This window comes from Paenibacillus spongiae (assembly GCF_024734895.1).
In the GTDB taxonomy this organism is placed as follows: Bacteria; Bacillota; Bacilli; order Paenibacillales; family Paenibacillaceae; genus Paenibacillus_Z; species Paenibacillus_Z spongiae.
The window spans coordinates 3,095,735-3,211,077 of sequence record NZ_CP091430.1 but is presented as its reverse complement, the minus strand read 5'-3'; the positions used below and the strand labels follow the sequence as shown (position 1 = coordinate 3,211,077).

Below are 115,343 nucleotides of genomic sequence, written 5' to 3'. Positions count from 1 at the left end.
TGAGCAAAGCCTTCTCCGGTATAATGCCGACGATGTTCATCGGCTGGATCCGCCGGTCATTGCCGGATACGATCATATGGCCGTAGCGTATAAACGACGCGCGTTCTCCGCCCGCCTCCTTCAGCATTTCTTCTCCATCATGGGGCATCTCCCCGATTCGGGCCGGTTCCATTAATATTCCTTGCCTGTCGACGAGAAACAGCTGCTCATCATAATGCTTTTCCCGTTTTTGGACAATATCCGTGATACGTTCTGCCTTAATCGTGACGATGATGATTCCTTCCATTCGGCTCGTATGGCCGGAAACGATCTTGCGTCCTGCAAACAGAACCGGCCGGTTCGCTTTCGATGGATCAAAAACGAAGGTGGGATAACCGATCGGTGAAACAACCAGCTCGCCCTCACTGCCCATGATTTTGCGGTAAATATCCGCTCTCTGAAGCTGACCCATATCGATCGGCGCAGTGCCGGCAGCTTGCAGATCATTGCTGAGCACCAGAATGTCCTCGATGTAGTCTCTGCCGCCGCGCAGTCCGGACAAATCGTTCTGCAATTGCAGCTTACGGTCGTCAAGCTCCAGGCCATCGAATAGATTTTTGCTCAAATAGAAAAGAGAATTCGTCATCAGGTCTACGTCGCGAAAGTAGAAGTTGAGCTCATTATTCATCGAACCGATGTAATGCTCCGCATAATAGGCCGTATTCTTCTTGATCACACTGCTCGTGAACGCGTAACCAGCCGTACTGCTGACGACTAGAATGAAGCCGTTCATAATAAACAAGTACACGGCAAGCCGTATGGACATATTCCGGCTTGGCATCATCCGTTTGCTACCGGCCATCGCGCTTCACTCTCCTATGAATAGGCTATTGAACACGAAATCGGAATATCTGACCATCATAAGGGGACTGACAAGCAGTTACCTTATACGCGCTGATCATTCATCATATCTCCGAGCCCCCTTCCAATCTATTTGATGGTTTCCAGTTCATATTATCAGACAGCTGCACAAATCGGCAGCGATACGGACCTGTACGAAATGCACGTATATTTCATGGTTTATGCCGGACCCCGAAGCCAGTGGTTGAACTTCAGACGATGTACGTATTATCCGCAATGCAAGAAAGCGGAGTCTCTCCTGAAGAGAGCTCCGCTTCCTTATCCGCCCGCTGTTTTTCGGGCGGCAGTATCGTATTATTCCGACCCCATCTTCCCCCTTAAAGAGGATGGTTAATATGGCTTGGTTTTTTCGGGAACAGCACCTTCAGAAGTATGCGCATTTCATTATTCAGACCGCTATCGTCGTTCCAGCTGCCCACCTCGCGGTAATACATCAAATAATCCTCGATATCATGCTGCCCAAAGAGCAGATGCATGAAATATTCAAGCGGCTTATGGATGTCCTGGAAAAGGTAATCCGGATTGTCCTGCCACGTTATATCCAGGATGCGGCCTTGATGAAACCGGATCTTCAGCACCTTCTTGTATTCGAACAGCTGTAACGTGACGCTTCTGGTGTACCCGCAAATATAGGAGCCGGCAAGCCGCTGTTCCAGCACGGGAGCAATCCGCAGCAGAAACGCACTCATATCTGCAATGCGGTAATAATTCTGCTCCGCAGGACGGCTCCTGCTATAACAGGACTTCATTATTTCATAGACCGGATTGCCCCTCGCGCAGGGAATACGTTACGGCTCCAACCTCGCGCCCTTGATCAGCGAGGAGACGGTCACCATAATCGATCAAATAGCCGTTGACGTAAGGCACGACTTCCATCCATGACACGCCTTCCGTCAGATCCATCATATAGGTCCCCATTATGCCGTCGCAGAAAGTATTGTGCACGAATACGCCTAGCCGATCGCCATTCCTCTCAATCACCCGGTATTGATCCCGGTTGTCTTCGAAATAGTCGAAGACGAACATCTGCCAATACCTTTTGTTATAAGGGAATGAAACCAAATTGTGCTTGGCCGCTTGAAGGTGTATCCCTCCATTCATGTCAAGACCTATACCATGAGTATAGAAACGGGTTCAGACGATATATAGATAAAGAACGTTTTATAACCAATTCTTGCACGCAAAAAAAAGACCGGTCCGTTCACCTTAGGAACCGACGGGTCTCTTGATACGGTCACGAGCGTTTGGAATATACGATTTTCTTGATGCTGTCATAGGAAAGACAATACCGGTCGGACAGCTGCTCGATTTCAGCACCAAGCTTGAACTCGCGCCGGATCTCCTCATTGCGGTCGCAAAGATACTGTCTGTAACCGGAGTTTTCGCCCCACTGCTTGCGTATCCCTTGAGGATTCGGTATATACAAGAATTCACCTTGAACGTACTTCTGGACTTCTTTGACCAGCGTTTCAAGCCATATCGCATTTGCTTTCACATATTTCATCATGCTCCACCCCTTAAAATTAAATGTTCATTTTAAGGCGGCAAGGTCTACATCATAAACAGCCGCGGGATCGTTGAGAGATCCCTTGCAGTGTTTAGCATCCAGACATTGCCGGGAGCGGATTAATTCTTAGCACCGCATAACGAATTCCTCCTCCCGATGCAGCCGAAGCGTCGATTGCCAGTATAAACCAATTTTTACCTATCGTTCAACGAAACCCGCCTTGATCGGATTCTCCTTACCCGGTCCGATATCCGCTAATTGATGCGTTTGATGTGTTTATTTTTCTCCGAGCCGGTATGCGTGATATTGATATCGAGATGGATATCTCGAATCGTATCTTCGGCAAGCAGCTTATCCTCTACCGACGACATGGCTTTCCACTTCGGGTAATGATTCCGGTAGAGATTATGTTCCAGGTTCAGCACGTCCGTCTTTTTCTTCCTCCCCGCCTGGTACGTCTTTCTTATTTCCCGTTCGATCGCTTCCTTCGTCTTATCGGTTAATTGTTGAAGTCCCATCATGTCGTTGCCGTTCCGGTTTACCATGTAGCCGGTCGCTTTCAAACTAATATCGTATTTCGGATCGGAACCCCCGTGAACCAGCTTAAGCCTGGATTTCGGATTATCGAAGACAAGCTGAACCTTAGGCTCCGACGGACTGGGAACAGGAATGCCGGCGCGTACGGAACCTTTCTGCACCCAGCGGAGTCCGGCCAAATCTTTCAAACCGATATAGCTGCGATACGATTCGTTCTTGAGAAAGATCGCACCGTCAATCATAAGTTTCGGATCCGTCTTCTCTTTCTCGGACCATTGCTCCTTGTTCACTGCAAGTGTCGGTATGCACGAGGTAAACCCGGGTTCATAGGTCTGAGCGATCAATCGGTGAAGTTTAACGGCTTTAATAAGGGATGTCTGCGTATAGATTCCTTCCGGTTCGTGCAGAATCGTCGCAAGCGGCGATCTCCCGAAAAATCCGGAGGTGGAAAAAATATCCTTTATCGGTTCTTTCGTTCCATAGACCCAAGGAGTCAGCCGAAATTCGTAATACCGGCTGATACTGTCGGTGATGTTTGCGAATCCTTGCTTGAATGCCGATTCACTTATTAAAATCGCAGTCACGTGTCCCCAATAGATTCTCTCTTGAGCCGACCGGTAGATATCGAATAACGACTCCTCAAAAGACTCCCCTTTCCCCTCGCCCACCCATGTTTTTGCCGGCTGTTTCTGGGTTTCCGTCGTTTTGGCTACCGATTGAAAATCGATGAACTGAACATATCCGTAATATTGGCCGTCTTTATAATCCACTCCGATGGCTGACGCATAAACCAGCTTCTCAATATCATGAACGTCTGTAGCGCAGCCTGAACCTAGCATCAAGACCGCTGTCAATGCCAATACGCATACCGACTTATGCTTCAATGCCGATCACCTTTTCCATTTGTTAATCATCGACGATGGGATCCGGGATCTTCTGAACGGATTGATTAGAAATCCGCCCAGCCACTCCTTCAGCTTCAATGAAGCGATCGGCTCAAGAAAGGCTAGTCCGAAGGATTCGAGCCGGCATAGATAGATCAGGATCGCAAACATGCTTAGGAAGAACCCGTAGATGCCGAGATAGGAAGATACCAGCAGAATGAACGCCCTGAGTATGCTGACGGTTCCCGACAACGATTGATTCACCAAACAGAACGTCGCGACGGCCGATATGGCAATAACGACCAGAAGCGTTGGCGATGCAAGCCCTGCCCGGATAAGGGAATCGCCGATAATCAGGCCTCCGACAATTCCGATCGTCTGTCCGACGGCCTTGGGCAGTCGAATGCCCGCTTCTCGAAGCAGCTCGAACTGAAATAACAACAGCAGCGCCTCAAGGAACGTAGGAAGAGGGATGCCTTGACGCGAAGTGACGACCGTCGCTAAGAGGGCATACGGAATCTGATCCAGATTCACAGTTGCAATAGCGACCCAGAAACCCGGCAAGAAAATACTGAGAAGCAGGCCTATAATTCGAAGGGACCTTTGGAACATCACATAATAGTAAGGGAAATGGACATCTTCAGGGGTCTTTAATTGCTCCAGAAAGTTGCTTGGCCCGATTAGCACCATGGGTGAACCGTCGACAATAATGGCGAACCGTCCGCGCAGCAGCGTTTGGATGACAAAGTCGGGGCGGCCGATATAATCGATTAAGGGAAACAGCGAGAACGACCGGTCCGACAACCATTGCTCCAATTGTCCGCTGCTTTCAATGCTTTCGGCCTGGAAGGTAGTCAATCGATTACGCGCTTCGGCTATGATGTCCGGATTTGCTTTATGGCTTAGATAGAGAAGCGATACACGGGTTTTGCTCAAGCTCCCGAGAACGAACTGTTCACTATACAGCAAACCGGTTTGCATCCGTTTTCGAATAAGCGACATATTCGTGTATATGTCTTCCATGAAAGCGTCCTTAGGTCCCTTGATTGAAATCTCCGTATTGGATTCTTGCAGCGCTCGCTGCGGGACGTCGGAAATATTGAACGCCCAGAAGGAGGTATCGCCTTCCCGATAAACGATCAAGCTTCCCGTAAACAATCTCGTCACCATATCGCCGATCGTATGTTTAATATCGAATAAAGGCAATTCATCCGAACAGGCCGAACGTAAGCTTTCATTGGGCGACGACTGATTGACGGCGTACTGGCACATCCTTGCGAGGTACTCGTTTAGTTGAACTTTATCGATCATACCTTCGCAATAGAGTGCCGTCAGATTATCCCTCTCCTCCATTTGGGGAAGATTCGGGAAGCTGATGTCCGAATAACGGGAGAATGCTGTCTTGAGCTCGGCAACCGTCAATTTACCGCTGTGCAGCCGGGCGTCCAGTTCCGTATAGAGGGCGTCTTCCTCAGGTGACCGATTCATTCGCCTTCCCTCCCTTCTTCTTCTTCGGCAGGCAGACTGCTGCCAGGAGTATACCCGTTATGATGATTCCAAACCAGAGCGAGTACGTGTAAAAGTAATTATGAATTAACTTCTGCACCAGGATGTCGCTCAACTCCATAAGCGTCGGCAAGGACATGATAGCCGTCACGCTGAGCATTAACGATTGTCGGAATATTGGTTTGATGGATCTGCCGCCGAGAGTCTCGGACACTAAATGTATAATAAGCGCCGTCCTTAGCACACTCCCGGACATCAACTGAAATACGGCCAGAAAGTCGACATGGGAAATTTGCCTGCCGAGCATGACCAGCCTCCACTGCTCGAAGGCGGGAAAGCGCATATTTCCGGCCTGGAAAGGGCCGAATGCTGCAGTGGCTCCAATCGTCGGCCCCATAATCAAACCTATCAAGATGGTTAGCAGTACGAACAAGGTGCCGTAATTCAACGGCTTCTTCAACTTATACTGCAAGAGCAGAATGATCAGCAAATCCATACTCCCGCCGAACACAATCGCCCCGCCTCTAATATCGGGGAGAATGCCTTCCGTAAAGACGGGATACAGCATGCCATAGTCCTTGCTGCTCATCGTCATGGACGATACGCCGAATCCCAATATCCATACGAGCGGCAGCAATGCGGCAGATAAGTAAATCAACGTTTTCAGACCCGAACGGGCTGCATTATAAGACAGCAGGATGAAGGTGAGTGTTATAACGAGATTGGGCGTATGCGGCAGAAAATAAATGTTAATATTTTTGACGGTGTCGAAAATAATCAGCGTCCCTGCGATGAGCAAATAGAAAGCCAGCCCACCGGTCACGATCCGGCTTCCGAACTTTCCGATTCTCTCGATTAGCCAACTGTCGAGCGGTGAGGTCCGCATCGATCTTAAGATCACATATAAGATCACACTCCAGCCAATCAAGACCAGGTAAGCGACGATGATACTGATCCAGGCATCCCGTCCCGCGGCTTGGATAAGATGGGGAATGATTAGAACATGATTCGATATTCCAAGCGATAGCAGCAACAAAAAAATTAGTTGCAGTCTAGAGAAGGATACCTCCACTGACATACCTCCAGGATACAGGGTTATACATTATCTGGTATAATCCCCTTCCCGGATTCGTTTATGCAGTCTGCCGGTGAATCTTATCATAAAGTTAATCAATATGTGCCTATGTATCTGCTATGATTAAGTTTACTCACGTGTCCATAATCGTCATCGCAGCTCTATTCCATGCAGCTGTTCAATCGCATGAATGAAAAAAGACGAACCTGTGGTCCGTCTTTTTTCACTGGATACATTCAGCGGTAACTAAAACTCAAAATCATTTGCACGCGGCTCCCAGCGCACGATGCTGCGCTGCATGCTGATCGAATTGGTTTGCTTTTGCTAACGGACACAAGATACGCTTAATCCTTAAAAAAACTCATACTTGACATCTTACGGTCATACGATGCGTTATTGGCAATGAAATCGTGGGAATCAGCTTATAATCAGCCGAATAGCGGATCTGATCCTATGTCCGCAAGAATATACTATACCAGCGGATCTCATGTCCGTAACGTATCCACGTTAGTCGTTATATTCTAGCTTCCTTCCCCCATCCGCGCGCCGACCCGCGAATCGCTTCCCGTGCCTCTTCTTTCGGTCGTCAAAATGAACGGTGGTGTCCTCCAGAACCTGATACGTCTCGTGACCTTTGCCTGCAAGAAGAACGACATCGGAGGGTTCGGCGGCTTGTATTGCTCTCCATACGGCCTGCTTCCGGTCTTCGATGAGCTCATATCGATCCGCTGGATAACCGGCTTCGCGCAGCCCTTCCTCGATGTCAGCCAAGATTTGACCCGATTCCTCAGAGCGCGGATTATCGGACGTGACAATAACATAATCGCTGTAATGAGCTGCGATCTTCCCCATCACAGGCCGTTTCGTACGGTCCCGGTCTCCGCCGCAGCCGAATACGGTAGTGATCTTCTGCATATTCACCTGCTGCCGGGTCGGTGATCTCTCTATGTGAGCTGTACCGAATGTAACATCCAGTAGGTTTAACCTTTAAGTGCAACTAATGAAACCGCTGCGTTTAGGTCGACGTTATCATCGATTCCGTCCACTTTACCGTTTTCGGTATATTGCCAAACCGTCCATTGCGTCCACCCCCCGCCGTCAGGCGGTGCCGAAATATTGCCATAGTTAGCAATCCAAATTGGAAGATCGGATAAATCGTATTGAAACTGCTGATAAAGATCGATGAACCAATTGCCGGTGTAAAGCATTACCTGCCGGCCAGTTTCTTTTTTTACATAATCTACAAACGTACGGACCCATTGAACAAGATCAGAAACGCTAATCTTGTTTGGATCTTTAGGCGACTCTAGGTCTAATACAGGCATCAAATCGGTTGGATTACTTTTTAATAACTTGACGAAATGCTTTGCTTCATCTTCAGCACTGTACTTTTCGGGTCTGGCAAAATGATACGCTCCGACCAATAAACCGGCTTTTTTAGCTTCTTCAATGTTCTTGGAAAAATTGGGATCTATGCTTGTTGTATTTTCGGACGCTTTTATATAGGCGAATTGAACTTCTTCCGACCTCACTTTGCTCCAATCAATATCTCCTTCCCAATGTGATACGTCAATCCCTTTCACATTCTCGTCTGAGCGAGTTTGCATCGGTTATTTACACTCCTTTAAAAACACTTTTTCAGTAAATTATTTACATTTATTTTAAAATCATGCAATTATCATTAAAATGCATAAAATATTATTAAAAGTAAATATCGGGGCGAAAATTATGTATTCATTTAAAAAGGAGCGAATGAAATGTTTGATTATGAGGTACTAGGTATTATACCAGAGATCACTTAACCTTCATCCTTGACGTGTTGGGCTACAGTAACGACGATGTTGATCAGCTGGAGAGATCAAACGAGCCATACGATCGAGGATGCAATGAACACAGTCGGCGAGATTTATCGAAGGATTTTTTTAAATAATGAAGGATTAAGTGCATCGAAAAAAAACGACCTGCCTTTCAGCAGCCGGGTTATTAGGTGAAGCCCCTATGAATTATTCCGTCGATGGTATCGAGTATTTGTTAAAACTTTACGATCCGTTATGGGCAACAACAGATGAAGACCCGACAGCCAATTTTTCGATCCATGCCCGGATCATTTCGGGAATTTCAGGAGACGGCACACCGGATGGAACCTTGCTTCGCATAATTGATCCTGCTGGAGGGCATTGATTCGAAGAAACGTTCAGAACGTTTTCCGCTTATCGTTTCAGAACGGATTCAGATGGTTCATTTTCCTGTACGATCACCTGCTTGACATAAGGGAGGTTGAAAGCGACTTAAATAAGAATAAAATATGCTTTCTCATAGCAACATACTATCATCCAATAAAAACATTAGAAAATTAGCTGAGTGTATTCAACCAAGGAGGACTAAGTATGCCAAAAGACAATTCTGCAGATCTCATGCGAAATTTGATTGCTAAGCTTTACGCTACCGTGACCGGTGAAGACGAGAACATCAAGATACCTAGAAATAAATTTGTTACTTGGTTGCTTCCGGGAATTCCGTTTCTTCCGAACGATTTCGACTACTGTGCTCAAGGTTTGATCGCTGAAGATGCAGACAAAACGAAAGAACGCTACCACCAAGCCTTTGTCCTCTCCCGACTGCTGGATTTCGTTCCGGACGTTAACAACGACTTCTTCAACGCCTCCATGCAGCAGACCATCTTCACTTCGACCCAAGACAGTATCAGTTCGGTTTACGGGGATGTTCTAAAGTATAGTCGCGTTGTTAGCAAAGAGTTGAGTGATGAGGAGAAGGAAAAGCTGCAGCGATTCCGTAATCAACTTACTGTAACCAAGGAAGTGGACACCCCTGCCGGACATAAGAAGACCGTCACCGAACCCGGACCCTTGACAGTTGCCTATAATACGCTTATGGCTAAGTACATTGATGAAGTAGACGAATACATGGATCTTTTGCTCAACGCCCAAAGCTCTCGTGGGAGTGATCCTGAGGCCATCCGAAGAGTCAGCGAGTTTGCAAACAAGTCAAAGGCGAAAAGAAAAAAAATGGAAGCGGCCTACCTGGCTTGGGTTTCTGAAGGTTTTAAGAATGATTACGAGGATATCACTAGCTACATCGAACAAGTGACTTCAAAGAGTATGGTATTGTACAAGGAGGATTTGATCAATAAATTCAAAAACGGTCTCCTAACAAGTCCAGTAGACGGTGGTAGTGATTTTTTATACACAACCCTGCTCCCAGGGAATTTCGCAACGAGTCCGGGATGGACGCGCTTTACTTATTATGAAGGGGATTTTGAAACCTTTAATGACAAGAAAACCAATCAGTGGGGCGGTGGCGCCTCCGCTTCGTTCGGCTTGTTTTCTATTGGTGCGCAGGCCAGCGGCTCTAGGATTGAGGCTTCGGAGAATCAAAAATCCACGAATTTTAGTGCGGAATTTGAGTTCGTCCAAATCCCAATCAGTCGTCCATGGTTCGAACCTGGTTTTTTCAATATGAGGGCTTGGACTCTTGATAAGCTTTGGGACCTCAATTTCGACAAGAAAATTTCAGACGGGGCGGAAAAGCCGGTTGGGCGGCTCGTCGCTTACCCAGTGACTGCGTTATTCGTACGTAACGTAAAATTTACTTTTGCTGAAGCTGACTCTCAGATGCAATACATGAATTCGCAAATTCAGGCCGGTGGGCGGGTTGGCTGGGGACCATTCAGCGCAGGAGGCTCCTATTCTTGGGGCCATGAAAGCCGCGATCACAAGGCTCACTTGGAAGGCGGAACCATCGTTATTGATGGCATCCAACTGATTGGGTTTATAAACAATATTATTCCGAAATCTCCAAATCCGAACCCGGAAATCAAGCCGGAAGAGTTCGTCGGTGGCTCCCAGTAACTGAGAAGTCGGAATCGTTAGGTACCGGGTGAAAAAATTCTTCTACCGGGAGGTCCGTTATGGAAGAGAAAATCTCTCTCGCTTTGGCTGTTAAGCTGAAGAAGATCTACGACAGAGAAGATCAGTTTTTAAGCTTTCCAATGGGACTTACATATTCCTATCGCTCGTTGGACTTCATGAAGGAGCAGAGCGATCTGTCTGCACTGGAACGGCTGCATTATATGGCTGATTTCGCTCGGATGATAAATTACATCCCTTCGGATAGAGAGCCTCATTTTTCACCCTCAGGATCATTCTTGTGGAATGAAATGAAAGATATTTTGATCAACGCTGAATTCGCTAACAGTACGTTGTCGCCTGAAGAGGTGAAGCAGTTGGCGGAGGCTATAGACTTCCTTACCGATGAACAAATTAAGCCCGACGGTACGAAAACAACTGTACCTTCGGATAAGGTAAAGGTGTACACCACATATAAGATCGCTTACGAGGAAGCCAACGAAGCGTATCTAGCCGAGAAATTAACCGTTGAAAACGCCACCGGAGACGAAGGGAAAAGGCTTAAGAACTTTTGGGAATCCGGCCGCGAGCAGCAGTTGCGTAATATCAAGGATCAAGCGATGCAGAATTGGATTAACTTGGGGTTAAAAAACGAAGTCGAGTCTAATCAAATGATGCGGAACATTTTGGAGGTCAAAAAGTATCCGGTCTTATACAGACAAGACTACCTCAATGATATCGACCTCTCTGAAGTTCCGGATGCGGAGGCTCGAGGAATCCCATTCTGCGCAACGTTCTTTAACCCCCGTGATGCTTTCGACCTGAACCAGCCGTGGATTCAGGTGCCTTTGATAAAGGATGAGATCGATAGCCTAATACAACAAGCCCCTATTGAATTAAAGGGGATTTTCAGCTCCGACCAAAGCAACGAGGATATCGAATCGATGTCTTTGGAATACAAATACGTCGGTGTGAAACGCTCCTGGTTCAGGCCTGAATTTTTCCAAAGCCGGCTTTGGAAAATGCCCGATGAGAGCGTTATTTCCGATGGCGGAATACCTCGCCAGGGACGGATACCGGCATATATTACCGGTCTTCTTGTAGTGAGGAACATCACGGTGACGAAGAAAAAGGCCAGTGCTGCGAAAGCCAATATCCTACCGATTCTAAATATCGTCCCCGTCCAAAAGCTGAACTTGACAAGGGAACCCGTTCATTTCTTTCGGATTGAAAATCATAGGCCATGGGCTGTTGAAACCATGATGCAACCGGTCCGAATTCGCGACTTCAAACCTGCCATGGAGGCTATGACGGTTAGTAATCCGATCTTGGGACTTCCATTGCTAGCGGTTTTCCCAATTAACCCGCCGGACACGGCACCGGAGACGGTCATAGAGACGTTCAATTTCAATGGAGTCGTTGTAGTGGCTTTTGTTTGCCAGCGAGTACCGAAGTCGCCGGATCCCGACCCAAATATGTGGTAAAGAACCAGCGGTACAGGGAATTATAGTTGGTTAGAATAGAAAAAACGCAGGTTTTTTAGCCTGCGTTTTTTGTTATAGTACGCCCAGTATGGGCATCATCTTTAGGGTGAGAGTCCTGAATGGGGGTCATTTGCCGGCAAAACCTGTCGGCTGATCGAAATCGGCACCTTGGCAACCGACGATTAATGTTTGCCCCATCTTACCAATAGAACGGCAGCGTCATCATATGCCCGACTAACTTCTCCACGACATGTGTGTCTGGCTTGAACGGTGATTCGTCGCTCGCTAACAAGCATGCTTTATGAATTGAAAGAAACAATGACAATCAAAGGTGGGAATTAGAAATGACTGAAAATGAGTTGTATTTTCTCGTTCAACATGCACAATATGGAGACCGGGATGCGATGAGGAAAATAATTGAACAATTTTTACCCCTCAATTCGTAAAACCTCCAGGTCCCTTCCTATTCCGAAGCAAAGGATTATGAACAAGTTACTACAGAAAAAATTGTCCGCGCTGTTCGTAATTATGATTTAAATTCCGTTCCTGATTTCAAAACATTCTGTAGTATGATCGACTGAATACCCTGCAGTAATGCTTATGGAGTCGTCCATGAGAGTGAAGACTGAAGCAAGCGAGACAATGAGGATATACGTCGTAGGGACCTTGCTATGAACCATCAAATTGCGTCTTATTGACTGGACCTCAATTAAGATGCTTTTTTGATGATGAAGATTTGGATCCCTCAGTAGACCACCCACTAAACACCTAAGCGAACCGTGAAAGGCATGCGGTTCCATTGGGTGTTTTTGCTTTGCAATCGTGGGTACCCGGTAGCCGAGAAGTATAAAACCCAGCGCATTATACACATTGAAGGTCCCGACCAGCCTTAATTGGATCGTTACCGTTCCGGCGTAGGATACCAAGTCAAAGGAAGTGCCTTGCGAAGTTAATCGGATGTTCTTCGCCATCACGTCGGCCTGATTTCGTATGCCGTACGTCAGCACCTGAGCGGCTGTAAGCTTCCTAAATACGGCCGAAGCTTCTTCATCCGCATTAAGAACGGCGTATTTGCGCTTGGCCGGATCCGGCACGAAGGATTGCGCAAGTCTTGCGAAGAGCAATCCTTTAGCCGCCATATAATTGTCCATCGAACCATGATAGTCAAGATGATCCTGCGTTAAATTCGTGAATACGGCGGTTCTGAATTCACAGCCCAATACGCGTCCCATATGTAAGCCCTGCGAACTTACCTCCATGAAGCAATATTTCACCCGGGCATCAGTCATTCGTTTCAAGTTCGCTTGCAGTTCCGGCGGCTCCTGGGTATTGATTTCGGTCTCCATAAGGGTCGTGCCGATCCTCGTTCCGAGATTACCCATTAATCCCGTAGGGTGGCCCGCATGAATGAAGATGGATTCAATCATGTGACACGTTGTCGTCTTCCCGTTCGTTCCCGTTACTCCGATCAGCTGAAGACCATGACTCGGATAACCGTTCAAATGCGCGGCGAAGAGCGCCATGGCATAACGGGCGTCCGGCACCCGAATGGTTGGCATATCCAATCCGACCTCCTGCTCGACAACCAAGGCGACTGCCCCTCTTCTCACTGCATCCGCCGCGTATTGGTGACGGTCCTCCTGAAATCCTGGAATACCGGGAATGCATATGAACAAATCGCCTTGCCGTACATGCTGAGAATTCATACGAATGCCCGTTATGCCGATATCCATTTCGCCTTGTAATTCCGCGATCGTCAATAAATCCGCAAGCTCCTTTAACCGCATAGCAATTGCCCCCTCCGCTAATTTTCGCCCCTCGCTCAACTTATATCCGCTCGCGGTACGGCACGGTACGACGGAGCTTGATCACATTTTGCCCTCGTACGCGAATTCTGACTTCACTTAGCGTAATTCAACCGCCATCCACTTTTTTCCTGCTTCAAGGGCGCATGTTCAGAGCAATTCCGTGCAAAATAGATATCGACGGTGTGAAGAGAGGTGTGGTTCCGTTGGGCTATTTGGCGCAAGGGCTGCATGAGGAATTTATGAACTTCAACCGCTAGTTTCGATTATTATCGGAGCTCGGTTGGCGGTTAATCACTTAGCCTAGGAAGCGAGGGGTTGTGCTGCAGAGCATTTCTGAAACACACACGCCCATCATTGATTCGTGCATAACGGAGCAGTGAGCAAGCGGTGCCCAAGTTTTTCTGATAAAGCGAAGTGTGATAAATGAAGAAACTCAACCATCAAACACCGTCGGAAGGGAGCCTGTAACAGGGCTCCTTTTTCTTTATCTTGTACGATACATGAACGGAAGGAAGCAAACAAAAAAGACTGCAAGCGTTCATTCGCTGCAGTCCTGCGTCGTGCAAATACGATAAGTTTCACGAAATAATCCTGCCCCATCGCGTAAGCTCAACCTTTGGGCTTCACAAACAAGGCCGCCAGGAAGGAAAAGATGATTGCGGCGGAGATACCGGCGCTGGTTACTTTGAATATGCCCGTAAGAATGCCGATTCCGCCATGCTTATGCAGCTCATCTATGGCCCCATGGACAAGGGCGTTACCGAAACTTGTGATCGGAACCGATGCGCCGGCTCCGGCGAATTTAATGAAGGGATCGTATAGTCCCACGCCATCGGCCACAGCCCCCAACACGACGAGTAAGGTCATCGTATGAGCGGGCGTCAGCTTGAACACATCGAAGCATATTTGACCGAACACGCAAATTGCTCCGCCAATAACAAAAGCCCACAAGAAGATCATCGCTCCACCCCGCTTTCAATTGATACCGCATGCGCAATACATGGAATGCTTTCACCCTGTTGAAAGGAGATGGGGGATAGAAGCGCCCCGGTGGCCACGACCAGGATTCGGCTCAATTCATTATTGCGCAGTTTCTTGAGCAGATGACCATAAGTAACGACAGCTGAGCAGCCGCAACCGCTCGCCCCGGCTTGGACGGTCTGCTTGTCGTAATCGTAAATCATCATGCCGCAGTCTTTAAATTCCGTTTTCTGCATCGGGATATTATGTTTACGGAGCAGGTCGCTGGCGATTTCGTAACCGACCTTGGACAAGTCGCCCGTAATAATCAGGTCGTAATGATCCGGTCCGATGCGCAGATCGCGGAAGTGGGCTTCTATCGTATCTACAGCTGCGGGAGCCATGGCTGCTCCCATATTGAACGGGTCGGCGATGCCCATATCGATCACCCTGCCGATCGTCGCCGATGTTACGAATGGCCCTTCCTTATGCGAGGCAACCACGCATGCTCCAGCTCCCGTAACCGTGAATTGCGCCGTAGGCGGTTTCTGGGAGCCGTATTCCGTCGGATAACGGAATTGTTTCTCGGCGGTCGCGTTATGGCTGCATGCGCTGGCCAATACATGCTTGGCAGAGCCTGAATTGACCAGGTTCGCAGCTATTGCCAGGCTTTCCATCGAAGTGGAGCAAGCGCCGAATACGCCTAGATACGGAATCGTCAATGTTCTTGCCGCGAAGCTGGTGCTGATGATTTGGTTCATTAAATCGCCGCCAAGATGAAAGTTGACCTGATCCTTCGTTAGACCTGCATTCTCGATGGCCAGCTTTGCCGCTTCCTCCAATAACGTTCGCTCGGCCTCTTCCCAGCTGTCCTGGCCGAGCCTGATATCCCCGTGTATAATATCAAAATCATTCGCGAGCGGGCCTTGCCCTTCGAAGGGTCCGACGACTGTAGCCGCACCCCCGATTGAGGGGCGCTTCTCGAATAACCAGCTTTGATGACCTTTCAGCATGCGTTAATGCCCCCCAGCTTCACCAGGATTGAAGATCCAGTGCAGCAATCCGATGAAGAATGCCGCCACCGTACCAAACACAATAACCGGACCGGACAGCTTAAACATCTTTCCGCCAACGCCAAGAACAAAGCCTTCGCTGCGGTGCTCAAGCGCAGCCGATGCCATCGTATTGGCAAAGCCGGTTACAGGGACAGCCGAACCGGCGCCAGCCCATTGGGCGATTTTATCGTATACGCCGAAACAGGTTAGAATAACGGAGATCAAGATCATAACGGCGACAGTCGGATTACTTGCTTCGATTTCATCAAAGCCGGCCCAGTGGACAAACATCTCGGAGACGCACTGGCCGATGAAACAGATGAAACCGCCCGTAATGAAAGCCCGGAAGCAGTTTTGCCAGATCGGCCGCGCAGGCTCCCTTTTCTTGGCGAGCTCTTGATATTCCTGTTGAACTGGCGTTAATTTCTTCTTCTTGCTGCTGGACATACGATGCTCCCTCCTTATCGATGCAATAATGGTTTGACATTGGCAAGCACATGCTGCAATCTCTTCGAGCATTCTTCATACATCTGTTTGGCTTCTTGGTTATCGGTCGTTAACGCGAACAACTCAATATCCGCTTCGCATTTCTTCAACGTGGCATAAAGGCTTGCCTTGGCCTGCGGCTTCGGCACCTTGATCTGATCGTCGAATAAGTCGACATATAATTGACCGTAAGTATCCACTTGTCCGAGATAGACATTTTCAATCGCCACGCCGATTTTCTCAAGCTCGGTATTCAACCAAGCGCGGCTGCGCCCTATCGTAGCCAGCGGTTCATCCATCATTTTACCGTCAATAATGACAGCTTGAGGTTCCTGTTCCGGCCCGACCGTAATGCCCAGATGCTTCGGGGTAAAAGGCTGGTTGTCACGCGTCGGCAGGACATTGATTTCACCGCTCGGTTCAATAAGCGCGAATTCCACATCGGCCACCTTGAAAATGTTCTTGCTGCGAAGCTGTTCCATCAGCTCGTCTGCCGTCAGACGTTCCTTCATTAAATTATCTTCGAGCACCTTGCCATCCTTAATCAGCAGTCTTGCTTTGCCATCGATGAAGTCGCGCATGATTTTACTTTTCATCGTCAGGAACTCCATGCCAAGCGAGACTGCTACCCAGACAGCGAGTGATATGATGCCCAAGTACCATTGCTGTTCACTTTCAAGCGAAATATAAGCGGCCAAGCTGCCGATCGTAATGCCCGTGATGTACTCGAAGAAGGACAGCTGGGATATTTGGCGTTTCCCGAGCAATTTCGTCAATAAAAAGAGGGCAACCACGGCTAACAAGGTACGTAAGGCGACCATAATCCAGTCCGGCAAAATCGAATCCCTCCTCCATTCGTGTCAGATCATACAATCATTGTGCGTCATAATTGCAAAACCAACACGGTCGATCAATTGCCATAACGGTGAAGAAATATCATTTTTGGCACGATGCTGGGACTGCTGTAAAATCAACAGCCATGCATACAATCCGCATCAATGTGGGAAGTTACTTTTTGTGATTCTAACCGTGCGCGGTTAAGGGAAAGGAGGTGTGAATATGACCGTATCTTCTGATGTCAAAACATGTCTCGCCTCGTTGAAGAGCGCGCAGGCTAGCTTGGAGCAATTCGCTCTGGCAACCGAGAACCAAGAAGCCAAGACGCTGTTCACCAATGCAGCTGGCCAAACCGATCAAATCGTACAACAGGTACAATCTCGTGTTCAGCAGCTGGAGAATGAGGAACCGCAATACAAAGGTTTTTAATTATGCATGTTCGTCAAACATAACAAAAAAGTCTGCATCCCTCTCGCTGGGGTGCAGACTTTGACATACAAGCCTATTCATATTAAGGGAACTACCGGTCGCTTCGGTTTCGAAGATCACCTATTTCTGCGAAGCAAGTTTCAGTACATCCTCCACAAGAAATCCATTGATCTTCATTCCCCTCACATCGCAATCCACGAGCTCGACGCTGCTTAGATCGCAGTTGGCAAATTGCCCGCCTCTGAACTCGCAATGCTCAAACCGGATGGGAAGCTTGGCGGTGTCCGGATTATAATGCGGATCGCCTTCCTTCGGAATGCCAATGTTACGGATATAAGCGCCGCCCATCTGAGCACCATCGATCTCGAGCAGGCTCATATTGGCATTCGCGATCTTGGTTCCGGCAAGAGATACATCTTCTACGTGCATATGCTCCGCACCGCTCGCTTCGATCCGGGAATAATCGAAACAGGCATGCTTGGCTTCGATAACCTTCCATGCCGTCGCAGACATTCTCTGATCACGGCTTGGTCGAGAGGCTCGCCTTCTTCCACTTGTCCGCCCGGAATCTCCAATGTATCGGAACGGCCACGCGTCTTCACAAGACGAAGAAGAGCAGAACGCCTTAGCATCCTGCTCCTATTCTATCGCTTATTTTCACGATCACCCATTAATGAGATTGCGGACCTTCTCCAAGTTACGCTTTACTTTATCCAAGCTCTTGAAATCGATTTTCTGATGGTATGCTTGCGATTGCTCCAGCTGATCCTCGAAAAATTGCGACTCGTACCGAGCCGGATTATTGTCCGTTTCGATTCGGTAGGAATCGTCCTCCGTCTGCCGAAGCTGTTCCACGGTTTGTTCCAGCTGGCCCAAAGCACTGCTGAATTCTGACGTGATTCCAGCCCCGTTGGAAATCCGATCGACCTGATTGCGCAGCCCCTGCTTGATTTGTTCGACCTGTTCCTGGGTAATTCCGCTCTCATGCATATGCTCCGTAATTTGAATGCTTGCTTCAAGAAGCTCTTGGATGCGTTCATTTTGCTGATGGATATTAATCCCCTGCCTTTGTTCATCTATTCCCCCTTATCTTGTGTCGCCTACTTCAATACTATGTAAACTCGCCTACAAATGCTGCATAAAATTTTCATCGGGTGGCAAACTATCCCTTGTTGTGAAAATAATGAAGGAGGGTTCACGATGTCCCATCGCGATAATCAGCCAACCAAAGCGGAAGTGCAGTCGACAAAGGCGAACAAGATGCCTGTTCCTGGAGCGGATGATACCGAATTTTCCGCGGAGGAAGCAGCTGAGGTCTTTACGGAGAACCAGTCTTATGAGAATGAAGAAGAAGCAGAAGAAATCTAACCTGCCATAGATGCGTTAGCGAAACCCGATTCCCAGTGGAATCGGGTTTCTTATTGTACACAACTTGATGAAGCAACGGCTCATCTGGACTCGCAAGCGGAGTCTTATGTGCAAGCTGCTCTGGAGGAATTAATGAAGGAATGTACCACGCTGGTCATCGCTCATCGTCTATCCACTATACTAAGAGCCGACAAAATTATCGTGCTGGATCAAGGCGAAATCGTTGAAACCGGTACGCATCAGGAGCTTCTCTACCTGGGCGGCTTATACGCGAAATTGTACCAAACCCAATTTCAACACGCTTGAATACAAGCCCTACTAGGCGCAAACGCAACCTGACAAGGTTGCGTTTGTGCTATAGATGTGCCTAATGGGCTTGAATTCCTTCCCTTGAACTTATGAAAATGATCGGGCTTGCTAGCTAGATGATTATTCTGATCGCCGATGACGCATTTAATCGCTTTTTCACCTTCTCAGCTCTCGCCTACCGGTTTCTTGGCTTGCAGCACGTGCGCCCTTTAGCCATCGGACATTAGATCCGCTTATGGATGAAATATTGGAGGTTATTGAGTTATGTGGACATAGCAGCCCTTATTTGCGAAAAAAGAACCAAAATCTATTGATTTTATACAAATAACGGATCATATGTCCGCATCATTCAGAAATCGAGAGCAATTTCGAGAATTAGGGATCCCATGTCCGGAACCTGCTTCTCGTTCAACATCCGTCTAATACGCCTCTCCCTAAGACAGGTTCGTTATTCCATCGTTCTAACCCATTCGCCCGGCAAGCCTTCATGATCGCTTCCACTTGGAATTGGCTTTCAGCCATTCCAGCATCTCGTCCAGCGTATGCACCGGTACGATATTCAAGTCGGAAGCCCCCTTGCGCGCTTCATCCTCCTGTCCGGCCGGCACGAAAAAAACATCCGCATTCGTTCGCTCAACCGTGAAGCCTTTTTGCTCGATTCCGCCGATCGGACCGACATTGCCATTAGCGTCAATCGTACCTGTGCTCGCAACCCGATTGCCATAGGTTACACCGCCTGGCCTTAACTGGTCCATAATAGTGAGGGCCAGAGCAGCTCCATGCGAAGGTCCTCCCTGATAGACGAGATAGGAGCGATAATGCACATCCTTAGGGAGATCGACCTGCACATGATCCTCGACTTGAATTCCGAAGATCGCCCGATTCGGATCGTCATCGCTGGCGATGGTCTTCATGGTTACAGGAAGCTTTTGCTCGCTGCGTACGAGTGTTACGTGTACGGCAGATCCTGGCTCAACGCCGCTCATTCGTTCGGTTAGCTCGGCTAAAGATGCAATCGGCTTGTCATTCATAGCTACGATGATATCCCCGGGTTCAATGATTCCGGAATTCGGACTTTCCGGCATCAGCTTAACAACCTGTACGCCGCTGGGGATTACCCCGCGCCCGATCCCCAATTTCTGAAAGGCTACCGCACTCCCGATCTGATTGGCGCCAACGCGTTGTTGACGGACGATCTGTTGAATCTCGCCAATGGAGATGCTCGTATCTCTCTTCTTCAGCTGCACATGGGGAAGCAAGGAAGCATAGAGCCAGTCGACCGGGAACGCCGGCCGTTCAATGACGAGAACGCCATCGATCGATCCTTTGGGCACACCGTCTTCCACAGTTGCGTAGCGATTCATATTGAGCGTAAAGCCAGGCGATGTAACTTCATAGCTGGTCGGCCAGAACAATACAACACCTGCGATGACGATAACGGCTAGCAGTGTCGTACTTCTCCACGGCCATCCCGCTCTTCGCTGCTTCTCTTCCACGGCGATATCCAGCAAGGACAGCAGCAAGGTGCCTCCGGCAATAATCGGTTTCGTGATCAACGAGTACGGATCCCGTACGAGATATACGGCAACCAGCGTGCTGCCGCAGACGATCAGCCATCGCAGCAGCTGCTTCTGCCAGCTTGGTCTGCGGTCGGTGACAAGTCCGGCGAGCGCTCCCAATAACCATAGAAGCGGAATCAATACCAGCAGGAGCTCCAGCCACTGGATTTGGTCGATCCAGTATAGTCCTCTCCATCGGAGCGGATCGCCCAGCCATATCAATTCGCCGGCTACGGATAGCACTATAGCAAGCACATACCCCGAAATATATAAACGGTTGCCAGTCGTCACCTAATTCCTCCTTCAACGATCAAACGGGATATCCGAATTGTAACCTCTTATTCATTAAATAGGAATACAAGAATTTACATAAGAGAAGAAAAGGAACAATCCTTCAAGGAGGACTGTTCCCTGATAGTATTCACCTGCTGCCGGCACTCTAATCATATCAATTCCTATGGAGCAAAGCCCTCCTGGCTAAGGAGAACTTGTCCTTCGGGAAAGACGCGTTGAAATCTGTCATACACAATTCGGTAGGCGGACGGATCATACCATTCTAACAAGCCGAGCTGCTCGTATAATACATGCATGCCGAGCCGGCTCGTCCGCTTGCCGCCGCTGCCGTCGCCCATATAATAGTCGTCCACGCAGACACGGCTGACCAAGGGGAGCAGCAGATGGGGGAACGCTTCGCTGCTAGGCAATATTGGAGCGATGGTGGCCTGAGCCGGCACCCCCGCGTCCGCCAGCAACTGCAATGCCTGCAATCTTACCTTGATCGGAGGTGCACCGGGCGTAAAATGTTTCCTGATCTCGTCCCGGTCCGTCTCGACAGTCATACTGACCCGCACCCGATCCTTAAGCTGCTGCAGCAGATCAATATCTCTTCGGACAAGCGGACTCCGGGTCTGCACGAGCAGAAAATCAGGCGGATCTTCAACCATGACCTCTAATAAGGATCGGGTGACCCTCTCCTTCTGCTCGACAGGCTGGTACGGGTCAGTACTGGATGACATGAATATCGTAACCTTCCCTTTAGCCTTAGCCCGATGAAGCTCTTTGCGAAGCAGCTCGGCTGCTTCTTGCTTAATATCGACCCATGTTCCCCATTCCTGCTTGCGGAAAGTCGCCACCGGCATCTGGCGAACATAACAGTAGGAGCAGCCGAATGCACAACCGGCGTAAGGATTGAGAGAATGGCTGTAATTAGCCAGAAAGCCCGTACCTTTATTTAGCAGCGTTTTGGGAATCTTGTAAACAAGCTCACTTTTCATAACAATCGCGTCATGCTCTCAAGAGAGCATTTCCTCCCCGCCTACATTTTGTTTGGCTGCTAGACATGAACTCCTCTTCACAGTATACCCTTGTATACGGCTTGTTGTATGCTTTCAATCACGTAACAGCAAGATATCGATACAGCGGCCGCATCGATAGGCAGGGACAATAAAAAACCGCCTCATAATAAGGCGGAACACAACGCCGGATAAGAAAATATGCTGGTCGCACCTTGCCAGTTTATTGTAAATGAGACAAACACCAATCTTCGCAGAACTTCTTTTTCTTCCTTAACTAAATGGCAGATTAGTTGAGACAACCTCGGGGAACCGAACATCAAAAAAAAGGCAAGTTGTCGTGTTATTACAATATAGGTTTTCATGATTATGTTAAACTGGGTATAGGAAATATAGGAAACCCTTGTAATTTCGGGTTGCCCCCATTTTGTACAGAAAGGTAGTGGGAAGGTGAAACTGTCGCAAGTTAGACTATTGGTAAAAAACTTTGAAAAAAGTGTAGCGTTTTACAGAGACGTGATGGAGTTTCCATTGGGATTTTCCTCTGAGGAGATGCAGTTCGCATCGTTTAATACCGGCGAAACCAAAATCGAAATTTTTTCCCGTGAAAACATGGCAGAAGTGATTGGAGAAAACAATCTTCCAACCGATGGAGCATCACAATCGAAATTTTTACTTGCTTTTTCTGTTGACCAAGTCGATGACGTTTGTTCCCGTTTAAAAGATAAAGGGGCGGTACTCCTTCACGAGCCTCACGATCGGCGAGCCTGGAATGCCAGAGTTGCCCATTTATGCGATCCCGATGGCAATGTGATTGAACTATACAAACACCCTCTTTAAGTCAATTCTTATTTTTAGTATAATATCGCAAAAAAAATTTCCCATTTCTTACAGAGCGGCGATCCGCACCACAAAATCGTTGAACATCGGAAACGATAGTTGGATTAACCGCCTTTTCAGTGGGCGGTTTTCTTTTGGTCGAAAATCAACAAGAAATGAAAACAGAGCCAAATTCATATTGCGGTTAGCAGAGAAAGGATATCATCATGCGCGTGATAACGTTATGCGGATCCACCAAATTCAAGCAACAATTCGAGAAAGCCAATGCTTTTCTTACGCTTCAAGGTAACATCGTGATAAGCCTGGCCTTCTTTGAACAGAGCGAAGGCTTCGAACTAACGGAAGAACAAGCTGGTTTATTGGGCGAGCTCCATTTGAGAAAAATCGATATTTCCGACGATATATACGTTATTGACGTTGATGGCTACATCGGCAGCAGCACGAGAAAAGAAATCGAGTACGCTCAAAGGAAGGGGAAATCAATCCGTTATTACTCGGATGGAGAGATTCCCGCTGCCTATTCAGTAAACGAATAAACCTCGACTCATGCACCCGATCGTTGATCGTGTTTCTTTGCATCTAGTGAATGATCGCGATTCATTCTCGAATGTATCTCATCCATCATTTTAATCGGCTCATCTGCCCTAAAGATAATCGATGTTACATATTTATTTCGACCATAAGCTGCTCTCATTCGTGCTGGTTCCTTTAACATCAGTTCAATCTGTGGCGAATCGATCTTAAACAAAGCGTAATAGGTATCGTCCGGAATTTTCACCCCAAATTCGCTTTCTTTCGCTTTATGTATGCTTTTGATATGTTCAATATCCACTTCAATGCGACTTTGAAAACCTTGGTGAATCATTATTTTCCCTTCTTTAATCACATGGGGCGTGAATCTGACTGAATTATAGAGCCCGATCATGTACAATAAAGCGTAAAAATTCAGTACGGTTAGAATCCAAGCAGCAGCGTCATTCCATCTTTGTATTAGGAAATGAAGCAGCATCCCTTCTCCAGCGATCAGGATTGAAAATACGATAATAACGGTTTTGATCTGTGAAGTTTTATGATACGTAAAGACGCCTTGCGTTTCTTCACGAGGTTTTCGAAACCACACGACGATCGAATAGTACAAAACACCAAGTTCGGTTAGGACAGCTTCTAAGAGAAAACCTTTTCCTAACTTCGGTTCAAGTATCGTTCTCATAACCTCAAGTAAATTACGGTTCGGAGTCCTATTGTTATTTTTATAACGAATAATACTTTTCACAATAGCGTACACAACATAACTAGCGATACTCGTCTCCAGCAGGAGCAAGAGCCATATCAAATCCTTCAAAAAAGTCTTTCCCACAAAAAATAGAAGCAATAGAAGCAGAAATATGAGAATTCTCTTTATTTCCGACACCTCATTAAAGTAAAGTCAACAGGCAGGAAGCGACCAGCATATTTGTCTTATTCGACGCCGTATTCTCTATCCCTTGCTGACCACGTCACGGAACCCGATCCAATCATGCTGCGAATATTTGCTTGAACACTAATACAGCCATGTGAAAAATAGAAAGGGCAAGCAATAAAGCAGTCTTCATCTGCTTCATCGCTTGCCCTATCCGGTTAACCGTTCAAATAGGCGAAACATTCACCCGGTATCGGAATGCCGTGCTCCCTGCGTTTGGCTTCTTGCCTCGTTTCCGGTTCGCCGGGGACCATTACACGTGTGTAGCCCTCCGCGGGAGGCGCGGCATGGATGTCATCGATCATCTGATCGATCTGATCCAGGAAGCCTTCCAGATCCGTGAAGAAGGACGGATTGACGACACAGAAATATTGACCTAACTTTCTTGGCTGCGACAGATCCCCGCCATACATCAGACTCACATGGGGGCCGAAGGCCGCACCGAGCAATATGGACGAGAAAATGTCCACGACCATCGCCAGTCCGAAGCCTTTGGCGCCGCCGAAGTGAAGCATCGATTCGACCTGATGCGGATCGGTCACCGATCTGCCCTCTCTATCCACTCCCCAATTCGGCGGGATCGGCTCGTTCCTTAGCCTATAATCGAATACTTTGCCGAAAGCTACCGTGCTCGTCGCCATATCCAATATGATGGACGGATTTCTTCTTGCCGGAAACCCGAATGCCATCGGATTCGTGCCGAAGAATTTCGCTTTGCCGCCGAACGGAACGACAGCCTTATCCGTGTTGGACATGACGATGCCGATCAGATTATGCTCTGCGGCCATCTGTACAAAGTAGGACAGCGCACCGCAATGGCTGCTGTTGACGGCGCCAACCATCCCTACTCCCTTCTCCTGCGCAAGCCGAATCGCTTCTTCCATCGCCTTGTAAGCTACGACATGTCCCAAACCGTCGTCGCCATCGACGAGCGCGGTTACCGGTCCGGTTTCTTGGAACGTAATATGCGGATTGGGCTTTATCCCCCCTTGAGTGATCTTGTTGATATAGTGCTCCATACGCATAATGCCGTGGGAATCCACGCCGCGCAAATTGGCATGCACCAGAACCTCGGCGCTTATCCGGGCGTGATCGGCAGGCACGTTGAGCTGCATAAACTTTTTGATGCATAAATCAGTCAGCGTCTCATAATCGACAATCGATTCTCCCAATGATGACACCGCCTTCCTAGACTAGATATGGATGCCCTGCCCTCCACGGCAAGAGCTGCCTCACTTCAGTGCCTCCAATCCCTTCGCATTGACAATCGTCGGGACAGGACGGCCTTCCAAATAATCGATCACCCTGGTAACCGACATTTCCCGCAAACGAATCTCGGCTTCCACGGAATACCAGGCTATATGGTTCGTAATGAGCGCCTTTGGATGATGGATAAGCGGATGGCCGATATCTGGCGGCTCTTGATTCAGTACATCGAGTGCCGCATAACGGATTTGTCCGTTATCCAAGCCTTCTGCCAAATCCTGCTCATTGATCATGCCGCCGCGCGAAACGTTGACGATAATCGGCTGCTTCTTCATTAACGCTAGCGTATCGCGATTAATGATATGCTTCGTCTCCGGTGTAAGCGGACAATGAATGGACAGGATGTCCGCTTCCTTAAGCAGTTCCTCGAAGGATAAGAGCTCTACCCCTGTTGGTACCTGGTCCGCTCGCAAGAAAGGATCGCTAACGGCGATACGAAGGCCGAATGCTCTCATGTATTCAATGACCTTGTTGCCGATCCGGCCCATTCCAATCAGGCCGAGCGTCAATCCCGACAACGCTTGAATCGGCTTCAGCTCATTATTGTCCCACCGTCCGTCCTTCACGATGGTCTGAGCGGGAACAAGCTTACGGTGGGCGGCCAGAATCATACTGACGGCTTGCAGCGCCACTTCTTCGATACAATAATCCGGCACATTAATGACCGGAATGCCGCGCTTGCTCGCAGCTTCAATGTCCACACTGTCGATGCCGACCCCCATCCTGCCGATTACCCTCAGCTTCGGCATGCCGTCAAGCAGGTTACGGTCAACCTTCTCCAAGGCAACAACGAGGGCATCGGCATCTTCCACGGCCGGTGCGAATTCGCTTGGCTTCAAGCCGTTATGAACGTGAAGCTGCATACCGGCTGCATGGATATGCTTCTCTTCAATATGCGAATCTTCGTAGTTCGTGTTCAAATAGACGATCTTCATACTTTCACGCCTTCCATGACAGAGTTTACGGCTGCGATAACGTCATTCTGATTAGGCGTGATGGCATCCTGAAGAATCGGCGAAACCGGCATGACAGAATGCTTGCTGCCAACGCGCATTATCGGAGCATCCAAATAATCGAACACCGTCTCGCCGATGGATGCGGCGATTTCTGCGCCAATACCGCCGTGGCGATACGCTTCGTGTGCGATAACGAGGCGCTTGGTCTTTCGCACGGATTGAGCGATCCTATCCAGATCCAGCGGGGCGATCGTCCTTAGATCGATGACCTCCGCGGATATGCCCTGCTTCTCCAATACCGCCGCTGCCTGCAGCGATTTGGAGACCATGATCGAATAGGTCGCGATGGTCACATCGCTCCCCGGCTTCACGATCTTCGCTTGACCGAAAGGGATCGCGTAGTCATGCTCAGGCACATGGCCCTTCAGACTGCTCAGCATCTTATGCGTGGAGAAGATAACCGGATTGCTGCCGCGCAGAGCGGTCTTCATCAGACCCTTAATATCTTCCGGCGTGGAAGGCATGGCAACGTACAGTCCCGGCGTATGCGCGAACCAGGCTTCGAAGGATTGAGAATGCTGCGGACCGGTCGATCTGGCTGCGCCGCTTGAAGCGCGGATAATAACCGGACACTTGAATTGACCGTTGAATTTGTACTGCACCTTCGCAATTTGATTCACGACCTCATCCATCGCGCCAAGATAGAAATCCTCGAAGTTCAGGTCGCAGATCGGACGAAGTCCGGTTAGCGCAGCCCCCAGCGACATGCCGACCATAGCCGCCTCGGATATCGGAGTATCGACAACACGCTTATGTCCGAACGTCTTGCCGATATCCTTCAATTGACCGAAATGCCCGCCGCGGATGCGGATATCCGTCCCGAGCACGAAGATATTCGGATCCCGCTCCATCTCCTCTCGAATCGCTTCCGCGTATGCTGATGCATATGTTAGTTCACGCATGTTCAGTAACCTCCGCCGAGAAATTATGGTCCATGACCGTTTCCACATTTGGCTCAGGGCTGTTCACCGCGAATTGAACGGCAGCCTCGATTTCCTGTTCAACCTCGGTTTTCATGGCGTTCCATCCGTTCTCATCCAGCAAGCCCAATTCTTCCATACTCAGCTTCAGTCTTATGATCGGATCATTCTTCATCCACTCTTGGACTTCTTCTCTGGTTCTGTAATTCTCTAAATCGCCGATCGAATGCCCTTTGAACCGGTAGGTCTTCGCCTCGATCAAGGTCGGTCCTTCGCCGCTCCCTGCACGAAGGCGCGCCTCCTTGGCAGCCGAATAAACATCCAGAACATCCAAGCCGTCGACGATCACTCCCGGCATCCGATATCCGGCACCGCGATCGGCAATATGCTCGGCAGCCGTTGAGTATTCGACGGACGTCTCGACGGCGTATTGATTATTCTCACAGACATAGATAGCCGGCAGCTTGAAGATCGAAGCCATGTTGAGGCTTTCGTGGAATTGGCCTTTGTTCGCTCCCCCGTCGCCGAAGAAGGCAACCGCCGCTTGGTCGCGAATCAGATACTGCGCGGTAAAGGCGGCGCCGGTAGCTATGACGATGGATGCGCCGACGATGCCGTTGACGCCAAGCATCCCCTTGGAAGCATCCGCCATGTGCATGCTTCCTCCGCGGCCGCCGACGATACCGGTTTCTTTGCCCAGCAGCTCGGCCATCAGTTTGGACGTTTCCAGACCCTTAGCAATCAGGATATGATGTCCGCGGTGCGGTCCGGTGACATAGTCCTCTTCCTTGAGCGCCATCATGACCCCGACGGCAACTGCTTCTTGCCCGATGGCAAGATGAACGCCGCCCACGACTTTGCCGCTCAGCGTCAGCTCCTCCGCGCGCTGCTCGAAGACGCGGATGCGGAGCATTTCCTTCAGAAACCGCTTCAGCAATTGCGAATCGAATGAATCGAAAGAATAGCGTCCCTCTTGCCGGGCATCTTGGGATGAGATAGACAAGCGAATCACTCCTATAAGTTTTGTGAAGTGTAAGCTTCCTCGAGTTTCTTCGTAACAAAACTAACTTCGGAAGCTTACGCATAAGTTTTGTGAAGTATATGCATCCTCGAGATTCTTCGAAACAAAACTAGCTTCGGAAGCCTGTGCTTAATCAGCCTACGTTCCTGGCAGATCGCTACCGAAACGCGATTCATTCATGCTCAAGAAATAATTGATACGGCTGCTCGACCAAGGTTTTGATCTGCTCGAGGAATGCTGCCGCAGGCGCGCCATCGACGATCCGGTGATCGAAGGTCAAGCTGAGCTCTGCCATGTATGCGATTACAATTTTGTCTTGATCGATAACCGGTTTCTGGACGATTGCCCCGATTCCGAGAATAGCGGCTTCCGGATGGTTAATAACCGGCGTGAAGCCTGTAACTGGATATTGGCCTAAATTCGTAATCGTGAACGTGCCCCCGCTTGTCGCTTCCGGACGAAGCGGTTCCTTCTTGGCCGTATCGGCCAAGCTCCGGACCTCCTTGGCGACGGAGAATAGCGAACGCTTATCGGCATCCCGCACGACAGGAACGACAAGACCATCCGGCAGCGCAACCGCAATCCCGATGTGGATTCCATCCGGATGGAACAACCGGTCATCCTTCCACTGGGCTTGCAGCATCCGATGATCCTGCAGTGCGATCGCTGACGCCTTCGCGAATATCGCATCATAGGAGATCGTGTAAGCTTTATTCCGGTTGAGTCCGGCATTCATCTGCGTCCGCAAGCGTACCGCTTCATCCATGCGCACCTCCATGAACAGCGTTACCGGTGCGGTGGTCAGATGCGAGGCTACCATCCGCTTGGCAATCGCCCCTCTCATTCCCGTGACCCCCGTTTGGTTCGTATACTCCGAGAACTGCGGCGACTGTACATCTGTCGAAGCTGCTTTCGGCATATGGGTTTGATAGGCGAGAACGTCCGACTCTATTATTCTTCCGCCCGGACCTCTTCCCGTCACCAAGCTTAGATCGATTCCGCCTTCTCTAGCCAGCTTCTTCGCAGCCGGAGAAGCTTTAATCAATCCTTCCTCTTCTTGGTATTCGTCCTGATTATCCGCTATCGCATAATGTATAGCTTCTGCTGAAGCTTGCATCTCAGACATGCCCAGAATAGGAGCAGCGACAGCGGAGGCTTCGGCATTCGCGGATTGTGACGCATGGTCTTGAACGGCTGCATAATCGTTCTCGGAATAGATCATTGCAATTTGTTCACCGACAGGAATGGAATCGCCCGGTTTCGCTGTAATACAACCTAACAGACCGCTTGCCGGCGCAGTAACTTCCATCACGGCTTTGTCGGTTTCGATCGCCACAATCGGTTCGTCCTTCTGTACCTGATCGCCTTCTTGATACAGCCACTCCACGATGACTCCTTCTTCCATCGTCAAGCCAAGCGATGGAATCACAACACTCGTCGACATATGGACCTCCTTCTGTATGATAGGATTGAGGTTGGCAAGGCAGCTTTCCGGAACAGAGAAGCTACCTTACTCCCGTAATCTAGCAAGAATTGAACTCGAACAAGATTCGTCTTCAGGGTCGCCGCGGGACGTTCTTATACATAGAAGGATGAATTTGCTGAGAAAACAGGTTTACCTTTCCCCCAATTGCAATGGATCACCCACCCTGGCAAGAGCAGGTTAACGATGCCTACTCCTGCGGCCGAATATAAGGTAATCGTTCCGGTCCGTGATACGCAGCATAGCCGCCATCGACATAAAGCGTGGTTCCAGTAATAAAAGAAGCGCGCGGAGAGCACAGGAACAGAACCGCATCCGCGATATTCTCAGGCGTCCCGAGATGACCGACCGGCGTTCTACGGACCATGTCCTCTTGATCCAGAGCCCCTGATTCGAATGCAGACTTGAGCCCGTCTGTCAGGATATACCCCGGCGTGACCGTATTCACGCGGATGCCGTCCAGTGCCCATTCGCAGGCCAATGTCCTCGTAAAGCTGTCGACGGCTGCCTTCGATACGGAATAAGGCAGCCTGCGCGGTATGCCGCCCAAGGCGTGAATCGACGAGATGTTCACAACAGCGCCCGATTGGCGCGCCAGCATGATTCTGCCGGCCTCCTTGGCAAAGTAGTACAGCGACTTCAAATTCGTATTGAAGATATAGTCCCATTCATCCTCTGAAAAATCCACGATCGGCTTGCGGATGGTCATGCCTACATTGTTAACCAATACATCAATTCTGCCGAAGGATTCCTTCACCTTGCTTACCAGCTGCTCGACTCCTGCCCCTTGAGAAACATCAGTCGTATAAGCGAATGCTTGTTGTCCTTGAGCGGTAATCTCTTCAACGGCTCGAACTGCGGCATCTCCATCGATATCAACGACGATCACCGTTGCCCCTTCCCGGGCGAATGCTCCGGCTATGGATTTGCCAATACCGTTGCCCGCGCCTGTTACCATTGCGATCTTGTTCTGAAATTCCATCGGGCGTTCCTCCTTCAGCCTTTACCGTACATACTCCATACTTACGCTGTTAATCGATTGTATGCTGCTTCCCGGAACCTTCCCGGCTTCTCCTCCTGCTTGTGAATCAGAATGACCGCAATTCCGCGAGCTTCGTGAATGACTGCAAGATACCCGTTCTGCATCGATCTGCAACCGTTTTCATTAATGGCATCCTTTATAATCGATTCTATGAAGCGACATATAACACAGCGAATCATGACTTCGAAATACTGTCCCTTCAGGATGGTAGTGAATTGCCTACATGACAGACCTCTCGGCAGCTCCGTCAATTCTTCCTTAACAGGGTTGGTTCACTATCCGTCCTACTCCAGTATGAATCTCGAACGAAACATAATGACAACCAACAAGAGTATCACGTAAATTAGTCTACAATATTTATATAAAGTATACAATTTATAAGCCATAGTCGTCAACGAATTCGTTAACTATTTCTTCCATATAAAAAACACCGAGGTCTCTGGCGATTCGCCGTCGACCTCAGTGTTGTATACAGCCCTATCCTTGTTCCTCTTAGCGCCTCACGCGTTACCCATCTCGCTGTACGGATTGAAAGAACCGATTCGAACCGTTGCAATCTGTGATCCGCCCAATGCGCGCATGCTCTCAAAAGCTTGAACCATAGCATTCGCAATCTCGATATCCTGTGTGCTAGTGCCGCCGCTGACACCTACGCCGCCGACGATGACGCCGTCTCGTGCGAGCGGGATTCCTCCCCCGAGAATGACGAGCCGGCCGTCATTCGTCGTATTGATTCCGAACGTTGGCCCCCCCGGCTGTGCGGATTGCGCCAAATTTGCGGTCGGCATCCTCATCGCCACGCTCGTCCATGCCTTGTTCTGCGAGATGTTGATCCCGGCGATCCTCGCATTATCCATGCGGTGGAACGCAATAAGATTAGCGCCATCGTCGACGACGGCGATATCTGCAGACAACCCGAGCTCTCTTGCTTTTCTTTCACCCGCCGCAATCAACATTTTCGCTGCATCTAACGTCAGTTTGGTCAAGATCTTTCACTCCTTAGCCTGTAACTGATGCATTGTATGGTCATATCCCCAGATTCGTGAGTCATAACCGAATTATTTTCAATGCAGCCTTTACAGGACTTCATTGCGTGCACGGAGCTTCATGTACATGACGAAACAGCACGCGGAGCTAAGCAAAGCCAGCAGACCGATAAAGGCATAGCCGGCCTGAAGGCCGATAATCGGCCCTTCCGCCGCTCCCTGCTTCGCAAACAGCTTATTTACGCCCTCGATGATGAAGCCAATAAGCACATTGCCGATGACGCTTGCGATTCCCATCAGCGTAACCGTAAAGGTGATGGCCGTATCGGTTCCCTTCGGATAGCGCTTTGCCAGCAGAGCCATAATGGTTGGATATATCGGAGCAATACCGATACCGGCTAAGGCAAACAATATCGCTCCGGCTTCCCCGATCAGAACGCCTGCCAAGCTGCATAATCCGGAGAATGCCGCGAAGATCATGATGGAGACCGTATAGCCGATTTTATCCGTTATCGGTCCAAGAACAAGTCTGGCGAGCATGAAGAACAGGAAGAAGATCGACAGCATGCCCGATGCATCTTCAATCGACCATCCGTACGCCTTCTCCAAGAAATTGACGAGCCAGCTCCCGATCGCAAGCTCGGATACCACGCCGAAGGATAGAATGGTTACGATTAGCCAGGCGATGGGATCGCGGCTGATTTCTTTATACGAGATACGCTCCCCTGTCTCCTGGGCTCCTGGCGGAAATTTGCCTATGAGAGACGGAATGATAGGCAGGAGCGAGAAGGATAGCATAATGAGGTACATCCCCCGCCAGCCTAATTCTCCTCCGAACACTTGCCAGCCCATCATTGATGCGGCGAAGATCGGCGCTACCGTGGAGCTGAGTCCATAGAAAAAATGCGCCAAATTCATCATAGTCCCCGTATTCTTGATGAAAATTCGAGCGGCCATGATCGCCAGACCGATCTCAAGCATGCCGTTGCCAATATACATGAGAAAATAAGATGCCGACAAAGAAGTATAGCTCGTCGATTGGTACATGAGAACGCCTGAAACAGCCATCGATGCGAAGGCGGCAATTCCCGTCCACTTGATCCCAATTCGATTCGCCAGGGCCGATGTGAACGAACAGGCAACAAGATAGCCCAGCGAATTCAGAGCGAGCAGCAGTCCCAGCTGCCCCTCACTCAGTTGAAAGTCATTTTGCATCTTGGGAATCGCGGGGCCTTTAATATTTTCAGAGAAACCAAAAATAAGAAATCCGCCGAATACAACAAGCATTACAATGTAGTAATTGGAATTCAATCGTTTCAACAAAACGGCGTTCCTCCCGAAACTATTATTCTGATGGTAGACAAAGAAAAGAAAAACCCGCTCCATAAGCGGGTCGAAACCGTTCAATATGCATACCGTCATTCAGCAAACTATACCTTGCTGCCTGCCCTAGCCTTCTTCAACCGATCCATCTCGGGCGAGCTGCGTACTTATGAACAGCATGACACAACCACTTCATATTCCATTTATCCAATCGTTTACATCCCATAATCAAAACTTAACTTTAGAATCATCGTAACATACTTGGAAGCGATTGCAACCTTTTTTCGACCGCTAAACCTTAATTTCTCAACCGGACGGGAAACATCAACGTGATCGTCCCCTTCATATGATCGACTTCTTCGATACTGTAAGTCTCCGCCAGTTCATAATCCGATGCATTCACCCAATGGAGTAAATATTCAAAGGTTGAATCATTTGTTTTCTCCACACATGCATAGATGTATGGCGGGCATTCATGAGCTGCCATTCCTTGCGGGAGGTGTTCGATGCGTTCGACTTCCGTTCCGATTATGAACGTGAACGCATCCGTTTCCACTTTATAATCAAGAGGATCAATCGAGACCGCATAGTCGAGCGAAGAATCGACCTTGCCGGCAATTTCAGCTTTACGCTCCTTAAAGCTGTCGTTCAACCGAGGAAGCTTCTCGCCGGCATCCTGAAGCGTTGTTTGCGTGGACATGCCAATAAGCCGGATTGCATCTTTCTCAACGATACGAACTTCCACAATCGATCACTCCTTCGAAGATTCGGCATTTAGCCGCTGATAATTCATTCGAGGAATTACATTCTTTTTCCTTTTTCTTTGATTGAAAATATAGCCATAAAAGGAACACACTCGCTGCTGCGCAGCTGCGGAAAAGCTCCAAATACCGCCGTTCTACTTAAGCCGAAATATTCGCTTGCAGCAGACTGCTCCTGCGGCTCATGACATTATTCGCCACTACAGCCGCAATGATCAACGCCATCCCCCACCATTCCAACGGACTTACGTGATAGCCTCTGGCAGCGGTGATTAAGAACGTCGTCACCGGTGCGAAATTGATGAACAGAATCCCGTTAATCGGAGTTAATAGCTCAATTCCTCTAAACCAGGCTAGAAGGGCAGCCACTCCCCCGATCACGATCAAGAAAGACAAATGTGGCAACGCTGGCAGCACCTGCTCCTTCGTCGGGAAGCTAAGTACGCCGGACCATGTCAAGGCACAGTTCACGAGGAGCGAAGCAAGCGATCCGAATATGCAGGTCATCGCGGAATACCGCAGCGCCGACCAGCCTTTGAATTCTCCGCTGCCCACCGTATAGACCACCCAGCCAATGACAGCGATAAAAAGCGACAGCAGCGGAACGATTTGCAAATCGCGGCTGCCAAGCATACTGAGATCTCCCTTTGTGATGACAAGCAGTACACCAACAAACGCCAATCCGATGCATGCGATCGTTCCGGCATGAGGCCGTTGTCGCGTCATGATCCAAACTAGCAGCACGACAAGGAGCGGCATGAACGATTCCATAATGGAGGACAGCAGAACCCCCGATGAACCCAGCTGCTTCTGACCCCAGAACAGACCCATACTATTCACTGTGAAACCGCACGTGCCGAATAAGACAAGCTTGCGTCCGGCGCGTTCGAGCTTAAAGGCGCCGCGGCCTTCTTTGTAGTACAGTATGGCTCCTAATAAGAGAGCCACGATGCCATATCGGAATGTCGTTATCCAGAACGGATCGATATGACGCATCGCAAGCTCGGCAACCGGGAAAACGCCCCCCCACGCCACTGCGGCGATAAAACAATATAAAGCACCTAACCATAGCCCGGCTTTCCCCATGCTGCTCGAACACTCCTATTTGATTTTTCTCTATGCGGCCCGCCTATCGTTCAAAGTTGAGCCGTGACTATCTTATCGCCTCTATGGTATCTTGTAAAATAGTTAGAAGTGATCTTTTATATGAGGGAAATTGATAGCACGCGATCCCCTACGGTCAGGAGCATAAACGATGATGAATATTGGCGATATACGGATTTTTATGGCGGTGGTCGAGCATGGGAGCGTAAGCCGTGCTGCAGAAGAATTAGGGTATGTCCAGTCGAATGTTACGGCGCGCATTCGTTCGCTTGAACAGGAGATCGGCCGGCCGCTATTTCATCGGCACCGCCGCGGGATGACCTTGAATGTCGAAGGCCGCAAGCTGGTTACGTACGGGGAACAGTTGTTGCGATTGATGAACGAGATGAACAAAGCTTTTCAAGACGGGGATGATCCTGCGGGATTGCTGCGGATCGGATTAGTCGAGACCGTGGTTGGACTGCCCGACATTCTATCTGCCTACCATCGCCGGTACAAGCAGGTCGATCTTAATCTTGCCATTGGCGTCAGCGGCCGGTTGATCGAGGATGTGCTGGAATGGAAGCTGGACGGAGCCTTCGTTGCGGGCCCTGTCGATGCTCCCATTCTTGATCAAGTTCCCGTGTTCGAGGAAGAGCTTGTGCTCGTGTGCGGAACCGTTCGTGAAGAAGCTCACGCCGCACGATCCGGAAGAGAGCTGCTCGACCTGCCGATGCTTGTGTTCAATCAGGGCTGCGGATACCGGGCAAGACTGCAGCGGTGGGTGCAATCGGAGGGACTGGCTCCGATGAAGATCATGGAGTTCGGTACGCTGGAGACGATTATCGGCACCGTAGTTGCCGGACTTGGCGTGACGGTTCTGTCGCGCGCCTCGGTCGAAAAGCTGGAACGAGAAGGCTTGGTGCGGTTATTCGACATCCCGGAGCCCTACCGGCATGTCAGCTTCATCTATATACGACGCTCGGACGCCTATCTCGGGGAAGCGGAGCGCAAATTTATTCAGACGATCTCGGAGCTAAGTACGGTTAAAAGAGGCGTTCCTCTGTTAGGGGCCATCTAGGTAAATACGGATGAGCGTTAGTGGCCGCCTTTGTTCCCGGATTTCTACGCTCTCTCGCTGATTTGAATCCATCCGGGAACAATTGCAATCGAAGTAGCATACTGTTTTTCGCAGCGGCTGACGGTCCGAGCTGTTCCAATCATTTGCTCCAATTATGCATGCTATCTCGCTGTCCATCCGTTGTCCACCATCATATTGCTGCCCGTCACGAAAGTCGATTCGTCGGAAGCCAGATACAGAGCAGCGTAAGCGATGTCGGCCGGTTGGCCGATTCTGCCCGTGAAGCATCTTTCCATTAATTTGGCGGCACGTTCGGGATCCTGCAGATCTTGTTGGGTTAGCGGCGTCTCAATAATGCCCGGACTAATGCAGTTCACCCGAACCTGGTGTTTACCGTAATCGAGCGCCAGATTTTTGGTCAGCAAATTCACGCCGGCTTTCGCCGCGTTATATGCGGGATGCTTATAGAACGCGCTCGTGCCCCCGACGGATGAGGTGTTGATGATGGAACCGCCGTTCTTCATCATCTCCGGCAGTACATATTTGCAGCATAGAAACGGACCCGTCAAATTGATATCCAGGGTCTTCTGCCAATCGGCAAGCGGCATCTCCGTTGCAGCGGCAATGGTGTACCACGTCGCGTTATTGAACAGCACATCGATCTTCCGATAACGTTCCACGACTCGGGCCGCCATCCGAATGACATCGTCTTCCTTGGAAACATCGCAGCGAACGAAGAATGCTTCACCGCCGCTCTCCTTAATGAGATCGACCGTCTGCATGCCCTGCTGCTCATTGACGTCGATGACAGCGACCTTGGCCCCTTCCCTTGCAAACAGCCGGCAGGTTTCTCTGCCGATTCCGGACGCGCCGCCCGTAATGATCGCTACTTTCGATTGTAAGCGCATATAAACTCTCCCCCTCTTTCAATGAAAGCCCTTTCTCAATTCGTTATTATCGCACACTGCAGCTTTTTCTGCACCGAAAATGTCTAAACTCTGCCTGGTATGAGATTCGCCGGCAATGGAACGGAATGTTTGCGGAAGAAAACGAATGGTAATTCTCTTCTCACTCTCTGGAATAAAGAAATAGCACAGCTGGGCGGAGAACGTCAGCCGTGCTATTTTACAAGAGTGATGGTTGTGGCAGGATGAGATGATTAATGTTCGATGATTGCCCAACAACCTTGCTAACCTCGCTAGCTGTTATAATCGCAAGAAAGCTCAATGAGATGGCCGTCCGGATCGCGTATATAAATTTGGGCAAACCCTGCCACGCTATCCGGATAAGCATCGTAGGGAACGCTGCATTGATCCAGCCATGCTATCGTCTTCTTATAACTATCCACCCACAGCGCAAAATGCTCCGAATGCTGCGGCCGATCCAGCACATCCGACCCCTGCGGCAGAGCCATCAGATGAATCTGATGCTTGGATTCTCCCACCTCAAACCATGTCCCTTCATTCGAAAAAGGTGGACGTTCAATCCTTCGCACGCCTAAAACATCCGTATAGAACCGAGTGGAAACTTCCAGATCCCTCGCAAACACGCTTACATGATGTATACGTTGACTAGATAGCATTCGGCACCCCTCCTTGTATGTAGGAAGTATGAATAAATTACCAATCGAGTCCATTGTAACATCTTGGATTGGGTTTGGTTAGGGGGTTGACAAGGACTCTTTCATGTTATTCTTATCAAGGCTAAGCGTTATCTTTTGTTGTGTATTATCCGATGTTCCGTTTTCCCCACCTGCCGTCAATCCATTCATAATCATAAAGAATTTCGAAGCTTTCGATGGAAGCTCTTTCAAGTCTTCTTTCGTTAATCCTTTAAGAGGCTCGAAATAACCGATCAGTACGTCTCCTTACGACAAACTTTTTCAAGTGGAAATCCTCCCCTTATAATTTTTCTGATTCGTGAAAGTTGGCCGTTACATCCCGATCGTTTTAATAAATCCTTCTGATCTTTGCAGTTATGTTTAGCACTTTCAAAGACTCTATTCTCCTTCCTCCCTCGCAAAATAACGCCTTGCAACCTGTCTAGTCTGTGGATGTTGAGGAAAGTATATTATAGGAAGAGGGGCGCACAATAAACCGTTTTCAACGGCCAAACATTTTTCGAAGCGACATGTCTTATGCATTAGCCACAGAGGGAAAGGGACATCCCGAACTACAACGATATTTAAGAAAACCTTTGAATAATATAGAAAGTCCTTGGATAACGGGCATGAATAAAAGCAGCTACTTCAAGCTGTCGGTTACGTTAGCAATCTAAAAAAAGATCCGCCGCGGCGGATCCTTTTGCAATATTATTAGTGATCGGTATTAGTGATCGATGATACAGATGCAATTAAATGAGCTTTGGCATCGATAATTCAGCTTTCCTGGTTCGCTGATCTTCCTGCAAGGCCGTCCATGATGATTGCACTTAGATATGATTGTACATGCTTTTTAATAGGATCGATCATTCCTCCGTTTTATGAAGATCTGGGATTTTACCGCTTCCTCCCTCCCATTTATGAATACAAGCAAACTCACTTTAACCGTCGACGATATCGCACGCATCAGCCTAACCATCCATTACGAGGCCGTTTGCGGTATTAGCGCACGCGTTCCCAGGGTTTATGTAAAGCAAGACCAGAAATGCAGTTTCGAGGCGTTAAACTCATGCCTTTTCAAGCTTACTGATTACTTTGGAGACTTCTTTCTTTATCCACACAATCTTACGGCTTTACAACGGTTCGAGATATTTAATAACGTTCCTATATAAAAAATAAAAGCTACAAGAAAGTTACTTTCCTGTAGCTCACTTAAATGCAAGCTGCGTTTGGCATTATCGTTTTTTCTTATCGGATTTCTCATGCAAAATGGAACGCAGTTCTTTGATCTCCTCGTCGGTTAGGGATTGCTCTTCGAAAAACTGAACCAGCATTGTATTGATCGTCCCGGCATAAATTCGTTTAAGAAAAGACTGGGCCTCGGCGAGTTGGCATTCGCTTTGCGTGTATAAAGGAAAGAAGGTATAAACCCGCCCATCCTGTTTGACGCCGACAACCTGTTTTTTGACCAGACGATCCAGTAGAGTGCGGATCGTCTTAGGATTCCAATCTGTCTTCCCCTGCAAGGAGCGAATAACTTCGTTAGCCGTTTGTGGAGCCTTTTCCCAAAGCACATTCATGACTTCCCACTCTGCTTCCGAAATTCTTGGCACTTGTTTAGACATTCCATCATCCCCTCAATATATGCCCTTATCTCTTAAAATTTTTAATGTTAGTTCCGCTGCCGTACTCCCGTTCGCATGATCTTCACTTTTGATGTTCGTTGCAAAAATGAAGGTATTCCCATTTTCCTCTACATATCCAATAAACCAACCATTTGTATTTTTATTATTTACAGCGCCTGTACCTGTTTTGCCGGAAAGCAGCGCGCCATCCTTTTCTTCCAATTTAATCGCGTCTTTGACGGTCTGGATATGTTTTTCCTGGAATCCGAAATGGTTTGTATAAAATGCCTTCAATAACAGTACTTGCTCAACCGGAGATATCTTTAATGAAGATTCCAGCCAATACGGCGCCGGCCCACCGGATATATCGGCATTTCCATAATCAATTTGCTTAACAAATTGCTGCAAATGCTTCCGATCAATCCTGCTCTCCATCTTCTGAAAATACCAATCTACCGAGTACTTCATCGCCGTATACAAATTATGCTCCTTGTTCCAGGCATCGTAGGGATACTTCTCGCCGCTCCATTCAATTTCAGAATTAGTAGCCTCAATGGCGTTGGACTCCAAACCAATCAAAGCACTATAAATTTTGTAAGTGGAATCCGGGGAAACCCTCCATGTGCTGTTCTGTTCGTTGTATATACGATATTGATCAGCTTGCATGTCATATAATACAAAGGATCCTTCATAACCAGAAAAATAGGCGCTTAGATTCTCATAACTTGTACGCTCTCCAGTAAAGGAATAGCGTTGATCTTCGCCGGCCATCGCTGAAACGAATGGAATCTGAATGGAAACCAAGAGTCCTGCAAGCAAGAAAACAGCGATACTTTTTATTCTCAACCGTTTTGATTCTGCTCGAAAGGATGCAATCGTTTTGATGCGTTGTTTGATTTGGCTTTTTGGACTGACGAGTTGACTTGCCAACGCGAGATTCATAGGCCGTGACACTCTGTCCGCAAAGTTTATAATCGTATTGCCGTATTCGGCATGGCAGTCATGGCCCAATGATTGCAACACAGCGATATCGCAGGCAATTTCACGATCCAATCTCATTTTTCTAAATGCGATCCAAACGAGCGGGTTGAACCAATATAGGAGTTGAAACATTACGATCCAATAATTCGTTATGTTATCCTTATTTTTCAAATGATTCAATTCGTGCAGGAAAATATATTTTATTTCATCCCGAGAAAGCCATTCGGAAAATTGGACCGGAAACACAAGATAAGTCTTAAATAAACCAAACACCATCGGAGATTTTACAAGCGGCGATTCCAAGACAATCAAATCTTTATGGATATGCAGATGCTGTTTGCACCGCTCCAACAAGTCTAAAATTTCTTTATTGAAAAAGTAACGGGAGCTATTTTTCATATCTTTGATTTTGAGCCAAGAAAGCACGGTTACAATTGCAAAAGCGAATACTCCGGCCAACCAAACGATAATTGTAATTATCTGCAGAAATGGTGGTGTTGAGTCATTTACCGAAATCGTAAAGTCCTGCAGCCAATTCGCATTTCCAGGTTCTTGAGTCCATGAGCCGGTTACGGAAACGCCTGTTCCGCTGTATCCACTTACGTCGAATCCGGTAAAAGCCGTTCCGAAATAAAAAAAACGGCTCGGGACAAACGGCAGCGTTAATGCCACCATCAATAAAAACCATAAGTTATAGTGCCATTTTACAGTAAGCTGCTTTCGGAAGATTGCTTTGATTAGCATAATACCAACGGCTGAAAAAGAAGAAACAATGAAGCTTATAACAAACATAGAAAAAAACATGCTGTCTATTTCCCTCCTTCAACCTTTACAAACATACTACTAACTATCGCATTTCTATATTGATTTATCAATCTAGACAGTTGTATTCATCGGCCATCCATGTACGCTCTGAGAACAGGTGCGGTTTTGCGTACGACATAAGCGCTCCCGCCGCGATTCTGCACATCCTCGATCATGATGGCCATCAATAAATCAGCGCGTTCCGCATCATAAGCGACGAACCAACCGTTCTCTTGACCTTTCTCTTCTTTGCTTCTCTTCAACTCCGCGGTGCCGGTTTTCCCCGCAATCCTGCTGCCTTTTATATACGCCCCGCGTCCTGTGCCCCTCGGATTTTCGACAACCTCAAGCAGCATGCGATTTATCGCTTCAGCAGTTTCCGGAGCCAGAACCGGGTCTCCCCATGGTTCCCCTTGAGGCTTCTCGTCGTCCATAAGCTCCATTACGGGTGTTATCAGTTCCCCTCCATTGATAAACGGAGTATAGGATAAGGCCAGGTGCAGGGGACTCATAGCGACTTCTCCTTGTCCATAGGCGGAATCGGCCAACAAGATTTCACTCGTTATACCGTTATTCGATAAACTGGCTTGCGGAAACGGGTATGCGATCGGCAAGGGCTTTCCAAACCCGAATTTCCCTGCCTCCCTGCTGAAAATGTCTACACCCATTTCGATTGCTTCTTGAGCCAAATAAATATTGTCCGAGTTTACGATGGCGTCCATGAGGCTCTCGACGGGAACATCCCTCACCCGTTTTACATAATAGCTGCCCCAGCTTTCATCTTTCGCCCACCGCAATCCATCGATGGTTTTGATTTCGTCAACCGAGCTTACTCCAACTTGTAATCCGATAGAGGCGGTGATCGGTTTAAAAACGGAACCGGGTGCGTACAGTTTTGTAAAACGATTTAACAGCGGCTTCTTGGGGTCTTCATTCCACGATTTCCATTGTTCCGAAGATAACCCCTGAATAAACAGGTTAGGATCATAAGCTGGACTGCTGACTAACGCAAAAATTTCGCCCGTCCGAGGGTGAATAGCCACGCTTGTTCCCACATCTTCCTCCAATGCTCGATAAATTGAATCCTGGAGCTGCGCGTCGATCGTCGTATGGATGTCCCCTCCGTTCACCGGCTCGATCTTTGCAAGCGTTTCTTTCTCCTGCCCGTCTATCTTGACAATCGCGATTTGTTTGCCGTCCCGCCCTCGTAATCGCTCGTCGTAAATGAGCTCCATTCCCGCTTTCCCGACAACATCGTTGGGGTCGAACCGTTTTTCTGGATGCTTTTCGATATCTTCAGAAGTAACTTGTCGAATATAGCCGGTCAAATGTGCGGCGGCTTCTTCATATGGGTATATCCTTGCGCTTTTCTCTCTTTTCGTTACCCCCTGTAAATCGCTGAAATCAAGTTCTAGCCGTTCTTCCGATATATTGACGATGGGTACGAACACATTATCCTTGCCCCAAGGAACATCGAGTTTTTCCTGAATAAACGACTCCGGAACCGCAAGTCTCTCTGCGAGCTTGGCGATTGTTTCCTCCCTGGCATCCCCCAGCTGGCCCGGAACGATTCCAAGCACTTCGATACTGCCGTTCGCGGCAAGTTCCCGGCCAACACGGTCATAGATGCTCCCCCTTTTCGCCTTCAGTGTACGAACATTCACCTTATCCCCTTCGTCCATCGACGGGAATAGCAGGGAGGGCTTCCATGCAACTTTCCATTCCTGATTCGTTTCTTTGTTCTTTACGATTTGCATGGCGCCGTCGACATTGATTGGTCCTGCCGCGGTATCCATCTTGAGATGGTAAGGGAACTTCTTGATGTCCGACGCGCCACCTTTGCCTTCGTCGACGTGAGGAACGGCGGCAACGGTGAGGTTGCTCATTTCGATCCCTTCGTAAATGGAGCGGTAACGAGTGACGAACTCCTCCTTCGTAATAGCGACTTTAGCAGATTCGGATATCAGTTCGTACATTTGTTCGTAGCGTCCTTGTTGCCAATATCCGATATAGCTTGCGAAGACGTTCTCCGGTTTAAGATTCTCCTCTTTGCATCCCGGCAGGATAAATAGGAATAATAAAAGGCAGATGAAAAAAAGCACGTTCTTCATAAGACACCTCTTCTTCTTGAATGGAAACAAATGAAGGCTCGCTAACTTCGTTTAAGGAATTTGCGAGCCTTTACTGTAATCACCGTGACGAGGCGTTCACGGCTCTCGCATTAAGGCGTCCAATGTGACTTTGGCTGCCTGCGCGATGAGCGAGTTGTCATAGTCGGCATCCTGTGTATCGCGGCTGGATAATATCGCCATGGCGATGGGATCGCCATTCGGAGGCCAAACGATGCCAATGTCATTCCGCGTTCCATATTTCCCGGCGCCGGACTTATCGCCGACTGCCCAGCCATCCGGTACGCCCGCGCGAATCAGTTCGTCACCCGTTGCGTTTCCTTGCATCCAGTCCGTGAGAATCGCACGTTTATTTGCCGGAAGCGCATCTCCGACTGCAAAAGCGTGGAGCGAAGCGGCAAGAGCCTTCGGCGTGCTTGAATCACGGTCGTCTCCAGGGACGGCTTCGTTCAGCTCAGTCTCGTAGCGCTCCGCTTGGGTGACGTTATCTCCGATTTGCTTCAGAATCGTTTCGAAGCCGGCGGGGCCCCCCAACTTTTTGAGCAACAGATTGCCCGCCGTGTTATCGCTATAGCGAACCGCAGCTTCACTTACTTCCCTTAGCGTCATCCCGGTCGATACATGCTTTTCAGTGATGGGCGAATATGTAACCAAGTCGTCAATGGAATATGCAATGATTTTGTCGAGTTCCTCGATAGAACTTTTCTGTAACACAGCGCCTGCTGCCAAAGCCTTGAATGTAGACGCATAAGCGAACCGCTCATCAGGCCGATAAGCGATCGTTCGCCCCGTTCCAGTGTCTATTGCGAAAACGCCGAGCCTGGCGTCGAATTCATTCTCTAGTTGTTTAAACGCTTGATCGGTCACGGCCGATTCAGCCGTCGGCGACGTCTCTTTGTTCTGGACGTCAGCCGTTGGCATTCCAGTCTGTGCGCAACCGGTTAGCAGCAGAATAGCGATCAAAAAGATTGATACGATATATTTTATCTTGTTCGTTCGAAATATAAATCCACCTATGGTTTTCAAAATACAATCCCCCTTTCACATGATGTTAAAAATACAAATGCAGGCACTTCTTTAGACTACCCTCCTTATTTCACGAATAGATTACATATGTAATCCGTTAGTCCATACTACATTTGTAGTCTAACAATGTCAAGTTCTTTGATTGAATGACACTCTTCAACTTTATTTATCTAGCATGAAATATACTGACACCCTGTTGTCAGGGAGGTTGGCATATGATTAAAGCATGATAACTCATTAGAATAGATTGTTTGGTATGAGAGGATCAGCAAATCGGATGTACCATCTGCCAGCGCGTGCGTTACATATCAATCAGGAGGTTATGAACAATGACTCATTACGCTTTGCGAATGTATGATTACCATGTCTGGGCGAACCAGACGCTGATCAACCGGTTAAAGGAACTGCCTCAGGAAGTATACACGCAGGAGCTTCAAAGCGTGTTTCCCACGATCTCGAAGGCGATCGCGCACATCTACTTGGCCGACCGCACCTGGCTGGACATTCTCCGCGGCCACAGCATGATGGTTGCGATGGAATCAGCCCGCCAAATAACCGCACAGACCGAATCATTGCCCCTTGACGATATCGAAAACCTATACACCGACCTATCCAGACAGTTCAAATCCACCCTGCATCGACAAGAGAACATGGAACAATTAATCACACTAAATAATCCATATGCCGGTATACGCGAAACAAGCTTAGCCGAAATCGTCCTGCAAATTGTGAATCATGGTACCTACCATCGGGGAAATATTACGGCTATGCTGCGCCAAATGAGCTATGCATCCGTTATGACCGAATATGCGCTTTTCTGGTACGAGGGGCAAAACGTTTAGTTCATGCTTTGCGAGAACATGAAAAAGGAGAGCTGCTTCTTAAGCGGCAGCTCCCCCTTATCTCAGGGCTTATAGGCTCCTTTAAGTTCATCCTGAAAAATATACCGGTGCAGGAAAGCCTCTCCTACCGCAACGACAGCCGAGATAAATAAAATATTGCCGTTCGACAATCCCCAAGCGAACCATACCTCGGCCATGTAGAGGAAGAGCAGTGTCACCAATCCGTCCGTTAACGTGGCGGCGGTATTGTTATACTCTCTGAGGACGAGCCGATCGCCGATGACGTACGTTATAGCGGTTAACAAGGCGGAAGCCATGAACGCCGTCCAGATCGGGATTCCCGTGTAAAACTGAAGCATAAAAATCAGAATCAGACTGTTTAACACCCATTTCACCAGGTATTTAAACATGCTTCATTCGCTCCTTATACCAGGTATTTTGTGGTATAGGGTTCCCTTCCAGGCAATATTTTACTCTTATCAAATTTGTCCGAAGCGGTATGCTCAGTCCGCGCGATTAGAGAAGGTTGCGCTTGTTGGGAGAAAGACCGATTGTCCCAGGCAGCACTCCTACCGCCACATTAATTAATACTATTAACTATTAATCACCTGTATAAAAAATTTACGCCTAATTTATTGGATTCCTTAATCCCGTCAGGTGCTACTGCCGCTTACTTCAACCCTTTGAATGCTTCGATAAAGCTCGAAGGATCCGTATTTACGGTATAGGAAAACACGCCTCGATTCGTATGCAGATAGAAAATTCCGCCTCCGCTGCCCATTCTCCGGTAGGACAGATCGAAGACGTCCACGATTCCGAACTCCCTATACCGGGTTATGATCCGATCATGATACAGATACATCTCGCGATCTTGGGTGACGGTCGTCTGCTCCTGGCCGATTACTTCTCTAACCACTTTATAATAGGGCTGTATCGCAATCCAGTTCATCGTATCCCTCCATAGCTCGAGTAAACGTTATCGCTTCAATGTAACATAGCATATTTAATAGCGTTAATTATACACCGAAACCCGTATTAAAACCAAAACAGCCCCTTGCACCGCACCAGGTACAAGAGGCATCATGTTCACTATCATATATAGCTCTCGCTTATCTCCCTCATCATTGCCATCAAACCTTGCTTACCGGTCGCTTAACGGCGGTTCATGCTCCATCCAGTTCCATTCATTATTCTCAACGAAGCGGCTCAACGCTTGGCCCGGCGTAAGTCCCCAATCATGGAAGGACTTGATGCATTCTGTAAACGCACGGATGGTTTCCAACGTCGGATTGGCAAGCATGGCCTTCATCAGGTCCATATAAGCTTCCGGTTTCTCCGGCGTTTTCTCCAGCGTCTGCATCAACGACTTGTGGCAGGGGAATAAAATCCGGTTATAAGCTAGGATCAACCTTCCGCCGAACAGCGCAACTTGGCTGACCGCTTGAGACAGTAAATAGCTGTTGTCCAGCGTTAATGCCCGTTCTGCAAAATATCCCCCGTATAGATCTACTTGAGCATAGAAATCCTCGAAGTTTCTCGTCCGCTGATGCTCCGGATACACGGGAATGCGGCTCACGAACCCGCTTAGCTCCGGTATACGGGAGAAGGCGACGAATGCGCCTTCGAATGAAGCTCGTGTGGGCTCGCTGCCCCGTTCAGCCGCCGCCCGAACGAAATCGAAGGTAATGATTTTGCCGTCATAATAACCGCCCGGATAATCGCAGCCCTCTGTCGTATAGTAGAACAAATTGTCCTCTTGCTGGCGTTTCCGGAAGACTTCGTCCGTCACGACCAAGTAACAATCCACATCGGAATCCTCGCGCGCAATCCCTTTGGCCACCGAACCCGAAATAATGACAGCCAAGAAATCGGAGTCGCTCTGTATGCGGTCAACCAAGTTCAGAATCGCCTGTCTATGATGCTCTCTAAAACTGCCGTCTTGCAATCTTTCGTTCAAAAACTCCACTACCCTTCAATTCGCTCTATGAGTCAGATTTTCTAGTATACGATCTATTGCGCAGCATCCATTAATTCATAATGATATCACATGAACGATGAAACGAGGCATCCGCTATACAAGCTTCATCGCCGGAACATTGGACGATGTCCGTACTGCGATGAGACGGATGTATCTGATGGGTTACCGTTAAGACCGGGCTGATCATCGAATAGTTTAGAAGAAAGCGGGGCGCTATTCCGATGGAATAGGCCCCGCATTTTCGGCTGGTTGCATACATGTTCCGTTCGGATCAGATCATGGAATGATGATCAAGGCAGCGATTCGCTACGACTGGGCGATTGGCGCCGGCTCAACCGGGAAAGCTCCTTGTCAAGGTTTCGCCGGATGGACGAGCAGCTTGGCGGTCGCCTTCATGGCGTCTATGCCGATAACGGACGCCGTTATGCGCGAATTGCCGGGCTTGATCGCACGGATCAGGCCGGTATCGGCATCCACCGTCGCCACTTTTGTTTTCTCGCTGCTAAAGGCAAGCCCTTCCGTGATGCGGCTGTCGATACCGTCGTTATAATGGCCGATTACGATTGCATAGTCGCTTCTGCCCGCCTGCAAAGGAGAGGGCAGCTGGATGCTGATGCTTCGCAGCACGGGCTCAATGACGATTCGGAACTCTCCTATCAGGCCCAGGTAGCGAGATGAAGTAACCGCTATGACCGCTTCGCCCCGCTTGACGCCCGTCACTTTGCCGGTTGCGGCGTCAACAGCTGCCACGCCCGCATCGCTGCTGACGAAGGTCAGCTCGCCGGCAGCCGGTTTTACGGTTCCGTCGCTGAATACCACTTGCAAGGCGGCATCGGCGCTTGCGCCGACCGCCAGCTCGGACGGCAAGGTCATCTCCAGCCTCTCAGCGCCGTTGAACGTCATATCCGCCCATAGCGCCTGATTGTCACCGTCGCCGGCCCACATCGCTTGCCCCCACTTCGCATTGCCATCCTGATCGTCGTTATCGGTCGCCAGCAGCGACATGCCGATCGCGGCGCCGCCCTTCGGCGTAAACGGATAAACGTTCAAGTCGCTCCAGGGAATCGCCAGTTCAAGCGTATAACCGCCGTCCGTCGCTTGCGCGGCGACCTCGCCGCCATCGTAGGCATACTCTCGAACGCCGTTGTCATGACCTTCGCGGATGAAGACATGCGGATTCTCGGCGCCCTTGACGCCGCCCGGCGTCACCATGATCGCAAAGTCGCCGTCGCGATATCCGCTGCCGGATTTATTGCGATCGATATCCAGAAACAGCATGGTCGCATCCGACAAGTACATTTGCGCGCCGGTATTCGTGAAATGGATGACGTTGTCCGTCCGCTGCTCCAGCAAATACAGATACTCGGCATCCCATTTGATTTTATAGCGGCTCGTCAAATCGGCGCCGTCCGCAATGGCTCCCCATACTTTGCCGTGCTTCTTCACGGCCGGCGATTCGGGGGATACATTGATTTCTTCGGCTCCGTCCCATTCGCCGGCGGAAACGACGCCGTCGATCGCGATGTCCGTTTCCGCTTGACGTGCGCTATACGAGGGTACCCCTTGCCTGACGCCGACAGGCAGCGCGTGGACCGCCTCCCCTGCTCCGGACGTCGCTTTCAGCTTCAGCCTGTACTCTCCGGCAGGCGTATCGTCCGTCGCCGCCAGCGTAACCGCGACGACTTTCGATTGAGCGGAGCCGAGCTCGAACCGCGACGGCGTTGCCGTCACATCCAGCGGCACCGTCCTTTCGCCGGACAGGGCCGCTTTCGACAGAAGCGCGCCATGTCCGTCTTCCGGGAAGCTGTCAGATATTTTCACGTAAAGCACGCGATCGCCCGTCGCATAATCGCCGACGTCGTAGCTGCGTACCTTGCGGTTCCCGAGATCGGTCACCGGCTGAAGCTCCCGATCCGCGACCGTCCAATCGGATGCGACGAGCGCCCACTGCGGATCGTCCGGCTGAATGGTCAAGCCTTTTGCGAACGCGATCTCAAACTGATTGCCGATATCGAGGGACAGTCTCGGTTCATTGATCCCTTCCGGCAAGACGAATTTATAGATCGCATACCGTTCTCCGTCGGTAAAGCGGAAGTTGCCCGCGTTAACGCCAGTCTGATGGTCCTTGATCAAATAAGGCGATTCATCCGCGGTACCCGGAACGAAGGAAACCAGCTCCATCGGCTGAACAATCGGAATCGCTTCCAGCTCGACCTGCTGTGTCTGCCCGCTCCGGTTCGTCACGAGCACGTTCATCTGCGCAGGCCGTTCACCGGTCAAATCCGCCCGGTCCGGCTGATGCGACAAGCCGAGTGGAGACACCTGCTGCATATAGCGAACATAGATGCCGAACAGCGCGCCTCCCCATCCGTCGCCGGTTGAAGCATCGCCGATGCGGACATAGATCGTTCCATCGGCTGCCGTATGCCCCTCCGTATCGACCGCGTATTTATCCCGGTTGCCCATGTTGTGCTCATCGTGTCCCGTCATCGCCTGAGCGTTCAGTATCTCCTCCCAGGCCGCCCCGTCAGGCGACAGCTCGACCGTGAAGTTGTTGGCCAGTTCCAGCATCAGTTCGCCTTGCGGAAATTCGTTCAAGTTCAATCTGTAGACCATCTTGCTCGTGCCGTCGGCGAAGCGGAACTCGTTCGTCGAACCGACCTCGCCGACAAAGGTGCCCTTGTAGGGAGCATCCTCGTTGCCATTGTTCGTGCGAATGACGAATTCGCCGAGCTGCTGTTGCGGCGAATCGGGGACCGCCTGCGTCGACCAATCGACGCGCACCGTTACGCCCTTCGACTGATGCTCGAACTGCACGAGCAGCGTACGGCTGGCGTTCTCCCATTCGGCGCGAACGGCTGCCGGTTGTCCCTCGGCGTCGGTTGCCGTCACTTGCTGCGGATACCGATTGGCCGACCCCAATCTCACGGCCGCTTGCGCATCCTTCGGCCCTGACACCGTCACCACGGTCTCGGCAGCCGTCTCCCGTTTGTTCGTTATTTCCCCGTTGGCGAAATAAACTCTGGGTGCCGCGGACGTATCGATGTCGGCAATGTCGTACAACAACGCGCTGGAACCGGCCAGAATCGTCTTGTCGTCGACGACGCCAAGCCGCGGATCCCACAAATCGATATAGCGGCCTGGAATGACGGCCGGCTGCTCCATGGATTGCACGGCAACGATCGGACCCCGGTAAGCCGTCATCGTATTCGACTCGGCATAGGCGGCGCCCGCTTGGCCGAGCGCGTACTTGGTCAAGCCGCGCAGCAATCGGGCCGCCTTGTCGCTGGAGGAGAAGTATCCCGGCGACGCGCCGAAATAGATAACCTGTCCCTGTCCGGCTGTTTGCCGGAAGGAAACGGTATGCCCGTCATGCGTATACAACGGCTCCGCGTCGCCAGACAACGCGTAGGAAGTGAGCGCGTACCGCTTCGGGATGCTCGCCGTCTGCCCCCCGTCGATCGCCTGCGCGGCCGCGGTCGGCTGAAGCGTCGCTTCACGCTGCGCGACGGCCTCCGCGGTCGGATTCGAGATCGTTAACCCGAGCTTGTTCCACAAATCCTGCTGCGGGCTTCCGATGCCGGAGTCGTCCCACCATTCGCCGACGTTTTGGAAACTGTTCTCGCCGCCCAAATAGAGCAGCACGCCGCCTTGCTTCACCCAGTCGGCGATCGCTTGATTGTACGACGCTTTCAACGGCTTCCACGAATCGTAGCTCATGACGAGCACCTTCGTATCGGCCAGCGCCGTTGCCGACACCCGTTCGACGGGGAGCACCCGGACCGGGATGCCCTTCGCAACGAGCGGCGCCGTCGGGCCGTACATGGCCTCGGAAGCCGCTGTCGGCGCAGCGCCGCGCTGATACGTCATCGTATCGGAGATCAAGAAGGTGACGCCGGGCGAACCGGCCTCCATCCGGTACGGCTGCCCGTGAATCGCTTTGGACGCTTCGAATATGTTCATCTGAACCGTCTTGTAGGCCATCGGCGCCGGCACGAACGCGCGGGACGGCCACGGCATGATTTCGAACTTCTCGATTTTCGGTTGCAGGAATTGGGCGGAAATCGTCTGCTTATAGTATGACTCGACCTGATCCCAGCCGTTCGCCAAATTCGGGTCGTCCGCTTTCGGATCGGCCAGCGCGTAGAACGATTTGCCGTCCCCGGGCGTCTGCAGCTCGCTCAGAGACGAATATTCCAGATAAGCCGAATCGAATACGCGTTCTTGCTGTGCGCCTTCGAACGGGATCGGATAACGGGCCGTATCCGACCAGGCCTGGCCGATAAAGCCGTCGATGCCGGGAAGGTCGTAATAGGCAATGTTGGCGGCAACGATGCCGTAGCTGTTGTAATTGACCGTGCTATGCGAAGCGACCCATACTTCGATGCCGGGCTTGTAGGCCTTCAGCTCCGATGAGATATAGTCAAGCGAGCGGGTATACAAATACGATTTCAGCTTCTCGCTCTTGTATCTCGCCTGTTCGGACGAGGCGGGATCCTCCCAAGGTTCCCCGTAGTAGGCCTGCCATTCACTTTTGAAGGCGCCTTCGTAGCCGGCTTCGGTCCAATATTCCGGCTCCTCGAACACGATCGCGTGGGCGCCCTCGTCGACCGTTCGCTTCGCGATGTCGAGCACGTAATCATTCCATCCTTGCGTCGGCGTCACGTAACCGGTGCGAGGGTCGACATGGCGGAAATCGCTTCCGTCCTTGCGCGTTTGCACCACTTCCGGATGCGGCTCGCCGCTCAGCGTTCCGAGCTCGTAGATCCCTTCCCAGTCGTGGCTGATCGAGATCATCGCATCCACGCGGTAGCCTCTGTCCTTCCAGGAACGGATAAGCTCGGCCAAGCCTTCAGCTTTGGTCGCATACACCATAACGGCGTCCGACTTTACGTCGTATTGATCGGTGTAGCCCAGTTGGGTTTGAAATGTCGTGCGAATCACGGACGGTGCGCCCGTATCGCTCCCCGAATCGTCGGCCAGCGCGGCCGAGGCGAACAGCGACGCAAGCAGCATCGCCGCCAATAAGCCAGAAATCCATTTTCTCATCCTTTGACAATCCTCCTATTATTCGTAATGGCGCATGATTCATCTAGCCGCCGCCGCTTGTCGGGACGAATTACGTCACGACGGTCAGACGCCGTTCGACCAGGAGAACGGATAAGACGGTCCCCAGGCGACGCCGTCATCGAGAAATTGAACGGTCCTCTCCCTTGTTCGTATTCCCTTGCGCGGGCGGTCCAGGCCGCAGGTACAAGGGATGCCTCCTTCCTCATATGGGCGATTTCTCGCCGTTCGGCGGACGAATACCTCTCTTGCCGGTACCCGTCCGTGCGCTCCATCCCGTTACGAACGTCCCCCCTTTCGTCGCTTGCCTGATCACCGCCGACTTGCCAAGCCTCTCGTTCGTCGGCGCGGTTCTATTCCACCAGCCCAGTCCGGTCGATACTCTCGACGAACCACCGCTGGGCGATCATATACACTAGTAATGGCGGCGCAATGATCATGAATGCCCCTGCCATCTTCGTACCTTCGGTGATCGGATTCTGCGCCGTGATTTTCACTCCGCTCATATCGGGCCCGAGCAGGACCGCCTCCAAATTATTCAGGCGAATGGACAGCGGCGTGAAGCTGCTGTTCAGAAACATCGAAGGCTCGTAATACATGTTCCAATACCAGATGAACGAGAACAGAAAGACGACTAGTGCCGCGGGCCGGGCCAACGGCAGCATGATCCGTGCGAACAAATAGAATCCCGATGCGCCATCCACCTTGGCTGCCTCCTCCAATGCTTTTGGAAGCGTGGAGAAGAATTGGCGAAAGATAATGATGAACAAGGCGCTTCGCAGCCCTTGGCCGAATAACGCCGGAATTAGAAAAACGAGCGGCGTGTTCAGCCATCCCAGTTCCCCATAGATGCTGTACAGCGGGATGATGATGATTTGCGGCGGTACCATGAACGATAAGATAATCAGGAAGAAAGCGAAGTTCCTTCCGAAGAAACGCAGCCGTGCCAACGCATAGCCCGTAATCGCGCAGATGCAGACTTGGAAGATCGAGCAGATAAGAGCGATGATCAACGTATTGCGGAAGGCCTCCGGGTATTGCAGCCCATACCACGCCTTCTTCAGATTGGACCAATCAAGGCTCCGCGGAATCCACTTGATCGTCGGATCGAGCAGGTCACTGAGCGGCTTCACCATCGTCGTGACCATGTACAGCAGCGGCTGCAAATATAAATAGGCAATGAAAGACAGCATCATGCATATGACTGCCTTGGCCATCAAGCCGTCGTTGAGATATTGGCCGATGATGAGACGCTTCACCTTCTGCGCTTTACGGCCGATCCATACTTGGCGGATCTTGTTCTTGGCCGCCGACCAACGTTGAACCAGCTCAACCATTACACCCGCCTCCTTCGAAGCGCAGCCTTGCGGATCAGCAGGAAAACCACGCTCAACAGAAGAAATATGATGGTAAAATAGATCCACGCCAGCGCGCTTGCATAACCGTACCCTGTATCCGGTTTAAACATATTGCTCTTAATTTCCTCCAGCACCGGATTGAGCGGGAACGTGAACAGATCCACGATCGTATAGATCGCGTTCAAGCCTATGAACGGCACGGCACCCGGAAGCGTAATTTTCCAGAAGCTTTCCCACGGCGTCGCGCCGTCGATCCGGACCGCTTCGTAGACCGATTTGGAGATCGTCTGAAAGCCGGCAATGAAGATCAGAATTTGCACGCCCGAGTACCATAGAATAATGACGACCTTGCCAAGAATACCCAGAATCGGCTCGGCAAACCGCGGCCCGAAATACTGCTGGACGAGCGGCTTTACATTATACTGGTCAATGAAAGGCAGCTCCCCCGCTCCTTGGCTGAACAGCTCCGTCAACACCTGGCCCGTAGCGAATATGACCGGCAGGAAGAAGATCGCTCTGAACAGGAAGCGTCCCGGGAAGCTTTGATTGAGAAGAAGCGAGACGAACAGAGCAAAGATCACGATAATGGGGATCATGAGAATAACTTCCTGTATATAGGTCAGCAGCTTGACGGGATACACATGATCCAGCAGCAGGGCATCGCGGAAGTTGCCCAGCCCCCGCCATGCGTAATCGAACCCTTCCGGAGTCAGCTTCACTTTATTAAAGGTGAGGTATAACGACCATCCAAGCGGAATCGCCATGAACACAAGAAAGCCAATTGCCCATGGCGCCATAAACAGGTAGCCCAAGCCCTGCTCACGCAGCACCTCGAGCCACTGCTGCCGGCGCCTGCGCTTAAGCTCCTCGATCCGATCGGCACTCAATGAACGCTCCCCCCTCTCACTTCGAATGACCCGCTGCTGTAATTAACCTCAACCTCGGTACCATCGGCATATGTTGTGACGTACACATCCTTGCCTGCCTTCCGGTGACCGGTCATCTCTTGATTCAGAACCGGAGCCAGCTGTTCGAACATCGTCATCTCTTCCTGCACCCGCTTCTCCCAAGTCGCATATTCGCTGCTGTAGATGCCTCTTGTCGGCGTATTCTTCAACAGACGCGGAGGATCAAAGGTAAGAAGGAAGGATGGGACCGCACCATATTCAATGGCCTTGAGCCGCTCCTCCTCAAACAAATCGCGCATGTTTCCCGGCGTTCCGCTGTAAGTCACATATCCATGCAGTACGATGGGCAGGAATGGAACCGTCTCATCCATGATAAAATCATGGCTGGAGCTCATCGGCATATTCGCTATATGATCCACGCCGGATAGCGCATAAGCATTCGCCCTGCTGACCGACACGTCGGCCCCCTCTTCTTGAAGGTGATTGAAGAGCCCCATGTATAAAAAAGCGGTATCCTCGCGTTCTAACGGCTGATCAGTATTGTAATCGCGGAATACCTGCCGGCCCATCTGATTGAAATGAATCCCGTCCGCGCCAAGCCCGCGCAGCTCACTCCACCAATCGGCAGCCTGCCGTATGCCTTGGACCGGATTCAGGAGGAAATGTCCATTATCGTTGTAATAAACGGTTCCATCAATGCTGCGAATCCCTTCCCCGCGTGCCAGCGCCCCTGTTCGAGAGTTGATGAGATCAACAAGATCCGCTTCCAGGCGGAAGGTCGTAATTCCCCTATCCTTGAAGAACGACGAAAGCTTCTTCAGACCGGCGTAGCCGCCCAGCTTATCTTCTACGGCGAACGCGGTGCCGGTTCGATATTCCCCATTAGCCAGCCAGCCTGCATAGGTTACCCGCAGGTCGGCTATACCGGCTTCTGAGAGCCGGCCTACAATTTCCGACGCCTGCGGGAACGTCGTAACCGGAACGAACGAGGTTCCGAAGGCCGTTTTGCGCGCATTGCCTCCCAGCAAAGTCAGCTCGAGCGGGATGCTCTTCGCCGGCGCTAGCGGCTTGCCGAGCTGCTTCGTCTCCAGCAAGTAGCTGCGATAAGCCTGCGCCATGCCGACATAACCTGCCGATTGGCCGCTGAGCAGCCGATATTCGATGACTCGGTCCCTTTTGATCCGTTCCTTCTGGATCATCGATACCGGTGCCGACAAACGGCTCAGCCGCTGACCGTATTCCTGGCGGTATACAAATTCCGCGTTCGCAGAATGGAAGCTCGACACTTCGCCCGACGGCATCGCTTTAATGTTAGCCGTCATCTCGCCTTCGCTAATAATTGCGGCATAGGCCTGCCCGGCATTCTTCAGTCCGAATACCGGATAACTGATCGTTTCACGCTGCGATTCCGTAACGATCCGGTTGGCGGATTCGAAGCCGTAGACCGGCTGCGTATATCGCTTTCCTTCGGCTACGGTCCGTTCTTGGTTAAAGACGATCAGCCCGCCCGGGCCATCGGGGACGAACAAATAGCCGTCCTTCGAGCTGCCGGGCGCTGCGCCGAAATACGGCAGCAGGTTGAGCGTTAACAGCTTTCTGTCTCCCGACTCTTCGATTCCGGCGCTCGGGATCCGGACGACCAGTCCATGCTCATTGAGCGCATATTGAATCGCAATGCCAAGCGCCAGCTTCGTGAACCGGTATGTGGCCTGTACCATGCCGTCGCCCGCGATATATTCGACTTCCATATTTTTATTCACACTATTGGCGATTTCCCGCTGCGTCTTCCCGTCCTTGGCGTACTCGAACGTAAAGGTCGATTTCAGGTTGGACAGCAGAAGTCCTTTCACCGTCTCGCCGGACAAGTCTTCTTCCCGCGGGTTACTTCGCCAGCGCAATCCCGTAGCCTTCTCCTCCACCGCGATCTGACCCGTCTTCGGGTGCAGCCAGAGTCGATACGGCTTATTCTCCAATGCCATTATATAGCCTTCTTCATCCGATAACGCCTGCTTGGGCAACCCGTTTCCGCCTGACAAGACGGGCAGCAAGACCGGAGCAGGAAGCTCCAAACCCAGGGAAGCCAAGGTCGGGAGACGCTTCTGCGGAAGGAGGAGCAGACATACAATCAACACGATTAACGCAATACCCGCAGCAAGCAGCCATCGCGACCGTCTCACATGATACAGACGTTTAATCATACAGCTTCACCTCCCTCAGTAACTGGCCGAAGAAATCGAAGAGGTTGTAGCCGAGTCCGGCCATGATCGTCACGAACAACCAGATCAAGAGGATGGTGGCAATACTGATGACCATGTTTCGCGCCGTCTCCATAAACTCGAAATTGTGGATGACCTGCGTCATAACGAAGAACATCAGGATGACCCAATACCAGACGATCTGTACGCCTGCGTCATAGATGACGCGCTCCTCAAGAACGAGAATATGCGAGATCGCCGTGAGCAGCGGTATCCAGACCATGAAGGGCACCATCGCATAGATACTCGTCTGCAGCACCTCGTACAGCCGCCCTTCACCGTCCTTGATCGTACTGATCAAATAATTGGCGATAACCCAGGTAATCCAAGGTACGATGAACAAGCCCAACGTCCATACCAGACTGATTTGACTGCGGTCGACAGGCTTAAATACGAATCCGACCCCGTAGGTGGAAGCCAGATGCACCCCGACTGTCAGCAGGATAAACATCGCCAGCACCGCGAATGATATTTTGCGGTCCTTCAGTCGATAGAAGCCCTCATAGGGATGGAACAGCAGGTAGCCGGCTGCGCTAATCTCAGAGCCGTAACGAGCAAGTTTGGGCGACCATTCGCGGGACGCGATCCAACCCTTGATCAGCCGTACGCCTCGTATCAGCAGCCATCCGCCTACGACGAGCGAGCCTGCCAAATAGACGAAATACTGTTGTATCCACAGGAGCCGTATATTCCAGTATGCGCTCGAGAATCCCTTGGCATCGTAGGCGATCCGGTAATAATCCAGTGCACCCTTATAGTCCTCTTCACGATTTAACGAATGACCGAGCCCCCGGTATGCCATGGACAGGTTGTCGTTCTGGCTGATTAATTCCTGCCAATGCGGTTTGCTCGCCGAATAATTGCCGTCCAGATCATGCTTGACTGCCTGCAGAGCCGTCATGCCGAAATCGGTAGGCCGAAACACCTCGATAATATTCAGATGGGAATCGGCAATCCATACGTCGCTGCCGCTGTTTACGATTATGCTGGTTGGCTGGCTCAATACGCCGAACTGCATCGTCGTGTTCTGACGGTCTCCGAAGGAGAACAAGGGCATACCCGCCGGGGAGTAGATCGTCGTCTTGCCCGTATCATAGTCCAGCGCATACAGCATGCCGTTAGCGTCAATCGCAACATCGGTTACCAGCCAAGCATTGGCAAGAGGAGGTCCGGACAGCATGTTAACCCCGCTTGCATTCAACCGCTTCACTTGGCCGGCGTACTGCTCCTGTGTAGTTGTATAGATGAATCCTTCCGAATCCAAGGCGATGTTGCGCACCTCGGGCGGCCGTTTGGCCACTTCCTTCTCCAGCTGCTCCTTCGACATCCAGGTGCTCTTCAGACGGTCCATTACTGTGAGCGGCGTTTTATTCGCCCCGAAGAAGCCCGTAAACTCCCCTTCTGCGTTCATCCGGAATATGCCCTGATAGGAACCTTTCACGACAATGTACATCACCTTGCGCGAATCAACGACGATTTTGCTGGGTACGAAGAAATATTGGCTCGGGTCCGGAAGAAGCGCCGACTCCGGCCGCACAAACTCGCGAACATAATTACCGTATTGATCATAAACGGCGATCCGGCTATTCCCGGTATCCGCGACATAAACCTGACCGGACGGGTCGACGAATACGCCTTCCGGCTCCTTCAGCTTTCCGGGTCCTTCTTCAGTTCCGATGACCGTAAGGACATCCCCCTGCCGGTCCAGAACGACGATCCGGCTATTGCCCGTATCCGCTACATATACCCGGTCGTCACCGGTTATGTACAGATCGCTGGGTCCGGAGAACGACGGCCCCCGATCGCTTGCGCCGGTTATATACAGATGCGGTACATAAATGGGCTGCACATCGATCCATTCGCCGCTGTTGTAATCATAATACTCCGTTTCATACGGCATCATCGCCAATACTGGCGCCGATACCATAATGCCTGCCGCAATCCATGCGCTCATCATCACCACCAGGCGGATCAACCATCTCCCCGGTCGCTTACGGCCCGGCTCCTGCCGCCCGCTGCGATCCTTGCGCCGTTTCCAGGAATGGCGGGTCGGGAACATCATGTGAAGCTCCCCCTTCAATGAATAGATGCACAAACAGTTGCAATGAATGGATTTCCAAGAATAGCAGACAAGGGGATGCATGGTCTTGCCGTACATACCCCCTGCCTACTTGCCTGTCTATTTCATAACGCCGATACTCTTCCAGTAATCCGCCGCACGTTTGTTATAATCCTCAATAGCCGGTACGATAGAGCTGATATCTTTATTATCATGGAACATCGCGATTAATGCCGGATCCACCGTTCCGCTGTAGGTTGGACCATCGAATATCGCCGGCCCGATTCCGGTACAACAAGAAGACGTGCTTATGGTCAGCGCCTCGTAATTCTGTCCCTCATATTTGCTTTCCAGCAGCTTATCCAGCTCCTCGTTCTTCACCATGGACGGGAACCCGATATTCTCGATTCTCCACTTGTTGGCTTCGTATTCGAATTGAAAACGAATGAACAGCCATGCCGCTTCTTTGTTCTTGGACGCGCTTAGCATCGCCAGCGGTGAAGTGTTGCGGATCCCCGGCTGGGAAACCGTCCCTCGCGGTGCAGGGAGAATATCCCACTCGAATTCGACCATATCATCGAGCTGCTTGAGCGGTTGGGCAATGCTGAACAGCGCTTTGCCCGCATGGAAATCCGCCATATCGGCATAACCGGATTTATTGAAGGTTTCAACGTCCATCATCACTTTGTCGACGGTAAACAGATCCTTCAGCCATTTCAGATCGGCCAATACTTCAGGCGTGTTCAGCATGCTTTGCGTATAATCCTCGTTCATAAAGTCGCGGGCTCCGGCATGGCCGTTGGCAACCGGCAGCAAGTTCGTGAAGGCTGTCTTGAATATGCCGTTGAAGGATACGCCATATTCGCCTGCGCTCGGGTCGGTTGCTTTCTTCGCCATTTCACGGAAATCTTCATAGGTCCAATCGTTCGGCGGCATTTCCATGCCATGCTTTTCCATTAAGTCTTTATTGATCACGATCGGCCATGGATCATCCGTCCACGGAATCGCATAGATCTTCCCGTCCATCTCCCATGATTCGAGGAATCCATCTTGAATGCCGAGCGTAGGCAGAATGGCGTCATTCTCCATGTAAGGCTTCAAATCTTCGAGGTTGCCGCCTTCCATCCATTTGGATATCGCCTGCGGCCATACGATATCCGGCGGCTCGCCTGATGACTGAAGCGCCGCCAGCTTGGACAGCCCTTCGACATCGCCGCCGCCGGAGCCGAATGCCTTCACCGTAATCCAGGGATACTTCTTCGTAAACTCTTCATACAGCGTGGTGAAGAAGTCGAGGTCTCCCCCCCAGTTCATGACCGTTAACGTAACCGGATCGTGCTTCTCCTCTACAACCGGTTCCGGTTCATCGGGCTCAGTCGTTTCTGTAGGTTCATTCGTCTGCGTCTGCTCTTTGTTGTCCGCTGCCGTACCCGTATTAGCCGGCTTATTATTCCCGCTGCAGGCTGCGAGAAAGACGCTCAGAAGCATCGAGACGCAGAGCAGGAAGACGACTCTTTTATTGAAAGCCATGCTTACTCCCCCAATCCTTGGATTTGAAATAGATTATCCTGAATCCGTAAATCAGCGACCTTGAATACCACCTCCTCCAGTAGATTCATCCAATTTCTGCGTTATTTGACACCGGAATGAAGCATGGTCTGCATAACCCGCTTCTGGAAGATGAGGAAGATGAGCAAATTGGGCAGGAACATCAATAAGGATGCGGCTGCCATCATGCCTTGGCCGGCGACATTATTCTGAGCCCCGCTGACGAGTGTCTGCACATAGTAGGCGATATTCTTCAACGCCTCATCCTGAACGTACAATGTCGATGCCTCCACATCGCCCCACACGCTTTGGAAGGTCAGAATCGCGATCGTGGCGATGGCCGGCGCCGCAAGCGGCATGACGATCCGGTTGAAGACGGCTGCCTCGGATGCCCCGTCGAGCTTAGCAGCTTCGATCAGATCATTCGGGATTTGGCCGATGAACGCCATCATGAGAAACACCGCGACCGGCGAAGCAAGAAACGGCAGAATATGAGCGAAATACGTATCGTTGATGCCCAGCCCGCTGATAATCAGATACCTTGGAATCGATACGGTCTCTGCGGCGAACATGAGCGAGACGTAGATCAGGCTCATAATAAGCCCCTTCAAACCGAATCTCAGCTTCGCAATCGCATATCCGGCCATCGAGCTGACCGTAATGACGCACAAGATCGTGACCGCCGCAATCATGATGCTGTTGAACAAATACCGGGTAAACGGGACGACATCGCCGGAGGTGGCAAAGAACAGCTTTTCGAAATTGACCGTCGTCGGCTCCTGCACCAGAATGCGGGGCGGGAACAGGAACATCTCGTCGAGCGGCTTGAAGGCATGGTTGAAAATGTACACGATCGGAATGAGCATAAACAGCGCAAGTCCGGTCAAGCCGGAAGTGAGCAGCACGCCCGATAGCGAAAGTCTTCTCATACTAAGCCGCATGACTACTCATCCCCCTTCGGCGCGAACAATCGGTAGCAGAGCTTCATCACGGCATAGCTGACGATCAGCAGCACGACGCAGAGGGATGACGCATAACCAAGCTCGAATCGGATAAAGGCATAATCGTCAATATGATTGATGAACAGATGTCCGGCATAAGAGGGCGTGATCACCGCGCCGGTCAATTGTGTCGATATCGCGCCTGCCTTCAACGTTCCTACAATCGTCATGACCGCGCTGAATAACATCTGCGGCTTCATTGAAGGAACGGTAATATAGAACACCTCTTGCAGCGAGTTTTTGATTCCGTCGATTTTCCCGGCTTCGTACAGCTCGGGGTTGACGGTCTGCAGTCCGGCGAGCATGGCCAGGAAGCCGACGCTGAAGCTGGTCCATAGACTGACGATAATCATGATCGTCATCAAGTATTTGGGATCCGCCAGCCACAGCTGGGGGGAATCGATAATGCCGAGCCGCAGCAGCAGGTTGTTAACATAGCCGACCTTGTCGCCGCTGAACGCAGCCGCCCAGACAACGGCGAGCGCAATGCCGCCCGCCAGCGATGGCGTGTAGAAAGCCAGCGTATATACATCCCGAATTTGCTTGGGCAGACGGGTGATTAACCAGGCGAAGATGAATGACAGCATATAGCCGCCCGGACCGACGAGCAGAGCGAATTTGAAGGTGTTGGGCAGCGCGTGCTTCATGAACACGAAATCCTGCGTCACCAAGGAAATATAATTATTGAATCCGATAAACCTCGGGAACGAGAAGCCGTTGAATGAGGTGACGCTCAGCAATCCGGCCATCAGAACGGGCAGCAGGATGAAGATCGCGAAGCAGATCAGAAAGGGCGCAATGAAGAAATAAGCAACCCGATCCCGCCAAACATTGCCGATCATTCGCTCCAGACGCCGGACAAACAGGGGGGCGGACCTTGAGTTATGGACGGCTGTCTTCAGCTGATTCAACTCCTTCTCCCCCCTTCTTATACCGGTACGGCTTCACATATGGCTCCAGATTGAGATCCGTATCGACTGGTATGCCAAGATCCTCCTGCTTCCGTCTCATCTCGCGCTGCAGCGCAATGCGGGCCTGCTCCAACGATTCCATGTACGGCATGCCTGTCAGAACGGTACGGTTCCATGCAAATCCAAGCTCCCGCCCGAGGAAATAATGACCCGGCACCAGAGGCACGTTCTTCACCCATCGGCCTTGCTCATAAAGCGTATCAAGCTCGGCAGCCGACCATGGAATAGTCGCCATCGCCTCCACATTGGCGGTATTCCAGCGATACTCCAAGCCGTACAACGATTCCATGCTGTTGCCGAACTCCGATTGAACTGCAGCCGACGTCCACCAGTCCAGAAATTCCCATGCCTCCTTCTGCTTGTCGCTCTTCTTCATAATCATTCCGCTCACCGCGCCCTGCGGCTGCCAGCGCGCTACGGCACCATCCGCTTGGCGAATGCCTGGAACCGGCGCGACGCTCCAATGGCCGACAATATCCGGGGCCGCAACCGAAAGCTGGACATAGGTGCTCAGGTCGCCAATGCCAATAGGCAGATCGCCCAGCCGGAAGTGTTCGAAGAATGCCGGTATTTCCAAGGGCAGGCTGTGCTTGACGAACATGTCGGTCCACTGCTTGAAGGCCTTCACGGCTTTCTCGTCCCCCAGCTTGTTCTTCATCCCCGTCTCATCCCAAAATTCGGCGCCGTTCTGATAGAAGATGGTCGTGAAGTCGCCCGGCGGGTAGTAGAAGGTCATCCCCTTCTCCAGCAGCGTCGGCATGATCCGGAAGACATCCTCCCACGTATCCGGAGGCTGAATGCCCAGTTGTTCGAACACATCGGTCCGGTAGTATAACAACTGAAAGTTCTGAAGCTCCGGCAGCGCATAGGTGCCTCCGTCGTATTGATGAGCCAGCATCACTCCGGGATGGAATCGCTTCGCGATCCCGTCAAAGCCCTCCATCTTCGATAAATCCGCAATCGCTCCGCGCATGGCGTATTCGACGGCTGTTTCGGAAGGTATTCCGAGCGCTACGTCAGGTTGATCCCCTGCGGCATTGCCCAGAATGAGCGCATTCGGGTTCGGCATGAGATTGACGTTGACTTGAATGCCCGTCTGCGGCGTAAATTGCTGCTCGATCTTCTCCTGCATGATATCGACGTAGTCCCGGCCTCTGCTTACCCATACGGTGAGCGCTTGATCCTTGTTCAGCGACTTTCGGCTGTAATCCATATAGAACGTACGGAAGAAATTCATCCCCATATACGCCGTTCTCGTAAAGGCATTCGAAATCTTCAGTCCGGTTTCCGCATCCGGCGTACGAAGCACAATGTAGTCAAGCATCAGCTTCTGTTCGGCCATCTGCGTGAGCCAGGCGCCAAGCCTGCTCTGCGTGCTGGAAAACTCCTTCATCTGATTCGGAATTTCGTTGACGTCATCTCTCATGTCCTTGAAGGTATACAAAGCGGTATTCAGGATAGAAGACACGGCGGTCTTGCGTCCGCTCAAGCCATTCACATAGGCCGATATCGCCTCCATCTTCTCGATTAACGAGGTAAGCTTCAGCTCGATGTCCGGATCATAGCGTTTGATTTCCCATGTCCGGTTCAAGTCTTGATCCGCTCCGGTCACACTGTAATTCCCGGTAATCCGGCGTAAATTCTTATCGAGGACACTTAGATCCCGCAGTAAATTCTGCAGCGCATAGACGGCTGGCGTGACCGGCGAAGCATCGGCCGTAATCCGCAGCGTGTGACTTCCTTTCGTCAAATAGAACCGGTAGGCCGTACCATCCTCCGCCTGCAGCGTATGCAGCTGAAAGTGTGAATTGGCAGGCGTCTCATAGCCAAGCAGCTCCTTGAAAGGCGTTACCCCATCGATCGTGAACGTATGGTAGACGCTCGACTGCTGCATGGATTGCAGATATTTCATATCCAGCTCGTAATAGCCGTCTTCCGGGACATCGATGCCCCATTCCAGCCACTCGCCGGCTTTCTTCCAGCGGTCGCCTCCAATGACGTTGTAAGCAATGCGTCCCTTGGGGTCCGGTGAGATGTACGGCTCCGAGTAGGAGGACGTCTGAATGCTCGGGTCTGACTTGCGGTTGTACCCTTCTGCTTCGTATCGTTGAAACCATGATTTGTTTTCTGCTGCGATGGTATGCATCTGTGAGTAGCGGACATAGTCCGGTATGTCATGCGTTGGTGTTAGTGTGAGGGTATCCAAGGCAACCGGCTCGCGCCAGCCAATCATCCGAATGATGTGCTTGCCCTTGGTGAAGTGCCATCTTAATGGCAGTGAGGAGACAGAATAATCGGTTATCGGTTCGGTTTTCAGCCCTTCCAGCTCGAGCTGTACGGGACGCAGTTCATTGCCAAGCTTGTCGCGTTGGTAAGGATATGCCGCATCTTTCCAATTGCGCTGTAACAGAATTCGTTCCGCTTCGGCGAAGGGGTATTCCCCATCCACTTGTATGCCGCGTATAATGCCGGAATAGCTGCCTTTCAATGGGACATAGGCAATGCTCAGCGTATACAGGCCTTCTTCCGGAATGTCCGCCACCCATTCCACCCATCCTGCGGCGCCTTCCCACTGGAGAACCCGCTTCCCTGCTTCTTCATGATAGGCTGTCGATAGCGGTGCATCATCGGATTTGTTCGAATAGGAAGCGGCATCGATCATAATGTTCTTAGTAGATGCCGTTGATCGGGCTTGATCCTTCCATTCCTTCTGATAGGTGTAATAGCTGGGCGTTCCATCGGATTTCGCGTGCTCTTCAATCACGCTGCTTGCGAGAACTGGATAATGCTCCCCCGTTACGAAGAATAAGCGGTATAGGATGAAGAGTGCGAAAACAGCGATAACTGCTGCAGCAATGACGAGCTTCTTGTTTCGTACGAACCTCATAGGCCTGTTACTCCTTGCGAAGTCAGGCTGCCTCCCTGTTCGGCGTCAAACAGATGAATCCGGTCCAACCGGAAGGCAATTTCGGTCTGGTCCCCAATGGCGTGAGAGCTGCCCGCTTCCGTTCGGACGATGACGGTTGACTCGCCAATATTCACGAACAGGAACGTATCCGAGCCCATGAGCTCAATCATCTCAATCTTTCCTGCCGTTATTCCGCACGGATATTTGTTCCGGGTTTCCACGTCGGCGCCGATATGCTCCGGCCGAATGCCGAGCACAACCTGCCGAAGATTAGAGGCGGCCGACTTCAGCGACGGCACATACCGCTGAGGCAGCTCCCACAGGATACGCTTGGTTTCAAAACAATAGCTGTCCTCCCGGCGCGTAACGGCACCTGGAATAAAATTCATCTGGGGACTCCCGATAAAGCCGGCTACGAATAAATTGCGGGGATGGTCATACATGATCTGCGGTGGTGCTACCTGCTGGACTTCCCCGTCCTTCATGACGACAATCCGCGTCCCCATTGTCATCGCTTCCGTCTGATCATGAGTCACATAGACGGTCGTAGTCTTCAGCTGGCTATGGAGCTTCATAATTTCCGCCCGGGTCTGCGCTCGCAGCTTCGCATCGAGATTAGACAAGGGCTCATCCATAAGAAACACCTGCGGCTCACGAACGATGGCCCTTCCCAGAGCTACGCGCTGCTTCTGCCCCCCGGAGAGCTGACTGGGCAGCCGATCCAGCAGGTGCGATATTTCCAGTATCTTCGCCGTCCGGTTCACCTTCAGCTCCACTTCATGCTTCGCAACCTTGCGAAGCTTCAGCCCCAGGGCGATGTTCTCATACACGGACAGATTCGGATATAAGGCGTAATTCTGGAATACCATGGAGATATCCCGATTCTTCGGCGATACATAATTGACGTATCGCTCGCCGATATACAGATCCCCTTCAGATATCGGCTCAAGCCCTGCAATCATTCGAAGCATCGTCGACTTCCCGCAGCCGGAAGGACCCACCAGTACAAGAAATTCGCCTTCGGACACTTCCAAATTGAAGTCTTTCACAGCCGGCCGCTGCTCGCCCTTATAGTATTTGTAAATGTGCCGACAACTTAAGCTGCCCATGTCATGGTTACGCTCCTTTCATTGCTTCCCGACCGTCTATCGCTGGGGTACTCGCATGAATGGTCAGCATCAAGCATGATTTCCTATTGTATTATTTGTATTTAAAAAATATAAATATTATCCATTACTTCTTTTTTGAACCTTTTATGTAAGCCTTTTCACAAAAGACGATACTATACAATAATACATTAGTCAAGTCATTTTTTGGCGATCATTTCCTTATTAAATATGGTGTTTTCGTCGATTATTGCGTTGTTTTGAGAGAATCACATTAAGTCATATCATACATATTGATTATTAGACCATTCATTTTATTCGCCAAATAAAGGGTTTATAGACTATTCCTCGCCTATGACGAGTCGGGAAGCGTCTGACAATAGGTGTGACATCATCCTACAAGTTCCTCCTATGATCACGGTTTGACGGACACTAGATCGCCCTCGACGGTATTCCCAGAAAGTATCCAGCAACCTTTTCACATCCGAGGCGTCTAATGCTGTATCACGATCAATAACACATTCATGCGGTATGGAGGATTCTGAAGAATGAAGAAGATTGCTGCAGCCTTTCTGGGTCTTGTCCTGACTGCTTCAGCATTCCTGCCAGGTCAAAGCTTTGCAAACGATCAGCCCTTCGTGATTAAAGGCAAAGTGGTCCAAGAACGTACGCTGGTACCCATACGCTATGTCGCAGCCGGTAACCTATATACCCTTCCGATTTATCAGTCAGTCTCTCGGAGGGACGGTATCATGGAATTCGTTGGGCCGGACGGCCGACGTTACATTGGGGGAGAAACACGTTCGGATCACTACGGAGTCCACGTTCAACGATTCCCGAATTCCGCAAAGAACCGTCGACGCTTTGATCAAGAAAGTCAACGAAGCCACCAACCTGGCCGCCTATTCACAAATCCGGGCACATTTCAAACCCTATTTCACGGACGCCTTCATCAATAAAATCATTCAAGATAAAGGATTGTACGTTAACGTTCCGTTCACGGATGTCGCTTATATTCATTCCGATGAGAAGAAAGGCACCGTTACGCAATATGGCTCGCCTAAAGACATCGCTGCGAATAGTGTCGAACGGATGATCACGGTGAAATATATCCAAGATAAATGGATGGTTGACACTATTATTTTCACCCACTTGACTCCATAGAAACCATGCTGAGCACGAAGGGAGAGGGAATCGGATGCGTCCGGTTTCCTTTCTTATGTTGATCCCGAGTGGAAATTATTTGAGGGACTTGTATAATTGGTTTATGGGCATTCGCACATTCGGTTTAACGACATATACTATCACGATTACGTATTCTGGAGGTCACTATGGACAACTTTCACTTTATCGGTATAAAAGGCTGCGGAATGAGTGCTTTGGCACAAATCCTCTCCGACCTTGGACATCATGTTCAGGGGGAGGACATCGAATCGCATCTCTTCACCCAAGTGCCGCTCGACTCGCGCAATATTCCGCTTTACGCTTTCGGAGACGCACCGTTGAAGCCTAACATGACGGTCATTGCCTCAAATGCTTATGACGACAACCATCCCTCCGTCCTTCAATGCAAGGAGCTTGGAATTCCCGTTCATCGCTATCACCATTTCCTGGGCGAATGGATGAAGGGCTACACAAGTATTGCAATTACAGGAGCACATGGCAAAACAACGACGACGGGGATGCTGGTGCACGCCCTTCATGCCCAAGAGCCGCCATGCAGCCTGATCGGCGACGGAACCGGCAAGGGGAATCCCGATGCGGATTTATTCGTGTTCGAAAGCTGTGAGTATCGGCGCCATTTCCTTGCCTATCGGCCGGACATAGCGGTCATTACGAATATTGATTTTGACCATCCGGATTACTTCGCGGATATTGACGACGTTAGACAAGCTTTTGAAGAGATGGCCTCGTTGACAGGCAAGTATATCGTCGCATGCGGGGATGATCCCCAGGTCCGTCTTCTGCGAGCCCATACAGACACGCTGTATTATGGCTTCGGAATGAACAACCAGCTGAGAGCCTCCAATCTGGTCGTGGATAGCAGCGGCGTCACATTCGATGTTTACTATAAAGATACGAATATCCAACAATTCAAGATCCCCGTATTCGGAAAGCATAATGTGCTCAACGCGCTGGCCGTTATTGGCGTTGCACTCGTATTGGACCGCGATATGGATCTCGTCAAAGCCCAGCTGGCGACATTCTCGGGCGTAAAGCGCAGATTTTCCGAGAAACAATGGGGCAGCAACGTTGTTATCGACGATTATGCGCACCATCCGTCCGAGATAAGAGCAACGCTTGAAGCGGCTAGAAGCAAATATCCTTCCAAAAGGATAGTCGGCATCTTCCAGCCCCACACCTTCAGCCGTTTGGAAAAACTGATCGATGATTTCGCCCTCTCGTTGAAGGACGCCGATGATGTCTACCTCTGCCAGATCTTCGGATCGGCGAGGGAAGGCAACGGATCGGTCTCGATCGGCGACTTGCAATCGCGAATTCCGAATGCCCGCCTATTATCCGATAATATCGCAGCCGATATGTCCACCTACAACGATTCCATTCTTGTGTTTATGGGAGCCGGAGACATTCAGAAATATCAGGATCAATTGTTTCAATCGTAAAAGATAATTAATGGCACCTTTTCGGGTGCCATTTCCGTTTTTGTGACTGGTCATATAAAAATTTTGGGTATTCGTTTTTTTTCCATTTTTCCGCTTGGAAAGTTGAGCTATTAATATTGAAAACTAATTGCCGGGCAGTTGGATGCCGTGCCAGCCGCTTACATCGCATTGGCCATATTCATTATCACCCACAGCAACCACCGTGCCGTCCGATTTAAGGCCGAGAGTATGAGCGCAACCCGCTGCAACCGCCACAATATCGCGCCAGCCACTTACATTGCATTGGCCATGCTCATTCCAACCCGCAGCCGCCACGGTACCGTCCGATTTAAGGCCAATGGTATGACTACTACCCGCCTCTATCGCCACAATACCGCGCCAGCCGCTTACATCGCATTGGTCATGCTTATTCCAGCCCACAGCAACCACCGTGCCGTCCGATTTAAGCCCGACGGTATGAAGGTAACCCGCCGCTGCCGCCACTATGTCGCGCCAGCCGCTTACATTGCATTGGCCATACCGATTATTACCCACACCCGCCACCGTGCCGTCCGATGTAAGCCCGACGGTATGCCAGTCACCTGCCGCTACCGCCACCATATCACGCCAGCCGCTTACATTGCATTGGCCTTCATTATTTCGACCCATAGCCACCACCGTGCCATCCGATCTAAGCCCGATGGTACGACGCCAACCCGCCGCAACCGCCACAATATCGCGCCAGCCGTTTACATCGCATTGGTCATGCTTATTCCAACCCACAGCCGCCACCGTGCCGTCCGATTTAAGCCCGATTGTATGAGCATTACCCGTGTTCGTCGCCATATGAACATTACCAGCCGCGACCGCCACAATACCGCGCCAGCTGCTTACATTACATTGGCCATATTTATTATCACCCACAGCCGTCACCGTTCCGTCAGATTTAAGACCAACGGTATGACGACGACCCGCAGCTATGGTATCTTTAGGCCACCGTTTCACCTTTAACGCCGCTTCTTTCGGTAAAATGCAATCCATGTCTTACCTCCTTGAAAACAAGACCTACTCCTCCACTTTACATTCATGGTTGGCTGGGTATTTTCTCGTTTTCCATCTTTATCATGGAAGATTCATATGTAAAGCAGGACGCACACCATAACCGTCTATACTGTTATTCCCATAGCTGCGAATACTGCAACCTGGACCTGCAAAAAACGCACGTGAAGGCTTGTTTCCTTGCGTTCGCAGCCACCACCAGGAACAGCCAACTTCTTCGCCGTCTCTGATGATATAGTTATCTTTGTTCGTTTTATCATATACATATAAGCTGCATCCATCGGGCTTTTTCGTCTTGGCAAAATCGGTTCCAACAGCGCGCCTCAAATCCTTGCCGTGGATCTCAGATAAAAATCTTATCTCGGCAGCGCTAAGCAGAAAGACCTTGTCCTCCGTATCCGGGCAGCCCTCTCCGTTGTCCGCGCAAGGAGTCGTCTTTATGAATTGCTTTTCGGCGGCATTAAATGCGGCGTTATAGAATTCATCATTCAGCCACTCGCGTAAATCGCAGTCATGCCACGTAATTTCCATGCAATCGCGCCACTTCAGATCCGCGCTCTTGCCGTGATACCTCTTGCAGTCCAAAATATACTCACTCAAAACAAACAGCTCGCTTCCTGATTTTTGTAGAACACGCCATTTAATCGCCAGTTCTTTACCGTCTGCAGACTGCGGGTACGTGCCGAACGTAATGAAGTTGCCGGGCTTTAGGTTCCGGTACGTTAAAGCAAAATGACCCTTTTCCATTAAGTTTTCCTCCTCGGTTTTTCATTCCAACTTCGATCATATAACATTCATGCAAGATTTCATTTGATATAACCAGAATCCTTGTGTGGACGGCTATTGCCTCTTATAATATTGTTGCCGTACTTTAGAGTTTGACTTTAAGGAAGGTGTCGCAGATGGACAAAACCATTACGCCGAAACAGATGGCCAAGAGACTTCATGTCAGCACCACAACCTTGCGAAGATATGAAAGTCTCGATTTGGTGCCTGACGTACCTCGGACAGCCAGTAATAGAAGATATTATACTCCGTTGCATGTTCAAGCTTTCCTTGCTTTACGGTCCTTGATCAAAGGATTCGATCTGCCTATCGCCTACGATGTCATGAACTTATTAAAAAAAGGTCACGTTGAACAAGCACTTTGGATGATCAATTTACAACAGTACAACATTCAGGTAGAGAAGCAACGAATCGAGGAGGTCATGAGCCTCATTCATCAAACTGATTTCTCCATGTATAGGAATATTCAGGTCACGGATGAAATGAAAATCGGTGAGATCGCCGTTATCGCTGGTGTAAACCCATCCGCTATTCGACATTGGGAAAAGGAGGGGCTTATTCGCGCTGAGCGGAATCCGGAAAACGGATATAGAGTCTTTACATCGAGGGAATTAAAAAAGATTATTGTGCTAAGCAGTTTAAGGAAAACCGTCTTTTTCATTGAAAGCATGAAACAGTTGCTTGAAGCTTTAGAGATACATGATCTGACTTCGATTGAACGCTCCTTCAAAGTGGCTCTTCAGAAGCTGAATGAGCAATTGGAAAAACAAATGAATGGCATATCAGAAATGATGATATATATACATTTTTTCAAAATAGTGTAAATGGTTCAAATTGAAGAGCCGAAATTTTTTTGCGTTATCGGATTTGAGGTATAGATATCTGGCCATGTCAAACAGGCTGCCGAGCATATCGGCAGCCTGTTTTCGATTCGTGCTGAATCAGCGGTATGAACAACTTATAGCGTGCTCCCATCAAATGTGCTAGGTTGTGCGGTAGCATCGCCTGCAAATGAAATTCGCGCATCGTTCCAGCCTTCCGGCAGATGGATCGCTCCGCCAACGGAAGTGGTAAGTTCGATTCTTTCGGATCCCTTCTCCACGATGAGCGGTTTGAGAGGAATCCCCATTCCGTTGGAAGCATTCGTGAGACGGGCCGTTAACGTTCCGCCTTCGACTGAAATCGATGTAACCACCGGTGTATCAAGCACATCCAGTATGACATCCGTCTGATTTGTTTGTGCCCCGTCGATTCCTATGGCGCGTCCGTTCAAAAAGGTTTGGCCTTCCAGTTCCGGGCCGAAATCGTAGGAGTGAGGTATTACGATACCGCCGGCATCGTGAATCGCAATGATGCTTTCAGGCGTATATTCGTCCAATCTGGATCCATACACCGAATAATAAGAACCTAGCAAATATAACATTCCCGGCGTCTCGTAACGGTTTCGATTATAGATTAGTTTCGCCTCTGGCTGAGCTTGTTTAATTCGAATATCGCTTGAGTTAAAGATCGAGCGTTCGATAACCCCGTCGTATTGCGCCGCAAGATTCGCCAATTTTCCCGGATCGCTAATTTCTTTAATGTCGAACTCGATTCCACCGCCGACTTGCTCCGCGAGTTCCAGGATTTCTTCAATCGATGCGACTTGGGCAGGGTCGTACTCGCTTCCCAGCCATTGATCGTTATCGGCAGCATTTAACGCGCGGACTTCGTCATAAGTCATATCCGATATACGACCGGTGCCGTCCGTCTTGGAGTCGACCGTTGAATCGTGGAACGAAACAAGTTTGCCATCCTTCGTCTCCCGGACGTCGACCTCGACCAGATCCGCGCCGTATGCAAAAGCGTACCGATAGGAGTCGAGCGTATTTTCAGGCGCTAACCAAGGTGCCCCGCGATGCGCGGAAACGATGGGATCCGCAGCCCCTTGATCCGGCATTTCGGCATTCATCCATCGGGTCGGCTCAGGTTGAAGATCGGCATTCGGTTTTTTTCGAATGACGAATGTTTTGTCATTCCCATCCTTTGCATTTTTAATATTCAAGAATAGCTTCTGACTATCGGAGGGCGCGAAGCTACCTACAGGATCAAAGTATAAACCTGTGGGAACGGCATTCTTATCGGACAACGAAGCGAATCGTTCAACACTGTCGGCTGTTCCGTCGTTATTATCATCAAACTTGGCAAGCCATACATCAGCGAACTCGTTATCTTCCGCTATCCATAGATTGCCTTCATTATCGAGTGTCAGGTAGCTTGGGTTATGAAAATCTTTTTTGGAGGTAATATCACCAGCTTGGATAAAGTTGTGCACAATAGGCATCTCATCAAGCGATATGGAAAGAACGCGATCTTCTCCCGTAATAGCGACATAAAGTGTATTTTCCTTGATCGCCATATCGCCTGGAAACTTATAATCTGCCGCTTTGAGCTTTGCTGCTGCAGAACGCGCATCCTTAAGGACCTGCTCTTTGTCAAGCGCTACCCATTCAGCAGTAATATCCTTGTCCTTCTGCTTTTTAACGGTACGCAATGCATAAAGCTGTCCGCTTGTAAGGTCTCCAGGTTGCTCGGGAACAAACCGATAGATTGTGCCTTTACGATCATAATCGGTCAAATATACGTTCCCGTTTGCATCCAATTGGATTCCTTTATGTGAAAGGGATCCCAGTGCCGGCAGTGCCTTGGCCGATCCGTCAGCAGGGTTTATTTCATATATCAGACCGTGCACGGCATTTGGAACATTCGGATCCGGATGTGCTGCGTTTGATATATTTTCGGCTGTAAGCACAGTGCCCCATGGCGTCCATACCAATTCATCCAGTTCTTCCAAATCTTCTCTTTGGAAAATAATTTTTGTCTCTTCTCGGCCTGATAAATCAGTGACACTAACTGCTGCGTTATGGTTTAGCTGGTGGGTTCGATAAAGATACCGGCCTGCTTGATCGCCTGTTTCATTTAACACGTTCATACCCGGGAAATCGAGGAAGTCTCCATCCGTTTTTTCATTCATAATCCACACTTGTTCGTACTCTTTGGGGAGCACAAAAGGGCTTTCCGCAGAAAAGGAACCGGCGTTTGAATTCTTCTCTGCGCTTGTTTCATAAGGTAACTGAGTGCTTCCCAAGACAAGAACCGACAAAACGCCTGCTAACATTGCTTGTTTTTTCTTCATCTTCATCAACTCCCTATACTATGATTAATATAGTTAACAATCTTAAAAACAAGTAAGATTTTCTTTCTATCACCACCTTTGTTCTTAAATACATGAATATTTTAGGATACTTTTATTAAATATACGTTATCCTATTTTGAATATTTTGTAATTTTTGACAGAGCGGGCTGTGCAATCCGCTGTACTGCACGGGTGTCGGCAAAGCGATTATTGCCTATTTCCCGATCTCGCTCGTCGAGGCAGAACCGATCGCCTCCTTCGGCGTCTCCTGTCCAAAGTGGCGGCTACCCAACGAACGCGTTGTCGAAATCGGGGAAATGATCCGCGATGCTTCCGCAGAAATTTCCGCAAGATTCGGTTATACCGGCCCAAGATGAACCGCGGCGCGCCGGCGGACGAACAAGCTCCGGGAAAACCTCGTTCCACGGAGCAGAGAGGTGCGTCGTGCCAACAAAAAACAGCCGCCGGCTCTCAAGCCCGGCGGCCGTCCCTAACTTTCCTTACTTGACCTCGTTCAAGCGCTTCTCCAGACGCTCCCAAGTTTCGGCTATGCCCTCCAAAGCACCCATGTCCGTAATGGTCTTGAGGGCTTCCGCGGACGCATATTCTGCGCGGTTGACCAGCTTCGTCCTGCCGCCCAGATCGATGAATTCAAGCTTGATTACGGTCGATGGCATATTCTCGTTCTCATTGCCTTCGGCATCCGAGAAGTAATCGGTATAGACGATCTTCTCCGGCTCGACAATTTCCTTATACACGCCTTTACCCCAAGATTCCATGCCGTAATACTCGCCCAGGTTCTGATCGATGCACTTCATGCAGTAATGCCATACGCCGCCCGGACGGAAATCGATGTTGCAAACCGGAAGCTCCCAGCCCTTCGCTCCCCACCAATGCTTGAGATGCTCCGCCTCTTTAAACATGTTGAACACGAGCTCGCGCGGCGCGTCGAACACGCGCTCCAGCACGAGCACCCGATCGTTCTCTACCCTCGAAACCATTGCATTGTCAGACATTGTTACTCCTCCTCAGCCATTAGTTTTTTTAGGATTCATCCTTGTTCTGCAGTTCCTTCAAGTAGTCTTCCAGTTTGTCGAATCTGTCTTCCATGACGCGCAGGAATGATTTCGCCCATGTATCCAGCGCTTGGAAGGGCTCGGGCCGGAGCTTGTAGATCCGCCGGTTGGCTTCGGCCTTCACTTCCAGAATTCCGTTGTCGCAAAGCACCTTCAAATGCTTCGAGGCTTGGGGCTGGCGAAGCCCCAGCCGATCGGCGATCTCTCCCACGGTCAGAGGACCGCCGCGCAACAGTTCGACGATTTCCATGCGGTTCGGTTCTGCCAATGCGCTCAGCGTTGCCATGTCCATGCCTGGATACTTCCCTGACATGCCGTTCACCTCGTTATGTGATGGTCACTCGGTATAATCTCATCTCCTTCATCACTAGGTTCATCTTCCGGTTGATTTAAATATACACTACTCGGAATATTCCTGTAAAGGAATATTTAAAATAAAATTCACCATCATAGCCTGTCCCCTGTTAGCCTCCGGACGTTTCCTTTGCGCGCAGCTGTTACAGTGACCGGATTAAGAACCAAAGAGAGCCCTCATCATTGAGGTCTCCCTTTTAACGAGCCAGCACCATGCTTTCTTTCCAAGCAGCTTTGGAGAGCCGCATCGTCACTCTTTTGGGCGATCTTCTCCGACGTCAGAAGATCCGGATAAGGCTGCTGCTCCTGCGGCTTAGAGCCGGTGCTGCCGTTGGTTCCATCCGCTTCCTCGATCAAATAATCGCGGCCGCCAATGCGCAGCATATTAACGTTTGGCTGTTCGGGCAAGAAGAACAGATATTGTTTGGTTGTTCCATCCTTATACTTTTTCGTATATTCATCTCCGCCAATTTCCAGTTCGGTTGCCGAGTTGACCTTGAACGAATACGTTTCACCATTGCTCAGGAGAAGCTGGTTTCCCTCGATTCATAGGTCAAACATTTATCCCTGGGCAGTTGAGAGCGTCAAGCCCGCCATCGGGGAAGCTGATTGCCCGCGGCTGGAACGCCTCTATTCGCTTCAGCTTGCGCAGCCGGCTTGGCAACTCCCTTTACCTTCATAAACTCATCACTATAGATGCTTATCGTCTGCTGCTGGCTGTACCAGCCTACAACTGCGCCCGTCGCTCAGCCGTTCGTCGCTTCACACGCCAATCTATCGATTCGTATAACAAAGACCTCTAAAACCGGAGGTCTTAGAGGTCTTTTCAACCGCTGCAGCAGGCCAAGCATTAGTATTCGTCCTTAATCCGGCACTCCCGAAGCGGGATCAGACGCGTACGATGCTTCATTTTGTATCCGATAAATACGCCGACAAACAGCGGAAGCCCAATATACGTCGCGGCTAGTCCATATACATTAACATTTCCCTCTCGGAACATGGAATAACCCTGACCGACAATCACGATCACACAGATGACAAACGCTACGATCGGCCCGAACGGGAACCACCTGGCCCGGTAAGGCAGCTCGTCCAGACTGTAGCCTTGGACGACGAACGCTTTGCGGAACCGGTAATGGCTTATCGCGATCCCAAGCCAGATGAGGAACCCGCACATGCCGGAAGCGTTAAGCAGCCAGATGTAGACGACGCCTTCCCCGAACAGCGAGGCAAGGAATGCAAGTGTCCCGATCGAAGCCGTAACGACCAGTGAAGCGATTGGAATGCCGCGTCGATCCAGGCGCTTCAGCCAAGCAGGCGCCTTGCCCTCCTTGGCCAGCGCCCACAGCATACGGGTGGAAGCATACAAACCGGAACTGCCTGCCGACAAGACGGAGGTCAGAATGATCGCGTTCATCACCGAAGCCGCGAAGGCGAAGCCTGCTTTTTCAAAGACAATCGTGAATGGGCTGACGGAAATATTCGTTATATCCGCATTAAGCAGCATCGGATCTTGATACGAAATGAGCGTGCCGATCACGAAGATCGCGAGGATGTAGAACAGCAGGATGCGCCAAAAAATTTGTTTGACCGCCTTCGGCACATTTTCCGCCGGATTCTCGCTTTCCCCTGCGGTAACGCCGATCAGCTCCGTTCCTTGAAATGAGAATCCTGCCGTCATGAATACGCCCAGCATCGCCATAAAGCCGCCATGGAAGGGAGCATCGCCTATCGTCAGATTTTGAAATCCCGCTTCGTGATTTCCCATAATGCCTGCAATCATCAGAAGCCCGACACCAATGAAAATAAGGACGGTTGCGACCTTTATGATGGAGAACCAATATTCCGACTCGCCGAATGCCCGGACCGACAAATAATTGATAAACACAATAATGCCGAGAAACAGGGCACTCCAGAGCAGTGAAGACGTCTCGGGCAGCCAGTATTTCACGATGAGACTCGCAGCCGAGATTTCCGCGGCGATCGTAATCGCCCAATTAAACCAATACGTCCAGCCAAGCGCGAAACCGAATGCCGGATCGACGAATCTTCCCGCGTAAGTGCTGAATGAGCCTGACACGGGCATATAAGCCGCCATTTCGCCAAGACTGGTCATAAGAAAATACACCATAAACCCAATCGCCGCATACGCTAGCAGCGCTCCTCCAGGTCCCGCCGTATGAATTGCGCCGCCGCTTGCCAGGAACAGCCCCGTTCCGATCGATCCGCCAAGCGAAATCATCGTCATATGGCGGGCTTTCAACCCGCGCACTAATTGTTTCTTTTCTTGTTTCTTCTGACTGTTCTTGATGTCCATATGTTACTTTCCTCTCCAAACGATAAAATGCGCCAATACCCTTTACCTAACGCTGCTTTTCCTCTAGTATGCCCCATTTCCGGGTTTATCCAAAAGTGACTTTCCCGTTTTGTATGGTTCACCGTACAGTCCCAGGTCATCTTTGAGCCGCAGCGCCAGAAAAGACAAAAGTCCTCTAATTGGAGGACTTAATCGCAAAACCCGCTATCCGTGTTTCGTTGCGTGATCGGAATAAAAGTGAACTAACACCCATCAGCCTGCTTCACAAACGTGTCAGAGCCATCGTTGATTTTACACCAATTCAGCTTAAAAAACATCACAACAAAGACTTCCAAATATATGCACCACTTGTACCCGACTCTTACAAATAGTCCAGACTATTCACAATCATAATCAATCCGACGATACACATGATCCACGAAATAGCCGATCCTGAATGCTTCGAAAGCTTGATTCGAAGCCTTTCCAATGGTCTTTGCATCAATCGCCCTAATATTAAGTGCAATGTAAACACGATTAATGGCGGCAGTATCATAATGAAATTATAGCCGGCTAGAATCGGGAGCCATTGATAAACGGCTAAATTCGAGGTAGTCATCAGACCGATCGCTGCAAAATAAGGAATTGCCGTACCCACTTCAATCAATGATGTCGTCAACCCGAGTGCAATCATGGATGCCTTGCTTCTAGTCTTCGGCCTTGGCAATTCCGATCGTTTGTTATTCGGATAGTAAAAGCTGGCTATAAATAGAATCCCCCCTATAATCAACATTACCCAGCTCACGACGCGATTATGAAAGATGGACGAGAAAGCAGCCAGTAAAGCATCCAAGCCAAGCATGAAAGCAACACCCACAAAAAAATAAAACAGCGCAACCATTGCTAAATAAATCATTAATCGTGAGCATAATCGTTCTCTTTCCGTTAAAAGCAAATATACGGTTACCCCCAACGTTGCCGGACTGAGCGTATCTAATATTGCCAATCCCCCTACCATTACAATCATTTCAAGACTCATGACTCTCCTCCTTGCATGGGAGAGTCTTGCCGGGAAGCAATGTGAATATCAAACGCTCGTTCCATAAAATCAAGAATATCCTTTTCAATCGGATAAAGACCGAGCATCTCCGATTGCTTCGGAGATTTCCTTAATTCCCATAATTTATCCATAAAGTCATCATCACCTTTGAATTCCTCCGCTTGCTTTTCCAGCATGCGCCGTATGATGTTTTGCACTTTTGATGAGGCAGGATCGTCCTTCTCCTTCATAAGCCGTTTGATCTGACCTAGCAAAGCAATCCACTCCATCGAATCTGGATCTTCTCCATTCATCTTTGGAAGCTTTGTCCAGTTCTCCATTTCTTTGTCGTTAAACATGCTCTCCTTGAAGGTCAGCATTCTTTTATTATTTTGATTCGATAACTGAATAAGCTTCTGTACCGCAAGACGTTCATCCCCGCCTTCGATTGCAATGCCATTTATTAATTCCCGCAGAGATGACTCTATGCTTTTCAATCTTTTATGCTCTTCAATGATATAGCCTAGCTGGCCTTTCAAACTATTCGACCAATTCCATTTCGAGTCGGATAGCATTCCTATAATATCTTGCAAACTGTAACCCATTCCTTTTAAAAATTGAATATATTGAAGCTTTTTTAAATCCTCCTCCGAATATAAGCGATGTCCGCCTTCCGTTTTGGATGAGGCTGTCAATAATCCGATCTGATCATAATACCGAAGCGTTCTGACCGTGATCTTGGTTTGTTTCGCGACTTCATTAATGTGAATCAATTCCAGATACCTCCAACGATTGATAAATATTAATTTTCATTATCTTTGTATGCAGCATATTTAATTAAATATCCCAGCCCTAATCCGACTAATACTCCAGGTAATGCTTGATCAAGCACAAGTCCAATCCCTGCTCCGATTATGACGCATGCATAAATAATGATATCTCCTTGTTTCATATCCATCATCCCTTTTGTATCATTCATCTCTTCTCCCTGCTCATTGGGTTCATTATACAAAATGACGTTGCGTCACTTTCAAGCGCTTTTTGAAAAAAAGGTTCGCTAAATTATAGCTTGATCCTGACATAACGTAATCTTATATAATCATCCTCACAACTGCTGTTATTCCTCTGGATAATCTTCAGCAAAATAACCGAAAGACGCAGGGGCAAACCGGTGATGGCTCATATCATGTGCAGCTCCGAACAACATCTGGAAATATAACAATTAAATGAAAACTTGCAACAAAAACAGACTGTCGAGAGCTTTCTCGACAGTCTGAGTGATCCGCCCCAGCGAATCTATTCGTTATAGCATATATGGGGATAAGGTTCTTCCCATGCTCATGCTGGTTCCACTACATATTACTTCAATATATTCCGACCCTCATCCGGGACGAGCCCCGGATCGGCGTTACGCGCCAGCGTAACCGGATCGATCAGATCGATGCCGTAGTCTTTCGCGAACACCATGTGGGTTTCGACGTTCACGTCGCCCCCGTTTGCCTGCAGATTGTACACACGGGCGCCGCGAAGCCGGTTCCGTTCGGCCCCGCTCAGACCGTAAGTGCCAAATCCGGTATTGCCGCAATATCCGAGCATGACGCCGTAGTAATTGCCGGAGTAGGTGTTGACATGGTCATGTCCGCAAAATACGCCTTTGACGTCCCCGCGGTCGAGGATGGCGGAGAACATACCGCTGTTAATCGGACCAGGGCACTCATCTTCGTTCCGTTCACCAATGATGCCGTGCTTGATGACGGCTCTGGCATGATCCGCCTCCGTCCTGCCGTCCACGCTGGCGAACCACATGAAGCGGTATTCCCACAACGGGATATGAATGAACATGAGCGACGGCACTTTCCGTCCGAATTTTTTCTCGAGCGCGACAGACGTTTCGTAATACCAGTTAACCTGGTTCATTCTCAGCCAATCCCAACTCGGATAGCCTTGGAAATTTTGCCCGGCGATTTCCTTCGGCGCATATCGGCCGCTATCCAGCAGCCACATGTTGAAGACCGGATCCTTGCCGCCGCGTCCGCCGCCGATCAACAGATTCATATTTCCCGTACCGGTGATCCCTTTCGCGCCGGCATCGTTCCGGTTGTATTTGTAAGCGCGATAAATGCCCAGCATGGCTTCTTCGTTCATGCCGCTGTTCGCGAGGGAATCCTCGTCATGATTGCCGAAGGTGATTGCCCAAGGAATACCGCGCTCCTCCATCGGCATGGCGATATTGTTAATCGCCTTCCTCACTTCATCCGGCGTATCGGTTCCGCCCGTGATGTTATCCCCGTTCATGACGACAAATCCGGGTTTCTCCGCATCCAGCACCCGTTCCATCAGCTGTACTGTGCGGGGATCAATATCTTCATCATCCTGGGTATCATTGAACTGCACGATTTTGAACTTGCCATCCGAATCGAAATGAAGCTTGGTCTCGCCAAATCGCCGTTCGTCCTTTTGCCCATGATCGTCATCTTCGTCCTTGCCATTTGCGAAAGCCTTGCCTGCAAACAGGTCTGAAGTTAGACCGGTCGCTCCCGCCGTAAGCGCCAAGGCGCCCAAGCCGCTTTTCTTCAGAAATTCCTTCCTGTCCATCTTCTTGAATTCATGATCGCCAATCACCTTCATACCTCCTACGAAAGTTTATGGAATAGCCGCTTTCACTATTAGATTAGAGGTTATTATCATTGAAAATGTTATCGGAATCATAAATTCATGTAAATATTCCAAAATAAGCAAATAGCCGCAGTCCTAAAGTACGACTGCGGCTGCTTCGTCAAGTATTAAAGATCGATACTGCGGTCGGCATTCAGGAATATTAAAGGACTAAATCCTCAAATGACGTGCCCGGCATTCGCGAAAACCGCTTACGGCTTGTATTGCTCGTCGATCAGCTTCTGCGTATAAACGGTCATATGATCGAGAAAGGCTTTCGGCTCAAGTTCCCCGCTCATGACCTCCGCCCATTTCGCATTGAATTCCGGCTCGTAATCGACAGGCATGAACGGCTGCAGCTTCGTCGCGCTTTGCAGCACGTCGTAAGCCGCTTTCGAGATCGGATCCCTCTTCGTTTCTTCTTCAAAATAAGGATTGTTCTTAATGCCCGAGAGCCAGCCAAAATGTTTCTGCTGCGATTCGGCGCCGGCTTGGGTTGACGTCATCCATTTCAACAGTTCCCAAGCGGCCTCTTTGTTCTCCTTCTTCCCGGCTTTAGTAAGCGCGAATGACCAGCCGCCGATGTATATAGACTCTGGCGGCATCGGGATGGCTTTGATATCCGGGTTCAGCTTGTGGTAGTTGCGCAGGTGCAGGGCGATTTCCGGCTGCAGCGCCGATTTCCCTGCTAGAAATCTATCCGTATTCTCCGGCAAGCTGGACTGGAGCCGGCTCAAGCGATTGTCGTCAATATTCTCACGCTTGAACCGGACGATCCATTCCAGCGCCTCGACGATCTTCGGATCATTGAACGTCACCTTGTTGTCCGCCGGATTATAGAAACTGGCAGCATCCGCCCCGTTAAAATAAGCGATAGTCGTCAGACTGTTCATCGGACCGTAGACTTCGTGAGGCAAGTAGGTCGTCATGACCTGCTCCCCGTTCTCGACGATCCAAAACTGTCGCAAGAAATCCCCGTAGGACTGCAGCGAGTCAAACTCCGGAACTTCGGTATAACCGTTATGCTCCAATATTTCCGGGTTGTACATCATAATAAACGCAGGTTCCACATGCCATGGCAGCGCCCAAACCTGGCCCTCCGGCGATAAGGATCGCTTATAGGCGAAATCGTAGAATAACTCCGGTTTCACTTCGCCATCCGTCTCAATATAGGGAGTCAGGTCTTCAATCATATCATTCTTCGTCAGATCGGGTGCCAGCCCCAGCGCGCTGATAAGGTCCGGCGCCTCTCCCCCCGCAATGAGCGTGGCCAGATCGGCCGTCGTCTGATCCATATAAGTGACTTTGATCTTCGGGTATTCCTTGTTGAAATCGGCAATCAGATTCTTGAACTGCTCCGTGAACCCCGTTCCCCATGGCGTCAGCACCTTCAGGTCCCCTTGGATCGCCGTCTTGTCTTTCACAGCCATACCCGCATCCTCGTTCGTTTCCTTCTCCGTTCCTTTTTCTTCTGCATTCGTCTGAACCGGAGCGGATTCGTTCTTCTTCGTATTCCCGTCCGAAGAAGAACAGCCGGCTAATACGGTCATCATAATGAGCAGAGCGGCAAACATGAAACGGATTAAACGGGTTTGATTGTTAGCTTTCATAAATACACCCCCTAATGTTCTTTTGATGATTAGCAGATGACAGACAAGCAGCATTGAGAACGGTTACAAGAACTTGCTCGCCATACCCGTTCCACAACAGCCTCCATTTCAGTCCTATTATACAGCCGACGATATGAACCCGATGTGAATTTCCGTATCGGTTATGGAGCAAACAAGGACGACAACATGAAGAAGCCGATTACGCAGCTGTAATCGGCTTCTCTATCCCATTCGGCAAATCTATCGTTATTCCGCATTCACTCCTCTATAAATGATTTCGTTATACCTGCGGAAGATTAAATTTGTCTCCCGTTTCGTCAATCCAGCGCTGCAAGCGGTCGTGGAGCCGTTTGCGCAATTCCCAAAACTTGCTGTTATAGGCGAGGTTGACTTGCTCGTACGGGTCCTCGTTGAGATTGAAGAGCAGCCACGGCACGCTTTCAAAGGTTACGTATTTATAGCCGTCGCGCGTTACAATGCCCCGATAGGGCTGATCGACGCTATCCCAGTGGCAGGTCGGAATGATGTTCTGAAGATACGCGGAATCGGGAAGCTCTTGGCGTTCAAGTCCCCTTTTCCGCAGAAACGAGTAGTCGAAACCTTCCATCCAGTCCGGCGGTGTTATTCCGCATAGACCAAGCGTCGTTGGCGCAATATCGACATGATTGATAAGCGCATCGGTTACGCCGCAGTTATAGTCGGTTTCACCCACATAGTGGCCTCCAATGATAAAAGGAACCCGGATCGATTCTTCATACGGATTTGTTTTGCGGAATTGTCCATGCGATCCATGCATGTCGCCATGGTCGCCGAAGAATATGATTTGCGTGTTCTCGAGCAAATTCTCTTCCCTAAGCGCATCCACAACTCTGCCTACGTTGAAATCCAAATTTTCGATCATCGCATAGTATCCGGCCAGATCTCTCCCAGCCTCTTCCCGAATCCGGGGAACATCCGGTACGTTAGGACGGAATTGAATCGTTTCCCGATTATGACGGCGATACTCGGCTGGCGCAAAATAAGGGTCATGCGGCGGTTGAACCGACAAGATGCCGAAGAATGGCTGAACAGCATTTTGCTCATTTGATTGCGCCCGTATGTAATCAATCATAATATCGGTAAGTTTATCTGTTTCGAATCCATCTAAGCGATAAGGGGTATTGTCCGGATCGCCCTCTCTATCTAGAACATAATGGCCGGAGGACAAGTCGCAGTCGCCATGAACATAGCAATTCCATTGGCTGTTATTGTTGTCATAACCGACCCAATACTGGAATCCCCCGCGCCGTTCCCGATCGACAACATGGTAGGTTTCGGTTCCCCAGTTTGCAACATGACCGTCCAAATGCCATTTGCCTATATATGCAGTACGATATCCGTTATCGCTGAATACATTCGCAATGGTAGGACCTTCCGGCATTGCAATTTCGTGTCCCGGAACGCAATGGTGAGGATATTTCCCTGTTAACATGGATCCGCGAAACGGACAGCACAACGGCAAGCCCGAAACAGCACGCTGAAAGTTAAGGCCCATCGCCGCCATGTTATCGATATGAGGCGTTCTGACATTAACATCTCCGTTGACGCCCAATGCTTGTGCGCGATGCTGGTCGCCTAGTATCCAAATGACATTCGGTCTTTTGGCAGACAAAATATCCACTCTCCCTTATGTTCATATTTCGAAGTAGCTTCGACAGTCCGCCTCCTGCATCATCTCCGGCTTGGCGCAGCCGCATCAACCGAAGGCGAACAATGAAGCGCTCAGCTCTGTCAGGATTCGTCCGATCATCCTGTGGTTCCAGTTGACTAAAATCCAGATGACGTCTGGACGATTCCTGCCTATTTGTATATTATTGCTTACTTAACTCTATCATATGGGCGATACACGGTATGTACCCGCAGCATGTGAAAATGTATCAAAAATGCAGATGAGTCTATTAGGTGCGGAGGAAATCACATTCTGGCGTAGAATTAATCATAGGCAATAAAAACCTGTTGAAGAGGTGTGCTTTTCGATGCTGCAGATGGAAATGAGCAACCGCAGTTCCCTGGATCAACTGCATATCAACCTCCGCTGGATGAAGGAGTGGAAGCGGAATTCGAGCGAGCGTTTGGCGGAAGGACCGCTTCCTTACAACACGTTCTGGCTCACTTTGTCCGGCAGCGCGACCATGCAATTCGACAAAGAGGTCTACGAGATCAACAAATACAGCATTATCGCGCTTCACGCCCAGACGTTCCATCGATGGATCTCGATCGGAGACAAAGAGCCGTTTCATTATTTGTCGCTCGCCTGCGAGGCCAGGGTCGGCTCCTTCGATTTGCTACGGATGTACCGTTTTCCCTGCCATGCGACACTTGACGATCCTGCCTCCTTCGAACAATTGGTCGCCCTATGGTATGAGTTATCGAATGAATTTTACCGGCTGCTGAGCAATTTCAATGGCAAGGATGTGAATCAAGCGGATCCACTCTTTGTTTTCAATACATCGCAAACCATCCAATATCTGAAGATTCGTTCCTTGGGCAACCTATGGATCCACCAGCTGTTCGAGCTGCTGCGGCAGCAGCTGCCGGAAAGTCCGGTCACGTATGATATTCGAGTCTATGAAATATGCGATTATATTAAAGAACATTTGCGTGAGCGGACTACGTTGGAGGAGCTTGCCGCACGCGCCTCGCTAAGCAAGGAGCATCTGCGCTTTCTATTTCAGAAAGAGCTTGGCCTTTCTCCCATGAAATATGTGACCAGCATCCGGCTTCAGAAAGCCAGGGAACTGCTGCTTATGACGTCGAATCCGATGAAGGACATCGCCCAGCGGATCGGATATGACGATCAGCATCACTTTACGCGGGCGTTTCACCGTGCGGAGGGGATGTCGCCGTCGGAGTACCGCAAGAAGTATAAAGGGAGCATCGAATTCCCTCCCGAAATGCATGGAGGGTCGTGACTTCTTTTTTTATATAGCTTGATTTATTCCGGTATTTTTGAAAAAATAATGCATGGTGATCAGGGTCAAAATCGACCCTGCCTAACCAGGTGTTATTTACAACGATTATCGCGAAAGGGTGAGCGCAGCAGCATGCACAAAGCTTATTGGTTGACAAACGTACGATTGGAGAGCGGATACCGGTTTGAGTCGGGGTTTGTGACAGAAACGCTGACCGAACGATTCCATCTGTTGATTGAAAACGGTATCATTTCGCAAATTGTGCCCTATACTGCCGCATTAACGGATGATCATCCGAAACAAGATGCACGCAATTTGCTGGCGCTGCCGTCATTCATTGAGAAGCACTGCCACCTCGACAAAACGCTGCTGGGCGATTCATGGAGAGCTATAACTCCGGCTTCCAGTATTTTCGAACGTTTCGACATTGAGAAGCATGTCCTTCCAACTCTGCCTACAACGATGAAAGAGCGGGCCGAGACGCTGCTCGGCATACTGCTTCAAGCCGGTTCGACCCATATTCGTACGCATGTCGATATTTATCCGGAATCCGGGCTTCGCCATTTGGAAGCGGTTCAAGAAGCACTGGCTGCCTATGAAGGCAAGTTATCTTACGAGATCGTGGCGTTTCCACAGCATGGATTACTTCGCACCAACTGCTCGGAGCTGGTTCGGGAAGCGCTGCGCCGCGGAGCTGGGCTGGTGGGAGGCGTCGATCCGGCTACCGTGGACGGCGATATGGAAGCGTCCTTGCAGCAAATGTTGGAGCTTGCAGTGGAAGCAGGCGCAGACGTCGATTTGCATCTGCATGACGGAGGGCAATTGGGACTTGCGACCATCAAGCGGCTTGCCGCGCTCACGGAAGATGCCGGGTGGCAAGGAAGAGTATCGGTGAGTCACGCTTTCGCACTAGGAGATATGGCCGGCCAAGAAGCGGATGAAATCGCGGAGATGCTTGCGGAGCTGGGAATTACGGTCATTACAAGCGTGCCGCTTAGCCGAACGATGCCTCCGGTGAACTTCCTGCATGCGAAGCAGGTGCCGGTAGCTGTGGGATGCGATAACATTTTCGATTCATGGTCCCCTTTCGGGAACGGAGATATATTGGAACGCGCCGGACGTTTGGCGGAGCGTTTCGGAAGAAGCACGGAGCAGGCGCTGGCTGAAACGCTGGGTTTTATCACGGGCGGCATTACGACGATGGACCAGGACGGCAAGCGGATCTGGCCTAAGATCGGCGACGAGGCGAGCATGGTGTTTGCCGAGGCAAGCTGCTCCGCGGAAGCGGTGGCGAGAAGAGCGAAGCGCCCTGCTGTCATGTACAAAGGGAATATTGTTGCAGGGTCACTCGGCCAGTTATAGGTTATATCGCACAAGGAGGTCAAATTCGCATGCAGACCAGCACCTATTGGTTAACGAATGTTCGTTTGGAAAGCGGGTATCGGTACGATGAAGGCATAATTGCGGGAACGGAGACAGAAGCCTGCCACCTGCTCATTGAAGAAGGCAAGATAACCCGGATCCTATCCGCTGCGCAAGCTGTCGATACGGAACTTCCCGTACAGGATGCGAAAGGTCTATTGGCCCTCCCTCCTTTCAAGGAAATGCATAATCATTTGGATAAGACGTACTTGGGCGGTCCCTGGAGGTCGTGTACGCCCGTCAAAAATTTGGTTGAACGTCTGGATCTGGAGGCCAAGGAGCTTCCTGTCCTGCTTAAGACGATGAAGGAACGGGCGGAGCTGCTCCTCACCCTATTCGTAGCGTCCGGAGTTAATCATGTACGCACTCATGTTAACATAGATCCGTATATCGGCCTCAAAAACTTGGAATACGTGCGGCAAGCTTTGGAACAATTTCAAGATAAGCTTACCTATGAAATCGTCGCTTTTCCGCAGCATGGATTGCTTCGCGAACAGGTGCCTGGCTTAATGAGACAAGCAATGCGCGAGGGCGCAACGCTGGTTGGCGGGCTTGATCCTGCCGGAATTGACAACCGGATCGAAGCGTCCTTGAATCAAATGATGGACATTGCGGTAGAGACCGGTGCGGATATCGATATGCATCTGCACGATCCGGGGCACTTGGGTTGGTACACCATGATGAAACTGTCCGATCTGACACGGGAAGCCGGCTGGCAAGGCAGAGTAGCGGTCAGCCATGCATTCGCCATGGGGGAAGTGCCGGATGAACGTGCGGAAGAATTGGCGGAAGTATTGGCGGAGCTAGGGATCTCCATCATGTCCACCGCCCCTATTAACCGGCCGATCCCGCCCGTTCCCCTGCTCCGGGATAAGGGTGTTGCGGTTGCGCTCGGCTGCGACGGGTTCTACGATTCCTGGGCTCCCTTCGGAAATGGCGATGTCTTGGAGAAAGCATGGCGGCTATCCGAACGATACCGCTGGGTCGACGAGCTATCCTTGTCTCAGGCACTGGGATTCATCACAGGCGGTGTCACGCCATTGAATCGCGATGGACAGCGTGTTTGGCCGAACGTTGGGGACGAAGCAAGCATGGTATTCGCGGATGCCAGCTGCACGGCTGAAGTTGTGGCCAGAAGGGCAAGCCGTCCCGCTGTGATGTACAAAGGGAAGCTCGTTTCAGGAAGCTTTGACTCCAAATCCGATTAGCAATCTTGATCGGGATCATACCGGCGATTTAGGAAAGGATGACTGTACATATGAGTTTGGGCTATTGGTTGTTAAATGTACGTTTGGAGAGCGGCTATCGCTACGAGGATGGCAGAGTGTCGGGCACTGAAACGGAAATTTGCCATATTCGGATCGAAAACGGGAAAATAGCGCAAATCGTAACGGATGCGCCTCCGCAAACCGGCAATCTTCCAGTCTTGGATGCCAGGCAGCTGTTGATGCTGCCATCGTTCAAGGAGATGCATATCCATATCGATAAAACCTATTACGGCGGGCCCTGGAAAGCAGTCAAACCGTTCACGAGCATATTCGGGCGAATGGAAGAAGAACGGGAGCTGCTCCCCAGACAGCTGCCTACCGCGCAGGACCGGGCTGAGAAGATGCTGGATCTGATGCTCGGATTCGGCTCCACGCATATCCGCACGCACTGCAACATCGATCCTATGATCGGACTGAAAAACTTGGAAGCGACCATGCGGGCGCTGGAGACCTTCTCCGGCAAAATCTCTTATGAAGTCGTCGCGTTCCCTCAGCACGGGTTGCTGCGTTCCCAGGTCGTCGATTTGGCCAGACAAGCCATGCGGCAGGGCGCGACATTCGTCGGCGGCGTCGATCCGGCTACCGTGGACGAGAATATCGAACAATCGCTGCAAACCATCATGGACATTGCCGTCGAAGCTAACGCAGGGATCGATGTCCATATTCACGACCGGGACCACCTAGGCATGTTCACGATGCAAAGACTTGCCGCGCTAACGGAGGAAGCCGGCTGGCAAGGACGGGTAACCGTGAGCCACGCATTCGGTTTTGCAGGCGTCCCGCAAGGTGCGGTCGCCGAGCTTGCGGAGCGGTTTGCCGCACTCGGTATTTCGATTACATCCACCGTTCCGACCGGTGCGGTAACGATGCCGATTCCGCTGCTGCATGATAAAGGCGTTAAGGTTGAACTCGGCAACGACAGCATTACGGATCATTGGTCACCTCTTGGTATCGGCGATAACTTGGAGAAGGCAGGACGATTGGCGGAAATATACCGCTATATTGACGAACTCCCCTTGTCTCAGGCACTCGGTTTCATTACCGGCGGACGTACCCCTCTGAATCGGGATGGACAACGAGTTTGGCCAGTCGTCGGCGATGAAGCAAGCGTCGTATTCGTTCATGCTAGCTGCTCCGCGGAAGCGGTTGCTCGAAGAGCGAAGCGGCAAGCGGTGATGTATCAAGGCAATATCGTATCTGGAACGCTATAATTCTAAGGCCATCCTCCGCGGGATGGCCTGTTTCATCCCCATCGCTTTTATTCGACAAAACTTCTTATTCATATCCACGTTTCCGCCGCCTCGTTTGACAATAAACATGCCTGCTGTCAATTACAATAAATTTATATGATGGAAGATTTTATTCCACTGAAAGGACTGATTTTTGTTTATGGGGAGAAGTACCCGGCGAAGAATCAGAATCATACTTTCACTCTTCTTCATCCTTACATTGCTCTGCACCTCCTTGCCGATTATCGCATCCGCCCAAATGCCCGGCTGCACGCCGAATTTCACGGCGCAGCCCATGGTTTCCGCGGGCGACAACCATTCCGTATATTTAAAGAATGACGGGACGGTCTGGACTTGGGGCGAAAACAATTTCGGGCAGCTCGGGAACGGCACGACAGCGGACAGCAGCCCCCCAGTGCAGGTGACCGGATTATGCGATGCCATCGCTGTTTCGGCCGGATTGGCCAATGCCGCCGCATTGAAAAGCGACGGAACGGTATGGATGTGGGGAAATAACGCGTTCGGCCAGCTCGGCAACGGGACAACCGGCAGCAGTCCGGTTCCTGTCCAAGTGAGCAATTTAACCGATGTTGCCGCTATTGCCGCCGGAGCCTATTATACCGTTGCATTGAAAAAAGACGGTACCGTCTGGACGTGGGGATATAATGCTTCCGGACAACTCGGATACGATACGGCCGGCAGCAATTCCAGTTATGTTCCCCGGCAAGTAAACACCCTGTCCGGGATCGCATCCATTGCGGCAGGATTCAACCATGCCGCTGCCGTTTCCAGCACAGGCGGCGTCTGGACTTGGGGGGATAACGCGTACAGCCAGCTCGGCCGCGCTACCGGGACGAACAGTTATCAATCAGCTCCCGCACAAGTGAGCGGCCTTAGCGAAGTTCGTTCCGTATCGCTAGGGCTTAACTTTTCCGTCGCTCTGTTACAAGATGGAACTGTATGGGCTTGGGGCTATAACGGCCTCGGTCAGCTCGGCAACGGAACAAGAACGACGGCCAATAGCCCGGAACAGGTGCTCGCGGCCGCCAATCCGCGCACAGAGCTGAACAATGTCGTTTCGATTAAAGCGGGTACGGAGCATACGATCGCGCTATTAAGCGACGGAACCTTGCAAGCATGGGGCTCTAACGCCGTCCGGCAGATCGGCGACGGAACGACCGCAGGCTGGCGCTTAGTCGCTGCCAAGGTCAATCTAAGCGGCGCCGCCGTATCCATGGCAGCGGGAAGAGGCCATTCCATGGCCGTACAAAACGATGGTACCGTCTGGACCTGGGGAGAAAACGCGAAATACCAGCTTGGACGCAAGACGCCGGCTCAAGGCACCGTATACGGGCCTTCCGATACCCCCGGCCAAGTTTTTGAAGGGCTTGTCGACTGCACGGCTGCGACATCGTTTCGAACGAAACCGATGATCGCCGCAGGCGGCAAGCATTCCGCCGCGTTGAAGAGCAACGGTACCGTCTGGACCTGGGGAAACAATGAATACGGCCAGCTCGGCAATGGAACATACGGCGATAAAGTCGCTCCTGCGCAGGTTCCCGACTTGTGCTACGTCAAAGCCATCGCGACCGGTTCGGATTTTACGCTTGCCTTGAAAAATGACGGAACCGTGTGGGCTTGGGGGAATAACGCCAACGGTGAGCTTGGCAGCGGCACCGGCGGCACCAATAACCGCAGTCCCGTCCCCGTCCAGGTAGAAGGAATTTCCGATGTTATCGCGATTGCCGCGGGAAGCAATCATACTCTCGCCGTGAAGCGGGACGGAACCGTGTGGGCGTGGGGAAACAGCGAGAACAGCAAGCTCGGCTACGAAACGCCCGGCAGCTTCTTTAGCAGCCGGCCCGGCCGTGCAGGTTCTCTAATCGGAGTCAAAGCCGTTACGGCCGGACTGGATTTTTCCGCCGCCTTGAAGCCCGATGGATCCGTATGGACTTGGGGGAAGAACACGGATAAGCAGCTGGGCTATGAAACCGGCACCCCCTTGAACAACCCTGTACCCCGTCAAGTGCCTAATCTGAATAATGTAGACGTTCTTACAACCGGGTCAGCCTCCCGCCACATCTTGGCGCTCAAACGCGACGGATCCGTATGGGCTTGGGGAGATAATGTACACGGCCAGCTCGGTAATGGAAGAGGAGGATTGAGCGCTGACGACAGCAGCGTCCCGATAAGAGTATTAACTGCCAATAATAATGCCGGATTGGAGGGCGTTACCTCTATCGGGGCAGGAACGTTTCAATCGTATGCCGCGTTAAAAAACGGAACATTGCGGGGATGGGGATATAACTATTTCGGCCATCTGGGAGACGGGACATTCGAGCTGGAGTACAAGACCGCTCAACGTCTCCTGATGAAATCGGTCGTATCCATTAGCGCCAGTACGGATCATACGCTAGCGATCAAGCGGGACGGAACCGTCTGGTCCTGGGGATCCTTAAATACCAGCTATCAGCTCGGACGCAAATCGGGCGCTCCTTTTATAGAAAATAATGTTCCCGGGCCGGTTGAAGGGCTTGGATCCCTGGAAGTCTTTACTTTAATCCCCTATATCCCGATTAACGTCGGGATTATAGGCACGATCGGCGCTTTAACGGATGATACCCCCGTGGCTGCAAGAGGAGCCGAGATAACGATAACCGCTTTCTTCGATAATCCGAAGGCCGTCAAAGTGACGTTAATTGCATCGGATGCCGGAGGCCGCCGCTATGAGGCCCAGATGAGTACGATCGATGACGAAAACTGGTCCCATACCTTTACGCCCGATCAAGTCGGTTTAGTGACTTCGCCATTGGCGTTTGAAATTATCCCGCATTATTCAAACAACGGCATCGGTCCGTCGATCAAATACGGCATGGCCTTAATCGATCCCAGCGGGATCATTTACAATGCGAATCAAGGCGGTTACGAAATATGGCCGTTTCCTGGCGCGACCGTAATCCTGCAATATTATGATCCTGAATTGGGCGAAAAAGGACAATGGGCGGATATGAACGAGGCTCAGTACGAAGGCAGATTCAAACCCGTTACGAACCCGCAGATTACCGGTGAAGACGGCCGATTCGCTTGGGATACCGCGGCAGGACAATACCGGGTGGTTGTAAGCCGGCCCGGGTTTGAACCCGCTACAAGCCGCATCGTATCGGTACCGCCTCCGGTGCTTGATTTGCATGTAGGATTGGTGCCGATCGACACTCTTAAGCCGACTCTCTCGGTGAGCGGCGTCACTTCCGGCGAAAACTACACGCAGCCGGTTGCCATAGAATGGCATGCATCGGATGATCATCCAGACCATGAATCCGATGATCCATCTGGCGTGCGGTTTGTGAAGCATCGGCTGGGCGACGGCAAAACCGTCATCGTTAACGGCAGTTCCGGCTCCTTCGCTGTCGATGAACCAGGAACCCATACCGTCCATTTCACGGTTGTCGATCATGCCGGCAATGAATACACCGAATCCATTCCGTTTACGATTGCCGATCCGGGAGAAGATTCGCATACCGTAACATTCAACAGCAACGGCGGTTCGCCAATCGGCAGTCTGACGGTCAATGACGGCACTGCAGCATCAAAGCCGGCGGATCCCGTCCGAGCCGGATATCGCTTCGCCGGCTGGTATTCCGACAGCGAATTGACAAAGCTGTTCGATTTTGCAGCCCCTATTACCCGGGATTTGACGCTATATGCGAAATGGACGGCAGTGAGCAGCATTGACTTAAGCGCTTTGGTTGTGTCTAACAGCGTGCTAAGCCCGTCTTTCTCGGCCAATACGACCAGCTACACGGCAAATGTCGGCAGCAGTATCTCGTCTATGACTGTCTATGACGGTGACCGCGTCCGTCTATGATGAGGAGCGTGCGCGTGTAACGGCCAGCATGTACAATAACAACGGTACGCTGGTTAGCGGTCCCTTCACCCTAAACAGCGCAGAGGCTTCTCCCCCGCTTCAGCTTAGCGCGGGAGTCAATAAGATTAAAGTCGTCGTCACGGCGGAGGACGGCGCTTCTAAGACGTATGAGATTGCGGTGACTCGTGCCGCCGTCTCGAACCCTGGCAGTTCGTATAGCGGGCCATACGTCAGTTCAAATCCAACCGATAATCATACGGTGCCGCTCACCATTCACATCGACGGGAAGGCTTTCGATCAGATCGCCAAAGCCGCTTCATCACGCAAAGACGACAGGACTACGATCACCGTGAACGTAGTCTCCAATCCATTGATGGAGAAGCTTGCCCAAGCGAAAGACAATGCAAGCGTCGTTATCCCGGTAACCTCCAGCTCGGATAACGTAATCTTAACGATAACAGGCGATATCGTGAAAGCACTGGAAAACAAGCAAGCCGTTCTGGAAGTGAGAACGCCTCACGGAAGCTACAGGCTGCCCGCGGCGGAAATTCAAATCGATTCGTTGTCGAAGCGGCTTGGCGAGTCCGTGAAGCCGTCCGACATCTCCGTGCAAATCAACATAGCGAAGAGCTCTCCCGAAATCATGAAGCTTCTGGAAAATATGACGGATCAAGAGCGGTTTACCGTCATCGTACCGCCTATCGATTTCAATGTGACCGCCTTGCTCGGCGACAAAAAGGTGATCTTGGATAAATTTAACAAGTTCGTAACACGTGAAATCCCACTCCCGGACAATATGGACCCAAGCAGGATGACAACCGCAGTTGTACTGGAAGCAGACGGAATCCTCCGACACGTACCGACTTCCATGGAATCGCGCGACGGGAAGCATTACGCGGTTATCCGCAGCTTGACGAATAGCACATACGCTATCATTGAGAATTCCATCGCGTTCTTGGATATGAAAGGCCATTGGGCCAAAGAAGCGGTGAACGACTTGGGAGCCCGGAAGGTCATTGACGGAGTGGATCCGCTGCACTACCGGCCGAATGAAGCGATTACCCGCGCGGAGTTCGCGGCGATCATCGTCCGGGCGCTCGGTCTGGCCGATGACGGGAGCCAGGCTGGCTTCACCGATGTGAAATCCGGCGATTGGTATAATGGCGCGATGGCGAAAGCCTACGAGTACGGGATCATTGCAGGATATGAGGACGGAGCCTTCCGCCCGGCGAAGACGATCACCCGCCAGGAAGCAATCACGGTCATCGCAAGGGCAATGAAGCTTGCAGGTCTGGGAACGGACATCAGCGCCTCTGGAGCTGATGCCGTGCTGGCTAAGTTTTCGGACAGCGCAGCGATCGGCACATGGGCTAGAGAACCGGTCGCCGCCGCCGTGAAGCACGGGATTGTTGCCGGTTCCTACTCGCGCATACTGCCGGCCGACACGCTAACACGCGCGGAAGCGGCTCGCATCGTTCAGCAGCTTCTGGTCAAGTCCAAATTGATCGATAACGTCAAACCAAGCCGATAACTTGATTTCAAAAAAACGGAGATGCTGCTCAAGGAGCGGCATCTCCGTTTAATTCTTTTGCAAGTACGATCATTCATTGACCGTTATCCAGCCTGGCGCCGCTACGACTTCCTAATGATTTGTTGATCCTTGATTTCATAGACCGTATCGGCAGTATTCTCCACCAAACGAACATCGTGCGATATGAAAACGATTGTGCCTGCGTAGTTTTTCATCAAATTTTCCAATGCCTCCACTGCAGGAAGATCCAGAAAATTGCTTGGTTCATCCATAAGCAGGATGTTATGCCGCCCCAGAAGCATTTTAGCAAGCCGTAATTTAATGATTTCGCCGCCGCTTAAGACAGATAACCCTTTGCGTACGTCATGATGAGAAAAACCCATAGACGCCAGTACGGCGCGAATTTCCGATACCTGGTAATCGCAGTCTTCCAGCATGAACTCCATAACACCCTGATTGCGGTCAATTTTGTAGCCATTTTGGGCAAAATATCCGATTTCCGCTTTTGGCGATATGGTGATGCCGGCTTCACGATCAAGTATCATGTTGAACAGCGTTGTTTTCCCTGTGCCATTGGCACCCGTTATCGCAATCTTGGCACTGAGCGAAAATTGGAAGGTTGCTTGCTCAAATATGACCTTGTCCCCGAATTGCTTGTTGATCTCTTTCCCCGTAATCGGAAATGGATTGTGGAGTTCCAAAGCTTTGTTCTGTCGGAATTGAATGGAACGAATCGCTTCAGAAGGCTTCACTTCGCCAAGCGCTTCGATTCGATGCTCCATATTTTTGGCGGCATTGTGGAGCTTCTTCTGTTTGCTGCCCGTCGATTTCTGATGACTAAGACGTCCGCCGCTTTCCGAGCTGTTTTTTCTTGGAGCTCCCTTCGCCTTCTGGTCAATCTTCTGAGCCTGGCTCTTCTTCTCGGCGATTGCTTTCTCAAGCCGGTCTCGTTCGGCAGTGAACTGCTTATACCTATACCGTGCAGCTTGGCTTTGCCGTTCTTCTTCCTTATGAGCCAAGTAATCGGAATACCCGCCCCAATACTCGGTAATCTTCCCCTCTTTCAACTCCCAGATCTTATCGACGACTTGGTCGAGGAAATAGCGGTCATGACTAATGATAAGCAAAGCGCCGTTGTAATATTTCAGCTGGTTTACCAAGAAGTCTATGCCATCGCGATCCAGGTGGCACGTCGGTTCATCGGCGAAGATACCATGTGCCTCTCCCGACAGAGCCTGTGCGATCTTGAGCCGTGTTTCTTCTCCACCGCTCATATGTTCCGCTAGTAAACTGTCAATACCCAGCTTGCCCATTAGAGCGTAATCTTGAACCTCTTGTACGGATGCATCATCCACTTGTGGGATATAGGTAAAACTCCCCTCTCGAACAATCTTGCCATGTGTTAAAGGAGTTTCACCTAGCAGCACTTAGCGTAACCGCGATCGCGGATAGACTCGGAGATACGTCCATACATCCCATCACTAAGCACTTTGGCGCCTATTTCGGAATGAGTCCGAAGCAATATCGTCTGAATCCACGCAGGGCAGATATAAATTTTAGCCCACACGAAGAAACGGCTATCGCCGCCCACTGGCAGCGATAGCCGTTTCTTCCTCTGTTCTCAAACTCCAACGAACCAATCGCCGTATTGTATAATGTTATAAACGTATATTATAATGAACGAAAGATTGGAGGCGATATCTTTTCCCATGGATTATATCCACATCCGAATCGGACACAACTTGCAAAAAATTAGAAAACAACAAGGACTGAGCCTGGAAAAAACAGCTCAGCTTACGAACGTCAGCAAAGGCATGCTTCACCAGATCGAACGCGGCGTGATCCAGCCTACGGTGACGACAGTCTGGAAGATCGCGACCGGGCTGCATATTTCCTTTTCCGATCTGCTGAAGGACGATGAGACGTCGGTGTCTATCGTGACGCGAAAAGACGAACCCGACGTAACCGAAGACAACGGGCGATGCAAATTGTTTATGTTGTTTCCGTTCGACCCGCAAACCCGATTCGAAATGTACACGATTATTCTGGAGACCGCAGGCAGCTGTAACTCTACTCCGCATAACGAAGGCGTTCAGGAGTATATTACAGTCGTTTCGGGCATGCTCCAGATTCGGATTCAGGATGAAACCTATACGCTGCGAGAGGGTCAGTCCATACGGTTCGCAGGCAATGTGCCGCATCGCTATATGAATCATGCCGAGGATACAACGACCCTGCATGTCACGATGCATTATGCAGAGTCCTGGGGGTAAGTAATATTCAAGGAGGAACACACGATGAACCAATCGCTCAAAGAAAGCGCACAACGGGTGCAAAATAAACTGCTGGAGCTCGGACACCAGAACAAGGTCGTCGAATTGCCGGACAGCACGCGAACCGCGCAAGAAGCTGCCGATGCGATCGGCTGCGAAATCGCGCAAATCGCCAAATCGATTATTTTCCGAATGAAGGAATCGGATAAGCCTTTATTGGTTGTCACAAGCGGAATCAACCGCGTTAACGAGAAGCTAGTTTCCGAAGTGGTGCAGGACAAGCTCGGCAAGGCGGACGCCGATTTTGTCCGCGAGCGGACCGGGTTTGTGATCGGCGGGGTTGCCCCGTTAGGTCATATGGAACCGATCCGGACTCTTATCGACGAGGATTTGTTCCAATACGATACGTTATGGGCAGCAGCAGGCCACCCGAAAGCCGTATTCGAATTAACGCCGCGGGAATTGGCTGCCATGACACAAGGACAGGTCATAGCGGTCAAATAGTAGGGTTTCCGGTATCTGCTTTTATTTTCATAAGGAACCGCATCTCTATTGATTCTAACCTGCCTATCCGAAGGAGGAGCTATACGTTGAGTTCGAAGTTAGTCTTGATTGAGGGATTGCCGGGATTCGGGAAAACAACAACTGCTCAACTCGTTCATGAAATTCTTACGGAAATGAACATCAAATCTCAGCTGTTTTTAGAGGGAAATCTGGATCATCCTGCTGATTATGAAGGAGTCGCCTTTTTTAATAAAAATGAATTCGATGCATTATTGGGTACCCATGAAAAGGTTAAAGATTTGTTGAATAATCTCATGATTAAACAAGGTCGCGATTACTTCCTCGAATATCGAAAAATAAAAAATGAATACGGCTCAGCTTTTCCAGATGAATTGCTGCAAGAAGTTGTCCAACATGATATCTATGAATTATCGCTAGATCAAAACAGAAGACTGGTAACAGAACGATGGAAAAAGTTTGTTGAGCGTGCTTTGCATGGCGCGGAGACCTTTGTTTTTGATTGTTGTTTTATACAAAATCCTGTAACCATGGGGATGATTAAATATGATGCAAAGAAAGAAGACGTTATTCGTTATGTGTTTGAATTGGCAGCCATTGTGGAGCGACTGAATCCATTGTTGATTTACGTAGACCAGAACGATCTTAGTCATTCCTTCAGAAAGGCTGTGAAGGAAAGACCTCCAGAATGGTCAGAGGGATTTATTGAATATTATACGAGTCAAGGGTATGGAAAAAAGCAGAATTACAAAGGGTTAGAAGGAACTCTGCAGGTTCTGCAAGCAAGGAAGAAGCTTGAAGAAGAAATTTTTAACGGCTTAATAATAAACAAGAGAAAAGTGGACAACTCTTCTTATAATAATAACGATTATAAGCAAGCTTTGGCAGGCGTTGTGTCAGCCTATTGGAACTCAACAAACTAACGTGAAGTTAGATTCTAATGATTGCAGGCTGCAAAAGATGGAAGTCTATTCCGCTAAACTGGGAACAACTGGGGACGATAGCTCGGAATGAACCGCCTAATATGGCGGTTCTTCTTATTAACTTAATAATGCGCACGTTCGTAGTAAATCAATTTCAATCAGAAGTTCTATATCAGTTGTACGAAAGAAAGTTTATGCAAGCAGAGCTGGATGAATCTTCAGGAGAAGTGCTAGCGGGAGCTCACCTGATTGTGGTCGACCGGCCATCGTTATGCAGCAATTGGATATGATGCGGACATACAGTCCTCTATTTTACAGGAAACCCGACTATTAATAGGTGTTGCGGACCCTGTGGCCGTTATTCGGCGTACATGAGCGGGATCGGGGCCGTTTCCCGGCCAATAGAGGACTGAGTGTCCGCAAGGGCAGCAATAAGGGTCGACTCGGTAAAATAGCGTACTCACGGTCCGTAACGAACCATACGCTCTCCGTACGGGTTGCCGCCGATCCTCTCATGCCAGCTGGCCGTTCGAACATGCCAAACTCTCGTTCAAATTATTTAGATGTGGATGTGGATGTGGTTGAAGATCTGTAATTTTGTATTTTATACAACACCGGGCCAGGCCAAACACGGGTAATGCGGGTATTGTTGCACATTGTACAAGAATTCCCCCTCCATATCGGCTAATCCCTGATTTCATGGCCGAATTGTTGTACAAAGTACAATAATTCGGCCAATGGGGGCTATAGGATGAAATATTGTTGTACTTTATACAACATCATCATCCATCCATCTACTTTGATCGCATGATAGAGAAGCTAGCGCCCCATTAGTCTATCGCCCTATTAGTCTATCTCCCGTTAGTCTATCGCCTAATTTGTCTATCTCCCGTTAGTCTATCCCCCTATCAGTCTCTCCCCCCCCCAGCGGCAGAAGGATTTCGCGCCCTATCGTGTTTCATCCTCCAAGGTGTAAATATCGAACTGATACATTCTTGCAAATATCGCTATTATTTGAACCAACATTTTCATATTGAAAATTTTATACCTACATTTGCTAAAAGTGTGACTTGTATCATATTCCAAGTTGCCGTTCACGCGTCATACTAAGTTTGTAACAAAGTGTTACAAGATGCAGCGAATGCCCCCATCCCATCAAAATTCCTGAAACTACGTATGGTGTCAGGAACGTCCACATGACGGAGTGATGCGGTTATGTCACTGACGTCATACGGAAGAACAAATCTACAGGATCGAGTAGGAGGATGCACACATGACAACGAAGAAGACTGCACCGTTGATACAGCCGGAGACAGCAATTTCCGCCCGCGAACAAATTGACCGCCTGGCGGCAAGAGCCAAGCAGGCGCAACAGGAATATTTGCAAATGAACCAACAGCAGGTTGACGACATGATTCAACAGATGGCGCTGGCGGGGCTGGATCAGCATATGGTTCTGGCAAAGCTGGCCGTGGAAGAAACCGGACGCGGCGTATACGAGGACAAGATCACGAAAAACATGTTCGCCACCGAATCCATCTATCACAATATCAAGACTTACAAGACGGTTGGCCTAATCGAGGAGAACGAATTTGAGAGCTATCAGCTAGTGGCCGAACCGGTTGGCGTCATCGCCGGCATTACACCTGTTACGAACCCGACGTCCACAACGATGTTCAAATCGCTGATCGCCGCCAAAACGCGGAATCCGATCATATTTGCTTTCCATCCTTCCGCTCAGAAGTGCAGTGTGGCAGCAGCTAAGACACTCCTTGAAGCAGCCGTTAAGCATGGCGGTCCGGAGCATGCCATTCAATGGATCGAGAATCCTTCCGTTGAAGCAACGCAATTGCTCATGAACCACCCTGACATTGCGTTGGTGCTCGCTACAGGCGGCTCCGCGATGGTAAAGGCCGCTTACAGCACAGGCAAACCTGCACTCGGCGTCGGCCCGGGCAACGTGCCATGCTTCATTGAGCGGACAGCCGATCTGACGCGGGCGGTTACAGATTTGATCCTTTCCAAGACGTTCGACAACGGCATGATTTGCGCATCGGAGCAAGCGGTCATCATCGACGAGCCGATCTACGATGCAACTAAGAAATTGATGACGGAGTTTGGCTGCTATTTCCTGAACAAGGAAGAGACCGAACTCGTGTCCAAGCTGGTTATCAACTCGGAGAAATGCGCGGTCAACGGAGCGATCGTCGGTCAATCGGCCTTCAAAATCGCCCAGATGGCAGGCGTAACGGTACCGACAACGACCAAAATTCTGGTAGCCGAGCTGCAAGGCGTCGGAGAAAAATATCCGCTATCAGCCGAGAAGCTCAGCCCTGTGCTTGCCTGCTACAGAGTGAAGGATGCCAAGCAAGGCATCGAGCGCGCAGCGCAAGTCGTCTCTTTTGGCGGCATGGGACATTCGTCGGTCATCCATTCCAACGACAAAGCAGTCGTCGAAGCCTTCGCCGCGCGCCTGCAAACCGGTCGCATCCTCGTCAACGCACCTTCGACGCATGGCGCGATTGGAGATATTTACAATACGAACCTGCCTTCGTTGACTCTCGGCTGCGGCTCTTACGGCCATAATTCCACGACTTCGAACGTGACAGCCGTCAACCTGATCAACGTGAAACGGGTCGCTTACCGGACGGTGAATATGCAGTGGTTTAAAATTCCGCCAAAAGTTTATTTTGAAAAAGGCTCAACGCAGTATTTGGAAAAAATGCCGGATATCTCGCGCGTCATGATCGTCACGGATGCTGCAATGGTCAAGCTCGGATATGCCGCGAAGGTTGAGCATTACTTGCGCAAACGGAAAACGCCTGTACACATCGAAGTGTTTTCAGAAGTGGAGCCGGATCCGTCGGTAGATACGGTGGAACGCGGCACCCGGATAATGCACGAATTCAAGCCGGATTGCATTATTGCTCTCGGCGGCGGTTCCCCGATGGACGCGGCCAAGGCCATGTGGCTGTTCTACGAATATCCCGAAACGAGCTTCCATTCGATCAAACAGAAGTTTCTGGATATCCGCAAACGGATCTACAAATATCCGCGTCTCGGCAACAAAGCCCAATTCGTCGCCATTCCGACGACTTCGGGTACCGGATCGGAAGTCACTTCCTTCGCCGTCATTACGGATAAGGAAAATGGCAACACGAAATATCCGCTGGCAGATTACGAGCTGACGCCACATGTTGCGATCATTGACCCGGAATATGTGTACAGCCTGCCGAAAGTGCAGGTCGCTGACACCGGTATGGACGTACTGACCCACGCCATCGAAGCTTATGTATCGGTTATGGCCAACGATTATACGGACGGCTTGGCACTGAAAGCCATCCAGCTCGTATTTGAGCATCTGGAGAACTCGTTCCGCACTGGCGACGAATACGCCCGAGAAAAAATGCACAATGCTTCGGCGATGGCCGGCATGGCATTCGCCAACGCCTTCCTCGGCATCAACCATAGCTTGGCACATAAATGGGGCGGCCGCTACCATACCGCTCACGGCCGGACTAACGCGATTTTGCTGCCGCATGTCATCAAGTACAATGCCGGCAAGCCGACGAAATTCGCTTCGTTCCCGAAATACGGCCATTTCGTTGCCCACAAGCGCTACGCGGAAATCGCCAGACTGCTGGGACTGCCGGCTGCTACGACGCAAGAAGGCGTCAACAGTCTGATTGGAGCTGTTCGCCGGTTGAATGCAGCGCTCGGAATTCCGGAATCGTTCCAGGCGCTCGGCTTCGATGCTGAAGAGTTCGAAGCCAACGTAGAACAGCTTGCCGACCGCGCATTCGAGGATCAATGTACAACCGCCAATCCGCGCTTGCCGCTGGTGACGGAACTTGCCGATGTATACCGCAACGCCTTCTACGGCAAATTTGAATAAAAAAGGCTGCCAGATAAGAAGTACAACTCGTTTGGGCATGCTCAAGAGATATTCTCTCGAGCATGCCCTTCTCGACATCAACGAATATGATCGGGCACAACTAATTAAAATAACAGCGCCTGAGACGATATCGGGTTCCTTCCATCCCCACACAAAGCCAAAAGCCCCCGGTCCGTAAGGTCCGGGGAGCTCTTGTGATTCAAGTAAGTGGAAGCCTTTTTAATGATCCAATTTTGCTTTTCCTCGCCAAAATTCACCCATAATAGAAACACCATAAGTCGCTTCACTTGATTCAATTATATGTCACTTCGGCTTGTTTAACAACTTATTTTTACTTATTTTCCATTATTTATTTCACCTTGACTTACCTGCTTACGAGAACTTCGTTTCGATTAATTGAAACTGTTTATCCACGACATAACAGATATTGGCCTGCTTATTGCAAATCGACCAGTTCTCCTCTTGGCCGTCCTCGCATCCGGGCGTGATATCGCACATCACCCGAAGCTCTCTGCCGCTAGCGAATTTTATGACGATATCGTAGAATGCGCCCACATCAACCGTCAGAACGGTATCGCCTTCTAATTCCTTAATCCGAACCAGGCAGCTCTCTTGATCGTTCCACCCGCACAGGACGGAATCCGCATCGTTCATCCGCCAACAGCAATAGAGAAATAGTACATAGTTATGATCGAGCTCGATGACGACCATCGAGCCGTTCGATCCGCCTGCGATGACTTCATTGACCGCAGCGCCGATCATGCTCCGGACGATTTCCATACCCTCGTTTCCTCCTGCTAGAATTTATGGGAATTTATGAGGAAACAGCATGCGAACCGCTTCCTCCAATCCGTGGTAATCCAGATCTTCGCCTTGTATGGCCCGGTGGAGCTGCTGCCTCTCATCCTTCGATAGTCCGTACTTCTTGACAATATCATTAAACTGCTTGTTCTGCATCTGATTGCCCCGCGGCCGATTCCTTCCCCCTCCGGATGTCCTCTCGAAGGAAGGCCCGTCGTCGTCATCGCCCCCCCGAGACATCATCAGCACGTTCGCGCCCACGCCTACGCCAGCCGCGGTTACGGCCGAGGTTGAGGTTACGCTTCCGCTTACCGGCACCGATATGGCGCCGCCCGTCGGCCCCATCGGAACTGCGGGTACTAACAACCCGTTGGACATATTCTCGCCAAATTTGCTGAATCCTTGCCCTAATCCTCTTCCGATCGGCGTAACAGCCGAGGTAATCGGTTTGGCCAGCGCACCGCCCGCCAAGGAACCGATTCCGAGCCCGAGATTGTAATTCGCTTGTTCTTCCGAGATCGGATTGTTCATCAAATCCCGCTGACGGATCGATTGGGTGATGTTCGCAGCCGTTAACACGCCGCCGGCTACCGCCAGCGCCGTTCCTACTCCTGAAGCGGAGATTGCGGCGGAAGCGGCTGGGGCGATGACCGCCAAGGCAGCGCCGCCGGTTGCGACAACGGCGATTACTGCAGCCGTAACGGCAACGCCGACGACTAACCCTTTGAAGAAGCTGCTCGTGAAGAAGCTTCTCTCGCCGGAGCCTTCGCTTGCTTCACCCGAGCCTTCAGGCGTTTCCTCAGCGGGCTCCGCCGGGGACTCTCCGCCATCCGCCGACTGCTCTTCCGGCGGCGGGGCTGATGGCGGCTCCTCTGCCGGTTCCGGCGGCGGTGTGCTTACCGGAGCTTCGTTCGCCGTTGCCCCTCCTGAACCGCCTCCGCTTTCCTCGCCTGGGCGGATTCGCTCGAACCGGCCTTCCGGACTAAGCTCCCACTTAGACCCGGTCCAACGCTGCTGTTCGGGATGCGGGTCAACGATCCGGAAGCCGTGCCGTCTGGCGAATGCTTCCCGGTCTGCCGGCGTCGACTTTTCGGTCAAGTGATCGTTGGATGTGCCGGGAATATCCCTTGTCGTTAACCCATGAGGGTCAGTATGGGCAACCGGACTGTTGCGGCAATAGATATAGAGATTCACGCCATCTGCGAATCCTGCAGGGTCCGCGCTTGACCATCTCCCTAACCATGGCGCATAATACCGGGCTCCATAGTAGTACAGTCCGGTTTCGTCATCGCGTTCCTTGCCGCAGAACCGGTAACGCTTCAGACTGATGTCGTAGCCCGGCTTGGCTGAACGGTAGGCTGAGGTGCCGAAGGGGTGATATTCTTCATATGAAATAATGCCCCCGTTCGTATCGGTCTCAATGACAGCCGATCCTATCATATTGCCGTGCTGATACCGGATCAATGGCATGTTCAACGGATTCGCCGGGTCCCGTCCGCGGTCATCCCTCGTCTTCGTGTCCACCTGTGCGATTGGCCCTGTATCGTCAGATACGGTGAGCGATATGCGTTCCAGATGGATGGCATCTTGCGATCGTTCGCGGTAGATCTCGACAGCACCCAGATAGATACGTTCGGTAATCGCGCCGCCCGGGCGTTCAATGACCTTGCGAATCCGCTGCCCTCCCGAATCGCAGACATAATAGGCCTTGCCGCCCCCGCCCAAATCCACCTCACTCAGCTGATCCAAGCAATTCCAGACGAGGGCTTGAAGATGCGGCATTCGGGTCATGTTGCCATAGGCATCATAGTGATAGGATGCGCTGTAAGGTCCTGCTTCGCCATCTCCGGGGAGACTTGTAGAACTCAACCGGTTCGTACGATCGGCCGGATGCTCCTCATGAATATACCGGTAGTGCCGCGTCCAGCCGTTGCCTACCCCCGCTTGCGTTTTGTACCGGTGCCGCATGACCGTCATGTTGCCAAGGAGATCGTACTCATATTCCTCCGTATACGTTCGCAGCGCCTCGGCCTGGTTGAAATCGGGCAGCTGCTGCCTGTAGTCAAGATCGCTTTCGCTGCGGATCGCATCATTGGCCAGGCCAGCATGCTCTCTGCCCGTTGCGTAGATCAATTGATAAATCGCATCATATTCATACCGGTATTCCGGTTTGACTACGGCATTGTTGAAATAATGGGTCTGCTGAGCATAGTCCGCCGCATGGGTTAGGTTGCCGGCCGGATCGAAGGTAAACCGCAAATTTTGCAAGGCATGAAGCCCGGGATCATTCCCTTCCCGATAAGCAAGCATGCCGGTCATGCGGAGCGATTCGGGATCGTATTCATAGCGGGTTTCGATGTCATTGCCGAATCTTGCTGACAGCCGTCTTCCCTTCGCATCGTAATCCTGGCTCTTCAGAAATTCGCTCCAGTCGCCTTGCCCCTGAATTTGCACGCGAACCTTCTCCCAGAAGTTCCCTTCATTATATTCGGGGAGTACGACAGATCCATCCGGCAGCTCCATCCGAACCGGACGGTTCAAGGCATCGTACTCGGTTGAGGAAGCAAACACCTCACCCAAGTTCAAGGTTGAGCCGGCCGCGGCTGTAACGGCATGATAATCGGCTTGCCCGTAAGCTGCTTTCCAATCCGGCGTCCCCTTGTAATCTTTCGCCAAAGTTCGCTCCACACGCTTCGGATTGCCCTTGAAGTCGGCTTCCGGAACCTCGATCCTGCCCGCTTGATCGTAGATTTGATGAGTTACGCCAAGCAAATTAAGCCGCCGGGCATCGGGATGACGGTCACCGTACAGGATGAACCGGAATAATCGCTCCTCACTACCGGTCTCTTGCGTGAAAATACCAACCGCCCGGTGCAAGGTATCGTATTCGGTACGGAACTTGCGTCCATGCTGATCCCATAATTTGACCAGCGAGCCCATTACATTCAAGAAGCTCCACCGGCGCCCTCTCTCCGCGCTGTCGCTCCACACCGGTATCCCGCTCATGCCGTTGAATCCGCTTGCCGCTTCGCGCCCCAATGGATCGATCAACCGGGAGAACCTGCCCGATAAGTCGCTCTCCGAGCGTACGGCCGCCGTCTTGCCTTCCCCATAATCGGACACAGAGTACACGGAACGGCCCAGGCTGTCGAGATACGTGATGCCTGGCGTGTTGGCGTGCTTCGCGGTCAGCCATGCCGCCCGCCTCTGCGGGTCATGAATCGGCTCCGGCTCGTTCGCCGGATCCGGGCTGCCGCGGTCGGAGAACCACCTGCTCTCCAGAACCGTATCATTCCTGTCATAAGCTGTACGGCTCCAGCAGTCGAATTCCACCCTCGACAACGTGCCGTCGGGATAGACCGTCCTGATTTTCCTGCCGATCGCATCGTAGAACATGTGAGGCGTTACGCCGATTTCGCGCAGCTCCTTCTCATCCTCGTACTTCGCTGTCGCGCTAAAATAAGGCTCGTATTGTTTGACAGGGCTCCCCTTGTTATTGCGAACCGTCCGCCCGCTGCCTACCCACCTCGGATCTACATCCGCCAGGACAGCAACGCCTTCATCCGAAAGCTGCAGCGCCTTCCCCGGATGAGCTTGGGCTTTCATCATCGCAATCGTTCCGCTTCCGCTCGAGTAGACATAGCTCTCCTGCCATCTCGGGTTGGCCGCCCCGTGCCGCTCGCGGGCAAACACATGAACGAAGTTGGGCTTTCGCTCCTTCCTCCATTGAAAGAGGCTGTATTCGAGACGGATCGTCGGATCGGCCAGCGTATCGCCATCTCCATCTTCGGATTTGCCCATGAAAGCCGTCCCCACAACCATCCCCAGCGAATCGACCTCGACAGCTGAACGGTTACCGTTCGGATCGATGACCGTCGAAGGGCTGAGCGTCCGGTAATCGTTATGGGCACGGATAACGTTCCATGACGCCTGCTTGACCTGCACCTGCTCCATGAGCATGTCGTATCGGTCGAAGGAAGCGATCGACTCCATCCCAAGCGGATCCTTCGTTCCGATGGATGCATAATAATGATCCGCAGGATTCACCGGGTAGATTGCCGTTCCCGACGGAATCCACCAGCCGGGTTCGCCGTCTAGCTGTACATATCCCGCCTGCCCCAGCTCGGCCGGCGTTACGTTGCCCGCATACTGTACATCCAGCACCTCTGACGTGAAAGCAAGGCGATAGCTTTCATATACGAGTCCCAGCGTATCCCGCTCCCCGAACGGCAGACGATTCAATTGATTATCCATGAACGAAACCCGGTTGTGCGTCATCAGACGCTTCTTCGAAGAGCCAAGACTCACTTCTTCATCGTATGGCGCCTCCTCCGCATCGTTCAGAGCGCCCCGAATCTCATTTATTGTAAAAAGCTTCTCCGCCGGTACAAGTCCTGTCAGCTCGTAGCTTCTGGAAGCATACGACGCTTTCCGCCGATAGTCTGCCGGCGCTTCCCGATCGATCTCTGCCGTATAATCAATGACGCGGCATACGATATGCAGTCTCTGCTGATCGCGGGTAACTTCGGCCGGCAGTACAGAGTCCGCGGTTTGGCGACCATATACCACCGTGCAGGATTGAAGAACATGCCCCGTCCGATCCATGAGCAGGTTCAGTTGATGGGATATATGCGGATCTCCTGGATTGCGTTCGCAATCAAGCGTGACCGTTTCGCTGCCTACGGGAAGAAAGACCGCATAAGGCTGCCCGCCGCGGGGCTGGATTCGCTTGATCTCATAGTTGTACTCCACGATGCGGTAGGGATGCTCCTGCACCTCAGACCCGTCGAAGCTGTAAATTTCCTGGCGCAGCGGCAAGCCCTTCAACGCCCGCAGGCATTCCTCCCATTCTGAATCCTCCAGATCCTCCGGCAGCTTGGACGCCGGAACATAAGGGGCGTTCAAGTAATATTCGCTGTGCAGCTGATGCATGATTCGGTCCTGCCCGATGGATGCCCCGGTATGGAACCACGTGCGGGTGGTCACCGGCGGCTGATAGAATTCAGGTGCCAGCTCCCCGTTTCCTCCGCTGTTCGTCTCGCCGGCAGCATAATCCTCGTAATCCTCCGAATCACGCTGCTCGACCATGCCGAAACCGCGAAATTCGCGTTCCTTGCCGTCATAGTATCCGTGATGGTACGTATAGTGAGTGGTAAATCGGCTGCGGCCGACGTGATCATATTTCTCCACGCGGGCAACCACTTGAACGGGAAACGGCAGCTTTGTAACCCAAGGACGTCCAGCCCCCTTGTCAGCGAGATAGAAGGTCGTCGACGAAACGTAGCTGACACGCGTTTCCGCCCCGAAATTATTGCTCGATCTTACCAGCAAGTGCGGTTTGCTTCCACCCATCAGATCGATATAGCATAGGGGCCGGCGGGAATGACTCGGCAGCGGGGACGACCACACCAGACATGATGTCCCATTCCCCAGCAAATCGACGGCAGTCAGGGATGAAAGATGATCCGGGGCAGCAAGGTGAGTCAGCAGGCAGGAGTCGCTCCAGCGGTTGCCGGATTGGTTGAAATAGAGATGGATTCCCCCGGCGTTCATATAGATCACGTCAGTGAGACCGGAACCGTCGATATCGCACAGTAGGATGCGGCTAGGATTGAATTGGTCGGGATAATCGAACCATGGCGCATGATCCATCGTCACCTTGGAACCGAATCGGCCATAACCCAGATTCGGCCAATAACAAATCACGCCATTGCGGATCCGTACGATATCGGTCAATCCGTCGCCGCACATATCGGCCAGGTAGATGGACTGCGTATCGTCGGACAATAGCAGCCGTATGCCGCGTTCTTCGTCAAGCGGCGGTTCGGCCTTGATTGCTGCGCCGAAGCCCTCTTCGCCAAGCGAGGGATACCAGGTGAACGCATGTTGCTCGCTGAGCAGCACATCGGCAAGACCATCCCCGTTCAAGTCGATGAACCGCAGATTCTTCTCCTGCCAAGGGAGGTTCGGCCACTGCGCAAAGCCTTTGAACGGCTCCCAATTCCCGTCCTGCGAACGCTCCGTGTACCCCGAGGTCTGTCCGGACAGCCGCACCACATCCATCTGCCCGTTGCCGTTAAGATCCAGAAGCAGCTCGCGGCCGCTTCTAAGATCCGCAAGCGAGTGCTGCGCGGCAAGAGCTTGCTGCGGTCCGAAACGGCCGCCGCCCAGATTCGGCTTGTAATACCAGTTATCCGCTTGTTCCGTGAGGACACCCGCTATGCCTTCTCCGTCCAGATCCACCCACTGACTTGCCGCATCGAATAAGCCTGCAGGCAAATTATCCAGACTATCGCCATCGAGCTCGCGAATCATGCCGTCCACTGCCGCCTTGCTGTATTCGAACTCAAGCGGCGGCATTAATTTCCGGCGATACGCCATATATCGGGCGCCGCCCTTTACGATTGCTTCAATCTTGTCGTCACGAATATAGCCTGCCTCAACAATCGCGCACAGGAATGATGCGAACCGCGTGCTGCCTTGATGCGCAAGCTCCTCCTTCGCTGTGAACGGCTGCGAATAATCGAAATCCGCATAATCAAACGCAGTCGACCGCACCAGGTACGGTTCGCTTCCCAATTCATCGAACCGGTGAAACATCAGCATCATGCGGCAGCGGCGGTAGGTGCGCACCTCGAAGCCGGACCGGTAGGACGACATCGGATCCAGGCGGGCTGCCCAAGAACGGCCCGGCGATGAGGATGCGCGCATCAGCAGCTCCGAGCCGTCATCAAGAGACGAATGATTCGTCCCATCGGCTTCTTCACAATGATTCTCGTCATAATCGAAGACGACCTCGAACATCCATTCCATCGTAGACAGATCGGGCTGGATGAAACGCGAAACCTTGTTCCCATAGTGAACTCGCTTCACATAACGGTTCGCGGTACAGTCACGGCCGCTCTCGCTGATCAGCGACCGGTCGATATTCATATCGTTCTCGGCTGCGTACTCGTATAGAATCGCATTGCCTTTATCGTCGTAGCTTTCGGATATCAGCCACGAACAAACGCGCTGCGGATCTTCCGGATCGGCAATCCGGCTGTTGTCCGTCTTGCCATATACGGCGGTTATATTATCGCCAGTGATCGACCGCCAATGAATGCGTCCTGTTGCTGTTTCCGTCCATCGTTCGATCCGGGCGAAAAGGCCTTCGATCCGCGGACGATAACGGTGAATGACGAAGCCCTCCGCTTCGTTATAGTACTTATGCCGGCTGCTATCCGCCATTAGCACGGGGACTAAATCCTCCACGCCCGACATAATATACAGGTCAGACTCTTCATGGTCCCGGTATTGGGGCAAGCCCCCATCCGTCTTGCGGGTAATGGCGGGGATCGATAACGACCAGCCGTAACCGAAGAGGCCGTTGCCGGCTCCGGAGTCATGCGTCAGCGCAAGCTCAGGCCCAAATCCCGAGCGGGTCGGACTTACGGCGAGCGGCACCGTCATGGATCCGCTCCCGGTTACCGTATTGGCGGCGAATTTCTCGGCGATGCCTCGTATCGCGCCTCCGCCCTTGGGCAAGGTAATCGAAGGGGCGGACAGAGCCGCCGTCTCTTCGGAGCTCCCGCTCGTCTTCCTTTCATCTCCCATGACTTACCCCTCCATCGTATCGCCTTCAGCGTGCGGCCGAATCCGCATTCTGCTTCTCGTATAGGACACGCCCGGAGAGCGAGACGGAATAAGCGAATGAATACGGCTTCCTGCGCTCCTCCTCGTACTCCTCGGGGGTGAGGATAACCAGATCCACTGCAACCGGATACTCCAGAAAAAGCTGCTTCAGTTCAATAGCCCGATACGGGCGGGGAACATCGGTATCGAGCAGAATAAGCAGGTCGATATCGCTGTCTTGCCTGAACGTTCCTTTGGCGCAGGAGCCGAACAGGACGATCTGCTCGGGATTGCAATGCTTGACAACGCTCTGCACCATGCCGTCGATCACTCGTTCCATGACCATTCTCACTGGCCCCCTTATTCAGAGATGCCCCGAATCAGGTTTCCAGGCCGTCAGACCGACAAATTCAACCTGATTCGGGGCACTAACACTTCAGATCATAACTGCTCTATTAATTCGTCCGGTATTGAACAATCAAATACACGCCGTCTACATCGTCGGGCTGAAGGGAGCGGTCGTTCTCGGCATCGTCCGCCTTCAGCTTGAATGTCCAGGCTCCCTTAAGCACAGGCTCGCTGCCGGATGCAAAGGCCTTCTCGCCATGATGAGCCGTACCGTATGAATAATCCTGCGCAAGCGTCATTGTATCCATGCCCGCCGCAGAAGGCGGCAGAAACGACAGCGTATATCCTGTATCGCCCTTGCAAGGAGCAATGACATGAAGCGCGGTTACCCTGACTTCTTTATTGCGGTCAAAGAACGGTACATGCTTGCCCTCGAAGGTAACATTCAGCTGCTGGTCCGCTCCCTGCTGAACCGGATGGAGGAACCGGTACCATTCGCTTGGAAATTCCTGCTTCATATTAAAGATGCGAACGCCCTGCTGCGGGAGGATCGTCTGCAATCCGCCGCGGGCTGCCGAGGCGAGCGCCGCCCCGCCGTCACGGGCCGTGTAATGGACATGCATCACGACATCCGATACCGCCTTGAAATCGATGGCGTTGCAATCATGCGGCATCTCAATTCGCCACAGGCTGACCGCACCCGCACCTTCGAACGGCAAATACCGTTCATCCTTGAAATTCAACTCAAACACCCCGCTATCATGATCTCCGCTGCTCGTTGCAATCGCCCTTGACATTCCATACTGATCCGTAAACCGGCTATCCTCGATGCCGGTACGGACATAAGCGCTTCCCGCCGTACCGCTGATTCTGGTGCTGCTGCTTACGAGCGAGAGCGTGCAGTTCACACTCGTAAGCGGACCGGTTACGCATGGAATGCTGATGCCGACCGATTTCAAGCGACGCATGTAATGCCCCGGATAATCCAGATCGAACAGCCACTCCGGCAATTCGACCAGACAGGCTCCGGTCTCCTTAAGCTTCATTAAGCTGAATGGCGCTGTGACGGCCAGCGACACATGCTTGACGATTTCCAGCTGCCGTGCGTTCTGCTCATAATAAGCCGCATCCAGACGGTTCAAATCATGGGCCAGCTTATCGCCGGCAAGAAGCCCTTTCTTCAAGCTGTCCCAATGGCCGAACTGGATATAGGAGGAGTCCTGCAGTCCCAGCTCATACCGGAACGCTTTCTCCGCGCGTTTCGCGATATCATAGGCCAGCTGATAACTTTGGAAGTACAGAGTTGCAATCTGCCCTTTCATCCAATGGTACAGCTCCGCATTCGTATATTTGCTGTGCATGAACTGCTGTACCGATAAGGCTTGCTCGGTCTGCAGGTCATGATTGCCAAGCTCACGCAGAGCCACTGCGATCCGGATGCGCGCAGCTTCCATTTGCTGATCGATCTGCGCCCCTTCGGTAACCGCGAGCTCCTTCTGATGATCCCACTCTTCCTTGCGGCGCTGATAGCTCCCTACCGTCGAAGCCATGCTGGCCATCTTATCAAGCGCGTTGGATATCGCCGACATCGTCTTCACCGCATTCTCTGCGGCATCGCCAATCTTATCGCCGCCAGTCTCCGCAGTCGCCGTCGGCGAACCGCCGAAGCCGGACGCGCCGATCGTGAAGTTCGGGATGAGCTTCAAGCCTCCCGCCATGATATAGCCCGCCGCAATGGCCGTATCCAATAGCGTCGATGCGCCGGAGAGAGACAGAGCGGTAATTTCCCATGCGTTCATGAACGGTAAGTTCGTATAATAAGCGATCTTCTGATCGGCGGCCTCCCTCGATTTCCCGAGACTTGCAAGCGTCGCCTCCTGCTCCTTCACCGCCTGCGCCTTCACATCCCGGATTTGCTCCAGCAGCTTAATCTCATGAGACATGCGCAGCAGAGCCATCTCTTCGGCGTCGCTCTTCTCCAGCACGGCGAGCAGCTGAGAACCGAGCGACTTCACTTCTTCGCACAGCTGCTTTGCCTTCTCTAACATGATCGGGAAGCGATAGTTCGGATGCGGCGCATTCAGATCATTCAGAACACTGCCGATATCGACGCCGGCGGCCGCCGCTTTCACGAGCAGCGCGGGATCGATCGGCGGCTCGAACAACGGAAGCTGACGGAATTTTCCGTCGATGTTGAGGCTGTGGCGGATCTTGAACAGCCGGTCCTCCACCGTATCCCAGTACTCCACCAGCTTATCGTTATGCGGGATGCCAAAGTAGAACGTCTCCATCCTCGGGAGCTGTTCGGCCCCGCCGCTGCCAGGCGTCATCTGCACGGAAGGCGGCAGCAGATTCTCAACCTCGACCAAGGCATTGCCGAACGCATCCAGCTTCGACTCCAGCTCCGCATAAGTCATATCTTCGACCGAGTAGGCCGAAGGGACACGCTGCGGACGCCTGCCTAATATTTCTCCGGCCAATACGTACAGCAGCGTCGCTTCGTTAATCGATTCCAGCGTGTCTCTGCGGAACTCCTGATCTGCCCAAGCAATGAGATTATCGATATACTTCATCACCACGGTCCGCTGGTAGGCAATCGGCCGCAGTCTGGCGATGAGATGCGGCTTGAACGGGTTCTCCCGCCACATTTCCACCTGCTTCTCGTATTCCGGGCTTCCGGCATTGACAAGCTTGAGCAGATTGTCGATCCGCTGGTTGTGATAATCCGTCGCATTATATTCGTAGAACGGCTTCATCTTCCAATATTTTTGCGGGACAGGCTGATTATCGGTGCATGTGGGATCGAAGATATAATGAAACCACTTCATCGCCTCTTCGAAACGCTGGTTCTGGCTCAATCTTGTCGCGATCATGAGCGGCGCATGAAAGAACAGCTCCCAGTTATACAGCGCATAGGCGCCCCCGATGGAGAAATCGACGATCTCCTTCCTTGCGCTTTCCCCCGGAGCCGTCGTTGCCAAGGGCCGATATTCACTTACAAAATCGAATGAATTCGCCGGCGGGATCGACTGCGGCTCGGTCTGGACCTTGCGGCTCAGCAGTCCCGGAATACCCGTCCGGTTCAATTCGCGAATAAACAGCGTCGTATATGGATGGTAGAACGGATACATCGTATACCGGATACGATACGGCGTACTGCCCGGATCCGAAGGCAAATCGGTTGTAAAATAATTGCCCGCCTTATACTCCATCATTGGCTTGATGAAGTAAGCTCGTTCAAGGTCCTGATAGAAGAACGGCCGGCTTGCCGAATCAAACTGAATATCCTGCTGGGTAATCACAAGCGAGAACGGCGCGTTTGCGCTGTCCAGCAGCCTTCCGTCGTCGACGCGCAGCCCATGATTCGTCAGCACATTCAAATCGTCCAGATTCAGCACATGCGTATTGTTCACCAGATGCGTATTGCGGTAATGCATGCCTGCAGGCAGCAGCTGGTGAGGGCTGCGGTCGTAATAGCCGAGCACCCTGATCAGGCGTCCATCTTCGCCGAAGTGCCGGTTGATCCCCTCGGACACGGAGCCGGTCAAATTCTTCATATACACATCGATGACGTCGCCGTTATAGACGAATGAAGAGGAATGCCACGGGCGGGTCGTTTCGTTGAACCGGGTACTGGTCTTCGTCGCCCATTTGTCCTCTTCCGGATAATAGAATTCCGTATCGTTGAATTCCAGCGAGGTGGAGATAAAGAGATCCATCCATAGATATCCGCTGCGCA

Annotated in this window: 89 protein-coding genes and 4 pseudogenes (2 of these 93 running past the window's edge); 26 read left to right on the top strand and 67 right to left on the bottom strand. The window is 50.9% G+C overall.

The window, feature by feature from the left end; genetic code table 11:
• The 9 genes from L1F29_RS14730 to L1F29_RS14690 form a co-directional block, all read right to left on the bottom strand.
• Positions 1-841, bottom strand: the 5' portion of a protein-coding gene (locus L1F29_RS14730; RefSeq protein ID WP_258389051.1) for a cache domain-containing sensor histidine kinase. Its footprint begins 890 nt before the window's first position; 841 of the gene's 1,731 nt are visible here — the first part of the coding sequence; it begins with the start codon at positions 839-841; its stop codon lies off the left edge, out of view.
• Between the two features lie 376 nt (positions 842-1,217).
• Positions 1,218-1,649 carry a hypothetical protein gene (locus tag L1F29_RS14725; protein ID WP_258389050.1) on the bottom strand — a complete coding sequence of 144 codons (432 nt, stop codon included), beginning with the start codon at positions 1,647-1,649 and terminating at the stop codon, positions 1,218-1,220.
• Between the two features lie 4 nt (positions 1,650-1,653).
• Positions 1,654-2,001 (bottom strand): hypothetical protein, encoded by a 348-nt coding sequence (locus L1F29_RS14720; RefSeq protein WP_258389049.1) that lies wholly within the window; start codon positions 1,999-2,001, stop codon positions 1,654-1,656.
• 133 nt (positions 2,002-2,134) lie between these two features.
• Positions 2,135-2,404 carry a CD3324 family protein gene (locus tag L1F29_RS14715; RefSeq protein ID WP_258389048.1) on the bottom strand — a complete coding sequence of 90 codons (270 nt, stop codon included), beginning with the start codon at positions 2,402-2,404 and terminating at the stop codon, positions 2,135-2,137.
• Positions 2,405-2,661: 257 nt separating this feature from the next.
• Complete coding sequence (locus tag L1F29_RS14710; protein ID WP_258389047.1) at positions 2,662-3,828, bottom strand: Ger(x)C family spore germination protein; 1,167 nt, start codon at positions 3,826-3,828, stop codon at positions 2,662-2,664.
• Positions 3,829-3,834: 6 nt separating this feature from the next.
• On the bottom strand, positions 3,835-5,316 hold the full coding sequence (locus tag L1F29_RS14705; protein WP_258389046.1) for a spore germination protein: 1,482 nt from the start codon (positions 5,314-5,316) through the stop codon (positions 3,835-3,837).
• Entirely contained in the window at positions 5,300-6,406 is a 1,107-nt protein-coding gene (locus L1F29_RS14700; RefSeq protein WP_258389045.1) for a GerAB/ArcD/ProY family transporter, read from the bottom strand. Before L1F29_RS14700 ends, L1F29_RS14705 begins: the two co-directional genes overlap by 17 nt.
• A 510-nt stretch (positions 6,407-6,916) precedes the next feature.
• Positions 6,917-7,324 (bottom strand): glutamate ligase domain-containing protein, encoded by a 408-nt coding sequence (locus L1F29_RS14695; protein ID WP_258389044.1) that lies wholly within the window; start codon positions 7,322-7,324, stop codon positions 6,917-6,919.
• A 65-nt stretch (positions 7,325-7,389) separates the two neighbouring features.
• On the bottom strand, positions 7,390-8,016 hold the full coding sequence (locus L1F29_RS14690; protein WP_258389043.1) for a glycoside hydrolase family 25 protein: 627 nt from the start codon (positions 8,014-8,016) through the stop codon (positions 7,390-7,392).
• A gap of 231 nt (positions 8,017-8,247) precedes the next feature.
• Here L1F29_RS14690 and L1F29_RS34410 point away from each other — a divergent pair, with 231 nt between their 5' ends.
• The 4 genes from L1F29_RS34410 to L1F29_RS14675 all read left to right on the top strand — a co-directional run bounded on the left by L1F29_RS34410 (position 8,248) and on the right by L1F29_RS14675 (position 11,759).
• On the top strand, positions 8,248-8,400 hold the full coding sequence (locus tag L1F29_RS34410) for a hypothetical protein (RefSeq protein ID WP_373876508.1): 153 nt from the start codon (positions 8,248-8,250) through the stop codon (positions 8,398-8,400).
• A 7-nt stretch (positions 8,401-8,407) separates the two neighbouring features.
• Complete coding sequence (locus tag L1F29_RS14685; protein ID WP_258389042.1) at positions 8,408-8,590, top strand: papain-like cysteine protease family protein; 183 nt, start codon at positions 8,408-8,410, stop codon at positions 8,588-8,590.
• Between the two features lie 206 nt (positions 8,591-8,796).
• Complete coding sequence (locus L1F29_RS14680) at positions 8,797-10,278, top strand: hypothetical protein (protein WP_258389041.1); 1,482 nt, start codon at positions 8,797-8,799, stop codon at positions 10,276-10,278.
• 59 nt (positions 10,279-10,337) lie between these two features.
• Positions 10,338-11,759 carry a hypothetical protein gene (locus L1F29_RS14675; RefSeq protein ID WP_258389040.1) on the top strand — a complete coding sequence of 474 codons (1,422 nt, stop codon included), beginning with the start codon at positions 10,338-10,340 and terminating at the stop codon, positions 11,757-11,759.
• Between the two features lie 533 nt (positions 11,760-12,292).
• Here the strand turns inward: L1F29_RS14675 and L1F29_RS14670 are convergent.
• The 5 genes from L1F29_RS14670 to L1F29_RS14650 form a co-directional block, all read right to left on the bottom strand.
• Positions 12,293-13,546, bottom strand: coding sequence for a Mur ligase family protein (locus tag L1F29_RS14670; RefSeq protein WP_258389039.1), 1,254 nt, complete (start codon positions 13,544-13,546; stop codon positions 12,293-12,295).
• Positions 13,547-14,176: 630 nt separating this feature from the next.
• A complete protein-coding gene (gene spoVAE / locus L1F29_RS14665; RefSeq protein WP_258389038.1) occupies positions 14,177-14,527 on the bottom strand; it encodes a stage V sporulation protein AE in 351 nt (116 codons plus the stop codon).
• A complete protein-coding gene (gene spoVAD / locus L1F29_RS14660; protein WP_258389037.1) occupies positions 14,524-15,540 on the bottom strand; it encodes a stage V sporulation protein AD in 1,017 nt (338 codons plus the stop codon). The genes spoVAE and spoVAD overlap by 4 nt, the downstream gene beginning before the upstream one ends.
• Before the next feature lie 3 nt (positions 15,541-15,543).
• Positions 15,544-16,029 carry a stage V sporulation protein AC gene (gene spoVAC, locus L1F29_RS14655; protein WP_258389036.1) on the bottom strand — a complete coding sequence of 162 codons (486 nt, stop codon included), beginning with the start codon at positions 16,027-16,029 and terminating at the stop codon, positions 15,544-15,546.
• A gap of 14 nt (positions 16,030-16,043) precedes the next feature.
• Positions 16,044-16,904: a DUF421 domain-containing protein gene (locus L1F29_RS14650; RefSeq protein WP_258389035.1), complete on the bottom strand. Its 861-nt coding sequence runs from the start codon at positions 16,902-16,904 to the stop codon at positions 16,044-16,046.
• Between the two features lie 223 nt (positions 16,905-17,127).
• Between L1F29_RS14650 and L1F29_RS14645 the strand changes: the two genes are divergently transcribed.
• On the top strand, positions 17,128-17,334 hold the full coding sequence (locus L1F29_RS14645; RefSeq protein ID WP_258389034.1) for a DUF1657 domain-containing protein: 207 nt from the start codon (positions 17,128-17,130) through the stop codon (positions 17,332-17,334).
• Between the two features lie 120 nt (positions 17,335-17,454).
• Here L1F29_RS14645 and L1F29_RS34655 read toward each other — a convergent pair whose 3' ends face one another.
• The 3 genes and pseudogenes from L1F29_RS34655 to L1F29_RS14630 all read right to left on the bottom strand — a co-directional run bounded on the left by L1F29_RS34655 (position 17,455) and on the right by L1F29_RS14630 (position 18,324).
• Entirely contained in the window at positions 17,455-17,847 is a 393-nt protein-coding gene (locus L1F29_RS34655; RefSeq protein WP_258389033.1) for a pentapeptide repeat-containing protein, read from the bottom strand.
• A pseudogene (locus tag L1F29_RS34400) lies at positions 17,814-17,939 on the bottom strand (DNA mismatch repair protein MutT); the annotation flags it as partial. The gene L1F29_RS34655 and the pseudogene L1F29_RS34400, both read right to left, overlap by 34 nt.
• Before the next feature lie 58 nt (positions 17,940-17,997).
• Positions 17,998-18,324 carry a hypothetical protein gene (locus L1F29_RS14630; RefSeq protein ID WP_258389032.1) on the bottom strand — a complete coding sequence of 109 codons (327 nt, stop codon included), beginning with the start codon at positions 18,322-18,324 and terminating at the stop codon, positions 17,998-18,000.
• 210 nt (positions 18,325-18,534) lie between these two features.
• On the opposite strand from L1F29_RS14630, the gene L1F29_RS14625 reads away from it, so the two are divergent.
• Both L1F29_RS14625 and L1F29_RS14620 read left to right on the top strand, forming a co-directional pair.
• The gene (locus L1F29_RS14625) at positions 18,535-18,702 is read left to right on the top strand and encodes a hypothetical protein (protein WP_258389031.1); all 168 of its coding nucleotides are present in this window, start codon (positions 18,535-18,537) and stop codon (positions 18,700-18,702) included.
• Positions 18,703-18,765: 63 nt separating this feature from the next.
• Positions 18,766-19,008 (top strand): annotated as a pseudogene (locus L1F29_RS14620) (ABC transporter ATP-binding protein); the annotation flags it as partial.
• Between the two features lie 488 nt (positions 19,009-19,496).
• On the opposite strand, the gene L1F29_RS14615 reads toward L1F29_RS14620, so the two are convergent.
• Both L1F29_RS14615 and L1F29_RS14610 read right to left on the bottom strand, forming a co-directional pair.
• Positions 19,497-20,861, bottom strand: coding sequence for a PDZ domain-containing protein (locus tag L1F29_RS14615; RefSeq protein WP_258389030.1), 1,365 nt, complete (start codon positions 20,859-20,861; stop codon positions 19,497-19,499).
• A 164-nt stretch (positions 20,862-21,025) separates the two neighbouring features.
• Positions 21,026-21,844: an SPL family radical SAM protein gene (locus L1F29_RS14610; RefSeq protein WP_258389029.1), complete on the bottom strand. Its 819-nt coding sequence runs from the start codon at positions 21,842-21,844 to the stop codon at positions 21,026-21,028.
• Positions 21,845-22,312: 468 nt separating this feature from the next.
• On the opposite strand from L1F29_RS14610, the gene L1F29_RS14605 reads away from it, so the two are divergent.
• Together L1F29_RS14605 and L1F29_RS14600 are read left to right on the top strand one after the other, a co-directional pair.
• Positions 22,313-22,702 (top strand): VOC family protein, encoded by a 390-nt coding sequence (locus L1F29_RS14605; RefSeq protein ID WP_258389028.1) that lies wholly within the window; start codon positions 22,313-22,315, stop codon positions 22,700-22,702.
• Positions 22,703-22,908: 206 nt separating this feature from the next.
• Positions 22,909-23,238, top strand: a complete 330-nt coding sequence (locus L1F29_RS14600) for a hypothetical protein (protein ID WP_258389027.1) — start codon at positions 22,909-22,911, stop codon at positions 23,236-23,238.
• An 8-nt stretch (positions 23,239-23,246) separates the two neighbouring features.
• On the opposite strand, the gene L1F29_RS14595 is transcribed toward L1F29_RS14600, so the two are convergent.
• From L1F29_RS14595 to L1F29_RS14540, 12 genes are all read right to left on the bottom strand, one after another.
• Entirely contained in the window at positions 23,247-24,044 is a 798-nt protein-coding gene (locus tag L1F29_RS14595) for a hypothetical protein (protein WP_258389026.1), read from the bottom strand.
• A gap of 275 nt (positions 24,045-24,319) precedes the next feature.
• Positions 24,320-25,333, bottom strand: a complete 1,014-nt coding sequence (allD, locus tag L1F29_RS14590) for an ureidoglycolate dehydrogenase (protein WP_258389025.1) — start codon at positions 25,331-25,333, stop codon at positions 24,320-24,322.
• 60 nt (positions 25,334-25,393) lie between these two features.
• The gene (locus L1F29_RS14585) at positions 25,394-26,362 is read right to left on the bottom strand and encodes a C-terminal binding protein (RefSeq protein WP_258389024.1); all 969 of its coding nucleotides are present in this window, start codon (positions 26,360-26,362) and stop codon (positions 25,394-25,396) included.
• Complete coding sequence (locus L1F29_RS14580; RefSeq protein ID WP_258389023.1) at positions 26,359-27,345, bottom strand: alpha-ketoacid dehydrogenase subunit beta; 987 nt, start codon at positions 27,343-27,345, stop codon at positions 26,359-26,361. Before L1F29_RS14580 ends, L1F29_RS14585 begins: the two co-directional genes overlap by 4 nt.
• The gene (locus L1F29_RS14575; RefSeq protein WP_258389022.1) at positions 27,338-28,366 is read right to left on the bottom strand and encodes a thiamine pyrophosphate-dependent dehydrogenase E1 component subunit alpha; all 1,029 of its coding nucleotides are present in this window, start codon (positions 28,364-28,366) and stop codon (positions 27,338-27,340) included. Before L1F29_RS14575 ends, L1F29_RS14580 begins: the two co-directional genes overlap by 8 nt.
• 190 nt (positions 28,367-28,556) lie before the next feature.
• Positions 28,557-29,828, bottom strand: coding sequence for a dihydrolipoamide acetyltransferase family protein (locus tag L1F29_RS14570; protein ID WP_258389021.1), 1,272 nt, complete (start codon positions 29,826-29,828; stop codon positions 28,557-28,559).
• A gap of 229 nt (positions 29,829-30,057) precedes the next feature.
• Entirely contained in the window at positions 30,058-30,849 is a 792-nt protein-coding gene (locus tag L1F29_RS14565) for an SDR family NAD(P)-dependent oxidoreductase (protein WP_258389020.1), read from the bottom strand.
• A 41-nt stretch (positions 30,850-30,890) separates the two neighbouring features.
• On the bottom strand, positions 30,891-31,013 hold the full coding sequence (locus L1F29_RS14560) for a hypothetical protein (protein WP_258389019.1): 123 nt from the start codon (positions 31,011-31,013) through the stop codon (positions 30,891-30,893).
• Between the two features lie 396 nt (positions 31,014-31,409).
• On the bottom strand, positions 31,410-31,895 hold the full coding sequence (locus L1F29_RS14555; RefSeq protein ID WP_258389018.1) for a GlcG/HbpS family heme-binding protein: 486 nt from the start codon (positions 31,893-31,895) through the stop codon (positions 31,410-31,412).
• Between the two features lie 90 nt (positions 31,896-31,985).
• Positions 31,986-33,182, bottom strand: coding sequence for an MFS transporter (locus tag L1F29_RS14550; protein ID WP_258389691.1), 1,197 nt, complete (start codon positions 33,180-33,182; stop codon positions 31,986-31,988).
• Positions 33,183-33,516: 334 nt separating this feature from the next.
• Positions 33,517-33,963: a GyrI-like domain-containing protein gene (locus L1F29_RS14545; RefSeq protein ID WP_258389017.1), complete on the bottom strand. Its 447-nt coding sequence runs from the start codon at positions 33,961-33,963 to the stop codon at positions 33,517-33,519.
• Between the two features lie 157 nt (positions 33,964-34,120).
• On the bottom strand, positions 34,121-35,065 hold the full coding sequence (locus L1F29_RS14540) for a DMT family transporter (protein ID WP_258389016.1): 945 nt from the start codon (positions 35,063-35,065) through the stop codon (positions 34,121-34,123).
• Positions 35,066-35,237: 172 nt separating this feature from the next.
• On the opposite strand from L1F29_RS14540, the gene L1F29_RS14535 reads away from it, so the two are divergent.
• Positions 35,238-36,143, top strand: a complete 906-nt coding sequence (locus L1F29_RS14535; protein ID WP_258389690.1) for a LysR family transcriptional regulator — start codon at positions 35,238-35,240, stop codon at positions 36,141-36,143.
• A gap of 161 nt (positions 36,144-36,304) precedes the next feature.
• On the opposite strand, the gene L1F29_RS14530 is transcribed toward L1F29_RS14535, so the two are convergent.
• From L1F29_RS14530 to bla, 6 genes are all read right to left on the bottom strand, one after another.
• On the bottom strand, positions 36,305-37,051 hold the full coding sequence (locus L1F29_RS14530; protein ID WP_258389015.1) for an SDR family NAD(P)-dependent oxidoreductase: 747 nt from the start codon (positions 37,049-37,051) through the stop codon (positions 36,305-36,307).
• 290 nt (positions 37,052-37,341) lie between these two features.
• Positions 37,342-37,725 (bottom strand): VOC family protein, encoded by a 384-nt coding sequence (locus L1F29_RS14525; RefSeq protein ID WP_258389014.1) that lies wholly within the window; start codon positions 37,723-37,725, stop codon positions 37,342-37,344.
• Positions 37,726-38,978: 1,253 nt separating this feature from the next.
• Positions 38,979-39,368, bottom strand: a complete 390-nt coding sequence (gene blaI / locus L1F29_RS14520) for a penicillinase repressor BlaI (protein WP_258389013.1) — start codon at positions 39,366-39,368, stop codon at positions 38,979-38,981.
• Positions 39,369-39,380: 12 nt separating this feature from the next.
• Entirely contained in the window at positions 39,381-41,153 is a 1,773-nt protein-coding gene (locus L1F29_RS14515) for a BlaR1 family beta-lactam sensor/signal transducer (RefSeq protein ID WP_258389012.1), read from the bottom strand.
• An 86-nt stretch (positions 41,154-41,239) separates the two neighbouring features.
• A complete protein-coding gene (locus tag L1F29_RS14510) occupies positions 41,240-43,264 on the bottom strand; it encodes a penicillin-binding transpeptidase domain-containing protein (protein WP_258389011.1) in 2,025 nt (674 codons plus the stop codon).
• Between the two features lie 96 nt (positions 43,265-43,360).
• Positions 43,361-44,287, bottom strand: coding sequence for a class A beta-lactamase (gene bla, locus L1F29_RS14505; protein ID WP_373876543.1), 927 nt, complete (start codon positions 44,285-44,287; stop codon positions 43,361-43,363).
• Positions 44,288-44,637: 350 nt separating this feature from the next.
• Here bla and L1F29_RS14500 point away from each other — a divergent pair, with 350 nt between their 5' ends.
• Positions 44,638-45,150, top strand: coding sequence for a DinB family protein (locus tag L1F29_RS14500; RefSeq protein ID WP_258389010.1), 513 nt, complete (start codon positions 44,638-44,640; stop codon positions 45,148-45,150).
• Between the two features lie 62 nt (positions 45,151-45,212).
• Here L1F29_RS14500 and L1F29_RS14495 read toward each other — a convergent pair whose 3' ends face one another.
• The 13 genes from L1F29_RS14495 to L1F29_RS14435 all read right to left on the bottom strand — a co-directional run bounded on the left by L1F29_RS14495 (position 45,213) and on the right by L1F29_RS14435 (position 66,312).
• Positions 45,213-45,560 carry a DUF2512 family protein gene (locus tag L1F29_RS14495; RefSeq protein WP_258389009.1) on the bottom strand — a complete coding sequence of 116 codons (348 nt, stop codon included), beginning with the start codon at positions 45,558-45,560 and terminating at the stop codon, positions 45,213-45,215.
• A 260-nt stretch (positions 45,561-45,820) separates the two neighbouring features.
• Positions 45,821-46,099, bottom strand: a complete 279-nt coding sequence (locus tag L1F29_RS14490) for a hypothetical protein (RefSeq protein ID WP_258389008.1) — start codon at positions 46,097-46,099, stop codon at positions 45,821-45,823.
• A gap of 192 nt (positions 46,100-46,291) precedes the next feature.
• The gene (locus L1F29_RS14485) at positions 46,292-47,107 is read right to left on the bottom strand and encodes a nucleotidyltransferase domain-containing protein (RefSeq protein ID WP_258389007.1); all 816 of its coding nucleotides are present in this window, start codon (positions 47,105-47,107) and stop codon (positions 46,292-46,294) included.
• A 372-nt stretch (positions 47,108-47,479) separates the two neighbouring features.
• The gene (locus tag L1F29_RS14480; RefSeq protein WP_258389006.1) at positions 47,480-52,177 is read right to left on the bottom strand and encodes a sugar-binding protein; all 4,698 of its coding nucleotides are present in this window, start codon (positions 52,175-52,177) and stop codon (positions 47,480-47,482) included.
• A gap of 371 nt (positions 52,178-52,548) precedes the next feature.
• Positions 52,549-53,532 (bottom strand): carbohydrate ABC transporter permease, encoded by a 984-nt coding sequence (locus L1F29_RS14475; protein ID WP_258389005.1) that lies wholly within the window; start codon positions 53,530-53,532, stop codon positions 52,549-52,551.
• Positions 53,532-54,440 carry a carbohydrate ABC transporter permease gene (locus tag L1F29_RS14470; protein ID WP_258389004.1) on the bottom strand — a complete coding sequence of 303 codons (909 nt, stop codon included), beginning with the start codon at positions 54,438-54,440 and terminating at the stop codon, positions 53,532-53,534. The genes L1F29_RS14475 and L1F29_RS14470 overlap by 1 nt, the downstream gene beginning before the upstream one ends.
• Positions 54,437-56,659: a DUF5696 domain-containing protein gene (locus L1F29_RS14465; RefSeq protein ID WP_258389003.1), complete on the bottom strand. Its 2,223-nt coding sequence runs from the start codon at positions 56,657-56,659 to the stop codon at positions 54,437-54,439. The genes L1F29_RS14470 and L1F29_RS14465 overlap by 4 nt, the downstream gene beginning before the upstream one ends.
• Positions 56,652-58,778, bottom strand: coding sequence for a YIP1 family protein (locus tag L1F29_RS14460; protein WP_258389002.1), 2,127 nt, complete (start codon positions 58,776-58,778; stop codon positions 56,652-56,654). The genes L1F29_RS14465 and L1F29_RS14460 overlap by 8 nt, the downstream gene beginning before the upstream one ends.
• A 117-nt stretch (positions 58,779-58,895) precedes the next feature.
• Positions 58,896-60,305, bottom strand: coding sequence for an ABC transporter substrate-binding protein (locus tag L1F29_RS14455; RefSeq protein ID WP_258389001.1), 1,410 nt, complete (start codon positions 60,303-60,305; stop codon positions 58,896-58,898).
• Positions 60,306-60,406: 101 nt separating this feature from the next.
• Complete coding sequence (locus L1F29_RS14450; RefSeq protein WP_258389000.1) at positions 60,407-61,264, bottom strand: carbohydrate ABC transporter permease; 858 nt, start codon at positions 61,262-61,264, stop codon at positions 60,407-60,409.
• A 2-nt stretch (positions 61,265-61,266) separates the two neighbouring features.
• Positions 61,267-62,235, bottom strand: a complete 969-nt coding sequence (locus tag L1F29_RS14445) for a carbohydrate ABC transporter permease (protein WP_258388999.1) — start codon at positions 62,233-62,235, stop codon at positions 61,267-61,269.
• Positions 62,207-65,182: an extracellular solute-binding protein gene (locus tag L1F29_RS14440; RefSeq protein ID WP_258388998.1), complete on the bottom strand. Its 2,976-nt coding sequence runs from the start codon at positions 65,180-65,182 to the stop codon at positions 62,207-62,209. Before L1F29_RS14440 ends, L1F29_RS14445 begins: the two co-directional genes overlap by 29 nt.
• A complete protein-coding gene (locus L1F29_RS14435) occupies positions 65,179-66,312 on the bottom strand; it encodes an ABC transporter ATP-binding protein (protein ID WP_258388997.1) in 1,134 nt (377 codons plus the stop codon). Before L1F29_RS14435 ends, L1F29_RS14440 begins: the two co-directional genes overlap by 4 nt.
• 684 nt (positions 66,313-66,996) lie before the next feature.
• Between L1F29_RS14435 and L1F29_RS34395 the strand changes: the two are divergent.
• The 3 genes and pseudogenes from L1F29_RS34395 to murC all read left to right on the top strand — a co-directional run.
• A pseudogene (locus L1F29_RS34395) lies at positions 66,997-67,074 on the top strand (hypothetical protein); the annotation flags it as partial.
• A gap of 21 nt (positions 67,075-67,095) precedes the next feature.
• Positions 67,096-67,473, top strand: a complete 378-nt coding sequence (locus L1F29_RS14430) for a hypothetical protein (RefSeq protein WP_258388996.1) — start codon at positions 67,096-67,098, stop codon at positions 67,471-67,473.
• Between the two features lie 167 nt (positions 67,474-67,640).
• Positions 67,641-68,933 carry a UDP-N-acetylmuramate--L-alanine ligase gene (gene murC / locus L1F29_RS14425; protein ID WP_258388995.1) on the top strand — a complete coding sequence of 431 codons (1,293 nt, stop codon included), beginning with the start codon at positions 67,641-67,643 and terminating at the stop codon, positions 68,931-68,933.
• A 123-nt stretch (positions 68,934-69,056) separates the two neighbouring features.
• On the opposite strand, the gene L1F29_RS14420 is transcribed toward murC, so the two are convergent.
• Positions 69,057-69,953, bottom strand: coding sequence for an RCC1 domain-containing protein (locus tag L1F29_RS14420; protein ID WP_258388994.1), 897 nt, complete (start codon positions 69,951-69,953; stop codon positions 69,057-69,059).
• Between the two features lie 81 nt (positions 69,954-70,034).
• Entirely contained in the window at positions 70,035-70,718 is a 684-nt protein-coding gene (locus tag L1F29_RS14415) for a DUF6273 domain-containing protein (RefSeq protein ID WP_258388993.1), read from the bottom strand.
• Between the two features lie 155 nt (positions 70,719-70,873).
• Between L1F29_RS14415 and L1F29_RS14410 the strand changes: the two genes are divergently transcribed.
• On the top strand, positions 70,874-71,581 hold the full coding sequence (locus L1F29_RS14410; RefSeq protein ID WP_258388992.1) for a MerR family DNA-binding transcriptional regulator: 708 nt from the start codon (positions 70,874-70,876) through the stop codon (positions 71,579-71,581).
• A gap of 134 nt (positions 71,582-71,715) precedes the next feature.
• Here the strand turns inward: L1F29_RS14410 and L1F29_RS14405 are convergent, their stop codons facing one another.
• The 3 genes from L1F29_RS14405 to L1F29_RS14395 all read right to left on the bottom strand — a co-directional run bounded on the left by L1F29_RS14405 (position 71,716) and on the right by L1F29_RS14395 (position 75,321).
• Positions 71,716-73,932: a glycerophosphodiester phosphodiesterase family protein gene (locus tag L1F29_RS14405; RefSeq protein ID WP_258388991.1), complete on the bottom strand. Its 2,217-nt coding sequence runs from the start codon at positions 73,930-73,932 to the stop codon at positions 71,716-71,718.
• A 500-nt stretch (positions 73,933-74,432) separates the two neighbouring features.
• Positions 74,433-74,948 (bottom strand): SRPBCC domain-containing protein, encoded by a 516-nt coding sequence (locus L1F29_RS14400; protein WP_258388990.1) that lies wholly within the window; start codon positions 74,946-74,948, stop codon positions 74,433-74,435.
• Positions 74,949-74,976: 28 nt separating this feature from the next.
• Entirely contained in the window at positions 74,977-75,321 is a 345-nt protein-coding gene (locus L1F29_RS14395) for an ArsR/SmtB family transcription factor (RefSeq protein ID WP_258388989.1), read from the bottom strand.
• Positions 75,322-75,575: 254 nt separating this feature from the next.
• On the opposite strand from L1F29_RS14395, the gene L1F29_RS14390 reads away from it, so the two are divergent.
• Positions 75,576-75,914 (top strand): hypothetical protein, encoded by a 339-nt coding sequence (locus L1F29_RS14390; RefSeq protein WP_258388988.1) that lies wholly within the window; start codon positions 75,576-75,578, stop codon positions 75,912-75,914.
• Positions 75,915-76,212: 298 nt separating this feature from the next.
• Here the strand turns inward: L1F29_RS14390 and L1F29_RS14385 are convergent, their stop codons facing one another.
• The 7 genes from L1F29_RS14385 to L1F29_RS14355 form a co-directional block, all read right to left on the bottom strand.
• Entirely contained in the window at positions 76,213-77,679 is a 1,467-nt protein-coding gene (locus L1F29_RS14385) for an amino acid permease (RefSeq protein WP_258388987.1), read from the bottom strand.
• Between the two features lie 361 nt (positions 77,680-78,040).
• The gene (locus tag L1F29_RS14380; RefSeq protein ID WP_258388986.1) at positions 78,041-78,697 is read right to left on the bottom strand and encodes a GAP family protein; all 657 of its coding nucleotides are present in this window, start codon (positions 78,695-78,697) and stop codon (positions 78,041-78,043) included.
• Positions 78,694-79,470 carry a MerR family transcriptional regulator gene (locus L1F29_RS14375; RefSeq protein ID WP_258388985.1) on the bottom strand — a complete coding sequence of 259 codons (777 nt, stop codon included), beginning with the start codon at positions 79,468-79,470 and terminating at the stop codon, positions 78,694-78,696. Before L1F29_RS14375 ends, L1F29_RS14380 begins: the two co-directional genes overlap by 4 nt.
• 29 nt (positions 79,471-79,499) lie before the next feature.
• Positions 79,500-79,676 (bottom strand): hypothetical protein, encoded by a 177-nt coding sequence (locus L1F29_RS14370; RefSeq protein ID WP_258389909.1) that lies wholly within the window; start codon positions 79,674-79,676, stop codon positions 79,500-79,502.
• Between the two features lie 380 nt (positions 79,677-80,056).
• On the bottom strand, positions 80,057-81,319 hold the full coding sequence (locus L1F29_RS14365) for a metallophosphoesterase family protein (RefSeq protein WP_258388984.1): 1,263 nt from the start codon (positions 81,317-81,319) through the stop codon (positions 80,057-80,059).
• A 245-nt stretch (positions 81,320-81,564) separates the two neighbouring features.
• Entirely contained in the window at positions 81,565-82,962 is a 1,398-nt protein-coding gene (locus L1F29_RS14360; protein WP_258388983.1) for an extracellular solute-binding protein, read from the bottom strand.
• 280 nt (positions 82,963-83,242) lie between these two features.
• Entirely contained in the window at positions 83,243-84,613 is a 1,371-nt protein-coding gene (locus tag L1F29_RS14355; protein ID WP_258388982.1) for a sulfatase family protein, read from the bottom strand.
• Between the two features lie 364 nt (positions 84,614-84,977).
• Here L1F29_RS14355 and L1F29_RS14350 point away from each other — a divergent pair, with 364 nt between their 5' ends.
• The 6 genes from L1F29_RS14350 to L1F29_RS14325 all read left to right on the top strand — a co-directional run bounded on the left by L1F29_RS14350 (position 84,978) and on the right by L1F29_RS14325 (position 95,228).
• Positions 84,978-85,913 carry a helix-turn-helix domain-containing protein gene (locus L1F29_RS14350; RefSeq protein WP_258388981.1) on the top strand — a complete coding sequence of 312 codons (936 nt, stop codon included), beginning with the start codon at positions 84,978-84,980 and terminating at the stop codon, positions 85,911-85,913.
• Positions 85,914-86,045: 132 nt separating this feature from the next.
• Positions 86,046-87,275 carry an amidohydrolase gene (locus tag L1F29_RS14345; RefSeq protein WP_258388980.1) on the top strand — a complete coding sequence of 410 codons (1,230 nt, stop codon included), beginning with the start codon at positions 86,046-86,048 and terminating at the stop codon, positions 87,273-87,275.
• Between the two features lie 29 nt (positions 87,276-87,304).
• Positions 87,305-88,543, top strand: coding sequence for an amidohydrolase family protein (locus L1F29_RS14340; protein WP_258388979.1), 1,239 nt, complete (start codon positions 87,305-87,307; stop codon positions 88,541-88,543).
• A gap of 50 nt (positions 88,544-88,593) precedes the next feature.
• Positions 88,594-89,814: an amidohydrolase family protein gene (locus tag L1F29_RS14335; RefSeq protein ID WP_373876507.1), complete on the top strand. Its 1,221-nt coding sequence runs from the start codon at positions 88,594-88,596 to the stop codon at positions 89,812-89,814.
• Positions 89,815-89,992: 178 nt separating this feature from the next.
• Positions 89,993-93,697, top strand: coding sequence for an RCC1 domain-containing protein (locus tag L1F29_RS14330; RefSeq protein WP_258388977.1), 3,705 nt, complete (start codon positions 89,993-89,995; stop codon positions 93,695-93,697).
• Complete coding sequence (locus tag L1F29_RS14325; protein ID WP_258388976.1) at positions 93,672-95,228, top strand: S-layer homology domain-containing protein; 1,557 nt, start codon at positions 93,672-93,674, stop codon at positions 95,226-95,228. Before L1F29_RS14330 ends, L1F29_RS14325 begins: the two co-directional genes overlap by 26 nt.
• A gap of 101 nt (positions 95,229-95,329) precedes the next feature.
• Here the strand turns inward: L1F29_RS14325 and abc-f are convergent.
• A pseudogene (gene abc-f, locus L1F29_RS14320) lies at positions 95,330-96,655 on the bottom strand (ribosomal protection-like ABC-F family protein); the annotation flags it as partial.
• A gap of 282 nt (positions 96,656-96,937) precedes the next feature.
• Here abc-f and L1F29_RS14315 point away from each other — a divergent pair.
• The 4 genes from L1F29_RS14315 to adhE all read left to right on the top strand — a co-directional run bounded on the left by L1F29_RS14315 (position 96,938) and on the right by adhE (position 102,841).
• A complete protein-coding gene (locus L1F29_RS14315) occupies positions 96,938-97,501 on the top strand; it encodes a helix-turn-helix domain-containing protein (protein ID WP_258388975.1) in 564 nt (187 codons plus the stop codon).
• Positions 97,502-97,525: 24 nt separating this feature from the next.
• Positions 97,526-98,005 carry a YbaK/EbsC family protein gene (locus L1F29_RS14310; protein WP_258388974.1) on the top strand — a complete coding sequence of 160 codons (480 nt, stop codon included), beginning with the start codon at positions 97,526-97,528 and terminating at the stop codon, positions 98,003-98,005.
• Between the two features lie 86 nt (positions 98,006-98,091).
• Positions 98,092-98,946, top strand: a complete 855-nt coding sequence (locus L1F29_RS14305; RefSeq protein WP_258388973.1) for a P-loop NTPase family protein — start codon at positions 98,092-98,094, stop codon at positions 98,944-98,946.
• A 1,273-nt stretch (positions 98,947-100,219) separates the two neighbouring features.
• Complete coding sequence (gene adhE, locus L1F29_RS14300; protein WP_258388972.1) at positions 100,220-102,841, top strand: bifunctional acetaldehyde-CoA/alcohol dehydrogenase; 2,622 nt, start codon at positions 100,220-100,222, stop codon at positions 102,839-102,841.
• Positions 102,842-103,213: 372 nt separating this feature from the next.
• Here adhE and L1F29_RS14295 read toward each other — a convergent pair whose 3' ends face one another.
• The 4 genes from L1F29_RS14295 to L1F29_RS14280 form a co-directional block, all read right to left on the bottom strand.
• On the bottom strand, positions 103,214-103,621 hold the full coding sequence (locus tag L1F29_RS14295; protein ID WP_258388971.1) for a hypothetical protein: 408 nt from the start codon (positions 103,619-103,621) through the stop codon (positions 103,214-103,216).
• Positions 103,622-103,645: 24 nt separating this feature from the next.
• A complete protein-coding gene (locus L1F29_RS14290) occupies positions 103,646-111,238 on the bottom strand; it encodes a SpvB/TcaC N-terminal domain-containing protein (protein ID WP_258388970.1) in 7,593 nt (2,530 codons plus the stop codon).
• A 25-nt stretch (positions 111,239-111,263) separates the two neighbouring features.
• Positions 111,264-111,602, bottom strand: coding sequence for a nucleotidyltransferase domain-containing protein (locus L1F29_RS14285; protein WP_258388969.1), 339 nt, complete (start codon positions 111,600-111,602; stop codon positions 111,264-111,266).
• Positions 111,603-111,711: 109 nt separating this feature from the next.
• On the bottom strand, positions 111,712-115,343 hold the 3' end of the coding sequence (locus tag L1F29_RS14280; protein WP_258388968.1) for a Tc toxin subunit A-related protein. The gene runs 6,973 nt beyond the window's last position; only the last 3,632 of its 10,605 coding nucleotides appear in the window; its start codon lies off the right edge, out of view; it ends in the stop codon at positions 111,712-111,714.

Coding starts and splice junctions, on each gene's coding strand:
- L1F29_RS14385 (WP_258388987.1), bottom strand. CDS start 77,679: ATGGACATCAAGAACAGTCAGAAGAAACAAGAAAAGAAACAATTAGTG.
- L1F29_RS14330 (WP_258388977.1), top strand. CDS start 89,993: ATGGGGAGAAGTACCCGGCGAAGAATCAGAATCATACTTTCACTCTTC.
- L1F29_RS14630 (WP_258389032.1), bottom strand. CDS start 18,324: ATGCATGAGAGCGGAATTACCCAGGAACAGGTCGAACAAATCAAGCAG.
- L1F29_RS14525 (WP_258389014.1), bottom strand. CDS start 37,725: ATGCTATCTAGTCAACGTATACATCATGTAAGCGTGTTTGCGAGGGAT.
- L1F29_RS34410 (WP_373876508.1), top strand. CDS start 8,248: ATGTTGATCAGCTGGAGAGATCAAACGAGCCATACGATCGAGGATGCA.
- L1F29_RS14685 (WP_258389042.1), top strand. CDS start 8,408: ATGAATTATTCCGTCGATGGTATCGAGTATTTGTTAAAACTTTACGAT.
- L1F29_RS14535 (WP_258389690.1), top strand. CDS start 35,238: ATGAATATTGGCGATATACGGATTTTTATGGCGGTGGTCGAGCATGGG.
- L1F29_RS14570 (WP_258389021.1), bottom strand. CDS start 29,828: ATGTCGACGAGTGTTGTGATTCCATCGCTTGGCTTGACGATGGAAGAA.
- L1F29_RS14705 (WP_258389046.1), bottom strand. CDS start 5,316: ATGAATCGGTCACCTGAGGAAGACGCCCTCTATACGGAACTGGACGCC.
- L1F29_RS14440 (WP_258388998.1), bottom strand. CDS start 65,182: ATGAGGTTCGTACGAAACAAGAAGCTCGTCATTGCTGCAGCAGTTATC.
- L1F29_RS14310 (WP_258388974.1), top strand. CDS start 97,526: ATGAACCAATCGCTCAAAGAAAGCGCACAACGGGTGCAAAATAAACTG.
- L1F29_RS14720 (WP_258389049.1), bottom strand. CDS start 2,001: ATGAATGGAGGGATACACCTTCAAGCGGCCAAGCACAATTTGGTTTCA.
- L1F29_RS14380 (WP_258388986.1), bottom strand. CDS start 78,697: ATGAGTCTTGAAATGATTGTAATGGTAGGGGGATTGGCAATATTAGAT.
- L1F29_RS14410 (WP_258388992.1), top strand. CDS start 70,874: ATGGACAAAACCATTACGCCGAAACAGATGGCCAAGAGACTTCATGTC.
- L1F29_RS14450 (WP_258389000.1), bottom strand. CDS start 61,264: ATGCGGCTTAGTATGAGAAGACTTTCGCTATCGGGCGTGCTGCTCACT.
- L1F29_RS14680 (WP_258389041.1), top strand. CDS start 8,797: ATGCCAAAAGACAATTCTGCAGATCTCATGCGAAATTTGATTGCTAAG.
- L1F29_RS14490 (WP_258389008.1), bottom strand. CDS start 46,099: ATGAACTGGATTGCGATACAGCCCTATTATAAAGTGGTTAGAGAAGTA.
- L1F29_RS14725 (WP_258389050.1), bottom strand. CDS start 1,649: ATGAAGTCCTGTTATAGCAGGAGCCGTCCTGCGGAGCAGAATTATTAC.
- L1F29_RS14340 (WP_258388979.1), top strand. CDS start 87,305: ATGCAGACCAGCACCTATTGGTTAACGAATGTTCGTTTGGAAAGCGGG.
- L1F29_RS14715 (WP_258389048.1), bottom strand. CDS start 2,404: ATGAAATATGTGAAAGCAAATGCGATATGGCTTGAAACGCTGGTCAAA.
- L1F29_RS14600 (WP_258389027.1), top strand. CDS start 22,909: ATGCGCGTGATAACGTTATGCGGATCCACCAAATTCAAGCAACAATTC.
- L1F29_RS14435 (WP_258388997.1), bottom strand. CDS start 66,312: ATGGGCAGCTTAAGTTGTCGGCACATTTACAAATACTATAAGGGCGAG.
- L1F29_RS14530 (WP_258389015.1), bottom strand. CDS start 37,051: ATGCGCTTACAATCGAAAGTAGCGATCATTACGGGCGGCGCGTCCGGA.
- L1F29_RS14295 (WP_258388971.1), bottom strand. CDS start 103,621: ATGGAAATCGTCCGGAGCATGATCGGCGCTGCGGTCAATGAAGTCATC.
- L1F29_RS14315 (WP_258388975.1), top strand. CDS start 96,938: ATGGATTATATCCACATCCGAATCGGACACAACTTGCAAAAAATTAGA.
- L1F29_RS14495 (WP_258389009.1), bottom strand. CDS start 45,560: ATGTTTAAATACCTGGTGAAATGGGTGTTAAACAGTCTGATTCTGATT.
- L1F29_RS14500 (WP_258389010.1), top strand. CDS start 44,638: ATGACTCATTACGCTTTGCGAATGTATGATTACCATGTCTGGGCGAAC.
- L1F29_RS14695 (WP_258389044.1), bottom strand. CDS start 7,324: ATGCAGAAGATCACTACCGTATTCGGCTGCGGCGGAGACCGGGACCGT.
- L1F29_RS14285 (WP_258388969.1), bottom strand. CDS start 111,602: ATGGTCATGGAACGAGTGATCGACGGCATGGTGCAGAGCGTTGTCAAG.
- L1F29_RS14645 (WP_258389034.1), top strand. CDS start 17,128: ATGACCGTATCTTCTGATGTCAAAACATGTCTCGCCTCGTTGAAGAGC.
- spoVAC (WP_258389036.1), bottom strand. CDS start 16,029: ATGTCCAGCAGCAAGAAGAAGAAATTAACGCCAGTTCAACAGGAATAT.
- L1F29_RS14345 (WP_258388980.1), top strand. CDS start 86,046: ATGCACAAAGCTTATTGGTTGACAAACGTACGATTGGAGAGCGGATAC.
- L1F29_RS14675 (WP_258389040.1), top strand. CDS start 10,338: ATGGAAGAGAAAATCTCTCTCGCTTTGGCTGTTAAGCTGAAGAAGATC.
- L1F29_RS14540 (WP_258389016.1), bottom strand. CDS start 35,065: ATGGGGAAAGCCGGGCTATGGTTAGGTGCTTTATATTGTTTTATCGCC.
- L1F29_RS14480 (WP_258389006.1), bottom strand. CDS start 52,177: ATGAGAAAATGGATTTCTGGCTTATTGGCGGCGATGCTGCTTGCGTCG.
- L1F29_RS14405 (WP_258388991.1), bottom strand. CDS start 73,932: ATGAAGAAAAAACAAGCAATGTTAGCAGGCGTTTTGTCGGTTCTTGTC.
- L1F29_RS14360 (WP_258388983.1), bottom strand. CDS start 82,962: ATGAAAGCTAACAATCAAACCCGTTTAATCCGTTTCATGTTTGCCGCT.
- adhE (WP_258388972.1), top strand. CDS start 100,220: ATGACAACGAAGAAGACTGCACCGTTGATACAGCCGGAGACAGCAATT.
- L1F29_RS14625 (WP_258389031.1), top strand. CDS start 18,535: ATGTCCCATCGCGATAATCAGCCAACCAAAGCGGAAGTGCAGTCGACA.
- L1F29_RS14460 (WP_258389002.1), bottom strand. CDS start 58,778: ATGATGTTCCCGACCCGCCATTCCTGGAAACGGCGCAAGGATCGCAGC.
- L1F29_RS14335 (WP_373876507.1), top strand. CDS start 88,594: ATGAGTTTGGGCTATTGGTTGTTAAATGTACGTTTGGAGAGCGGCTAT.
- L1F29_RS14290 (WP_258388970.1), bottom strand. CDS start 111,238: ATGGGAGATGAAAGGAAGACGAGCGGGAGCTCCGAAGAGACGGCGGCT.
- L1F29_RS14420 (WP_258388994.1), bottom strand. CDS start 69,953: ATGGATTGCATTTTACCGAAAGAAGCGGCGTTAAAGGTGAAACGGTGG.
- blaI (WP_258389013.1), bottom strand. CDS start 39,368: ATGTCTAAACAAGTGCCAAGAATTTCGGAAGCAGAGTGGGAAGTCATG.
- L1F29_RS14395 (WP_258388989.1), bottom strand. CDS start 75,321: ATGTCAGGGAAGTATCCAGGCATGGACATGGCAACGCTGAGCGCATTG.
- L1F29_RS14510 (WP_258389011.1), bottom strand. CDS start 43,264: ATGAAGAACGTGCTTTTTTTCATCTGCCTTTTATTATTCCTATTTATC.
- L1F29_RS14465 (WP_258389003.1), bottom strand. CDS start 56,659: ATGATTAAACGTCTGTATCATGTGAGACGGTCGCGATGGCTGCTTGCT.
- L1F29_RS14350 (WP_258388981.1), top strand. CDS start 84,978: ATGCTGCAGATGGAAATGAGCAACCGCAGTTCCCTGGATCAACTGCAT.
- L1F29_RS14455 (WP_258389001.1), bottom strand. CDS start 60,305: ATGGCTTTCAATAAAAGAGTCGTCTTCCTGCTCTGCGTCTCGATGCTT.
- spoVAE (WP_258389038.1), bottom strand. CDS start 14,527: ATGATCTTCTTGTGGGCTTTTGTTATTGGCGGAGCAATTTGCGTGTTC.
- L1F29_RS14400 (WP_258388990.1), bottom strand. CDS start 74,948: ATGTCTGACAATGCAATGGTTTCGAGGGTAGAGAACGATCGGGTGCTC.
- L1F29_RS14670 (WP_258389039.1), bottom strand. CDS start 13,546: ATGCGGTTAAAGGAGCTTGCGGATTTATTGACGATCGCGGAATTACAA.
- L1F29_RS14585 (WP_258389024.1), bottom strand. CDS start 26,362: ATGAAGATCGTCTATTTGAACACGAACTACGAAGATTCGCATATTGAA.
- L1F29_RS14560 (WP_258389019.1), bottom strand. CDS start 31,013: ATGCAGAACGGGTATCTTGCAGTCATTCACGAAGCTCGCGGAATTGCG.
- murC (WP_258388995.1), top strand. CDS start 67,641: ATGGACAACTTTCACTTTATCGGTATAAAAGGCTGCGGAATGAGTGCT.
- L1F29_RS14325 (WP_258388976.1), top strand. CDS start 93,672: ATGACGGTGACCGCGTCCGTCTATGATGAGGAGCGTGCGCGTGTAACG.
- L1F29_RS14370 (WP_258389909.1), bottom strand. CDS start 79,676: ATGAATGATACAAAAGGGATGATGGATATGAAACAAGGAGATATCATT.
- L1F29_RS14565 (WP_258389020.1), bottom strand. CDS start 30,849: ATGGAATTTCAGAACAAGATCGCAATGGTAACAGGCGCGGGCAACGGT.
- L1F29_RS14515 (WP_258389012.1), bottom strand. CDS start 41,153: ATGTTTTTTTCTATGTTTGTTATAAGCTTCATTGTTTCTTCTTTTTCA.
- L1F29_RS14610 (WP_258389029.1), bottom strand. CDS start 21,844: ATGAAAAGTGAGCTTGTTTACAAGATTCCCAAAACGCTGCTAAATAAA.
- L1F29_RS14690 (WP_258389043.1), bottom strand. CDS start 8,016: ATGCAAACTCGCTCAGACGAGAATGTGAAAGGGATTGACGTATCACAT.
- L1F29_RS14390 (WP_258388988.1), top strand. CDS start 75,576: ATGCTTTCTTTCCAAGCAGCTTTGGAGAGCCGCATCGTCACTCTTTTG.
- L1F29_RS14550 (WP_258389691.1), bottom strand. CDS start 33,182: ATGCTTGTTGTATTCGGCGGATTTCTTATTTTTGGTTTCTCTGAAAAT.
- spoVAD (WP_258389037.1), bottom strand. CDS start 15,540: ATGCTGAAAGGTCATCAAAGCTGGTTATTCGAGAAGCGCCCCTCAATC.
- L1F29_RS34655 (WP_258389033.1), bottom strand. CDS start 17,847: ATGTCTGCGACGGCATGGAAGGTTATCGAAGCCAAGCATGCCTGTTTC.
- L1F29_RS14580 (WP_258389023.1), bottom strand. CDS start 27,345: ATGCGTGAACTAACATATGCATCAGCATACGCGGAAGCGATTCGAGAG.
- L1F29_RS14475 (WP_258389005.1), bottom strand. CDS start 53,532: ATGGTTGAGCTGGTTCAACGTTGGTCGGCGGCCAAGAACAAGATCCGC.
- L1F29_RS14415 (WP_258388993.1), bottom strand. CDS start 70,718: ATGGAAAAGGGTCATTTTGCTTTAACGTACCGGAACCTAAAGCCCGGC.